At 46.2% G+C, this 115,343-nt stretch carries 111 protein-coding genes and 1 tRNA gene (2 of these 112 cut by a window edge); 99 read left to right on the top strand and 13 right to left on the bottom strand.

Going from position 1 to position 115,343, the window contains the following annotated elements:
* The 35 genes from flhA to ABU165_RS08605 all read left to right on the top strand — a co-directional run.
* Positions 1–1,056, top strand: the 3' portion of a protein-coding gene (flhA, locus tag ABU165_RS08775; protein WP_248137954.1) for a flagellar biosynthesis protein FlhA. Its footprint begins 981 nt before the window's first position; only the last 1,056 of its 2,037 coding nucleotides appear in the window; the start codon falls outside the window, past its left edge; the stop codon is at positions 1,054–1,056.
* Positions 1,053–2,168 carry a flagellar biosynthesis GTPase FlhF gene (gene flhF / locus ABU165_RS08770; protein WP_318060092.1) on the top strand — a complete coding sequence of 372 codons (1,116 nt, stop codon included), beginning with the start codon at positions 1,053–1,055 and terminating at the stop codon, positions 2,166–2,168. The genes flhA and flhF overlap by 4 nt, the downstream gene beginning before the upstream one ends.
* Positions 2,165–3,034, top strand: a complete 870-nt coding sequence (locus ABU165_RS08765) for a MinD/ParA family protein (protein ID WP_248137956.1) — start codon at positions 2,165–2,167, stop codon at positions 3,032–3,034. Before flhF ends, ABU165_RS08765 begins: the two co-directional genes overlap by 4 nt.
* Positions 3,035–3,041: 7 nt before the next feature.
* On the top strand, positions 3,042–4,136 hold the full coding sequence (locus ABU165_RS08760) for a protein-glutamate methylesterase/protein-glutamine glutaminase (protein WP_094767442.1): 1,095 nt from the start codon (positions 3,042–3,044) through the stop codon (positions 4,134–4,136).
* A 21-nt stretch (positions 4,137–4,157) separates the two neighbouring features.
* Entirely contained in the window at positions 4,158–6,200 is a 2,043-nt protein-coding gene (locus tag ABU165_RS08755; RefSeq protein ID WP_248137957.1) for a chemotaxis protein CheA, read from the top strand.
* A 30-nt stretch (positions 6,201–6,230) separates the two neighbouring features.
* A complete protein-coding gene (locus ABU165_RS08750) occupies positions 6,231–6,692 on the top strand; it encodes a chemotaxis protein CheW (protein ID WP_094767440.1) in 462 nt (153 codons plus the stop codon).
* Positions 6,689–7,330, top strand: coding sequence for a chemotaxis protein CheC (locus ABU165_RS08745; RefSeq protein WP_094767439.1), 642 nt, complete (start codon positions 6,689–6,691; stop codon positions 7,328–7,330). Before ABU165_RS08750 ends, ABU165_RS08745 begins: the two co-directional genes overlap by 4 nt.
* Entirely contained in the window at positions 7,323–7,820 is a 498-nt protein-coding gene (locus ABU165_RS08740) for a chemotaxis protein CheD (RefSeq protein WP_094767438.1), read from the top strand. Before ABU165_RS08745 ends, ABU165_RS08740 begins: the two co-directional genes overlap by 8 nt.
* Before the next feature lie 152 nt (positions 7,821–7,972).
* Entirely contained in the window at positions 7,973–8,737 is a 765-nt protein-coding gene (locus ABU165_RS08735; protein WP_094767437.1) for a FliA/WhiG family RNA polymerase sigma factor, read from the top strand.
* A gap of 25 nt (positions 8,738–8,762) precedes the next feature.
* Positions 8,763–9,041 carry a hypothetical protein gene (locus ABU165_RS08730; protein WP_094767436.1) on the top strand — a complete coding sequence of 93 codons (279 nt, stop codon included), beginning with the start codon at positions 8,763–8,765 and terminating at the stop codon, positions 9,039–9,041.
* Between the two features lie 11 nt (positions 9,042–9,052).
* Complete coding sequence (locus ABU165_RS08725; RefSeq protein WP_353762659.1) at positions 9,053–9,730, top strand: hypothetical protein; 678 nt, start codon at positions 9,053–9,055, stop codon at positions 9,728–9,730.
* Between the two features lie 144 nt (positions 9,731–9,874).
* Positions 9,875–10,576: a 30S ribosomal protein S2 gene (gene rpsB, locus ABU165_RS08720; RefSeq protein WP_009795872.1), complete on the top strand. Its 702-nt coding sequence runs from the start codon at positions 9,875–9,877 to the stop codon at positions 10,574–10,576.
* Between the two features lie 89 nt (positions 10,577–10,665).
* Positions 10,666–11,547: a translation elongation factor Ts gene (tsf, locus tag ABU165_RS08715; protein WP_009795871.1), complete on the top strand. Its 882-nt coding sequence runs from the start codon at positions 10,666–10,668 to the stop codon at positions 11,545–11,547.
* Positions 11,548–11,651: 104 nt separating this feature from the next.
* Positions 11,652–12,377, top strand: a complete 726-nt coding sequence (gene pyrH / locus ABU165_RS08710; protein ID WP_009795870.1) for a UMP kinase — start codon at positions 11,652–11,654, stop codon at positions 12,375–12,377.
* Positions 12,377–12,934, top strand: a complete 558-nt coding sequence (gene frr, locus ABU165_RS08705; protein WP_009795869.1) for a ribosome recycling factor — start codon at positions 12,377–12,379, stop codon at positions 12,932–12,934. Before pyrH ends, frr begins: the two co-directional genes overlap by 1 nt.
* Positions 12,935–13,221: 287 nt before the next feature.
* Positions 13,222–13,998, top strand: a complete 777-nt coding sequence (locus ABU165_RS08700) for an undecaprenyl pyrophosphate synthase (RefSeq protein WP_009795867.1) — start codon at positions 13,222–13,224, stop codon at positions 13,996–13,998.
* Positions 13,999–14,017: 19 nt separating this feature from the next.
* A complete protein-coding gene (locus tag ABU165_RS08695) occupies positions 14,018–14,815 on the top strand; it encodes a phosphatidate cytidylyltransferase (protein WP_318060090.1) in 798 nt (265 codons plus the stop codon).
* A 43-nt stretch (positions 14,816–14,858) separates the two neighbouring features.
* On the top strand, positions 14,859–16,001 hold the full coding sequence (locus ABU165_RS08690) for a 1-deoxy-D-xylulose-5-phosphate reductoisomerase (RefSeq protein WP_318060089.1): 1,143 nt from the start codon (positions 14,859–14,861) through the stop codon (positions 15,999–16,001).
* A 242-nt stretch (positions 16,002–16,243) separates the two neighbouring features.
* The gene (rseP, locus tag ABU165_RS08685) at positions 16,244–17,521 is read left to right on the top strand and encodes an RIP metalloprotease RseP (RefSeq protein ID WP_094767430.1); all 1,278 of its coding nucleotides are present in this window, start codon (positions 16,244–16,246) and stop codon (positions 17,519–17,521) included.
* A gap of 128 nt (positions 17,522–17,649) precedes the next feature.
* Positions 17,650–19,356 (top strand): proline--tRNA ligase, encoded by a 1,707-nt coding sequence (locus tag ABU165_RS08680; protein ID WP_318060088.1) that lies wholly within the window; start codon positions 17,650–17,652, stop codon positions 19,354–19,356.
* 720 nt (positions 19,357–20,076) lie between these two features.
* The gene (locus ABU165_RS08675) at positions 20,077–24,399 is read left to right on the top strand and encodes a PolC-type DNA polymerase III (RefSeq protein WP_101547505.1); all 4,323 of its coding nucleotides are present in this window, start codon (positions 20,077–20,079) and stop codon (positions 24,397–24,399) included.
* 341 nt (positions 24,400–24,740) lie between these two features.
* The gene (rimP, locus tag ABU165_RS08670) at positions 24,741–25,214 is read left to right on the top strand and encodes a ribosome maturation factor RimP (protein WP_170939423.1); all 474 of its coding nucleotides are present in this window, start codon (positions 24,741–24,743) and stop codon (positions 25,212–25,214) included.
* Between the two features lie 42 nt (positions 25,215–25,256).
* Positions 25,257–26,441 (top strand): transcription termination factor NusA, encoded by a 1,185-nt coding sequence (gene nusA / locus ABU165_RS08665; RefSeq protein ID WP_094767427.1) that lies wholly within the window; start codon positions 25,257–25,259, stop codon positions 26,439–26,441.
* A 16-nt stretch (positions 26,442–26,457) separates the two neighbouring features.
* Complete coding sequence (rnpM, locus tag ABU165_RS08660) at positions 26,458–26,739, top strand: RNase P modulator RnpM (protein ID WP_035403514.1); 282 nt, start codon at positions 26,458–26,460, stop codon at positions 26,737–26,739.
* Complete coding sequence (locus ABU165_RS08655) at positions 26,739–27,041, top strand: YlxQ family RNA-binding protein (protein ID WP_009795854.1); 303 nt, start codon at positions 26,739–26,741, stop codon at positions 27,039–27,041. Before rnpM ends, ABU165_RS08655 begins: the two co-directional genes overlap by 1 nt.
* Before the next feature lie 19 nt (positions 27,042–27,060).
* Positions 27,061–29,307, top strand: coding sequence for a translation initiation factor IF-2 (infB, locus tag ABU165_RS08650; protein WP_318060087.1), 2,247 nt, complete (start codon positions 27,061–27,063; stop codon positions 29,305–29,307).
* Entirely contained in the window at positions 29,307–29,588 is a 282-nt protein-coding gene (locus tag ABU165_RS08645; RefSeq protein WP_009796000.1) for a DUF503 domain-containing protein, read from the top strand. The genes infB and ABU165_RS08645 overlap by 1 nt, the downstream gene beginning before the upstream one ends.
* A gap of 14 nt (positions 29,589–29,602) precedes the next feature.
* Positions 29,603–29,974: a 30S ribosome-binding factor RbfA gene (gene rbfA / locus ABU165_RS08640; protein WP_022543722.1), complete on the top strand. Its 372-nt coding sequence runs from the start codon at positions 29,603–29,605 to the stop codon at positions 29,972–29,974.
* 91 nt (positions 29,975–30,065) lie between these two features.
* Positions 30,066–30,983 carry a tRNA pseudouridine(55) synthase TruB gene (gene truB / locus ABU165_RS08635; protein WP_094767426.1) on the top strand — a complete coding sequence of 306 codons (918 nt, stop codon included), beginning with the start codon at positions 30,066–30,068 and terminating at the stop codon, positions 30,981–30,983.
* 32 nt (positions 30,984–31,015) lie between these two features.
* Positions 31,016–31,972, top strand: a complete 957-nt coding sequence (ribF, locus tag ABU165_RS08630; protein ID WP_009795997.1) for a bifunctional riboflavin kinase/FAD synthetase — start codon at positions 31,016–31,018, stop codon at positions 31,970–31,972.
* A gap of 118 nt (positions 31,973–32,090) precedes the next feature.
* Entirely contained in the window at positions 32,091–32,360 is a 270-nt protein-coding gene (gene rpsO / locus ABU165_RS08625) for a 30S ribosomal protein S15 (RefSeq protein ID WP_009795996.1), read from the top strand.
* 240 nt (positions 32,361–32,600) lie between these two features.
* A complete protein-coding gene (gene pnp, locus ABU165_RS08620) occupies positions 32,601–34,721 on the top strand; it encodes a polyribonucleotide nucleotidyltransferase (protein WP_009795994.1) in 2,121 nt (706 codons plus the stop codon).
* 226 nt (positions 34,722–34,947) lie between these two features.
* Complete coding sequence (locus ABU165_RS08615; protein ID WP_101547507.1) at positions 34,948–35,901, top strand: polysaccharide deacetylase family protein; 954 nt, start codon at positions 34,948–34,950, stop codon at positions 35,899–35,901.
* A 93-nt stretch (positions 35,902–35,994) separates the two neighbouring features.
* Positions 35,995–37,233, top strand: coding sequence for a M16 family metallopeptidase (locus ABU165_RS08610; protein ID WP_101547508.1), 1,239 nt, complete (start codon positions 35,995–35,997; stop codon positions 37,231–37,233).
* A gap of 852 nt (positions 37,234–38,085) precedes the next feature.
* Positions 38,086–38,331 (top strand): YlmC/YmxH family sporulation protein, encoded by a 246-nt coding sequence (locus tag ABU165_RS08605; protein ID WP_022543725.1) that lies wholly within the window; start codon positions 38,086–38,088, stop codon positions 38,329–38,331.
* A 26-nt stretch (positions 38,332–38,357) separates the two neighbouring features.
* On the opposite strand, the gene ABU165_RS08600 is transcribed toward ABU165_RS08605, so the two are convergent.
* Positions 38,358–38,498 carry a hypothetical protein gene (locus ABU165_RS08600; protein WP_318060085.1) on the bottom strand — a complete coding sequence of 47 codons (141 nt, stop codon included), beginning with the start codon at positions 38,496–38,498 and terminating at the stop codon, positions 38,358–38,360.
* Positions 38,499–38,625: 127 nt separating this feature from the next.
* Between ABU165_RS08600 and dpaA the strand changes: the two genes are divergently transcribed.
* The 38 genes from dpaA (at position 38,626) to ABU165_RS08410 (ending at position 84,157) form a co-directional block, all read left to right on the top strand.
* A complete protein-coding gene (dpaA, locus tag ABU165_RS08595) occupies positions 38,626–39,534 on the top strand; it encodes a dipicolinic acid synthetase subunit A (RefSeq protein WP_022543727.1) in 909 nt (302 codons plus the stop codon).
* Entirely contained in the window at positions 39,524–40,123 is a 600-nt protein-coding gene (locus ABU165_RS08590) for a dipicolinate synthase subunit B (RefSeq protein WP_009791644.1), read from the top strand. The genes dpaA and ABU165_RS08590 overlap by 11 nt, the downstream gene beginning before the upstream one ends.
* A 259-nt stretch (positions 40,124–40,382) precedes the next feature.
* On the top strand, positions 40,383–41,432 hold the full coding sequence (gene asd, locus ABU165_RS08585; protein ID WP_009791642.1) for an aspartate-semialdehyde dehydrogenase: 1,050 nt from the start codon (positions 40,383–40,385) through the stop codon (positions 41,430–41,432).
* 29 nt (positions 41,433–41,461) lie between these two features.
* The gene (dapG, locus tag ABU165_RS08580) at positions 41,462–42,706 is read left to right on the top strand and encodes an aspartate kinase (RefSeq protein WP_009791641.1); all 1,245 of its coding nucleotides are present in this window, start codon (positions 41,462–41,464) and stop codon (positions 42,704–42,706) included.
* A gap of 17 nt (positions 42,707–42,723) precedes the next feature.
* Positions 42,724–43,593 (top strand): 4-hydroxy-tetrahydrodipicolinate synthase, encoded by an 870-nt coding sequence (gene dapA, locus ABU165_RS08575; protein ID WP_094767423.1) that lies wholly within the window; start codon positions 42,724–42,726, stop codon positions 43,591–43,593.
* A 502-nt stretch (positions 43,594–44,095) separates the two neighbouring features.
* Positions 44,096–45,769 (top strand): ribonuclease J, encoded by a 1,674-nt coding sequence (locus ABU165_RS08570; RefSeq protein ID WP_318060084.1) that lies wholly within the window; start codon positions 44,096–44,098, stop codon positions 45,767–45,769.
* 169 nt (positions 45,770–45,938) lie between these two features.
* Entirely contained in the window at positions 45,939–46,691 is a 753-nt protein-coding gene (locus ABU165_RS08565; RefSeq protein WP_022543728.1) for a ClpP family protease, read from the top strand.
* Positions 46,688–46,906: a YlzJ-like family protein gene (locus ABU165_RS08560; protein ID WP_009791636.1), complete on the top strand. Its 219-nt coding sequence runs from the start codon at positions 46,688–46,690 to the stop codon at positions 46,904–46,906. The genes ABU165_RS08565 and ABU165_RS08560 overlap by 4 nt, the downstream gene beginning before the upstream one ends.
* 53 nt (positions 46,907–46,959) lie before the next feature.
* Complete coding sequence (locus ABU165_RS08555) at positions 46,960–47,130, top strand: hypothetical protein (RefSeq protein WP_318060083.1); 171 nt, start codon at positions 46,960–46,962, stop codon at positions 47,128–47,130.
* Positions 47,131–47,175: 45 nt separating this feature from the next.
* Positions 47,176–49,524: a DNA translocase FtsK gene (locus tag ABU165_RS08550; RefSeq protein ID WP_022543729.1), complete on the top strand. Its 2,349-nt coding sequence runs from the start codon at positions 47,176–47,178 to the stop codon at positions 49,522–49,524.
* Positions 49,525–49,931: 407 nt separating this feature from the next.
* Positions 49,932–50,657: a GntR family transcriptional regulator gene (locus ABU165_RS08545; RefSeq protein ID WP_009791684.1), complete on the top strand. Its 726-nt coding sequence runs from the start codon at positions 49,932–49,934 to the stop codon at positions 50,655–50,657.
* 89 nt (positions 50,658–50,746) lie between these two features.
* Positions 50,747–51,844 (top strand): BMP family lipoprotein, encoded by a 1,098-nt coding sequence (locus tag ABU165_RS08540; RefSeq protein WP_009791682.1) that lies wholly within the window; start codon positions 50,747–50,749, stop codon positions 51,842–51,844.
* Between the two features lie 270 nt (positions 51,845–52,114).
* Positions 52,115–53,650: an ABC transporter ATP-binding protein gene (locus ABU165_RS08535; protein ID WP_094767421.1), complete on the top strand. Its 1,536-nt coding sequence runs from the start codon at positions 52,115–52,117 to the stop codon at positions 53,648–53,650.
* Positions 53,643–54,692 (top strand): ABC transporter permease, encoded by a 1,050-nt coding sequence (locus ABU165_RS08530; protein WP_094767420.1) that lies wholly within the window; start codon positions 53,643–53,645, stop codon positions 54,690–54,692. Before ABU165_RS08535 ends, ABU165_RS08530 begins: the two co-directional genes overlap by 8 nt.
* Positions 54,693–55,652 carry an ABC transporter permease gene (locus ABU165_RS08525; protein ID WP_009791679.1) on the top strand — a complete coding sequence of 320 codons (960 nt, stop codon included), beginning with the start codon at positions 54,693–54,695 and terminating at the stop codon, positions 55,650–55,652.
* Positions 55,653–55,804: 152 nt separating this feature from the next.
* Positions 55,805–56,872, top strand: a complete 1,068-nt coding sequence (locus ABU165_RS08520; RefSeq protein WP_318060082.1) for a GGDEF domain-containing protein — start codon at positions 55,805–55,807, stop codon at positions 56,870–56,872.
* A gap of 373 nt (positions 56,873–57,245) precedes the next feature.
* On the top strand, positions 57,246–58,526 hold the full coding sequence (gene yfmF / locus ABU165_RS08515) for an EF-P 5-aminopentanol modification-associated protein YfmF (protein WP_022543731.1): 1,281 nt from the start codon (positions 57,246–57,248) through the stop codon (positions 58,524–58,526).
* Positions 58,527–59,813, top strand: coding sequence for an EF-P 5-aminopentanol modification-associated protein YfmH (yfmH, locus tag ABU165_RS08510; protein WP_009791676.1), 1,287 nt, complete (start codon positions 58,527–58,529; stop codon positions 59,811–59,813). It abuts the gene before it with no gap.
* Between the two features lie 60 nt (positions 59,814–59,873).
* On the top strand, positions 59,874–60,596 hold the full coding sequence (gene ymfI, locus ABU165_RS08505) for an elongation factor P 5-aminopentanone reductase (RefSeq protein WP_129611751.1): 723 nt from the start codon (positions 59,874–59,876) through the stop codon (positions 60,594–60,596).
* Between the two features lie 76 nt (positions 60,597–60,672).
* Positions 60,673–60,936, top strand: coding sequence for a DUF3243 domain-containing protein (locus tag ABU165_RS08500; RefSeq protein WP_094767417.1), 264 nt, complete (start codon positions 60,673–60,675; stop codon positions 60,934–60,936).
* A 193-nt stretch (positions 60,937–61,129) separates the two neighbouring features.
* On the top strand, positions 61,130–61,921 hold the full coding sequence (locus tag ABU165_RS08495; RefSeq protein WP_022543732.1) for a YmfK family protein: 792 nt from the start codon (positions 61,130–61,132) through the stop codon (positions 61,919–61,921).
* A gap of 20 nt (positions 61,922–61,941) precedes the next feature.
* On the top strand, positions 61,942–62,847 hold the full coding sequence (locus ABU165_RS08490; protein WP_396349974.1) for a helix-turn-helix domain-containing protein: 906 nt from the start codon (positions 61,942–61,944) through the stop codon (positions 62,845–62,847).
* A 192-nt stretch (positions 62,848–63,039) separates the two neighbouring features.
* Positions 63,040–63,618: a CDP-diacylglycerol--glycerol-3-phosphate 3-phosphatidyltransferase gene (pgsA, locus tag ABU165_RS08485; RefSeq protein ID WP_009791529.1), complete on the top strand. Its 579-nt coding sequence runs from the start codon at positions 63,040–63,042 to the stop codon at positions 63,616–63,618.
* Positions 63,619–63,665: 47 nt separating this feature from the next.
* Positions 63,666–64,907 carry a competence/damage-inducible protein A gene (locus ABU165_RS08480; protein ID WP_101547516.1) on the top strand — a complete coding sequence of 414 codons (1,242 nt, stop codon included), beginning with the start codon at positions 63,666–63,668 and terminating at the stop codon, positions 64,905–64,907.
* 745 nt (positions 64,908–65,652) lie between these two features.
* Positions 65,653–66,699: a recombinase RecA gene (recA, locus tag ABU165_RS08475; protein WP_022543735.1), complete on the top strand. Its 1,047-nt coding sequence runs from the start codon at positions 65,653–65,655 to the stop codon at positions 66,697–66,699.
* A gap of 327 nt (positions 66,700–67,026) precedes the next feature.
* A complete protein-coding gene (gene rny / locus ABU165_RS08470) occupies positions 67,027–68,586 on the top strand; it encodes a ribonuclease Y (protein ID WP_022543736.1) in 1,560 nt (519 codons plus the stop codon).
* A gap of 113 nt (positions 68,587–68,699) precedes the next feature.
* A complete protein-coding gene (locus tag ABU165_RS08465) occupies positions 68,700–69,497 on the top strand; it encodes a TIGR00282 family metallophosphoesterase (RefSeq protein WP_009791523.1) in 798 nt (265 codons plus the stop codon).
* A gap of 198 nt (positions 69,498–69,695) precedes the next feature.
* Complete coding sequence (gene spoVS / locus ABU165_RS08460) at positions 69,696–69,956, top strand: stage V sporulation protein SpoVS (protein WP_009791522.1); 261 nt, start codon at positions 69,696–69,698, stop codon at positions 69,954–69,956.
* 232 nt (positions 69,957–70,188) lie between these two features.
* Positions 70,189–71,115 (top strand): dipeptidase, encoded by a 927-nt coding sequence (locus ABU165_RS08455; protein ID WP_101547517.1) that lies wholly within the window; start codon positions 70,189–70,191, stop codon positions 71,113–71,115.
* A gap of 264 nt (positions 71,116–71,379) precedes the next feature.
* Complete coding sequence (locus ABU165_RS08450; protein WP_094767413.1) at positions 71,380–73,116, top strand: 2-oxoacid:acceptor oxidoreductase subunit alpha; 1,737 nt, start codon at positions 71,380–71,382, stop codon at positions 73,114–73,116.
* Positions 73,117–73,983 (top strand): 2-oxoacid:ferredoxin oxidoreductase subunit beta, encoded by an 867-nt coding sequence (locus ABU165_RS08445; protein WP_318060079.1) that lies wholly within the window; start codon positions 73,117–73,119, stop codon positions 73,981–73,983.
* 800 nt (positions 73,984–74,783) lie between these two features.
* Positions 74,784–76,328 (top strand): tRNA (N6-isopentenyl adenosine(37)-C2)-methylthiotransferase MiaB, encoded by a 1,545-nt coding sequence (gene miaB / locus ABU165_RS08440; RefSeq protein ID WP_318060078.1) that lies wholly within the window; start codon positions 74,784–74,786, stop codon positions 76,326–76,328.
* Entirely contained in the window at positions 76,328–76,756 is a 429-nt protein-coding gene (locus ABU165_RS08435) for a YlbF/YmcA family competence regulator (protein WP_009791516.1), read from the top strand. The genes miaB and ABU165_RS08435 overlap by 1 nt, the downstream gene beginning before the upstream one ends.
* Positions 76,757–77,005: 249 nt before the next feature.
* Complete coding sequence (locus ABU165_RS08430; protein ID WP_009791515.1) at positions 77,006–77,554, top strand: outer spore coat protein CotE; 549 nt, start codon at positions 77,006–77,008, stop codon at positions 77,552–77,554.
* A 162-nt stretch (positions 77,555–77,716) separates the two neighbouring features.
* The gene (locus ABU165_RS08425; RefSeq protein WP_101547519.1) at positions 77,717–78,757 is read left to right on the top strand and encodes a VOC family protein; all 1,041 of its coding nucleotides are present in this window, start codon (positions 77,717–77,719) and stop codon (positions 78,755–78,757) included.
* 162 nt (positions 78,758–78,919) lie between these two features.
* Positions 78,920–81,571, top strand: coding sequence for a DNA mismatch repair protein MutS (mutS, locus tag ABU165_RS08420; RefSeq protein ID WP_180827218.1), 2,652 nt, complete (start codon positions 78,920–78,922; stop codon positions 81,569–81,571).
* Between the two features lie 18 nt (positions 81,572–81,589).
* A complete protein-coding gene (mutL, locus tag ABU165_RS08415; RefSeq protein ID WP_224952326.1) occupies positions 81,590–83,512 on the top strand; it encodes a DNA mismatch repair endonuclease MutL in 1,923 nt (640 codons plus the stop codon).
* Between the two features lie 105 nt (positions 83,513–83,617).
* A complete protein-coding gene (locus ABU165_RS08410) occupies positions 83,618–84,157 on the top strand; it encodes a helix-turn-helix domain-containing protein (protein WP_318060077.1) in 540 nt (179 codons plus the stop codon).
* Positions 84,158–84,215: 58 nt separating this feature from the next.
* Here the strand turns inward: ABU165_RS08410 and ABU165_RS08405 are convergent, their stop codons facing one another.
* Complete coding sequence (locus ABU165_RS08405; protein WP_311224500.1) at positions 84,216–84,620, bottom strand: nucleoside 2-deoxyribosyltransferase; 405 nt, start codon at positions 84,618–84,620, stop codon at positions 84,216–84,218.
* A 218-nt stretch (positions 84,621–84,838) separates the two neighbouring features.
* Between ABU165_RS08405 and ABU165_RS08400 the strand changes: the two genes are divergently transcribed.
* Together ABU165_RS08400 and ABU165_RS08395 are read left to right on the top strand one after the other, a co-directional pair.
* Entirely contained in the window at positions 84,839–85,378 is a 540-nt protein-coding gene (locus ABU165_RS08400; protein ID WP_318060076.1) for a GrpB family protein, read from the top strand.
* A complete protein-coding gene (locus ABU165_RS08395) occupies positions 85,375–86,061 on the top strand; it encodes an HAD family hydrolase (RefSeq protein ID WP_094767408.1) in 687 nt (228 codons plus the stop codon). The genes ABU165_RS08400 and ABU165_RS08395 overlap by 4 nt, the downstream gene beginning before the upstream one ends.
* 50 nt (positions 86,062–86,111) lie before the next feature.
* On the opposite strand, the gene ABU165_RS08390 is transcribed toward ABU165_RS08395, so the two are convergent.
* Both ABU165_RS08390 and mreBH read right to left on the bottom strand, forming a co-directional pair.
* Complete coding sequence (locus ABU165_RS08390; protein WP_009791506.1) at positions 86,112–86,648, bottom strand: CBO0543 family protein; 537 nt, start codon at positions 86,646–86,648, stop codon at positions 86,112–86,114.
* Between the two features lie 143 nt (positions 86,649–86,791).
* Entirely contained in the window at positions 86,792–87,799 is a 1,008-nt protein-coding gene (gene mreBH, locus ABU165_RS08385; RefSeq protein ID WP_009791505.1) for a rod-share determining protein MreBH, read from the bottom strand.
* Between the two features lie 255 nt (positions 87,800–88,054).
* On the opposite strand from mreBH, the gene miaA reads away from it, so the two are divergent.
* The 3 genes from miaA (at position 88,055) to spoVK (ending at position 91,012) form a co-directional block, all read left to right on the top strand.
* On the top strand, positions 88,055–89,056 hold the full coding sequence (gene miaA / locus ABU165_RS08380; RefSeq protein ID WP_240683945.1) for a tRNA (adenosine(37)-N6)-dimethylallyltransferase MiaA: 1,002 nt from the start codon (positions 88,055–88,057) through the stop codon (positions 89,054–89,056).
* A gap of 28 nt (positions 89,057–89,084) precedes the next feature.
* Positions 89,085–89,318 carry an RNA chaperone Hfq gene (hfq, locus tag ABU165_RS08375; protein ID WP_022543740.1) on the top strand — a complete coding sequence of 78 codons (234 nt, stop codon included), beginning with the start codon at positions 89,085–89,087 and terminating at the stop codon, positions 89,316–89,318.
* A gap of 743 nt (positions 89,319–90,061) precedes the next feature.
* On the top strand, positions 90,062–91,012 hold the full coding sequence (gene spoVK / locus ABU165_RS08370; RefSeq protein ID WP_094767522.1) for a stage V sporulation protein K: 951 nt from the start codon (positions 90,062–90,064) through the stop codon (positions 91,010–91,012).
* 262 nt (positions 91,013–91,274) lie between these two features.
* On the opposite strand, the gene ABU165_RS08365 is transcribed toward spoVK, so the two are convergent.
* Positions 91,275–91,886, bottom strand: coding sequence for a trimeric intracellular cation channel family protein (locus tag ABU165_RS08365; RefSeq protein ID WP_094767406.1), 612 nt, complete (start codon positions 91,884–91,886; stop codon positions 91,275–91,277).
* Positions 91,887–92,180: 294 nt separating this feature from the next.
* Between ABU165_RS08365 and hflX the strand changes: the two genes are divergently transcribed.
* The 7 genes from hflX (at position 92,181) to ABU165_RS08330 (ending at position 98,908) form a co-directional block, all read left to right on the top strand.
* The gene (gene hflX, locus ABU165_RS08360; protein WP_318060075.1) at positions 92,181–93,437 is read left to right on the top strand and encodes a GTPase HflX; all 1,257 of its coding nucleotides are present in this window, start codon (positions 92,181–92,183) and stop codon (positions 93,435–93,437) included.
* A gap of 48 nt (positions 93,438–93,485) precedes the next feature.
* Complete coding sequence (locus tag ABU165_RS08355; RefSeq protein WP_318060074.1) at positions 93,486–94,754, top strand: methionine gamma-lyase family protein; 1,269 nt, start codon at positions 93,486–93,488, stop codon at positions 94,752–94,754.
* Positions 94,755–94,917: 163 nt separating this feature from the next.
* Positions 94,918–95,322, top strand: coding sequence for a MerR family transcriptional regulator (locus ABU165_RS08350; RefSeq protein WP_009791586.1), 405 nt, complete (start codon positions 94,918–94,920; stop codon positions 95,320–95,322).
* A 34-nt stretch (positions 95,323–95,356) separates the two neighbouring features.
* Entirely contained in the window at positions 95,357–96,691 is a 1,335-nt protein-coding gene (gene glnA / locus ABU165_RS08345) for a type I glutamate--ammonia ligase (protein WP_009791587.1), read from the top strand.
* 813 nt (positions 96,692–97,504) lie between these two features.
* On the top strand, positions 97,505–97,750 hold the full coding sequence (locus tag ABU165_RS08340) for a hypothetical protein (protein ID WP_101547525.1): 246 nt from the start codon (positions 97,505–97,507) through the stop codon (positions 97,748–97,750).
* A gap of 173 nt (positions 97,751–97,923) precedes the next feature.
* The gene (locus tag ABU165_RS08335; RefSeq protein WP_156917002.1) at positions 97,924–98,277 is read left to right on the top strand and encodes a hypothetical protein; all 354 of its coding nucleotides are present in this window, start codon (positions 97,924–97,926) and stop codon (positions 98,275–98,277) included.
* Positions 98,278–98,374: 97 nt separating this feature from the next.
* Positions 98,375–98,908 (top strand): helix-turn-helix domain-containing protein, encoded by a 534-nt coding sequence (locus tag ABU165_RS08330; protein WP_318060073.1) that lies wholly within the window; start codon positions 98,375–98,377, stop codon positions 98,906–98,908.
* 113 nt (positions 98,909–99,021) lie between these two features.
* Here ABU165_RS08330 and ABU165_RS08325 read toward each other — a convergent pair whose 3' ends face one another.
* The 3 genes from ABU165_RS08325 to lexA all read right to left on the bottom strand — a co-directional run bounded on the left by ABU165_RS08325 (position 99,022) and on the right by lexA (position 100,928).
* Complete coding sequence (locus ABU165_RS08325) at positions 99,022–99,564, bottom strand: IseA DL-endopeptidase inhibitor family protein (protein ID WP_009791595.1); 543 nt, start codon at positions 99,562–99,564, stop codon at positions 99,022–99,024.
* A gap of 206 nt (positions 99,565–99,770) precedes the next feature.
* Positions 99,771–100,052, bottom strand: coding sequence for a DUF4257 domain-containing protein (locus tag ABU165_RS08320; RefSeq protein ID WP_094767396.1), 282 nt, complete (start codon positions 100,050–100,052; stop codon positions 99,771–99,773).
* 252 nt (positions 100,053–100,304) lie between these two features.
* A complete protein-coding gene (gene lexA, locus ABU165_RS08315; protein ID WP_009791598.1) occupies positions 100,305–100,928 on the bottom strand; it encodes a transcriptional repressor LexA in 624 nt (207 codons plus the stop codon).
* 158 nt (positions 100,929–101,086) lie between these two features.
* Here lexA and yneA point away from each other — a divergent pair, with 158 nt between their 5' ends.
* The 7 genes from yneA to ABU165_RS08280 all read left to right on the top strand — a co-directional run bounded on the left by yneA (position 101,087) and on the right by ABU165_RS08280 (position 105,900).
* Entirely contained in the window at positions 101,087–101,419 is a 333-nt protein-coding gene (gene yneA / locus ABU165_RS08310; protein WP_129612362.1) for a cell division suppressor protein YneA, read from the top strand.
* Between the two features lie 15 nt (positions 101,420–101,434).
* On the top strand, positions 101,435–102,082 hold the full coding sequence (locus tag ABU165_RS08305; RefSeq protein ID WP_009791600.1) for a YneB family resolvase-like protein: 648 nt from the start codon (positions 101,435–101,437) through the stop codon (positions 102,080–102,082).
* A 130-nt stretch (positions 102,083–102,212) separates the two neighbouring features.
* Positions 102,213–102,452, top strand: a complete 240-nt coding sequence (locus ABU165_RS08300; protein ID WP_009791601.1) for a DUF896 domain-containing protein — start codon at positions 102,213–102,215, stop codon at positions 102,450–102,452.
* Positions 102,453–102,630: 178 nt separating this feature from the next.
* Positions 102,631–104,631, top strand: a complete 2,001-nt coding sequence (gene tkt, locus ABU165_RS08295; RefSeq protein ID WP_022543748.1) for a transketolase — start codon at positions 102,631–102,633, stop codon at positions 104,629–104,631.
* Between the two features lie 198 nt (positions 104,632–104,829).
* Complete coding sequence (gene sirA, locus ABU165_RS08290) at positions 104,830–105,267, top strand: sporulation inhibitor of replication protein SirA (protein WP_022543749.1); 438 nt, start codon at positions 104,830–104,832, stop codon at positions 105,265–105,267.
* A gap of 86 nt (positions 105,268–105,353) precedes the next feature.
* On the top strand, positions 105,354–105,569 hold the full coding sequence (locus tag ABU165_RS08285; protein ID WP_009790944.1) for a YneF family protein: 216 nt from the start codon (positions 105,354–105,356) through the stop codon (positions 105,567–105,569).
* A 133-nt stretch (positions 105,570–105,702) separates the two neighbouring features.
* Positions 105,703–105,900 carry a hypothetical protein gene (locus ABU165_RS08280; protein ID WP_009790945.1) on the top strand — a complete coding sequence of 66 codons (198 nt, stop codon included), beginning with the start codon at positions 105,703–105,705 and terminating at the stop codon, positions 105,898–105,900.
* 46 nt (positions 105,901–105,946) lie between these two features.
* On the opposite strand, the gene ABU165_RS08275 is transcribed toward ABU165_RS08280, so the two are convergent.
* On the bottom strand, positions 105,947–106,216 hold the full coding sequence (locus ABU165_RS08275) for a hypothetical protein (protein ID WP_009790946.1): 270 nt from the start codon (positions 106,214–106,216) through the stop codon (positions 105,947–105,949).
* A 204-nt stretch (positions 106,217–106,420) separates the two neighbouring features.
* On the opposite strand from ABU165_RS08275, the gene ABU165_RS08270 reads away from it, so the two are divergent.
* Positions 106,421–108,184 carry an ABC transporter transmembrane domain-containing protein gene (locus tag ABU165_RS08270; RefSeq protein ID WP_318060072.1) on the top strand — a complete coding sequence of 588 codons (1,764 nt, stop codon included), beginning with the start codon at positions 106,421–106,423 and terminating at the stop codon, positions 108,182–108,184.
* Entirely contained in the window at positions 108,174–109,973 is a 1,800-nt protein-coding gene (locus tag ABU165_RS08265) for an ABC transporter ATP-binding protein (protein WP_318060071.1), read from the top strand. The genes ABU165_RS08270 and ABU165_RS08265 overlap by 11 nt, the downstream gene beginning before the upstream one ends.
* 49 nt (positions 109,974–110,022) lie before the next feature.
* Here the strand turns inward: ABU165_RS08265 and ABU165_RS08260 are convergent, their stop codons facing one another.
* Positions 110,023–110,196 (bottom strand): aspartyl-phosphate phosphatase Spo0E family protein, encoded by a 174-nt coding sequence (locus ABU165_RS08260; RefSeq protein WP_009790949.1) that lies wholly within the window; start codon positions 110,194–110,196, stop codon positions 110,023–110,025.
* Between the two features lie 322 nt (positions 110,197–110,518).
* Here ABU165_RS08260 and ABU165_RS08255 point away from each other — a divergent pair, with 322 nt between their 5' ends.
* The 3 genes from ABU165_RS08255 (at position 110,519) to ABU165_RS08245 (ending at position 112,444) form a co-directional block, all read left to right on the top strand.
* Positions 110,519–111,226 (top strand): cytochrome c biogenesis CcdA family protein, encoded by a 708-nt coding sequence (locus ABU165_RS08255; RefSeq protein WP_009790950.1) that lies wholly within the window; start codon positions 110,519–110,521, stop codon positions 111,224–111,226.
* Between the two features lie 228 nt (positions 111,227–111,454).
* Positions 111,455–111,814, top strand: coding sequence for a response regulator (locus ABU165_RS08250; RefSeq protein ID WP_009790952.1), 360 nt, complete (start codon positions 111,455–111,457; stop codon positions 111,812–111,814).
* Positions 111,815–111,949: 135 nt separating this feature from the next.
* Positions 111,950–112,444, top strand: coding sequence for a CcdC family protein (locus ABU165_RS08245; protein WP_022543750.1), 495 nt, complete (start codon positions 111,950–111,952; stop codon positions 112,442–112,444).
* A 234-nt stretch (positions 112,445–112,678) separates the two neighbouring features.
* Here the strand turns inward: ABU165_RS08245 and ABU165_RS08240 are convergent, their stop codons facing one another.
* Positions 112,679–113,113, bottom strand: coding sequence for a DUF2621 domain-containing protein (locus ABU165_RS08240; protein ID WP_318060070.1), 435 nt, complete (start codon positions 113,111–113,113; stop codon positions 112,679–112,681).
* A gap of 159 nt (positions 113,114–113,272) precedes the next feature.
* Here ABU165_RS08240 and ABU165_RS08235 point away from each other — a divergent pair, with 159 nt between their 5' ends.
* The gene (locus ABU165_RS08235) at positions 113,273–113,617 is read left to right on the top strand and encodes a hypothetical protein (RefSeq protein ID WP_318060069.1); all 345 of its coding nucleotides are present in this window, start codon (positions 113,273–113,275) and stop codon (positions 113,615–113,617) included.
* Positions 113,618–113,698: 81 nt separating this feature from the next.
* A tRNA-Sec gene (locus ABU165_RS08230) sits at positions 113,699–113,795 on the top strand.
* A 498-nt stretch (positions 113,796–114,293) separates the two neighbouring features.
* On the opposite strand, the gene ABU165_RS08225 is transcribed toward ABU165_RS08230, so the two are convergent.
* Both ABU165_RS08225 and ABU165_RS08220 read right to left on the bottom strand, forming a co-directional pair.
* A complete protein-coding gene (locus tag ABU165_RS08225) occupies positions 114,294–114,488 on the bottom strand; it encodes a hypothetical protein (protein WP_318060068.1) in 195 nt (64 codons plus the stop codon).
* A gap of 147 nt (positions 114,489–114,635) precedes the next feature.
* On the bottom strand, positions 114,636–115,343 hold the 3' portion of the coding sequence (locus ABU165_RS08220; RefSeq protein ID WP_318060067.1) for a restriction endonuclease. Its footprint extends 501 nt past the window's final position; 708 of the gene's 1,209 nt are visible here — the last part of the coding sequence; the start codon falls outside the window, past its right edge — the gene reads right to left on this strand; it ends in the stop codon at positions 114,636–114,638.

Genomic DNA, 115,343 nt, shown 5'->3' with positions numbered 1-115,343 from the left:
GAATTGAAGAGTCCGGAAAGTGTGGTCAATCTTCTGAATGTCGATCCTATTGAATTTGAATTTGGCTATGGGCTGATACCTTTAGCTGATACAAATCAGGGCGGTGATCTGCTTGATCGAATAGTGATGATCCGCAGGCAGCTGGCGATAGAACTTGGACTGGTCATTCCTGTAGTGAGGATCAGGGATAATATACAGCTTCAGCCAAATGAATATAGACTGAAGATTAAGGGAAATGAAGCAGCTAAGGGAGAATTGCTCCTTGATCACTATCTTGCTATGAGCCCAGGCATCGAAGATGATTCGATAGAAGGTATTGATACTGTCGAGCCTTCATTTGGATTGCCTGCTAAATGGATAACCGAGGAGGTAAAAGAGCAGGCAGAAATATTCGGCTACACTGTAGTCGATCCTCCTTCAGTGGTATCCACCCATATTACGGAGGTTATAAAAAATAATGCTCATGAACTTTTAGGCAGACAAGAAACAAAGCAGCTGATTGATCATTTGAAGGAAAGCTATCCTATTTTAGCAGACGAAGTAACACCTGCGCCTCTTTCGGTTGGTGAAGTTCAAAAAGTGCTAGGTAAGCTTTTGAGAGAAAACGTTTCTGTCAGAAACCTTCCAATCATTTTTGAAACTCTGGCTGATTATGGGAAAGTCACCTCTGATACCGATCTGCTTGCCGAATACGCCAGACAGGCGCTTGCAAGACAAATAACGAATCAGTACTCCCAGGAAGGGGAGGCATTGAAAGTGATAACCGTTTCAGGAAGAATTGAAAAGCTGATCGCGGAAGGAATTCAGCAAACTGAGCATGGAAATTATCTATCAATTGACCCTGCAGATTCGCAGAGGATACTGGAATCAATCGCTGGAAATATCGAACAGCTGTCATTAATGGAACAGACGCCTATTATTTTATGTTCGCCGGCTGTCAGGATGTATGTACGCCAGCTGACCGAAAGATATTTCCCTCATGTTCCTATACTTTCTTATAATGAACTCGAAGCAAATGTTGAGGTTCAAAGCATAGGGGTGGTGAATATAGATTGAAAGTCAAGAAGTTTACAGCAAACACAATGAATGAGGCAATGGATCTAGTCAGTAAAGAGCTTGGCAAAGATGCAGTAATACTTAATTCCAAAATTGTTGAAACCAGCGGCTTCCTGGGATTTTTTAAAAAGAAAAAAGTAGAGTTATTTGCCGGTATTGACACTATGAATCGTATGGAACAGCCTAAACAGAAGGAAAAGTTTCATTTGGAAGCAAAGTTTCGAGGTCCAAATGCTGCTATACCAAAAAAGCAGTTTGCGAATATGGAAAAGATAGGATCGGCACCGGCCATTCAATATTCCAGCGGAGAGTTCCGAATTCCTGAACCATTGGCTGAGATTAAAAATAAACTTTTTAATCAAGGTTTTGCACCTGAGCTTATCCAGCCCTTGCTAGATAAGCTTATGGCCAAATGGTATACAGAAAATGGCATGGATACAGAGACTTTAAGGGAGTGGCTTAAAGAGGCTCTAATATTTTCACTGGATGGAATGAATTTTGGCGGCACCGATTTCTCCAAGAAATTTATACACATTGTCGGCCCCACTGGTGTGGGTAAAACCACTACCATCGCCAAGCTCGCTGCAGAGAGCATCATGAAATACAACAAGAAAACGGCTTTTATCACAACAGACACCTACCGGATAGCAGCTGTTGAACAGCTAAGAACATATGCCCAGATTCTTAATATACCTTTAGAAGTATGCTATACACCGGAAGATTACCGGGAAGCGTCAGAAAGATTGGCTGGATATGATGTAATATTAGTCGATACGGCGGGAAGAAACTTTAGAAATTCCGAATATGTCGAGGAGCTGAAGGAACTCTTTGACTTAGAGGCGCAAACAGAAACCTTGCTGGTACTTTCACTGGCTTCTAAATTCGAGGATATGGAAGAAATTTTTAAACAGTTCTCTCTGCTTGGGATTGATAGACTTATTTTTACCAAGCTGGATGAAACCGCAACTTATGGATCAATGTACAACATGATGGCCAAGCATAAAATAGGTGCTGCGTATATGACTAACGGCCAAAATGTGCCAGATGATTTATTGGAAGCCAGCGCCTCCTTAACAGCAAATATCTTAATTGGGGCAATGATGAAAGAATGAAAGACCAGGCTGAAAATCTAAGACGTCAACTCATCAGGGAAGCGGAAACAAGAATCAATTCTAAAACCCTTGCCGTAATCAGCGGCAAGGGGGGAGTCGGCAAGACAAACTTTACATTGAACTTTGCTTTAGCGCTCGCGGCAAAAGGCCATTCTGTTTTAGTAATGGATATGGATATCGGTATGGGCAATTTGGATATTCTCCTGGGAAGCTCATCAAGATTCAATATTACAGATTTTTTCCGAAAGAATGTACCTCTATCTGAAGTGATCTCCAGCGGGCCGGAAGGGCTGGATTACATTACCGGGGGTTCTGCGCTTGGTTCTTTTATGAAATTAAGCAGCGGGGATTTGAATCGTTTTGAAGAGCAGTTCACATCTCTCATTGGCAGGTACGATTATATAATTCTTGATATGGGGGCGGGAATTTCAGAAGATTCGATACGGTTTATTTTGGCAGTAAACGAAATCATCGTCATCGTAACGCCAGAGCCGACTTCTATCATGGATGCTTATTCAGCTATAAAATATATTAATATCCAAGACTCTGACATTCCTGTTAGCCTTGCCATTAATAGATCGCATTCTGACGCAGAGGGGAGAAGCATCTATGCCAGGCTTAATAACGCGCTTGAGAAATTTCTTGGTAAATCCGCAGGACTTCTGGGAATAATCCCTGACGATAAAAAAATCCAGGAAGCGGTTATAAAACAAGTTCCCTTTCTGCTCTACAGCCGCACTTCCCCTGCATCAAGGGCTGTCAATAGTATTGCAGAGGGCTATACGGGAAAAACAAGCGGACGCGCTGCCAACCCGGCTTCGCAATTTGTGTCCAAACTAAAGCAACTTTTTTTATTAAGGCAGTGATACAGAATTGAAAAAGATAAAGGTTCTCATAGTGGATGATTCTGCTTTTATGAGGAAATTAATATCCGATTTTCTGAGTGAATCGCCATATATTGATGTTATCGGTACTGCAAGGAACGGATTAGACGCTTTGGATAAAATAAAGCAGCTGTTGCCTGATGTTATTACAATGGATATAGAAATGCCTGTAATGAACGGCATGGAAGCATTAAAGCAAATTATGAAGCAGGAGCCCATTCCAGTCATCATGCTGTCAAGCACCACTCAGGAAAGTGCAGACAATACTTTGCTGGCCCTTCAGTATGGTGCATTAGACTTTATAGCCAAACCTTCAGGTTCAATATCTCTTGACCTCTATAAGGTAAAAGAGGAATTATGTGAGAAAGTTATATCAGCAAGCAAAGTACAATTAAAAAGACTAAATTATTTTCCTGATCAAGGAAATAATAATATCAATAGAATAAACGATTATAGTAAAATAGAACTAAGTAAAATTTCTCATATCAACCTAGCAAAAAGAAATCAGCAGGGAAACAGGAAAATAATCTGTATCGGAACCTCTACTGGCGGACCGCGTGCTCTCCAGCAGGTATTAAGGAATTTGCCCAAATCTGTTCAGGCTCCAATCTTAATTGTGCAGCATATGCCAGCCGGCTTTACAAAATCTCTGGCTTCACGTTTGGATATGTTATGTGAGATAAAAGTGAAGGAAGCTGCACATGGTGAGCTGCTGCAGGATGGAACAGCATATATTGCACCTGGCGGATATCATCTTAGAGTAAGTCAGCTTGATTCAGGCATAAGAGTCGAACTTGATCAGGATCTTCCCCGCAACGGCCATAGGCCATCTGTTGATGTCTTATATGAATCCATCAGCCGGCTAGAAGGGTATGAAAAAGTTGCAGTTATCATGACAGGTATGGGAGCTGATGGAGCTAATGGGCTTACTCTTCTGAAAGAATCCGGGTCAGTGAAAGCAATAGCTGAATCTAAGGAAACGGCAATTGTTTATGGAATGCCAAGGGCAGCTGTTGAGACAGGGCTGATCGATGAGGTTCAAAATATCGAGAATATTACTACATCTATATTGAAATATGTTTAATTTCAAGGGGCGTGCAATAATATGGATATGAATCAGTATTTAGAAGTGTTTATTGAGGAAAGCAAAGAACATTTGCAATCTTGCAATACATACTTGCTCGAATTAGAAAATAATCCGAATAACTTATCTATTGTTAATGAAATTTTTCGTTCTGCTCATACACTCAAAGGTATGTCGGCGACTATGGGGTATGAAGATCTTGCTAGTCTTACACATCAAATGGAAAATGTGCTGGATGCTCTTCGAAACCATAAAATAACTGTTACTCCTGAAATATTGGATGTTGTATTTTTGGCGGTTGATTATCTTGAGGAGATGGTTCAATCCATCGCTGATGGGGGCACCGGAAAAAAGGATGTTACTGATGCTGTGTCGAAATTGGCCCTCATTGAAAAAGGGGAGCCGCTTAAGTCTTCATCTTCTGCAAAAGAAGAATCCGCAAGTGCAATCGCGGAACCACCGGTTAAATCAAAAAGTTCATATGATGAATTTGAGCTTACTGTTTTGGAACAGTCTGCAGAACAAGGTTTTCAGATCTTTGAAATCACAGTGGGCCTCCGTCCGGATTGCCTATTAAAGGCAGCAAGGGTCTTCATGGTTTTTGAGGTTCTGGAAAAAATCGGGGAAGTGATTAAGTCTGCACCTTCTGTCGATCAACTGGAGGAAGAGCAGTTTGACAGTGAGTTTCTGGTGACTATAGTGACAAAGGAAACGAGCGAAGATGTTAAGAGTAAAGTGTTGAAAGTTTCTGAAGTTGATACGGCCGAAATTCAGCCGATTACTCTTGAGTCCATTAGGGGCGTTGACAAAAAAGACGAAACTTCCGGCAATGTACGTGAGGTTAGTACTGTTCCAGCTGATACTTCTGCGGATGAACCAGTAGAGAAGAAGGAACAAAACAATGCTAAACAGTCCAGCAGTAAAACAATAAGAGTCAATATTGAAAGACTCGATATTCTGATGAATCTCTTTGAAGAGCTTGTAATAGACAGGGGCAGGCTTGAACAGATATCAAAGGAACTTAAAAACCAGGAACTGCAGGAAACAGTCGAAAGAATGTCAAGAATTTCTGGTGATTTACAGAATATTATCCTGAATATGAGAATGGTTCCGGTTGAGACAGTTTTCAATCGTTTCCCAAGAATGGTGCGCCAGCTGGCGAGAGATTTGAACAAGAAAATCGACCTTCAAATTCAAGGTGCTGAAACCGAGCTGGATAGGACAGTCATTGATGAGATCGGAGATCCGCTTGTCCACTTAATCCGCAATGCACTGGACCATGGAATTGAAAATCCAGAATCCCGGAGGGCAGCTGGCAAAGACGAAACAGGTACAGTAATCTTGAAGGCTTATCACAGCGGAAATCATGTTTTCATTGAGATCGAGGATAATGGAGCAGGAATAAACAGGGAAAGAGTACTTAATAAAGCTTTGAAAAATGGAATTGTTACTGAACAGATGGCTTCTGTCCTTTCTGATAAAGAAGTATATGAGCTGATTTTTGCATCAGGCTTTTCTACCGCCGAAACGATATCTGATGTATCAGGCAGAGGTGTAGGGCTTGATGTTGTTAAAAGTAAAATTGAATCACTTGGTGGAACTGTTTCAATTGATTCGACAGAAGGAAAAGGTTCTATTTTTTCAATTCAATTACCGTTAACATTGTCCATTATTTCTGTGATGCTAATTGAGATACAAAGAGAGAAGTTTGCTATACCGCTTTCTTCTATCATTGAGACGGCCATCGTTAAAAAAGACGAGATACTGAAAGCACATAATCAGAGTGTAATTGATTTCAGAGGAAAAGTTGTTCCGCTGATTGACCTGAAGAGTACTTTTGATGTGCCTGTATATAAAGAGGCTGATGAATATTATTCAGTTGTTATTGTTAGAAAAGGCGACAAAATGGCCGGGCTGATCGTAGATTCTTTCATAGGTCAGCAGGAAGTAGTGTTAAAATCGCTAGGTGAATATCTTACTAATATATTTGCAATCTCCGGGGCAACGATCCTGGGTGATGGGCAAGTTGCACTGATTGTCGATTGCAATGCACTAATTAAGTGAAAAACAATTACAGGTTAAAGGAGCAATAAAATGACAGGCACTGCTGAAGATTTAAAGCTGATCATTTTCCAACTTAAAGATAAAGAATATGCCATCCAGGTGAATCAGGTTCGTTCAATAGAAAAGGTCCAGCATATCACAAGGGTCCCTGGTACTCCTGAATTCGTAAATGGTGTAATAAATCTGCGGGGAGTAGTTACACCAGTTATAGATCTAAGAAGCCGCTTCGGTTTGCAGCCCGAATCTTATTCTGATAACACAAGGGTGATAATAGCGGGAATAAATGATTTGGAAGTAGGCTTGATCGTTGATGGAGCAAATGATGTCATAGATGTTAATCCGGAAATTATTGAGCCGCCGCCTTCCGTAGTGGGGAGCATAGATATAGAATATATCAGCGGAGTGATTAAAGTAGAGAAAAGACTCCTGATTTTAATTGATTTAGAAAAAATATTAGAAGGTGAAGACCTTTTGGCTAAAGAAGAAAAATGAAGGATGGTTATATAGCAAGAATAAAATCACTTCATTTAGATATCCTAAAGGAAATCGGAAATATAGGTGCAGGGAATGCAGCTACTGCTCTCTCCGCCCTGCTGGGCAGCAAGATTGAAATGAAAGTTCCAAGTGTACGGATTGTTTCCTTTGACGAAATGATGGATATGGCAGGGGGGGCAGAAAAAGTTGTTGCGAGTGTCTACCTCCGGATTGAAGGGGAAGCCCCTGGCAATATGTTTTTTATTCTTCCTGTAGAATATGCTGTCAGTTTCATCCGGCAAATGACAGGAAATCATTCCTTTAAAATCAGCCACCTTTCAATAGATGAATTATCTGCTTCTGCTTTTCAGGAGCTGGGAAATATCCTGGCTGGCTCTTATCTGTCTGCTTTATGTGATTTTACTAAAATGGACTTATATCCTTCTGTGCCGTCTTTAAGAATAGATATGGTCGGGGCAATTATAAGTTTTGGATTAATTGAAATATCACATGAAAGCGATTATGCCATAGTTATTGATACCGCGCTAAAAGATTCTTCTTTGCCGGATGATGTCAAAGGCCATTTCTTCCTGCTTCCAGACCCTGGTTCATTCAACAGCTTTTTTGAATCTCTTGGAGTAGGAATACGTGACTAATATACAGGAAATTATAAAAGTCGGCATAGCAGATATGAATATCGTCAAATGCCCCCAAAAAATAAGAACTACCGGCTTAGGCTCGTGTGTCGGAGTTGTACTATATGATGAGTCTAAATCCCTGGCCGGCATGGCCCATATTATGCTTCCTGACTCTTCACTCGCCAGGAGCAGCACCTTTAAGCCGGCTAAGTATGCTGATACTGCAGTAACTGAGCTGGTAGAGAAGCTTATGATGATGGGGGCAAGACCGGGTTATTTAAGGGCGAAGATTGCAGGAGGGGCCCAGATGTTCCAGTTTTCTACCGGCCCTGACAAAATGAGGATAGGTCCGAGGAATGTTGAAGCAGTTAAGGGTGCGCTTTCAGAATTAAGGATTAGAATCATTTCAGAGGATACAGGAGGAAGCAGCGGGAGGTCAATAGAGTTTGATCCAGGAACCTCCGAACTATTGATCAGAACAGTCAATAAAGGGACTATGTGCATTTAATAGGAAAATCCTCTAAAAAAATCAGCCTCTAGTAAAGATGGCTGATTTTTTTTGGCTGACCTGTTTTTAAGGTTGCTTGCTGTGTTTTTCAGAAGTGTTTTTGATATAATTAAATAATTGATAATTTGGTTATTGGTTTAAGGAGGGTTTCCATGGATCTAGAATCAGCAGGAGAGGAACAAATATACTGGGAAAAATGGACACATTTTCGTGATCCTTCTGCAGGGGACTATCTGATAAAAAAGTATATGCCTCTAGTCAGCTACCATGTTCAGCGTATTTCTGCCGGCCTTCCCAAAAGTGTTTCCAGGGATGATCTCCGAAGCTTCGGCCTTGTTGGGCTATACGATGCTATTGAAAAATTCGACCATAGCAGAGATTTGAAATTTGATACTTATGCCTCCTTTCGTGTCCGGGGCGCAATAATTGATGGATTAAGAAAAGAAGATTGGCTGCCAAGAAGCGCCAGGGAAAAAGCCAAAAAAATAGAGGCCGCGTCGGTGCAATTGGAGCAGAAACTGATGAGAAATGTGACAGCAAAAGAAATAGCTGATGAACTGGGTATAACAGAAGATGAAGTATATGCAGCAATGACTGAAAACTTCTATTCCAATGTACTATCAATGGATGAGAATCCTGCAGAACTTGATGATAAAGAGGGGCCTTCTTATAACTTGAGGGATGACAATACATTAACTCCTGAAGAAAATGTAATGAAAGAAGAGTTAATTTCTGATATGACTGCGCTCATTACCACTTTGAACGAAAAGGAACAGCTTGTCATCAGTTTATTTTACAAAGAAGAATTGACGCTTACCGAGATAGGGCAAGTCATGGGGCTATCCACTTCCAGAATCTCACAAATTCATTCCCGTGCAATCTATAAATTGCGTGAATGCTTGGAAAAAGTAATGTAAGAAATACGGAAAAGGAGAATGAAAGATGAGCCTTCGACTTGTTGAACTGCAGGTAGCTCTTCCAAGAACTCTTGATGCGTCTAAAACACAGCAGAAAATCGACCAATTGCCTTCCGTCGCCCACAATTTGGCTGCAGCAGCAATCAAACAGACTGACAGAAAAAAGAGGAAGACGGTCTTAAAGTCTGAAAAGAAATCAAATCCTGGGCTGGGCATTGAATATAACAGGAATAATGAACTTAAAAAAGAATCTAAGATTGATATACACCCTTATAAAGGGAAAATATTTGACTTAAATGGATAGGTGTTTTGATGGTGAGTTTAATTGTTGGTATAAGCATTATATTAAATGTCCTTGCACTGCTTGCTGTTATTGTTTTATATCAGCGCCAAAACAGACTGATTGAAATGGAAAAGAATCAAAAAGAGACGATAAAGGAATTAGAAGAAACCATCTCAATGTTTATCCTGGAACTGAAGGAAGACAACGAGAAATTGATCGAAAAATTGAGAGATACGCTCTCTAAACAATCAGAAAAACCTGGGGGGAACCAAGAGGGTCATGCTATGTCAGGCCTAGATGAATCAAACGGCTATAAAGGTAAAACCGGCCTGCTGAGTGCTGTAAAAGCATATAAAAGTGCCGGCAAGTCTTACGAGGAAGAAAAAGCTGGATTATCTCTAAACGGCAGTTTTATTGAAGAAGATTTGCCGGCTGTAAAAGAGGCACCGGTTATAACCAATAACCTACAGGACATCCAGTTCCCTGAAGATATTGTCGAGTTTAGCGGGAATCCCAATTCCGGTAATGAAGAACCGCCTGCAGCTCCCGAAGCAGGCGGCCATTCCGAACAAGCGGCAGAAACTATCCTGGAACAGGCCCAAACCCTTCAGGATCAGGGGTTTGCCGAAGAGGAGATAGCCAGGAAACTTGGCAGGGGGAAAACTGAAATATCATTATTATTGAAATTTCGTCAAAATCGGCAGGAATAACTTGATTGTAAAAGTCACTTGTGCTATATTTACTCATGGTGTTAATACACACGCCTATGGATTCAGGCAATTGGTGCTGTTTTGTACAGTTTTTGACTGAAGATGATATGGGCGGAGGCAAACAAACCATTAGGAGGAACTAACATGTCAGTAATTTCAATGAAACAGCTGCTTGAAGCTGGTGTACACTTCGGTCACCAGACTCGCCGCTGGAACCCTAAGATGAAGAAATATATCTTCACTGAGCGTAACGGCATCTACATCATCGACCTTCAGAAGACGGTCAAGAAAGTAGAAGAAGCTTATAACTACGTGAAAGAACTTGCTGGTAACGGCGGAACAATCCTTTTCGTTGGTACAAAGAAGCAAGCTCAGGATTCTGTTAAGGAAGAAGCTCTCCGTTCTGGTATGTACTTTGTAAACCAGCGCTGGTTAGGCGGAACTTTAACTAACTTTGAAACAATCCAGAAGCGTATCACTCGCTTGAAGGACATCGAAAGAATGTCTGAAGACGGAACTTTCGAAGTGCTTCCTAAGAAAGAAGTTGTACAGTTAAGAAAAGAACAAGAACGTCTTGAAAAATTCCTTGGCGGAATTAAAGATATGAAGACTCTTCCAGACGCTCTATTCATCATTGACCCGCGCAAAGAGCGCATTGCAGTTGCAGAAGCTCACAAGCTGAACATCCCTATCGTCGGCATCGTTGATACAAACTGCGATCCGGACGAAATCGATGTTGTTATCCCTGCAAACGATGATGCTATCCGCGCTGTTAAGCTTCTGACAGGTAAAATGGCTGATGCTATCCTTGAAGCTAAGCAAGGGGAAGAAGTAACAACTGCTTAATGTCTGTAAAGGTGATAATAGGGAGCACCCTTTATCACCTTTTTTTAAAGAAAATATGAAAATTACATATATTTAAGGAGGATTTCACTATGGCAATTACTGCTCAACTCGTTAAAGAATTGCGTGAAAAGACTGGCGCTGGAATGATGGACTGCAAAAAGGCGCTTCAGGAAACAGATGGTGATATGGAAAAAGCAATCGATTTCCTTCGCGAAAAAGGTATCGCTAAAGCTGCTAAAAAATCTGACCGCATCGCGGCAGAAGGGACAACTTACATCCTTGCACAAGGCAATGAAGCTGTCATCCTTGAAGTGAACTCTGAAACAGATTTCGTTGCAAAAAACGAAGGCTTCCAGGTTCTTGTAAAAGAATTGGCAGAGCACCTGCTTAAAAACAAGCCTGCTTCTGCTGAAGAAGCTGCTTCACAAACAATGGAAAACGGTGCGACTGTAGAAGCGCACATCAATGCTGCAATCGCTAAGATCGGAGAAAAGCTTTCCCTTCGCCGTTTTGAAGTGAAAAGCAAGACTGACAGCGACGCATTCGGTGCTTACCTGCACATGGGCGGACGCATTGGCGTTCTGACTGTTCTTGAAGGTTCAACTGATGAGCAGGCTGCTAAAGACGTAGCTATGCACATTGCTGCATTGAACCCTAAATATGTGTCACGCGATGAAGTTTCTGCTGAAGAAGTAGAGCGCGAGCGCCAGGTTCTGACTCAGCAGGCTTTAAACGAAGGCAAGCCTGAAAACATTGTTGCAAAAATGGTAGAAGGCCGTTTGAGCAAATATTTTGAAGACGTTTGTGTCCTTGACCAGGCATTCGTTAAGAATCCTGACCAAAAGGTTCGCGACTTCGTAAAATCAACTGGCGGAACTCTTAGCGAATTCGTTCGCTACGAAGTAGGAGAAGGCATTGAAAAGCGCGAAGACAACTTTGCGGAAGAAGTTATGAACCAGGTGAAAAAATAATAGATAAAAGCCGTTGAATCTGCTTTTATGAAGGTAATCGGGGAACACATTGTGTTCCCTCTTTTTCAAGAAATCATGTAATTCCAATACATATGGAGGTTCTTATGAGCAGCCCTAAATACAAACGAGTTGTCTTAAAATTAAGCGGTGAAGCTTTAGCAGGAGAGCAGGGCTTCGGCATTAATCCTTCTGTCATCAAGTCGGTTGCACAGCAGGTGAAGGAAGTTTCCGATCTTGGGGTCGAAGTGGCGGTCGTCGTAGGCGGCGGCAACATCTGGCGCGGGAAGATCGGGGAAGAGATGGGGATGGACAGGGCGAATGCAGACTATATGGGCATGCTTGCAACTGTCATGAATTCCCTTGCCCTTCAGGACAGCCTTGAAATGCTGGATGTTGAATCACGCGTTCAGACATCCATCGAAATGCGCCAGGTTGCAGAGCCTTATATCCGCAGGCGTGCAATCCGCCATCTGGAAAAAAAGCGTGTCGTAATCTTCGCAGCTGGTACTGGCAACCCGTATTTTTCAACAGATACTACAGCAGCATTGCGTGCTGCTGAAATCGAAGCAGAAGTTATCTTAATGGCGAAAAATAATGTAGATGGGGTATACTCCGCAGATCCTCGGCTAGATGTAAATGCGGTTAAATATGAAGAATTGTCTTATCTGGATGTCCTGAAAGAGGGGCTTGCCGTAATGGATTCAACAGCTTCCTCCTTATGCATGGACAATAATATTCCGCTTATTGTATTCTCAATTATGGATAACGGCAATATTAAGCGTGCCGTATGCGGTGAAAAAATCGGAACGATCGTCAGGGGGAATAAATAATGCCAAAACAAGTTATTTCAAACTCGAAGGAACGTATGACAAAAGCAATCCAGGCGTATTCACGGGAGCTTGCAAGCATCCGCGCAGGCCGGGCAAGCGCTTCGCTGCTTGACAGGATCACTGTGGATTATTATGGGGCGCCTACACCGGTCAACCAGCTTGCTGGAATTTCCGTGCCTGAGGCCCGCCTTCTCGTCATCCAGCCTTATGATAAGAGCATTCTTGGAGAAATCGAAAAGGCGATCATTAAATCTGACCTTGGCCTGAATCCTACGAATGACGGGAATCTGCTTCGCCTTGCCATCCCTGCCCTGACTGAGGAACGCAGGAAAGAGCTTGTGAAGGTAGTCAAAAAAGAATCAGAAGATGCAAAGGTCGCGATCCGCAACATCCGCCGCGATGCCAACGATGATCTGAAGAAGCTGGAGAAAAACGGCGAGATTACTGAAGATGACCTTCGCGGCTACTCAGATGACATCCAGAAGATGACAGATGAGCATATCACAAAGGTCGACAGCATCACAAAAGACAAAGAAAAAGAAATTCTTGAGGTTTAATTCTTTTTCCGGTGTTATATCAGCTAAATATACAAGAACCCTCTATGTATATAGGGGGTTTTTTTGCTCATATGGCGATATGGAGCATAATTATGGCATCCTGCCATAATGTGCTGCTTCTTGTATTCTTATTTTTATTATGTTTACATATTCTTTTTTATAGAGATATCTTCAATTATTTTTGGTATGATAAGAACGTGCGGATTTTGGGAACAGGCAAATCGTACATTTTGGGGAAAGATCTTTTTTCGGAGGATAAGAGAAACGCATTTTGAAGGAGCCGTCTTATGTTAAATAAAATTAAAAAATGGAAGAACCAAGCACCTTCTTCCGATCTCCGAGAGCGCATAATAAAAATAAGGGAACAAAAAGTACCTTCTCATGTAGCGATAATAATGGATGGGAATGGCCGCTGGGCCAAAAAGCGGGCCCTGCCGAGAATAGCAGGGCACCATGAAGGGATGAAGGTGGTCAGGAGGACGACTAAGCTTGCCAACGAGCTCGGAATCAAGACTCTGACCCTTTACGCTTTTTCGACTGAGAACTGGAAACGGCCGAAGCTTGAAGTCGATTATCTCATGAAGCTTCCGGAAGAATTCCTGGGAACTTTCCTTCCAGAGCTGGTTGAGGAAAATGTCCGTGTCCAGATGATAGGCTATAAAGATAAGCTTCCGGGCCATACACTCAGAGCGATTGAAAAGGCAATGGAAGAAACAAAGGACAATGATGGCCTCATTCTGAACTTTGCTCTCAATTACGGCAGCCGGGCAGAAATACTCGAAGCCGTCAAACGGGTCTTAAATGATTGCCAAAGTGGCATAATGGAAGAAAGTGAACTGAATGAAGAAGTTTTTTCAGCCTACTTAATGACTGAAGGGCTGGAAGATCCCGATCTTCTGATCCGGACAAGCGGAGAAATCCGCCTGAGCAATTTCATGCTGTGGCAGCTGGCTTATACGGAGTTCTGGTTCACAGATGTATTATGGCCGGACTTCACTGAGGGAGAATTGCTCGAGGCCATTGAGGTGTTCCAAAACCGTCAGAGGCGGTTCGGAGGAGTATAATAAAGGTGTTGAAAACTAGATGAAGCAAAGAATCATAACAGCGATCATATTTGGAGCTATACTAATCCCTGTTGTCATATACGGAGGGACACCGGTTGTGCTGCTTGCCTATGTGCTTGCCGCAGCGGCTTTATTTGAAGTATTGAAAATGCGCAGGCTTAAGATGTTATCAGTGCCCGGCATTATTACACTTGCTCTATTATGGGGGCTGATGCTTCCTGATGGTGCACAGGAATGGCCGGCATTGCAGTTTGCTGCCGGATCAAAGACAGAAATCGGGATGCTTGCTGTCCTGCTTTTGCTGACCTATACCGTGGCATCAAAGAACAGATTTACTTTTGATGATGCAGCCTTTTCAATTCTTGCATCGATATATGTGGGGATTGGCTTTTACTTTTTTATTGAAACACGTGAAGCAGGCATTTTATTTATCTTTTTCTCTTTATTCATTGTATGGGCAACAGATTCCGGTGCCTATTTTATCGGGAAAGCCATGGGGAAAAACAAGCTGTGGCCTGAAATCAGTCCGAATAAAACGGTGGAAGGCTTTATAGGCGGGGTCGTATGTGCGGTCGCCGTTGCAGTTCTGTTCGTCCTGCTGACTGATATAGACGCGACACTGATGCAGCTTACTTTCATCACGATTGTTCTGTCTATCTTCGGCCAAATAGGAGATCTGGCAGAATCGGCGCTTAAAAGGCATTATGTAGTGAAAGATTCCGGGACAATCCTTCCCGGGCACGGCGGCATCCTGGACAGGTTTGACAGCCTTTTATTCGTATGGCCGCTTCTGCATTTCTTCCAGCTGCTTAACTAGCCGGGAGAGTCTAGCTTGTTGAAACAATAGGAGTTGAACAATAGTGAAATATATTAGTTTAATGGGGGCAACCGGTTCTATCGGCACCCAGACCCTTGATGTTATAAGGGAGCATCCAGAGCAATTCAGGCTGGCCAGCATGAGCATCGGCAGAAACCTTGAACTTGGCAGGAAAATTATGTCGGAATTCAAACCTGAGCTGGTAGCGGCTGCAGAGAAGAATGATGCAGACACACTCGCAGGCGAGTTCCCGGGAATTAAGTTTGCTTATGGCCAGGAAGGGCTTATAGAAACAGCCGTACATCCAAAAGCAGATGTCCTCGTTAACGCTGTCCTTGGCAGCGTCGGCCTTCAGCCGACACTTCAGGCCATTGAAGCAAAGAAAACAATTGCGATTGCCAACAAGGAAACACTTGTCACTGCAGGCCATATCGTCATGGATGCAGCCAGGAGAAACGGTGTGGAGCTTCTTCCTGTCGACAGTGAGCACTCCGCTATCTTCCAGGCGCTTCAGGGGGAAAACGAGAAGAATATCGATAAACTCATCCTTACAGCGTCCGGGGGAAGCTTCCGCGATAAAACAAGAGAAGAACTCAAAGATGTGACTGTCGAACAGGCTTTAAACCATCCTAACTGGTCTATGGGAGCTAAAATAACCATTGATTCTGCAACAATGATGAATAAAGGTCTTGAAGTGATAGAGGCCCATTGGCTGTTTTCTATAGCATATGAAAAAATTGAGGTCCTTCTTCATAAGGAAAGCATCATCCATTCTATGGTGGAATTCCATGACAGCTCTGTCATCGCCCAGCTGGGGACTCCTGATATGAGGGTGCCGATACAGTACGCCCTGACATATCCGGACCGCCTTCCCCACCGGACCGGCAAGAAGCTTAATCTGGCAGAAATCGGACAGCTTCATTTCCAGGAGATGGATTACAGCCGATTCCGCTGCCTGCAATTCGCATTTAATGCCGGCAGGCGGGGAGGCACACTTCCTGCTGTCCTGAACGCAGCTAACGAAGCGGCGGTTGCAGCTTTCCTGGAAGGTAAAATCACTTTCCTCCAGATAGAGGATTTAGTCGAAAAGGCTATGGAAAAGCATGCTGTTTCAGATAACCCGGGCCTCGAGGAAATCCAGGAAGTTGATCGTCAGACAAGGCAGCTGGTAAACTCGCTTCTATAAGCTGGTGTTCAGTACAGGAAAGAGGAGATCCAAAGAGGGTTTTGGCGCTTGAAGATTGCCGCCTTTCCGGCTCCATGCGCCATCCGCTTGCGGGAAAGCCGGCTGGCGAAAAGTCAAATAAAAACCTATCAGCCTGTTACCCTTGAAGCCTGCAGGATGAGGGCCAGGCAGACTTTGCCGCACGGCGCGGGCAGCTTTCGCTTTTCTTACTGAACAACCTCTAAAAAAAGGTGGTTATATTTTTGGATACTGTGATAGCCTTTATTATCATTTTCGGAGCCCTTGTTTTTTTCCATGAGTTGGGGCACTTTGTATTCGCCAAAAGGGCCGGCATTCTTTGCCGTGAATTTGCCATAGGTTTCGGCCCCAAGGTGTTCTCCCATAAAAAAGGAGAAACTGTCTACACCATCCGTCTGCTTCCGATTGGGGGATTTGTCAGGATGGCAGGGGAAGATCCTGAAATGGTGGAAATCAAACCGGGCTATCGTGTTGGTTTGATTTTGGATAATGACGAACGGGTCAGCAAAATCATCCTTAATAATAAAGATAAATATCCGGATGCAAGGCCGATTGAAGTGGAATATGCCGACATCGAGCATGATCTTGTCATCCGCGGCTATGCCGAGGGTGAAGAGGAAGAAAGGCTTGTTTCATATCCGATCAACAAGGATGCTCTCCTTGTCGAGGATGGTGTGGAAACGCTCATCGCCCCGTATGACAGGCAGTTTGCTTCCAAGACGCTCGGACAGAGGACCATGGCCATATTTGCCGGACCGATGATGAACTTCATCCTTGCATTTGTCGTATTTGTACTGATCGGTCTTCTTCAGGGGATGCCGACAAACGAACCTGAGCTTGGCCGGCTGACTCCTGATGGAGCTGCGAAGGAATCTGGCCTCCTTGAAGGAGATCAGGTCCAGAGCATCAATGGCGCTGAAATCTCTAGCTGGAACGATGTGGTGGAAATCATCCAGAAGAGTCCAGGTAAAGAGCTGGATTTCATCCTCAGCCGCGACGGAGAAGAGCTTGAAATCCCTGTAACTCCTGAGGCAAGGGAAGTTGAAGGGGAAAAAGGCAAAGAAACCATTGGCATAATCGGCGTGTACAGCCCGATGGAGAAATCTCCGCTGAAAGCCATCGCTTATGGTGCAGAAGAAACATACACATGGACGAAAGAAATTTTCGTCATGCTTGGTAAGCTTGTCACAGGCCAGTTCTCCATTGATGCTTTATCAGGCCCTGTCGGCATTTATGTATCAACAGATACAGTGGCTAAATCAGGCATCTATTATCTGATGAAATGGGCAGGAATACTGAGCATCAACCTTGGAATCATGAATCTGCTCCCAATTCCGGCACTTGATGGCGGGAGGCTTATGTTTTTTGCAGTGGAAGCATTGCGGGGCAAGCCGATCGACCGCAACAAGGAAGGGATGGTCCATTTTATCGGATTCGCCCTCCTTATGCTGCTGATGCTTGTTGTCACATGGAATGATATCCAGCGTTTCTTCCTGCAATAGAATAAAATAAACATCTGCGGCTATCTCCAGAACCGGCGATAGCCCAGTTTTTTCTCCGGATACCCGGGAAACAGGACGAGCCCTTACACTGATTAAGAATTAATATATGAAACGAAGAGGTGCTGATTATGAAGCAAAGCATGACACTTATCCCAACTTTAAGAGAAGTACCGGCAGATGCCGAGGTCAGAAGCCACCAGCTTCTCCTCAGGGCAGGATTCATCCGCCAGAACGCAGCGGGTGTATACAGCTATCTGCCAATGGCACGAAAAGTGCTGCAGAAAATCGAGGCCATCGTCCGGGAAGAAATGGATGACGCAGGGGCGAGCGAACTGTTGATGCCGGCGCTCCAGCAGGCTGAGCTGTGGCAGGAATCAGGAAGATGGTATACATACGGGCCAGAGCTTATGAGATTAAAGGATCGTAATGACCGGGAGTTTGCTTTGGGTGCAACCCATGAAGAAGTAATCACCAGCCTGGTACGTGACGAAGTAAAATCATATAAAAGACTGCCATTGACGCTTTATCAGATCCAGACAAAATTCAGGGATGAACAGAGGCCGCGTTTCGGAATTCTGCGCGGGCGCGAATTCATCATGAAAGATGCGTACTCTTTCCATTCTTCACAGGAAAGCCTTGATGAAGTTTACAGCAGGCTCTTTACAGCCTACTCTAATATCTTTACACGCTGCGGACTGAACTTCAGGGCAGTTATTGCTGATTCTGGCGCTATGGGCGGAAAAGATACACATGAATTCATGGTGCTTTCCGATATCGGGGAAGATACGATTGCTTATTCCGATGCTTCGGATTATGCTGCCAATGTTGAAATGGCACCAGTCATCAACGCATATGCGAAAAGTGATGCCGCTCCAAAGGAATTGGAAAAGGTCCAGACGGAAAATCAAAGGTCGATTGAAGAAGTGTCTTCATTCCTGAATGTGTCAAGCGAGGAATGCATTAAATCCCTTCTTTTCAAGGTTGATGACAAATATGTGCTGGTTCTTGTCCGCGGTGACCACGAGGTAAACGATATTAAACTGAAGAACCTCTTCTCAGCTGCTTCGGCTGAATTGGCTTCTCCGGAAGAAACACGCAGCATCCTTGGCTGTTCTGTAGGATCACTGGGCCCAATCGGCGCTAAAGATGTTGAAATTGTTGCAGACCATGCTGTGAAAGCAGCAGTGAACGGCGTATGCGGTGCGAATGAAGAAGGATTCCACTATATCAATGTCAATGCCGGACGCGATTTTGAAGTCTCTCAATTTGCCGATCTCCGCTTTATCCAGGAAGGCGACCTCTCGCCGGATGGAAACGGCAAAATCCTTTTTGCAAAGGGCATTGAAGTCGGCCATGTCTTCAAACTTGGCACCCGCTACAGTGAAGCAATGAATGCCGTTTACCTTGACGAGAACGGCCGTACCCAGCCGATGATCATGGGCTGCTATGGCATCGGGGTATCCCGTATCCTTGCAGCAATCGCCGAACAGTACAACGATGACAAAGGCTTCATATGGCCGGCAGATCTCGCGCCATTCAAGGTTCACGTCATTGCCGTAAACATGAAGGACGAAGCACAGGCAGGCCTCGGAGAAGAGCTTTACAAAGAACTCCGTGGAAATGGCTACGAAGTACTCTTTGACGACAGGCCCGAAAGAGCCGGCGTAAAATTTGCCGACGCCGACCTCATCGGACTTCCAGTCAGAATAACAGCCGGCAAAAAAGCCTCCGAAGGCATCGTCGAAGTAAAAGTAAGAAGCACAGGCGAAATGGAAGAAATCCACAAAGACCAGCTATTGGAGCATATTGCGTCCATCCTTACTTCACAAAAGTAATTTAAGACTATAGACGGATCCCGCTGCGGGGTCCGTTTTCATTTGGGGAAAATAGTTAGTGAAAGATTCATTTCTATGTAGGATATTTAAAAAGTTATTAGAACTGAAAAAAAATTATAAAAGCGTGTTGATTGGAGTGGAAGGCACGAAGACTCCTGTGGGAAATAGCGGCAAGGCTGAGACCCCGCAGCGCGCAAACGTGAGGAGGCTCAGCGTCGCCCCACGGAAAGCGAAGTGCCTGCAACGGAAATCAACACCCCATATAAAAGCAGAAACAATTTCCAGGAATAGAGCATAGGAATTTGGTTTTTAGAAATTCAATACGCAAAAAAATTCAAAGCCCCTGTTGATTGGAGTGGAAGGCACGAAGACTCCTGTGGGAGATAGCGGCAAGGCTGAGACCCCGCAAGAGCCTGCTCTGAGGAGGCTCAGCGTCGCCCCACGGAAAGCGAAGTGCCTGCAACGCAAATCAACAGACTCATATACATCAGACATTTTTCTGCAAATCTCAACCAAATTACTCCAGGGGTTAGATATCATTGTTCTAATTGATAATGTAAAAGACTTTAAAAAAGTAGACATGCCAAATTAAAACCAACTTCATTTTCACACTATTTCTTTTTCAAAACACACCCACTCTTTATGGTATAATGACTAATGTTTCTAACCAAAAAAACAATCACAAATAGAAAATAGATTTTAAGGATAGGAGAGAGAACGATGAGCGATGCCACAGGCAAAAAAGAGCGATTCCACCTCTTGCTCCAGCAGCTTCAACTCACAGAAGATGCCTTTGTAAAGCATTTCGAAAATGCACAAATAGACAAAGTAGTAATAGAAAAGCAAGCGAAGAAATGGCATTTTTACTTCATGTTTGACAGCATCCTGCCATGCAGTGTCTTCAGCCGGTTTTCTGTCCAGCTTGAAAAAACATTTTCACATATAGCAAACACATCTTTTACGATAGAAGTGGCAGACCAGAACTTCACACAAGAGCTTCTCCTGGATTACTGGAAAAGCTGCATCCAGGAAATCGAGGGGATATCACCTCCGCTGATCAAGCTTCTGAATGAACAGACGCCGAAGGTTCAGGGAACGAAAGTCATATTGAATGTCCGCAATGAAATGGAAGGGCTGGCGATCAAGCGGAAGTATGCCGGCATGATAGCGAATGTCTTCCAGACGTTTGGCTTTCCCATGCTGACAATCGATACAGAAATAAATGCCGATTCCTCATCAAACGCCGAATATGAGCAATTCCTGAAGGCAAAGCAGCAGGAAGATCAGGAACGGGGCCGCCAGGCAATGATCGATATGCAGAAAAAAGAAGCCGAGGGAGACTCAGGCTCCGGCGAACTGCAGGGACCGCTTTCTATCGGCCTTACCATCAAGGACGATGCCGACTTCAGGCGTCTTGAGGAAATTGTCGATGAAGAGCGCAGGGTTGCGGTTGAAGGCTTTATTTTTGCAGCTGAAACGAAGGAGCTCAGAAGCGGCAGGACCTTGCTGACCTTTAAGGTCACAGACTATACAAGCTCCATCATGGTCAAAATGTTCTCGCGCGATAAAGAAGATGCAGCCCTGTTCCAGCATGTCCAAAAAGGCATGTGGGTGAAGGTGCGCGGAAGCATTCAGAACGATACTTTTGTTCGTGACCTGGTCATGATCGGAAACGACATTAATGAGATTAAGCCGGTCCTGAGAAAAGACACGGCACCTGAAGACGAGAAACGGGTCGAGCTTCACCTTCATACGCCTATGAGCCAGATGGACGCAGTTTCATCGGTAAGTGCGCTGGTATCACAGGCGAAAAAATGGGGCCATAAGGCGATTGCCATTACAGACCATGCCGTGGCGCAGTCATTCCCTGAGGCATTTGGTGCAGGAAAGAAAAATGATATTAAAATCCTTTACGGAGTCGAAATCAATCTGATTGATGACGGCGTTCCGATTGCCTATAATTCTGCCCCGATCCCTCTGGCAGAAGGTACGTATATCGTCTTTGACGTCGAAACAACAGGGCTTTCCGCTGTTTATGACACGATCATCGAGCTTGCGGCTGTCAAAATACATGACGGCGAAATCATAGACAGATTCGAATCATTTGCGAACCCGCATCATCCTCTGTCAGCGACAACGATAGATTTAACAGGCATCACGGATGACGATGTCAGGAATGCCCCAGAGGTAGAAGAGGTGCTCCGCAGGTTTAAAGAGTGGTCCCAGAATGATATCCTGGTTGCCCATAACGCTTCATTTGATATGGGCTTTTTGAATACAGGGTATAAAAGATATGGTCTCGGCAAAGCCGCCAACCCTGTCATCGACACTCTGGAACTAGCAAGATTCCTGCTTCCTGAGATGAAGAACCACCGCCTGAACACATTGGCAAAGAAATTCGATGTTGAGCTCACACAGCATCACAGAGCCATTTATGATGCTGAAGCTACAGGTTATCTATTGATCAAGATGCTCAAAGAGGTTATGCAAAAAGGCATTGAATATCATAATCAGCTTAATGACAATATGGGCAAGGGCAATGCCTACCAAAGGGCGCGTCCGTACCATTGCACACTGCTGGCCCAAACAGAGGCGGGCCTTAAGAATTTATTTAAACTTGTATCCATTTCACATATGAACTATTTTTACCGGGTTCCGAGGGTTCCCCGTTCATTGCTTGAAAAGTACAGGGAAGGTATCCTTGTCGGCTCTGGATGCGACCGCGGCGAGGTTTTTGAAGCGATGATGCAGAAGGGGCCGGAAGAAGCTGAAGATCTGGCTTCCTTTTACGACTATCTTGAAGTCCATCCAAAAGCTGTCTATGCACACCTGATTGAATTGGAGCTGGTCAGGGATGAAAAAGCACTGGAAGAAATCATTTCGAATATCGTGAAGCTTGGTGAAAAGCTGGACATCCCTGTCGCAGCTACCGGGAATGTCCATTACTTGAATCCTGTTGATAAAATATACAGGAAGATCCTGATCAATTCACAGGGCGGCGCCAATCCGCTGAACCGCCACCAGCTCCCGGATGTACATTTCCGGACAACCAATGAAATGCTCGACGCCTTCTCTTTCCTCGGCAAGGAAAAGGCAAAGGAAATTGTGGTCGAAAACACGAATAAAGTTGCCGACATGATAGATTCCATTAAACCGATCAAGGACGACTTGTACACTCCGAAAATCGATGGTGCGGATGAAGAAATGCGCAATATGAGCTATGACATGGCAAGGCGGATTTACGGGGATGAACTGCCGGAAATCGTCGAGGCCAGGCTTGAAAAAGAGCTTAAGAGCATCATTGGCCATGGATTTGCCGTTATTTATCTCATCTCTCATAAGCTAGTAAAAAAATCGCTGAATGATGGGTATCTCGTTGGTTCGCGGGGATCGGTCGGTTCTTCTTTTGTCGCAACCATGACCGAGATTACGGAAGTAAACCCGCTGCCGCCGCATTATGTCTGCCCGGCCTGCAAGCATTCCGAGTTCTTTAACGACGGCTCTGTCGGATCGGGCTTTGATCTTCCTGACAAAAACTGCCCGACCTGCGATATTCCCTACCGCAAAGACGGCCATGACATCCCGTTTGAAACGTTCCTTGGATTCAAAGGGGACAAAGTCCCTGATATTGACTTGAACTTCTCAGGCGAATATCAGCCGAGGGCACATAATTACACAAAGGTATTGTTCGGTGAAGACAATGTTTACCGTGCGGGAACGATCGGCACTGTAGCAGATAAAACGGCTTACGGATATGTTAAGGCATATCAGCAGGACAACAACCTGCAGATCCGCGGTGCAGAGATTGACCGCCTTGCATCAGGATGCACAGGCGTAAAAAGAACGACCGGCCAGCATCCTGGGGGTATCATCGTTGTCCCTGACTATATGGATATCTTCGATTTCTCGCCGATCCAGTTTCCGGCCGATGACAGAACATCTGAATGGAAGACGACCCATTTTGACTTCCATTCAATTCATGATAATCTCCTGAAGCTCGATATACTCGGCCATGATGACCCGACTGTCATCAGGATGCTCCAGGATCTGAGCGGGATCGACCCTAAGACAATACCGACTGATGATCCCGAGGTCATGAAGATTTTCTCCGGGACTGAATCATTGGGCGTTACTCAAGATCAGATCATGTGTAAAACAGGGACGCTTGGCATACCGGAATTCGGGACGCGCTTTGTCCGCCAGATGCTTGAGGATACAAAGCCGACCACTTTCTCTGAGCTTGTCCAGATATCAGGCCTGTCGCACGGGACGGATGTATGGCTCGGCAATGCACAGGAGCTTATCCATAACAGCATCTGTACTCTGAGTGAAGTAATAGGCTGCCGTGATGACATTATGGTCTATCTGATCTATCAGGGGCTGGAGCCTGCCTTCGCCTTTAAGATCATGGAGTCTGTCCGTAAAGGAAAGGGACTCTCTGATGATATGGAAGAAGAAATGCGAAAAAATGAAGTGCCGGAATGGTATATTGATTCCTGCAAAAAGATAAAATATATGTTCCCGAAAGCACATGCTGCCGCCTATGTGCTGATGGCTGTCCGGATCGCTTATTTCAAAGTCCACCATGCCCTCCTTTACTATGCGGCCTACTTTACGGTCAGGGCTGAAGACTTTGATGTGGAAGCAATGGTCCGCGGATCACAGGCAATCAGGGCGAAGATCGAGGAAATCAACGCAAAAGGACTTGACGCATCTCCAAAGGAAAAGAACCTTCTTACCGTTATGGAGCTTGCTCTGGAAATGAACGAACGCGGCTATAAATTCTCGAAAGTGGACTTATACCGTTCGGATGCAACTGATTTCATCATCGACGGCGATTCTCTCATCCCGCCATTCAATGCAATACCGGGGCTCGGCACAAATGCAGCCCTTAACATTGTAAAGGCAAGGGGAGAAGGGGAGTTTCTTTCTAAAGAAGATCTCCAGCAAAGAGGAAGGATTTCCAAAACAATCCTTGAGTACCTGGATAATCACGGCTGCCTGGAGTCGCTCCCTGATCAAAACCAGCTGTCATTATTCTAAACCAGACGTTTGGCTGCTGACTCTGCTGGCATGGCAAACCCTTGCCAGCACGGCTATTCCATTTGCATAAAAAATTTGGTTATGGTATAGTTTTATTGGAAATACTAAGGATAACTCTCGAAAAAGAGTGGGGCAACCCACTCTTTCGTGTTGTGTACGCTAATTTCTGAACGCTTCTCCAGGCATCTGCTCTGTGAAAGAAGCATGTTCCGGCTGAAAGCCCCCCCCCCTTAGAGGGGGGTCTCTTTAAATGCCGGGGCCGGGCTTTTTACAGGCATGGGCCTGAGCATCCCGGGATATTACATACGGGTTTAAGGATGCCTTAACACCAAAGGAGGGAAATTATGAGCAAAGTGACTGAAACCGTCGAAGAGCTGGTCACCCCTATTGTGGATGAACTCAATCTGGAGCTGGTTGATATTGAATATGTGAAAGAAGGAAAAGAGTGGTTCCTTCGCGTATTTATTGATAAGGAGCAGGGTGTCGACATTGAAGAATGCGGCCTTGTCAGCGAAAGGCTCAGCGAAAAGCTCGACGAACTCGATCCTATTCCTTATAACTATTTCCTGGAAGTCTCATCGCCGGGTGCTGAACGCCCTCTGAAAAAAGAGAAGGACTATAAAAGTGCAATCGGAAAAAATGTCCTCATTAAAACGTATGAACCAATAGATGGCGAAAAAACGTTTGAAGGTAAGCTCACTCAATTTGATGGTGAGACAGTGACTGTGGAAGTCAGGGTCAAAACAAGAATAAAAACAATTTCCATTCCTTATGAAAAAGTGGCCAATGCCCGTTTGGCAGTTACTTTCTCATAAGGAAGAAACGAGATTTAGGAGATTAAAGGGGGATACAATCTCATGAGCAGTGAATTGCTGGATGCTCTGACGTTGCTGGAAAAAGAAAAAGGAATTTCTCGGGATATCATTATTGAGGCCATTGAAGCAGCCTTGATTTCAGCTTACCGCCGAAACTTCAACCAGGCGCAAAATGTCCGCATCGATTTGAACCTTGGAAGCGGAACGATGAGGGTTTTTGCCCGCAAGGAAGTAGTAGAGCAGGTCTTTGACCCGCGTCTTGAAATCAGCCTTGATGAAGCCAAGGGCATCAACCCGAATTATCAGGTTGAAGATGTGGTTGAATTAGAGGTCACTCCGAAGGACTTCGGCCGAATCGCTGCACAGACTGCCAAGCAGGTTGTAACACAGCGTGTCCGTGAGGCAGAGCGCGGGATCATCTATTCAGAATTCATCGACCGCGAAGAAGACATCATGACCGGGATCGTACAGAGGCAGGACCCTAAATTCATTTACGTCAGCCTCGGCAAGATCGAAGCCATCCTTCCGGCCAATGAGCAGATGCCGAATGAACAATATAAGCCTCATGACAGGATCAAGGTTTTTATCACGAAAGTTGAGAAAACGACTAAAGGGCCGCAGATTTTTGTTTCCCGGACGCATCCTGGCTTATTGAAGCGCCTGTTTGAAATTGAAGTGCCTGAAATTTATGACGGCACCGTTGAAATTAAATCGGTTTCAAGGGAAGCGGGAGACCGTTCCAAGATCTCAGTTCATGCTGACAACAGCGAAGTCGATCCGGTTGGATCCTGCGTAGGTCCAAAAGGGACTCGTGTACAGGCAGTCGTCAATGAGCTGAAAGGCGAGAAGATCGATATTGTTAAATGGTCGCCGGATCCGGTTGTCTTTGTAGCCAATGCATTGAGCCCTTCCAAGGTGCTGGATGTTATTGTGAATGAAGAAGATAAGGCAACAACCGTAATCGTGCCGGATTACCAGCTTTCGCTTGCAATCGGGAAGCGCGGGCAGAATGCGCGCCTTGCTGCCAAGCTGACCGGCTGGAAAATCGACATTAAATCTGAGACTGAAGCCCGTGAATCAGGCATTTTCCCTCGTGAAGAGTCACTTCTTACTTTTGATGAAGAAGATTACGCTGATGATGCGGATTATGATACTGATACAGACTTCACTGCGGAAGAAGAGGCAGATTTTGAATCTGATTATGACGCAGATGAAGACAGGGAGTAAGAAAGGGTGAATGATCGTGAACAAGAATAAAAAGGTTCCCATGCGTAAATGTGTCGCTACCGGTGAAATGAAGCCGAAAAAAGAACTGGTTCGCATCGTTCGCTCTAAGGAAGGCGAGGTCTCTTTGGATCTGACCGGGAAAAAGTCAGGCCGGGGAGCTTATCTTTCCAGAGATAAAGAAGCAGTCTTATCAGCACAAAAGAAAAACATACTCTCAAATCATCTGGATGCAGCAGTGGATGATTCTATATATGAAGAGCTTTTAGAGCTCATAGAGAAGGAGAAACGACTATCCTGATGAACTCAAATCAATGGATGTCATTGCTTGGCTTGGCCAATCGAGCACGCAAGATCATATCGGGTGAAGAGCTCTCCGTCAAAGAAATAAGGGGCGGCAAGGCGAAGCTCGTGCTGCTGTCAGCAGATGCGTCTGCGAATACAGCAAAAAAAGTGACAGACAAATGTAAATCCTATAACGTTCCATATAAAATAGTGGAAAATCGTCACCTTCTTGGTCAAGCGATCGGAAAAGAAGCACGTGTAGTTGTGGCTGTCCTTGACAGCGGGTTTGCAAAAAAACTGTTGACGCTGCTCGATTAATTCTACCGGGGGTGAAAATATGAGTAAAATGCGCGTCTATGAATATGCAAAGAAATTCAATATTTCAAGCAAAGACGTTATTACAAAATTGAAAGACATGAACGTGGAAGTTTCAAACCATATGACAACGATTGAAAACGATGCTGTTAAAAAGCTGGATGAAATTTTCGGCAAAAAGGCCGACACTAAACCAGCCAGGCCTAATCAGTCAGCAGGAAATCAAAAGCCGCAGCAGAACAGCCAGCCAAGGCCAAAAGCTTCAGGCGAGCAGAACAGCAATAGCGGCAGCCGCGACAAAGCAAGGCCATCTGCACCGGCAAACCGTTCAGGCGGCGGCAATCAACCCAAGTCATTTGGAAACAATAACAACAATAACAGCAGCCGCGGCAATAACAACAATAACCGCAATAAGAACAACAACAATAACAATAATAAAAACCGCAACAACCGCAATAACCAGAATAAAGGGAAGCAGCATACTAACCATGCTCCTCAGCCCCGCAAAGAAAAAGAACTTCCGGCTAAAATCACCTTCAGTGATTCATTGACTGTGGCGGAGCTCGCTAAGAAGCTTCACCGTGAACCTTCAGAAATCATCAAAAAGCTCTTTATGCTTGGCGTAATGGCTACGATCAACCAGGATCTTGACAAAGATGCCATCGAGCTGATTGCCGGTGAATACGGCGTGGAAGTAGAGGAAGAAATCCTCATCGATACAACGGACCTTGAGGTTTACTTCACAGAAGATGAAAGTGCTGAACTGTCTGAAAGGCCGTCTGTCGTAACGATCATGGGCCACGTTGACCATGGTAAAACGACTCTTCTTGACAGCATCAGGAACACAAAGGTGACTGCAGGCGAGGCTGGCGGAATCACCCAGCATATCGGTGCTTATCAGGTAGAAGAAAACGGCAAGAAGATCACTTTCCTTGATACACCGGGACACGCCGCGTTTACGACTATGCGTGCCCGTGGAGCAAAGATCACGGATATTACAATCCTGGTTGTTGCAGCTGACGACGGAGTTATGCCTCAGACTGTAGAAGCAATCAACCATGCAAAGGCAGCCGAGGTGCCGATCATCGTTGCCGTCAACAAAATGGATAAGCCTGCTGCCAATCCTGACCGCGTGATGCAGGAACTGACAGAGCACGGACTTGTGCCTGAAGCGTGGGGCGGAGAAACGATCTTTGTTCCGCTTTCAGCCCTGACTGGAGATGGAATCGACTCCCTGCTTGAGATGATCCTTCTTGTCAGCGAGGTTGAAGAATACAAAGCCAACCCTGACCGCAATGCAGTCGGAACGGTCATTGAAGCACAGCTTGACAAAGGCAGGGGTTCAGTTGCTACCCTTCTTGTCCAGAATGGAACACTTAAGGTCGGCGATCCAATCGTAGTCGGCACGACGTTTGGACGTGTGCGTGCAATGGTCAATGATCTTGGCCGCCGCGTCAAAGAAGCAGGTCCATCCACACCGGTTGAAATCACTGGACTGAATGATGTGCCGCTTGCAGGCGACCGCTTTGTCGTATTCAAGGATGAAAAAACAGCCCGCCAGGTCGGCGAAGTGCGTTCACAGCAGGCGATCCAGGCCCAGAGAAGCGAAAAGACGCGCGTCAGCCTTGATAACTTGTTTGAACATATGAAACAAGGGGAAATGAAAGATCTAAACATCATTATCAAAGCGGATGTTCAAGGGTCCGCCGAGGCGCTTGCAGCTGCCTTGAATAAGATAGATGTTGAAGGTGTCAATGTAAGGATCATTCATACAGCAGTCGGTGCGATCAATGAATCAGACATCACCCTTGCCGCTGCTTCAAATGCCATTGTCATCGGCTTTAACGTAAGGCCTGATAATAATGCGAAGCGTGCAGCAGATACTGAGGAAGTGGATGTTCGCCTCCACAGAATCATCTACAAAGTGATCGACGAGATCGAATCAGCCATGAAAGGCATGCTTGATCCGGAATTCGAAGAGAAAGTCATCGGCCAGGCTGAGATCCGCCAAACCTTCAAGGTATCAAAGGTTGGAACGATTGCCGGCTCCTATGTTACAGATGGAAAAATCACACGTGACAGCGGCATTCGCCTCATCCGAGACGGAGTGGTCATTTTTGAAGGCGAAATCGATGCCCTCAAACGCTTCAAGGATGACGCGAAAGAAGTCAGCCAGGGTTACGAGTGCGGAATTACCATCAAAAACTTCAATGATGTAAAAGAAGGCGACGTTGTCGAAGCATATATCATGGAAGAAGTGGAACGTTAATGGTAGTTGGCCTTGCAGCCTGCGAATGCATGATTTATGATGCACATTCCTTAAAAGAAAAAAGGGCTGTTCTGCAGAGGATCATCATGCGGCTCAGGCAGAGGCATAATCTGTCTGTTGCTGAAGTTGATTTCCAGGATACGTGGCAGAGGACCAAAATTGCCGTTGCGGCAGTTGCTTCTGCCCGTGTCTCCGCTGAAGCGGAGCTGCAGAACGCTCTCAAGCTAATCGATTCGTTTCCGGAAATAGAACGGACAATCACAGATATAGAGTGGCTTTAACAAGAGGTGATCATATGAGCCATAGAGCAAACAGAGTTGGAGAACAAATGAAGAAAGAGCTTGGCGAGATCATTGGCCGAAAGATCAAGGATCCCCGCATTGGCTTTGTGACTGTAACTGATGTTGCTGTTACCGGAGACCTGCAGCAGGCAACCGTGTATATCTCGGTTCTCGGCGATGAAGAGAAAAGGGAAAACACGCTCAAAGGACTTGCCAAAGCAAAAGGGTTCATCCGTTCAGAAATTGGACAGCGCATCCGGCTTCGCAAAACACCTGAAATCATCTTTGAGTTTGATGAATCAATCGATTATGGAAATCGCATTGATACACTTCTTCATAAAATCCAGGAAGAAGGCCAATCTAAAGAAGAACAGGATAAAGAATAAGCTTCCGGAAAAGGATAGACTCTGGTCTATCCTTTTTTTGGCTGTCCAGGCCGGGAAGCCAGCGTACATATAGTATTGGAGGGGTATGGAAATGGAAGGAATCATACCGTTATTTAAACCTAAAGGGATGACATCCCATGATTGTGTATTCAAGCTGCGCAAAATCCTGAGGATGAAAAGGATCGGCCACACCGGCACACTTGATCCGGATGTGACGGGAGTCCTTCCCATCTGCATTGGCAGGGCCACAAAAGTCGCGGAATATATCACCGATGCCGGAAAGGCTTATGAGGGCGAAGTCACACTAGGCTTTTCCACTTCAACAGAAGACGCATCTGGTGAAAAAATCGAAGAAAAACCTGTTGCCGGTAGAGTTACAAGAGCACAAGTCATCGATGTCCTTGAGAATCTAAAGGGTGAGATCACACAGACGCCGCCTATGTACTCTGCTGTAAAGGTGAATGGCAAAAGGCTTTATGAATATGCCAGAAAAGGAATCGAGGTAGAGAGGCCGACACGAAAGGTCAGCATCTACTCAATCGAGCTGCTGAGCGAGGAGCAGGAATTTGAAGGGCCCAATCCTTCTTTCCGCTTCCGGGTCGAATGCAGCAAAGGGACTTACATCCGTACGCTTGCTGTAATGATCGGTGAAGCGCTGGGTTATCCTGCCCATATGTCGGGCCTTGAAAGAATCCGCTCAGCCTCTTTTGCGAAAGAAGAGTGCCTGACATTCGAAGACATTGAAGCTCTTCAGGAAAGCGGTGAGCTTGCAGCAAAAATCAGGCCGCTCGAAGAGGGGATTTCTCATTTGCCGAAATACACGATTAGTGATACAGTTGCAGAGAAAGTAAAAAATGGAGCACTTCTGAATATACCGGATTTCCTGGAGAAAGAAACAGGCCCGATTGTCGTCCAGACAGAGGCAGGGACTGCCCTGGCCATCTATCTTCACCATCCGGCAAAGCCCGGACTTATGAAGCCGTCAAAAGTGCTTAGAAACGAAGCATAGTATCCAGCAATAGAAAAAGGTGAGTATCATCAATGGAAGTCATTGCTATTAAACATCCCCATCAATTTGCCAGAACGGATTTTCCCGGGCTGTCCATGGCCCTGGGTTATTTTGACGGGGTTCATCTCGGACATCAGAAAGTCATTCTTGAAGCGAAAAAAGCGGCAGAGCAAAAAGGGCTGAAAAGCGCAGTCATGACCTTTGATCCCCACCCTTCTGTCGTACTGGGGAAAAGCGTACAGCATATAGAGTATATAACGCCTCTTGAAGATAAAATCAAAGAGATATCGAAGCTTGGCGCCGATTATTTATTTGTCGTCGAATTCAGCAGCAGCTTTGCCAGCCTGCTTCCCCAGGAGTTTGCTGACCAATACCTGATCGGCCTCAATGCCAGGCATATAGTGGCTGGTTTCGACTACAGCTATGGCAGGATGGGCAAAGGCACAATGGAGACCCTTCCGTTTCATTCAAGGGAAGAATTTACATACACCGTGGTCGACAAGCTCACAGACGGCACGGAAAAAATCAGTTCCACCCTCATCCGCCAGAAAATCAGAGAGGGGCATACAGAAGAACTTCCGGGACTGCTGGGCAGATATTATACCACGCGCGGCACGGTCATCCATGGAGATAAGCGGGGCAGGACGATCGGCTTTCCAACCGCAAACATCGACATCGGAACCAGCTATATCTATCCGCCGACAGGGGTGTATGCCGCCAGGATGCGCGTTGATGGGAGCTGGGTAGAAGGCGTCTGCAATGTCGGCTATAAACCGACATTCAATAAGCCGGCTGCCGACCGGCCCTCAATAGAGGTCCACCTCTTCGATTTCAGCAGGGAAATTTACGGCTCTGAAGTAGAGATAGAATGGCACCGCTATTTGCGTTCAGAGAGGAAGTTCTCAGGGGTAGATGAACTGGTTGCCCAAATTTCGAGGGATAAAGACGCAGCTGTCGGCTACTTTGAAAATAATGAAGGTTTAACTTGATTTTTGTCCTGAAAAGCTGTATTCTTATAAACGTACCAAAAATAAGAACCTTTGCTTGGCAAGTCGAGTCACCGACGCTTGCTCAGTGACAGGGGATAAACATTAGGAGGTGAACAGGATGGCAATCACTCAAGAACGTAAAAATGAACTGATCAATGAGTACAAAACTCATGAGAACGATACTGGATCTCCAGAAGTTCAAATCGCTGTCCTTACAGAATCAATCAACAACTTAAACGATCACTTACGCACTCACAAGAAAGACCACCATTCACGCCGCGGTCTTCTTAAGATGGTAGGTAGACGCCGTAACCTATTGACTTACCTGCGTAACAAGGATGTTACTCGTTACCGTGAGTTAATCACTAAGCTTGGTTTACGCCGATAGTATTGAAAGCGGGATTTTTTCCCGCTTTTTTATCGTCTTTAAGTGATATTTACAGAAAGCCGGCTTATAAAAAAGCAGGCTTTCTGTATACATAGATTGATTTTTTACATAGAAATTGTGCATACTAAATACAACTATGTCTTTTTTTGATTTATAAAAGAATTTTACGATGGTTTAGGCTAATACAATAATTCGCTAAACCTCTAAAAAGTTTATACGCAGAGAGGGGTTTATAAAGCAATGGGACAAGATAAGAAGATTTATTCCTTGGACTGGGCCGGACGTACGCTTACAGTGGAAATCGGGCAGCTTGCAAAGCAGGCCAATGGAGCAGCGCTGATCCGTTATGGAGATACAGCAGTCCTCAGTACAGCAACAGCATCAAAAGAGCCAAAAAACCTTGACTTCTTCCCGCTGACAGTCAATTACGAAGAACGCTTGTATGCAGTTGGGAAAATACCTGGAGGCTTCATTAAACGTGAAGGCCGCCCAAGTGAAAAGGCCATTCTGGCCAGCCGCCTGATCGACAGGCCGATCCGCCCGCTGTTTGCTGACGGTTTCCGCAATGAGGTTCAGGTTGTAAGTATGGTAATGAGCGTTGATCAGGACTGCTCTTCCGAGATGGCCGCTATGTTTGGTTCATCTTTGGCACTGAGTGTTTCTGATATCCCGTTCGGCGGCCCGATTGCGGGTGTCACAGTAGGGCGCATCAATGGCGAGTTTGTCATTAACCCGACTGTGGAGCAGCAGAATGAGAGCGATATGCATCTTGTTGTAGCAGGTACAAAGGATGCCATCAACATGGTTGAAGCCGGTGCAGATGAAGTGCCGGAAGAAACAATGCTTGAAGCCATTATGTATGGCCATGAAGAAATCAAACGCCTGATTTCCTTCCAGGAACAGATCGTTTCAGAAGTCGGAAAAGAAAAAACAGAAATCAAATTATATGAAATAGATGCTGACATTGAATCCAAGGTTCGCGAAGCAGCCGAGAAGGACATGGTTTCAGCGATTCAGGTGCAGGAAAAGCATGCGCGTGAAGCTGCCATTAAAACGGTGAAAGATGCAGTATTGGCACAATATGAAGAGCAGGAAGCAGACGATGAGACCATCAAACAGGTGAAAAAGGTGCTGGACAAGCTTGTCAAAGCTGAAGTCCGCAGACTGATCACTGAAGAAAAGGTTCGCCCGGACGGCCGCGGCCTTGATGTAATCCGTCCTCTGTCTTCTGAAATCGGCCTGCTGCCGCGCACACACGGTTCAGGGCTGTTTACAAGGGGACAGACCCAGGCTCTGAGCATCTGTACGCTTGGCGCACTCGGTGATGTCCAGATCCTTGACGGACTTGGCATCGAAGAAGAGAAACGCTTTATGCACCACTATAATTTCCCTAACTTCAGCGTAGGGGAAACTGGGCCGATGAGAGGTCCGGGACGCCGTGAAATCGGGCATGGAGCTCTTGGTGAACGTGCTCTTGAGCCGGTTATCCCGAATGAAAAGGATTTCCCTTATACAGTCCGCCTGGTTTCAGAGGTTCTTGAATCGAACGGCTCTACTTCCCAGGCAAGCATCTGTGCGAGCACACTTGCGATGATGGATGCCGGTGTTCCGATTAAGGCTCCTGTAGCAGGCATCGCCATGGGGCTTATCAAGTCAGGCGACTATTACTCAATCCTTACTGATATCCAGGGGATGGAAGACCATCTTGGAGACATGGACTTTAAGGTGGCAGGTACATCCAAGGGTGTAACAGCTCTGCAGATGGATATCAAGATTGAGGGGCTTTCCCGCGAAATCCTTGAAGAAGCGCTCCAGCAGGCGAAAGCAGGCAGGATGCAAATCCTCGACTCTATGCTTGCAACCATTGCAGAGCCGAAGAAGGAACTTTCCAGATATGCGCCTAAGATCCTGACGATGACAATCAATCCGGACAAAATCCGCGATGTTATCGGGCCAAGCGGAAAGCAGATCAATAAGATCATTGAAGAAACTGGCGTCAAAATCGACATCGAGCAGGATGGAACTGTCTTCATTTCTTCTGTAGACCAGGAAATGAACGACAAGGCCAAGAAGATCATCGAAGACATCGTCCGCGAGGTTGAAGTCGGCCAGATGTACCTTGGTAAGGTCAAGAGAATTGAAAAGTTCGGTGCCTTTGTTGAAATCTTCAACGGAAAAGACGGACTGGTTCATATTTCCGAGCTTGCCGAAGAGCGCGTAGGCAAAGTGGAGGACGTCCTGTCACTTGGAGACGAATTGCTTGTAAAAGTAACAGAAATCGACAAGCAGGGCAGAGTCAACCTTTCCCGCAAAGCAGTTCTGAAGGAACAGCGCGAAAAGCAGGAGAAGGCACAGGATTAATTTTTACCGGTTCATCATAAGATGAAGGCTTGGCCGGCATGCCGGGGACGCAGACGAATTGCAGCTTCCTGCCGGCTTTGGCTTCAGCCGGATTTTAAAGCCAGGGAGATCCCTGGCTTTTTCTATACATACAGAACCATGGCATCTGCAGCCCTCAGTATATTTCCAGCCGCTGTTCTACCCTGTCCACCCTTCACATAAAAATTAGTGAAGGAGGGCTGAGAAAATGAAGAAATTAGCTGGTATGCTGCTGATCGGTGCTTTTTCACTGATGCTGGTCAATAACCCTTTTACAGATCTTTATGTATCGCAGCTGAAAATGGATAGCCTTGCTGTAACAGCAGAGTCAGATTCTCTTATACAAAGGATAGAGAAGGAATCTGAGAACTATTACATAGCTCCACAAGATGCCAGGATCGACCCGGTCTGGAAGGCTATACCCGGCTACAATGGGGTAAAGGTTGATGTAGAGGCATCGTATAAAAAAATGAAGGGCGAGAAGAAATTCGATCCCGACAAATTGGTGCTGGAGCAGATTGAACCAGAAAAGAAACTGGGTGATTTGCCTCCTGCCCCCATTTATAAAGGGAATCCCGACAAACCTATGGTATCTTTCATCATAAACGTTGCATGGGGAAACGAGTACTTATCGGGGATGCTTGCCACTTTGAAGAAACATAAGGTAACAGCCACTTTTTTTCTTGAAGGAAGATGGGTCCAGCAGAATCCTGAGCTTGCCAAGATGATTACAGAAGCAGGGCATGAAGCCGGGAATCATTCCTTTACCCATCCGGATATGAAAACCATATCCTCGGCCCGCATCAGGGAAGAGATTGAAAAGACCAACCAGGTCATTAAAGCAACAACCGGACAGGAAGTCACCTGGTTTGCTCCCCCAAGCGGAAGCTACCGGGATGAAACGGTCAGGATTGCAGCTGAAAAGAAACTGAAGACGGTCATGTGGAGCCTCGATACAGTCGACTGGCGGAAGCCTTCCCCGGAAGAGCTGCTGAACAGAGTGGTCCCAAAGGTGCATAATGGAGCAATCATTTTAATGCATCCAACCGATTCTACAGCTAAGTCACTCGACAGTATGATCACGCAAATCAAAGGAAAAGACTTTGAAATTGCCTCAGTTTCAAGATTGTTAAGCGAAGAGCGTATTATGGATAAAAAGTGATAGATAAACAGGATTTTGGAAAAAATAACAATAATGAGCTATACTAACTAAACCGCGCTAAATGCACCAGGATAGAGAACAGGAGGAGTTGCTTTGATAAAGAAATATACATGCCAAAATGGTGTAAGAGTAGTTCTGGAAAATATACCGACGGTCCGTTCAGTTGCAATCGGTGTCTGGATCGGGACCGGTTCAAGGAATGAGCATCCCGGCAATAACGGAGTCTCTCATTTTCTGGAGCATATGTTCTTTAAAGGGACAAAAACAAGGACAGCCAGGGAGATAGCAGAATCCTTTGACAGCATTGGCGGCCAGGTTAATGCATTCACATCAAAGGAATACACATGCTATTATGCCAAGGTCCTTGATACACACTCAAAATTTGCACTTGATGTACTGGCCGATATGTTCTTTAATTCCACCTTTGTGGATGAAGAATTAAATAAAGAGAAAAATGTTGTGCTCGAGGAAATCAAGATGTATGAAGATACGCCAGATGATATCGTCCATGATCTTCTTGGAAAGGCTATATATGAGAGCCATCCGCTTGGCTACCCGATCCTCGGGACTGAGGAAACATTGGAGACCTTTAAAGGGGACACATTAAGGGAGTACATGCATGAAACTTATACGCCTGAAAATGTTGTCATCTCCATTGCCGGCAATATCTCCGATTCTTTCATCCAGGAAGTGGAGAAGCTGTTCGGCTCCTATGAAGCCGGGAAGCAGGAAAGAAATCAGGAAATGCCTGTTTTTCATTCAAACCGGGTCTCACGGAAAAAAGAGACTGAACAGGCTCATCTATGCTTAGGCTATGAAGGGCTTCCAGTCGGCCATAAAGATATGTACAGCCTGATTCTTCTGAACAATATCCTTGGCGGAAGCATGAGCAGCCGCCTGTTCCAGGACGTTAGAGAACAAAGAGGACTGGCATACTCTGTCTTTTCTTATCACTCTTCATTCCAGGATACGGGAATGGTTACGATTTACGGCGGAACCGGAGCCAAGCAGCTGGATGTACTGTTTGAAACAATCCAGGAAACGCTTGCTACATTGAAGAGGGACGGCATCACTGAGAAAGAGCTGAAAAACAGCAAGGAACAGATGAAGGGAAGCCTGATGCTGAGCCTTGAAAGCACAAACAGCCGCATGAGCCGCAATGGCAAGAACGAACTGCTGCTCGGAAGGCACCGTTCACTCGATGAGATAGTCGAACAAATTGATAAAGTCTCAGAAGCGGGAGTCAACGAAATGGCAAACTCCATCTTCTCAGACCAATTCTCTGTTTCATTGATCAGCCCTGACGGCGTACTGCCAAAGAATCTGGCTTAAATAGAGAAGTGACTTGAACCCGGCGTGAGTGCCGGGTTTTTGTTATATTTTGGCCAAAGCTCAGATGGAACTTTGGGGAAACTGGATAGAGGAGGCATCAACTGCTGCAGCTGAGCCCCTATGAGTGTTTGGTGGAATAGAGGGTGCCAGTGCGCGGTCAACTAAGGCCCTCTGAGAGCCAGTTTAGCTGGATAGAGGGTGTTAGTGGGACCGACTATGGCCTTCTGAAAGTCATTTTGCGGAATAGAGGGTGTTAGTGCGCGGTCAACTAAGGCCCTCTGAGAGCCAGTTTGACTGGATAGAGGGTGTTAGTGCGGTTGACTAAGGCCTTCTGAGAGCCAGAATGCCTGATAGAGGGTGTTAGTGCGGCTGACTAAGGCCTTCTGAGAGCCAGAATGCCTGATAGAGGGTATTAGTGCGGTTGACTAAGGCCTTCTGAGAGCCAGAATGCCTGATAGAGGGTGTTAGTCCGGCCGACTAAGGCCTTCTGAGAGCCACAATGCCTGATAGAGGGTGTTAGTGCGGTCAACTAAGGCCCTATGAGAGCCAGTTTGGCTGGATAGAGGGTGTTAGTCCGGCCGACTAAGGCCTTCTGAGAGCCAGAATGCCTGATAGAGGGTGTTAGTCCATCCAACTAAGACCCTTTAAAAGTCAATTTACAAAATAGAGGGTGTTAGTCCAGCCGACTAAGGCCCTCTAAAAGTCATTTTTCAGAATAGAGGGTGCCAGTGCCTCCAGCAAAAACCCTCAACCTTGCCCCCCTATGTTTTTATCAATCGAAAAGATGGAATGCTTCTAAAATCGATTTGCTGCAGTAAATATATATTGAGGACAAAGACTGGGGGGATTTGCGTGAGACTCAGTGAGCTGAGCGGGAAGGAAATAGTTGATGCGAAAAAAGCTGAGCGCCTCGGAGTGCTGGGCCAGACTGACCTTGAAATAAATGAAAAGGACGGACAAATCAAGGCCCTCCTCATTCCGTCGCTGAAATGGTTCGGCCTGAAGCGTCAGGGAGGGGAAATTACAGTGCCCTGGCAGCATATCAAGAAAATCGGCAATGATATGATTATCATTGATATGCCTGATGATGACAGCTGAATCAGCAGAACAGAGCGTGGCGGCCGTTAGTGAAGCATGCGGCTGCTGGCAAAAGGGGTGCGGAATGATCTTTCATTCTGCACCCCTTTTGTTTTGCCATTATGGACTTTTGATAGTGTTCTCTCAGACAAGCGTCCTCCGCATTGGTTTAGGTTTATTTTCAGCATTATCTGTCCGCCCATATTTCTGCCTTAAAAAACTCACCTTATCTGGGTTGCTGTCATAGGATGTTGGAGTAGTTATGTATGAGACTTTAGATTCCTGTAAGATTCTTTAGAAGAAGGTGAATAATTCATGCTGACAGGGATGCAAATAGCAGTGATGGGCGGGGATGCCCGGCAGCTGGAGATCATCAGGAAGCTGACAGAACTGGATGCCAGGCTCTTGCTGATTGGCTTTGAGCAGCTGGATCATGCTTTTACCGGAGCATCGAAGGAGAAAGTGGATGAAGTAGATTTTTCAGCTCTGGATAGCATAATCCTGCCTGTGCCAGGCACCAATCTGGAAGGGCAGGTTGAGACTATATTTTCAAATGAGAAAGTGTTTTTAACAGAAGATATGATCGCCCAAACACAGCCGCACTGCACCATATATTCCGGCATTACAAATTCCTATCTGGATGCTATCACCAGTCAGAATGACAGAAGGCTGGTGCAGCTGTTTGAGAGGGACGACATTGCCATCTATAATTCGATTCCGACTGTTGAAGGGACGATCATGATGGCCATCCAGCACACTGATTTTACCATTCACGGATCCAATGTGGTGGTGCTTGGCCTGGGCAGAGTCGGTATGAGTGTGGCAAGAACCTTTCACTCTTTAGGGGCAAAGGTAAAGGTTGGCGCAAGAAAAAGCGAGCATATTGCGAGAATTACTGAAATGGGGCTCACTCCGTTCCATTTGGATGATATTCAGTCATTTGTCAAAGATACGGACATTTGCATTAACACCATACCGCATCTGATTGTCAGTGCTTCGGTCATCAGCAAGATGCCGGTCCATACCTTGATCATTGATCTGGCATCAAAGCCTGGCGGGACAGATTTCCGCTATGCCGAAAAGAGGGGCATCAAGGCATTGCTGGCCCCGGGACTTCCAGGAATTGTTGCCCCGAAAACAGCAGGGCAGATTCTGGCCAATGTGCTGGCCCTTCTGCTGGCCGATGACTTTCAAAATAAAAGGGGGCAATACCATGACGCTTAAAGGTAAAAAGATCGGGTTTGGCCTTACTGGTTCACATTGTACTTATGATGCTGTATTCCCTGAGATTGAAAAGCTTGTCAATGCAGGAGCAGAGGTGCTCCCGGTTGTCACCGGCACTGTTCAGAATACTGAAACGAGATTTGGAGCGGGGGAGGATTGGATTGCGAGAATCGAGAACCTGACTGGCAATAAGGTGATCGATTCGATTGTAAAGGCAGAACCCCTCGGACCGAAGATACCGCTGGACTGCATGGTCATTGCGCCATTGACAGGAAACTCCATGAGCAAGTTCGCCAATGCGATGACAGATTCCCCGGTCCTGATGGCGGCAAAGGCAACGCTCAGGAATCAGAGTCCTGTTGTAGTCGGCATCTCCACAAATGATGCCCTTGGGCTGAACGGAATGAATCTGATGAGGCTGATGGCAGTAAAGAATATTTACTTCATCCCATTCGGACAGGATGATCCAGTTAAGAAGCCCAATTCCATGGTTGCCAGAATGACCCTGCTTTCAGAAACGATTGAAGCGGCCATCACGGGAAAACAGCTCCAGCCGGTCATTGTTGAACGCTATAAAGACGGCAACTGATCTCTGCACCTTCCATCACAAAAAAGTTTATTTCTTTAACGGGTGAATATGTTAAAATGAAAATATTAAATATGAGTTTGTCCAGCTATTCAATCATTGGACCATCATCTCATATACTGGAAGCATAGTGAATGCTATACTACAATAAGAATGGCGGTGGCGAAGAAATCAACAGCTGCCGTCCTCTTATATTGCCTGTAAAAGAAAAAGCAGCCTAAAATCGATTAATCATTTTGTATGCTGGAAGGGGAAGTTTTGGATGGAGAACAAAAAAGGATTTCACGTTGCAGTCGTCGGAGCTACCGGAGCTGTTGGACAGCAGATGCTGCAGACTTTAGAAAGCAGAGATTTCCCTGTATCGAAATTAACTTTACTATCTTCTGCCCGCTCAGCCGGCACAAAGGTAAGTTATAAAGGAAATGAATATATAGTGGAAGAAGCGAAGCCGGAGAGCTTTGCCGGTGTAGATATCGCATTATTCTCAGCAGGCGGCGGCGTTTCAAAAGAGCTCGCTCCGCATGCTGTTGAGCATGGCGCCATTGTGGTTGATAATACAAGCGCATTCCGCATGTCGGAAAACGTGCCGCTCGTTGTCCCTGAGGTGAATGAAGAAGACCTTAAAAAGCATAATGGGATTATCGCCAATCCGAACTGCTCTACCATTCAGATGGTTGCAGCCCTTGAACCGCTGCGGAAGAAGCATGGCTTGAGCAAGGTCATTGTTTCTACGTATCAGGCTGTTTCCGGTTCTGGCGCTGCGGCAGTTGAAGAGCTGTACAGCCAGACTAAGGCGATCATTAATAATGAAGAGCATGAGCCGAAGATCCTTCCGGTCAAAGGCGACAAAAAGCATTATCAGATTGCCTTTAATGCCATCCCTCAAATTGATATGTTCCAGGATAATGGATTTACATTTGAAGAAATGAAAATGATCAACGAAACAAAAAAAATCATGGATATGCCTGATCTTCAGGTGGCGGCTACCTGTGTCCGCCTGCCTGTAGCAACCGGCCACTCGGAGTCAGTATACTTTGAGCTGGAAGCCGGAGGTGTGGATGCACAGGAAATCAAAGACATCCTTAAGGATGCCCCTGGTGTTGTGCTTCAGGATGATCCTGAAAACCAAATCTACCCGATGCCTGCAGATTGTGTAGGCAAAAACGATATCTTTGTCGGCCGGATCCGCAAGGACCTTGACAATGACAAAGGCTTCCACATGTGGGTAGTCTCTGATAACCTGTTGAAAGGCGCTGCCTGGAATTCTGTGCAGATCGCTGAAAGCTTAATCAAACTGGAATTGGTGAAATAAGTGGAAACGGATATTTTTGAGGTGTTACGATGAAGATAATCGTCCAGAAGTTCGGAGGCACATCCGTACGGGATGACAGCAGCCGGGCGCACGCAAAAAGGCATATTAAAAAAGCTTTGTCGGAAGGCTATAAAGTAGTGGCTGTCGTTTCCGCAATGGGGCGGCAGGGAGATCCGTACGCAACTGATACCCTCTTATCGCTGATCGGCGGGAGCGGCAGCAAAATCAGCAAGCGGGAAAATGATCTTCTTTTATCTTGCGGCGAAACCATTTCGAGCATTGTGTTCACCAATATGCTGAAGGAAGAAGGCATCGAGGCATCCGCATTGACGGGTGCACAGGCCGGCTTCAGGACCAACAGCGATTTCACGAACGCGAAGATCATTGAAATGAAATGCGACAGATTGCTCAGGGAGCTTGAGGAATCCGATGTCGTCGTAGTGGCAGGCTTCCAGGGAGCAGCCAAGAATGGCGATATCACGACCATCGGCAGAGGCGGGAGCGATACATCAGCCGCTGCTCTCGGGGCTGCGCTTCAGGCAGAGTGGATTGATATCTTTACAGATGTAGAAGGCATCATGACGGCCGACCCGCGCATCGCCGAGAATGCAAGGGCGCTTTCAGTGGTCACCTATACAGAGGTCTGCAATCTTGCCTATCAGGGAGCCAAGGTCATCCATCCCCGTGCGGTGGAGATCGCCATGCAGGCCAAGGTGCCGATCAGAATCAGATCCACTTATTCCGACGGACTTGGAACACTGGTCACAAGCATCAATAAAAACAGCCGCGGCAGCGATATTAAAGAGCGCCCTGTAACCGGCATCGCGCATTTGTCCAATGTGACGCAGATCAAGGTCTTTGCCAAAAAGGACCAGTACAACCTGCAGGCAGAGGTCTTCAAAGCAATGGCCAATGAACAGATCAGCGTCGATTTTATCAATATTTCGCCGAATGGCGTTGTATATACCGTTTCTGAGGATATGGCTGACAAAGCGGTCAAAACGCTTGAGCAGCTGGGCCATGAGCCGGTGCTTGAGCGGCATTGTGCCAAGGTTTCCGTTGTGGGAGCAGGAATGGCGGGAGTACCGGGTGTCACTTCAAAGATTGTCACGGCACTTTCAGAGGAAAGCATCAGGATCCTCCAGTCAGCGGACAGCCATACAACCATCTGGGTGCTGGTCAAGCAGAAGGATCTTGTCAAGGCAGTCAATGCCCTTCATGATGCCTTTCAGCTTGAGCATGAGTCCTTAGAATTCGAACAGACAGATATATAGGCAGGGAGTTGTAAAGAATGGTTCTATTTGGAAGAGTTTCTACAGCAATGGTGACGCCTTTTGATAAAAAAGGCCATGTGGATTTTACAAAAACAACGCAGCTTATCAACCATTTAATCGAGAACGGAACAGATTCCCTCGTGGTTGCCGGCACAACAGGGGAATCGCCGACACTGACAAAAGAAGAAAAGCTGGCTCTGTTCAAGCATGTCGTTAAAGTGGTCGACAAAAGAATCCCTATCATTGCAGGAACAGGCAGCAATGATACGTATGCTTCTGTTGAGATGACAAAGAAAGCGGAGCAGATCGGTGTGGATGCCGTTATGGTCGTTGCTCCGTATTATAATAAACCAAACCAGGAAGGATTGTACCAGCACTTCAAAACGGTTGCTGAAAGCACATCCCTGCCTGTCATGGTTTACAATATCCCGGGAAGGTCTGTAGTCAATATCGCGCCGGAAACAGTGATCAGATTGTCACAGATTCCTAACATCAAGGCTGTCAAAGAAGCGAGCGGCGATTTGAACAGCATGACAGCGATCATTGCCGGCACTGATGAAGACTTCCTTCTTTATTCTGGAGACGATGGATTGACGCTTCCAGCGATGGCGATAGGCGCAGCAGGAGTGGTTTCTGTAGCTTCTCATGTGATCGGGATTGAAATGCAGAGCATGATCTCTTCTTTCCTTGAGGGAAATGTCGGAGAAGCTGCTGCCAAGCATCAGAAGCTCCTTCCGCTCATGGAAGGCCTCTTTGCCGCACCAAGTCCGGTCCCAGTCAAGACTGCGCTTCAGCTGAAGGGCATCGACACAGGTTCAGTAAGGCTGCCGCTTGTTCCTCTTACAGAACAGGAAAGAGCCGCACTGCTCAACTTGTTCCAAAACTAAATAAAACGATCCCTATCAGGCCGGAGAGCATTGCTCCCGGTCTTTTCCTATAGAGATGACCGCTGCCCCCAATACGAAAAAATAAAATTGGTTGTCATAAAATTCATTAATCAAGTATAATGGGTGTAACTGAACTCGTCCGATTATGCAATACATTTTTTGAATATTCTTTCATAGATAAAAGCGGCCTTGAATAGGGGCTGCTTTGCCATAAAGCAGGCCAGCTGTGAGGAAGGCCAGAAACCAGTGTGGGCTGCTCCGGATTCAGGAAGGAAGAGTGATGGCTTATCCTAGGAAATAGGTTTGCCTGTCAGATCCGTTCCTAAGCCGGTCCCGGCTTTAGGCCGCCATCATGTTTTTTTGCTGAACCATGCAGTCAGTATACATAAAAGTTTTAAGGACGTTTTCTGTTTATAAGCGTGTTAAGCTATACAGCTATATATATTAAAAAGGCTCGCCCCTGTCCGGGGCACAGCCGAAACAGCATTGGAGGAGCTTTTAGGTGAATAATAGAAAAAATGAAAGCATCAGGCTGATCGCCCTCGGCGGCGTCGGGGAAATCGGCAAAAATATGTACCTTGCAGAAGTGGATGAAGATCTGTATGTCATCGACGCAGGGCTAATGTTTCCGGAGAACGAAATGCTTGGGATTGATATTGTGATTCCCGATGTTTCCTATCTGGTACAGAATAAAGACAGAATCCGTGGCATTTTCCTGACACATGGACATGAGGACCACATTGGGGCTCTTTCTTATGTGCTTAAAAAGGTATCTGTCCCCGTCTATGGCACAAAGCTGACCCTTGCTTTGGCCAAGGCGAAGATGAAGGAGCAGGACTACAGGGGCAAAGCAGAACTGATTGAAATCAATTCCGATTCAGTGCTTGAATTTGAACATTCGAGTGTATCATTTTTCCGGACCAATCACAGCATCCCTGATTCAGCCGGAATATGCATCCATACTTCAGAGGGAAGCATCGTCTACACTGGCGACTTTAAGTTTGACCAGGCTGCTCCTGAATTGTACAAAGCGGAGATTGGAAAAATGGCCGGAATCGGCGACAATGGGGTATTATGCCTTCTGTCAGACAGTACAGATGCAGAAAGGCCCGGATACTCAACATCCGAGGCAGTCGTGCAAAAAGCGATGGCACATGCATTCTATAGCGCAAAAGGAAGGGTCATCGCAGCCTGCTTTGCTTCTGATTTAATTCAGATACAGCATATATTCGATGCGGCAGAGGAAAGCGGCAGGAAAGTTGCTGTGGCAGGGAAGAGCATCCAAAAGGTATATGACCTGGCAGTCCAGCTCGGTTATTTGGCTGTCAAAGATGATATCCTCATACCTTTATCAGAGCTTGGCAGCTTCAGGGACCATGAAGTGGTCATCCTGACGGCCGGCTCCCAGGGCGAGCCGATCGAGGCGCTGCAGAAAATGGCGAAAAGGACCCACAGGCAGGTGACGATCCAGGAAGGTGACACCGTCTACCTCGCTGCTGCCCCGATCAGAGGGGGAGAAGTGTTCATCTATAAGACGATGGATATGCTTTACAGGGCCGGAGCGACCGTGATCACCGGAAAGAACAGTGCCACTGCATCGAGCCATGGAAGCCAGGAAGAATTGAAATTCATGATCAATCTGATGAAGCCGAAACATTTCATCCCTGTGCATGGAGAATATAAAACCTTGAAATCGCATGGAAAGCTAGCAGCAGAATGCGGGATCAGCCAGGACTCGATCCTCATTCCTGAAAAAGGGGATGTCTTTGAGATCAAGGACGGCAGAATCAAGCAAAGCGGCCGGGTGCCGGCTGGAAATGTACTCATTGACGGGATCGGCGTTGGTGATGTCGGGAATATCGTCCTGAGGGACAGAAGGCTGCTTTCACAGGACGGGATCTTGATTGTTGTCGTGACGCTGAACCGCCATGATAAGCAGATAGCGGCAGGGCCTGAAATCATTTCACGCGGTTTTGTATATGTGCGGGAATCTGAAAAGCTGCTGGTTCAGGCAGCCGATATGGTCAAGGAAATCGTCCATCGCGGCTCCCAGAAAGAAAGTTTTGACTGGGCTGCTGTCAAACAGGATATGCGCGATGAGCTCAATCAATTCTTCTACGAAAAAACAAAGCGCCGTCCGATGATCCTGCCGATCATCATGGAAGTGAAGCAATAGATTAGAGCATATGTTAAGAGGCTATGAAGCAGCTGCTTCATGGCCTTTATTTTGATTAAAACTGTAAATCTTCCCGCGCGAAAGAATTGCCCGTTTTTTGGCTGTGCCGGAATGAAAAAGGCATTGGCGTCCATACTAACGATATTAAGCCTTGAAAGGAGAATACAGGATGGATGAGAATTTTTTTCAAAATGCCAATGAGGGCGGAGGAAGCCCGGAACAGCCCAAGGAAGATAAACCATCTGCACTGATGGAAAAAATACAGCAGCTGGGCCAGACGAATGTGCCCCAGCTTTCACAGGATACAACCATTCATTGTTTGACGATCGTCGGACAAATCGAAGGGCATCTTCAGCTGCCGCCGCAAAATAAAACGACGAAATATGAGCATCTGATCCCCCAGATTGTAGCAATAGAGCAAAACCCAAAAATTGAAGGGCTGCTGGTGATCCTGAATACAGTGGGGGGAGACGTAGAGGCCGGACTGGCCATTTCTGAAATGCTTGCTTCCCTTTCTAAGCCGACCGTATCAATCGTACTTGGAGGCGGGCATAGCATCGGTGTTCCGATTGCTGTATCCTGTGACTATAGTTTTATAGCGGAAACGGCAACAATGACGATCCATCCGATCCGCCTGACTGGATTGGTCATCGGGGTCCCGCAGACTTTTGAATATCTGGACAAGATGCAGGATAGGGTCATCAATTTTGTGACAGGGCATTCAAAGGTGTCTGAGCAGCAATTCAAGGACCTGATGTTTGCAAAAGGAAATCTGACCAGGGATATTGGAACGAATGTAGTCGGTGCAGATGCGGTATCCTACGGCTTGATTGATGCAGTCGGCGGTGTCGGGCCGGCCCTTAAGAAGCTGAATGAGCTGATTGACCTGAACAAAGGCAAGGAAGAGGGGCTGGTGCAATGATTTTATACACATCGATGCCCCAGGAGCTGATTTTCCAGCCGGAAGAAAGCGCATTTGCCAGACAAAAATTCCTTTCTTTTGAAGGGATACCTGTGCTTGCCGAAGCTGTCGGTGATATGCCTCAGCAATATACAGTGATAAGGGTCATGAGCACAGACCCGAATCATTTTCTGGATGATAGATGCATGCCCGGTTCTAAAATTACAATAGTATAACCCAAAATCCGGGCTATATGCTATAATATTGTTATACTACTAAGAGCAGCCATATGGCTGCTTTCCTTGTCATGCTGCGGCTTTCAAGGAAGCAGCGGTGCGGCCGGATTGCCGGGATGGAGAAAGGGCAGTTCCGTTTATGCTCCGCCTTTTTAGGGCTCGGCAGTCTGCCGGGTTTTCTTTGTTTTAAGATGAGTGGCGGACGTCTGCCGCATGCCGGCTGAGGCAATAATGAATCAGGATAGAAATCTGCAGTACAGGGTGATGAAATGGCAAAAAGAAAAAGAAGGCAATCGAAGAGCAAAGAAAAACTGAAAAAAACTGTGCAATATGAACTGACTGGATTGATAATGATTGCTCTGTCAGTGATTTCAATAGCAAAACTCGGTGCGGTCGGGACATCAATCGTCATGTTCTTCCGTTTTTTCATGGGAGAATGGTACATACTGGGACTTCTGGGGATGGCTGTGTATGGAGGATATCTGATGTGGAAAAGGGAACGGCCGTATCTTTTCCATACTAAGCTGATGGGGCTGTACCTGGTCATCGCGTCCATGCTGCTTCTCAGCCATGTGACACTTTTCCAGCTGCTTTCAAACGGCGGCAAGTTTGAAGATCCAAGCGTCATCGGCAACACATGGGAGCTATTCTGGATGGAGGCAGGCGGCGAAACGAGCACGACCGATCTCGGCGGCGGGATGGTTGGCTCGGTGCTGTTTGCGATGTCTTACTTCTTGTTTGATGAAGCCGGCACAAAGCTGATTGCTGCTTTACTGATTATAATCGGGCTTGTGCTGCTGACCGGAAAGACCTTTGGGGAAGCCGCAGGCAAGCTGTTTATCTCCATTTGGGGCTTCATCAAAAAGCAATGGGAAGCGTTTTTGGAAGATATGAAGGAATCGAAGCGTAAATTCCGTGAAAGAAGCGATGAGCGGAGGCAGAGGCAGGAAGAGCTGCGCCAGTCAGCCGAAGAGCGGGAGCCTGAACCGTCCGTCAATATTTCCCAGCCGCCGCTGCCGGCTGAAGAAGAGCCTTCGCCTGAACCGATCATTTCAAGCTTCGCTGAGCGGGCTTACCAGCAGCAGCCCGAACCCGTGCCGGAAGCAGCAAAACGGAAGTCCAAGCCGGGCGGCGAAGAGGCAGCAGAGGAAGAGTCTGCACCAGCCATCACTTTTACAGAGGTGGAAAATGTGGACTATGAGCTTCCTCCGCTGAGCCTTCTTACTCTGCCGAGGCAGGCGGATCAAAGCGGTGAGTATGAACAGATACATGCCAATGCCGCCAAGCTTGAGCGCACCTTCCAGAGCTTCGGGGTCAAGGCCCGGGTTACTCAGGTCCATTTGGGGCCGGCAGTAACCAAGTATGAGGTCCATCCCGATGTGGGCGTGAAGGTAAGCAAAATCGTAAGTTTAAGTGATGACCTGGCCCTTGCCCTTGCAGCAAAGGGAATCAGGATCGAGGCCCCGATCCCTGGCAAATCGGCGGTGGGGATTGAAGTGCCGAATACAGAGGTTGCCATGGTGTCTCTGCGTGAAGTGCTGGAGTCCAAACAGAACGACAGGCCGGACAGCAAGCTGATGATCGGCCTTGGCCGCGATATCACAGGCGAAGCTGTCCTGGCTGAGCTGAATAAGATGCCCCATCTGCTTGTTGCCGGGGCAACGGGCAGCGGGAAAAGTGTCTGCATCAATGGCATTATCACAAGCATCCTGATGCGCGCCAAGCCGCATGAAGTGAAATTGATGATGATCGACCCGAAAATGGTCGAGCTGAATGTGTATAACGGTGCGCCCCATCTGCTGGCACCTGTTGTCACCGATCCAAAGAAAGCGTCACAGGCGCTGAAAAAAGTGGTCAGTGAGATGGAAAGGCGCTACGAATTATTTTCCCATACAGGGACCCGGAACATTGAAGGCTATAATGAGCATGTTAAACGGCATAATGCAGAAGAAGAGGCACAGCAGCCCCTCCTGCCTTATATCGTCGTCATTGTGGACGAGCTGGCAGACCTGATGATGGTGGCATCCTCGGACGTTGAGGATGCCATTACAAGGCTCGCACAGATGGCGAGGGCCGCAGGGATCCATTTGATCATCGCTACCCAGCGTCCATCTGTAGATGTCATCACTGGTGTCATCAAGGCGAATATTCCTTCAAGGATCGCTTTTGCAGTATCCTCCATGACTGATTCCAGGACCATCCTGGACATGGGAGGAGCAGAAAAGCTCCTTGGACGGGGGGATATGCTGTTCCTTCCTGTCGGCGCTTCTAAGCCGGTCAGGGTCCAGGGCGCTTTTCTTTCCGACGAAGAAGTTGAAGAGGTAGTCGATTTCGTCATTTCCCAGCAGAAAGCGCAGTATCAGGAAGAGATGATCCCCGATGATGTGCCGGAAACGGCGTCAGAGGTTGATGACGACCTTTACGAAGAAGCGGTGGAGCTAATAGTGGAGATGCAGACTGCATCCGTCAGCATGCTTCAGAGGCGCTTCAGAATCGGCTATACCCGGGCGGCAAGGCTCATTGATGAAATGGAGCTGAGGGGGATTGTAGGACCATACGAAGGCAGCAAGCCTAGGGCGGTCCTGGTTGCCAAGGCATCAGAGGAAGCAAGTTCATAATCGGAAGAAAACCGGTCCAGGGAGACCGGTTTTTTTTGAGCTGAAAAAAAAGATAGCAGAACAGAAGCGAATAAGGTTATACTATTAAAAGCGCTTTCATAGTATTGGAGGGCCGGCACTATTTTTATAGTCAGCGAGTCTTGCATAATGGAAGAACTTTCAATTTAGTTAGGGAATAAATAACAGGAAAGCGCTTAAAAAAGAATGGTTTTCCCTAGTATTTCCGTTTCTGAATCGGGTGATTTTTAAGTGTTTTCTGATAAAGGGATCTAAACCACCTTTTTTCGACAAATTCTCGAAATTCTATTTATTTATTAAATAAAAAGTGTTATAGTATTTTCGATTAGTAGGAATCATTAAACATCAGAGGTCTGATGTCTTGAGAAAAAAGGTTGGAGGAACCCTGCATGTCAATTAAGTCAGATAACCGGCATCTATACCTGCAAGTCATCGATCGATTAAAGCAGGACATTGAAGAAGGGCTCTATAAAGAAAGAGAAAAGCTTCCTTCTGAATTTGACCTTGCAAAGCAGCTTGGAGTAAGCAGAGCTACACTGCGTGAAGCGCTCCGTATTCTTGAAGAAGAAAACGTGATTATCCGCAGGCATGGTGTAGGAACCTTTGTGAATGCAAAGCCTCTCTTCACTTCAGGAATCGAGCAGCTTAACAGCGTGACCAATATGATTCTGCAGGCAGGGATGAAACCAGGAACCGTATTCTTAAGCTCAGTCACTCAGGGGCCGACCGAAGAGGATGTGCGCCGTTTCTCATGTTCGGCGGAGGAAGGGATTGTGGTTATCGAAAGGGTCAGGACTGCGAATGGGGAGCCTGTAGTCTACTGTGTGGACAAGCTGCCGGAAAAGATACTCCCGGAAAGCTTCACGCATGACCAGGAATCGATTTTTAATGTGCTCGAAGAAGAAGCCAATAAAAAAATCACCTATGCCGTTGCCCAGATTGAACCGATCGGCTACCACGAGAAGATTTCCCCGATTCTAGAATGTGAACCGGAAACTGCACTGCTTGTGTTAAAGCAGATGCATTACGACGAAATGGATGAACCAGTCCTTTACTCGGTGAATTATTTTAAGGCCGACAAGTTCAGCTTCCATGTCCTTCGCAGGAGAATATAATTTTTTTGCGGAAGTGAAAGCGAAAACAAATCTGTTTTTCAGAATATTCCTGCTAAAATTTCAAACAAATTCCTTGGGGGGTACAAACCTTGAAAAAGCGTAAATTTGGTTTGGCGCTGTCACTTGTTCTTGCAGCCGGCACGATTCTTGGTGCTTGCGGAAACAGTGAAGAAAAAGACGATGCAGCTGGTGAAGGCGGCACAGACAAAGAAAAAGCATTCTCTGTTGCAATGGTAACTGATGTCGGCGGTGTTGATGATAAATCATTCAACCAATCTGCCTGGGAAGGTCTTCAGGCATTTGGTGAAGAAAACGGCCTGGAAAAAGGCAAAGGCGGCTTTGACTATCTTCAGTCACAATCAGACGCTGACTACGCAACAAACCTGAACAACCTTGTTCGCCAGGACTTTGATGTTGTGTTCGGTATTGGATTCATGATGCAGGGAGCTGTTGATGAAATCGCTCAGCAGCAGAAAGATGCCCACTTCGCGATCGTTGATGCAGAAGTACAGCAGCCTAACGTTGCAAGCATCCTTTTCAAAGAGCAGGAAGCTTCTTTCCTTGCTGGGATTGCAGCTGGTCTAACAACTAAATCAAACAAAATCGGCTTCATCGGCGGTATTGAAGGAGCAGTTATCGAGCGCTTCGAATCCGGCTTCCTTGCAGGTGTACAGGCGATCAACCCTGAAGCACAAGTAGATGTACAGTACGCTGGCGCATTTGATAAAGCTGAACTTGGCCAGACAATTGCTGCTAAGATGTACTCTTCTGGAGCAGATGTTATTTTCCACGCTGCCGGAGGAACTGGTAACGGACTATTCAAAGAAGCACGCGACCTTAAGCAGAAAGATCCTTCTAAAGAAATCTGGGCAATCGGCGTTGACTCCGACCAGACAGCTGAAGGTGTTGTCGGCGACCATAACGTCATCATCACTTCTGCACTTAAGCGCGTTGACAATGCAGTGAAAGACCTTTCAACAAAAGCTATGGAAGGCAACTTCCCTGGCGGCGAAATCACTACTTACGGTTTAGCTGAAGACGGTGTAGGCCTTGCAGAAATCAATGACGAAGTTTCTGTGAAATCCGACATCGAAGCTGCTGTAACTGAGTGGCAGGATAAAATCAAGAGCGGCGATGTTGTTGTACCTGGTACAAGAGCTGAGCTTGAAAACTTCAAGGCTGAATAATACAAAAAGGGAATAAGGGGGTTGTAAGGCCCACTTATTCCTTTTTAATGCAAATTGCAGGCTGGAACATTAATTGAAGAGCAGAATGATTCTGCCTTTCACTTAGTGTTTTAGATATCTTCTCTGAAATATAGATGTTTAAGAAACCTTGAAAACCGGAATGCAAAGCCGCAGGCCGGAGGAATCGGCACCTGCCGGATTTTTTTACAGCTTCTAAGGTATGACCTCTTACTACTATATTTTCTATTAATTTGTGCGAGGAGTGGAAGAATGGAATACGTTATTGAAATGCTCAATATCCGCAAAGAATTTCCGGGCATCGTCGCAAACGACAATATTACTCTTCAATTGAAGAAGGGTGAGATCCACGCTCTCTTAGGTGAGAACGGGGCAGGAAAATCAACGCTGATGAACGTGCTGTTTGGCCTGTATCAGCCTGAAAAAGGTGAAATCCGCGTCAACGGAAAGCCGGTCAGCATCACTAACCCGAACATAGCCAATGACCTTGGCATCGGCATGGTCCATCAGCACTTCATGCTGGTCGACACGTTTACTGTCACTGAAAATATCATTCTCGGAAAAGAAACAACAACCGCCGGGAGAATCGATATTAAAAAAGCTGAACAGGAAGTAAGGGAAATCTCTGAGCGCTACGGCTTATCCGTAGATCCCCAGGCAAAGATATCCGATATTTCTGTAGGGATGCAGCAGCGTGTTGAAATCCTGAAGACGTTATACAGGGGAGCTGAAATCCTGATTTTTGATGAGCCGACCGCTGTTCTGACTCCGCAGGAAATCGGCGAGCTGATCCAGATTTTCCGGACATTGATCAAGGAAGGCAAATCGATTATCCTGATCACGCACAAGCTGAAAGAGATCATGGAGGTCTGCGACAGGGTTACAGTCATCCGCAAAGGTGTCGGCATCGGAACAGTCAACGTAAGCGAGACAGACCCGAATGCGCTGGCAAGCCTGATGGTCGGACGTGAAGTCACGTTCAAGACAGATAAGAAGGCTGCAGATCCAAAAGAGGTTGCATTTGAAATCAATGGGCTTACGGTTAAAGATTCGAGGGGCGTCCCTGTTGTAAACAATCTCAATTTAAAGATAAAAGCAGGCGAAATTGTCGGAATTGCCGGTGTTGACGGCAATGGACAAACAGAGCTGATCGAAGCGATCACCGGACTGAGAAAAGCAGAGGACGGCACCATCAGCCTGAACGGAAAAAATATCAGAAATCTTTCTCCAAGGAAAATCACTGAAAGCGGGATCGGCCATATTCCTCAGGACAGGCATAAGCACGGACTGGTGCTGGATTTTCCGATTGGCGATAATATCGTGCTGCAGACATACTACAAAAAGCCTTTCTCCAGGTATGGTGTATTAAACTTTAAAGAGATTTACGATAAGGCCCGCAAGCTGATAAAAGAATATGATGTCAGAACGCCGACTGAGTATACAGAGGCAAGGGCATTGTCAGGCGGAAACCAGCAAAAAGCGATCATCGGCCGTGAAATTGACCGCGACCCTGATTTGCTCATCGCTGCCCAGCCGACAAGGGGCCTTGATGTAGGGGCCATTGAATTCATCCATAAGCGCCTGATTGAGCAGCGTGATAACGGCAAAGCCGTTCTGCTTCTTTCTTTCGAGCTGGATGAAATCATGAATGTCAGCGACCGGATTGCCGTTATTTATGAAGGTGAGATTGTAGCGGTCGTAGATCCGGCTGAAACGACAGAGCAGGAACTGGGGCTGCTGATGGCAGGGTCGAAAAGAAAGGAAGCGGGTGAAAAGTCTAATGTCTAGTCGTTTGAAAAATATAATGATTCCTTTAATAGCGGTTCTGCTGGGAGTTATTGTCGGCACCATCATCATGATTGCGACAGGCTATGATGCGGTTGCCGGTTATACAGCATTGTGGAACGGAGCATTTGGCGAAGTGTATTACACTGGTGAGGTCGTCCGCCAGGTAACGCCATATATATTGGCCGGTTTGGCTGTAGCGTTTGCATTCAGGACAGGGCTGTTCAATATAGGTGTCGAAGGGCAGCTGATTGTCGGATGGCTTGCGGCTGTCTGGGTCGGGCTTGCCTTCGATGATCTCCCTAAGTTCATTCATCTTCCGCTTGCTGTACTGGCAGCAGCGGCAGCAGGTGCACTTTGGGCATTCATCCCTGGCTTGCTGAAGGCTAAGTTCAAGGTTCACGAAGTTATCGTGACCATCATGATGAACTATATTGCCTTGCATGTAACAAACTATATTGTTCGTTCAGTATTGACTGACAATGCGGACAGAACTGAAAATATCGCAGAGTCAGCTTCTCTGAGATCACCATTCTTTGAAAGCATCACTGACTATTCAAGGCTTCACTGGGGAATTTTGATTGCACTCGTTTGTGTGTTCATCATGTGGTTCCTGCTGGAGAAGACTTCCAAAGGATATGAACTGAAGGCAGTAGGCTTTAACCAGCATGCATCCCAGTATGCCGGAATGAATGTAAGCTCTAATATTATTTTATCAATGGTCATTTCAGGTGCTTTTGCAGGGCTTGCCGGTGCAATGGAAGGTCTGGGCACCTTTGGCTATGCAGCAATCAAAGGCGGGTTCACCGGCGTCGGTTTTGATGGAATCGCAGTTGCGCTCCTAGGGGCAAACGGTCCGATCGGAATCGTGTTTGCCGCTATCCTGTTCGGCGGCCTTAAGGTAGGGGCACTGAATATGCCTCTTGAGGCCGGAGTGCCGAATGAACTGGTAGATATCATCATCGCGCTGATTGTATTCTTTGTAGCAGCCAGCTACATGATTCGCATCGTCATTGATAAGTTTGGCAAGAAGGGGGTGAAATAAGTGGGCTTTATGGATATTTTGCTGATCATTGTTCCTTCCACGCTATTATGGGCTGCACCGCTTATTTTCACTGCATTGGGCGGAAATTTCTCTGAGCGCTCCGGTGTTGTCAACATCGGACTCGAAGGATTAATGGTTATAGGAGCGTTCACTGCAATCGTATTTAACCTGACATTTGTTGATTCACTGGGAAAAGCAACTCCATGGCTCGCTTTGGTCGCAGCGCTGGTTGTCGGCGGACTGTTCGCCCTCATCCATGCGGTAGCCTCCATCACATTCCGGGCTGATCAGACTGTTTCCGGGGTAGCCATCAACCTGCTGGCAATCGGCCTTGCATTATTCCTTGTCAAGTTCATCTATGATAAAGGCCAGACAGATATCATCCAGGTGGGCTTCAGCAAGGTCGATATACCATTATTAAGCGATATACCAATCATAGGGGAAATCCTTTTCTCCAATACCTATTATACATCCTTTGTTGCTATCATCATCGCTTTCATTGCATGGTATGTGATGTTCAAAACGCCATTCGGCCTCCGTCTGAGATCAGTCGGTGAACATCCGATGGCTGCTGATACGATGGGCATCAATGTAACAAGAATGCGTTATATCGGCGTAGTCATCTCAGGTGCGCTTGCAGGTGTCGGCGGCGGAGTTTATGCACAGTCGATTTCTTCTGACTTCGGGCACGCTACCATCAGCGGGCAGGGCTTTATGGCTTTGGCAGCACTGATCTTCGGTAAATGGCATCCGCTTGGAGCAATGGGCGCTGCTTTGTTCTTCGGCTTTGCCCAGAGCTTGAGCATTGTAGGCTCCAGCCTGCCGCTGCTTGAGAACATTCCGAATGTTTATCTGCTGATTGCGCCTTATGTCCTGACCATCCTGGCATTGACAGGCTTCATCGGCCGCGCAGATGCACCGAAGGCACTCGGTACTCCATATATAAAAGGAAAAAGATAATCATACTGATCCCGGTCATGCAGGCCGGGTTTTTCAATTGTTTTGATAGATTGCCATTTAAGGAAAAAATTAACTGAATAGATTGACTCTTGGAAAAACCTGCCTTAAAATTAAATAGTTAATATTCTATCATTTCTGATCGGGGCCGTCATATGCCAAAATCCTTGTTATTCTATGATTATCATACAGATAAGATTGTTTCCTATAGCAGATGGTTCTTTCTCCTTCTGGTCCTCTTCATAAGCCATTCACCAGCTGCTCCATTTCAGGCAGAGAAGACAGCGCTTCCGGCAGTCCTTGCCGTATTTTCCTTCATCTATATTTCAGCTGCCCATATATGTACAAGCTTTATGAAAAACGGAAAAGCAAGCAGGCGCCTTGCGGCTGTATGGACTGGCTGCGACCATATTGCTGCAGCTGTCCTGTTTATGATTTCTGGAGACGGGGCTGCCGTCTTTTATCCGCTGGCCATCCTGCTTACCGTGACTGCAGCCATCAGGATGCGCACTAAAGGTGCACTGTTTTCAGCATTGTTCTTTTCAGCTTCTATTCTGGCCGGGACAGATTTAGGGCAAGATGCAGAACACCTTCTTCTTCCATTGGGGAGCCTCTGGATAACCGGAATTCTGGCCGGTGGTGCCGCTGTCAGGGAAACGAGGCAAAAGTCTCAGATCGAAAAATTAAAAAGAATGGTGTACACAGATTTCCTAACCGGGCTTGCCAATAGAAGAGCATTCCATGAGCACCTGAACCTTATAGAAAAAACAGCGGAACCCTGCTTCATCCTTTTAGCTGATGTAGATAATTTCAAAGGTATCAACGACTATTACGGCCATCTTGAAGGCGATGAAGTGCTGAAAAAGCTGGGCCGCACTTTCATGAGGGCTGAAAAGCTGAACGGCTGCAGAATTTACCGCTATGGAGGAGAAGAATTTGCCTTCCTTATCCCTGGGAACCGCGAGGAAAAGGTCATTAACATCCTGACGGGCCTTCTGGACAGTGTGGCTCAGGAGGTTATGGCCGGAGGGAAACAGCCTCTCACAATGAGCTTTGGCGCCAGTTTCTTAAGCAGCGGAAATACAAAGCTTGCACTTGAAGAAGCCGATGCCCTGCTTTACCAGGCCAAAACCAGCGGGAAAAGCAGGGCCATTTTCAGCAGCGGCCTTATCATGAAGAATACGCTGCCATCAAAAAAAATCATGAGTGCCAATAGCGGATAAGTATAATCAAAGAGCAGTCTCCATAAAAGGGGCTGCTTTGTTTATCACAAAAATACCCTCTTTGGCATACCCTCCCTGCGCATCAATCATTTGCTATCTCAATTTAGGAAACGTTATAGTTAGAATATGTTTTATTTTTATGGAGAAGATTAAAAAATAACCTGAGCAGCGTCTACATAAGATAAGAAAAGCGCAAGCGCCTTGCTCACCCCCGACAAGCACAAGACGATCCTCCCGGAAAGGCGTTCTTTGCCTTTTTGGGAGGATTGGCTTGTGACCTCGAGGGGGTAGGCGCTGGAGCTAGACAGTAATCAAATTAGAAAAAAATATACTATCTTATCTTTTGGAAAAGCAGGAATTTAGGAGGATGTATATGGCCGTTATGGATGAAATCGTAAAAAAGATGGAAGGGTATGACCTCCATATAGTCAAGACCGGCAAATTCAAAACCAATACACTGATTTGGAAAATGAAAGCTCCTCTTCAAAAAGAAGATGCGACTCTAAGAGCACTTTTCCCTTATGTCCTGCAGAGCAGTTCAAGCAGATTTCCAGCCACAGGGCTTCTCCGCTCGCATCTTGATGATTTATACGGCGCCAGTCTGTATGTGGATTTGGCAAAAAAGGGCGAGTACCATGTTGTTACTTTTTCAATGGATATCGCCAATGAGAAATTTCTTTCGGATCCGGCACCACTGTTAAGGAAGGCTTTTGAATTCCTTGCTGAAATCCTGCTGAAGCCAAATGCGCAGGATGGGAAATTCAATGAGGAAACAGTCAGACAGGAAAAAAGGACGCAAAAGCAGCGGATTCAATCTGTGTTTGATGATAAAATGAGATATTCCAATTTCAGGCTTGTTGAAGAAATGTGCAAGGGGGAGCCTTATGCCCTCCATGTAAACGGAGAAATGGACGAAGTCGACAGCATCACCCCTGAAAAGCTTTACCAATATTATGAACGGGCATTTGCAGAAGATCAGCTCGATTTTTATGTGATCGGTGACGTTGATCCTGGCGAAGTTGAAGCGATGGCAGGGGAGTATCTCAAGTTCTCTCCGAGAGAGCCTAAGCAGCTTCCACGCGGTTCTTCCGCTGAAGCTGGGGATGTAAATGAAGTCAAAGAAATCCAGGATGTAAAACAAGGGAAGCTCAACATAGGCTACCGGACCAATATCCTCTATGGAGATAAAGATTACTACGCCCTCCAGGTTTTCAACGGCATTTTCGGCGGCTTTTCACATTCGAAGCTGTTTATCAATGTCAGGGAAAAAGCAAGCCTTGCCTATTACGTCGCCAGCAGGCTTGAAAGCCATAAAGGATTGATGATGGTCATGTCCGGCATCGATAATAAAAACTATGACCAGGCAGTCGGCATTATAAAAGACCAGATGGAAGCCATGGTAAACGGCGACTTTACGGAAGAAGAAATGGCACAGACAAAGGCAGTGATCAAGAATCAGCTGCTTGAAACGATCGACACTGCCAGGGGGATGACAGAGATCCTTTATCATAACGTAGTTGCCGGCCAGGAAATTTCCCTTGACCTGTGGATGGATGAGATGGACAAAGCCACGAAAGAAGATATTGTCGCCGCAGCAAAAAAAATCAGCATGGATACCGTATATTTCTTAACAGGAACGGAGGCGGGCGAATAAATGGAAACGATCGTTTTTGACCAATTGAAAGAAAAATTATATTACGAAAAAATGGCCAATGGCCTTGATGTCTATATACTGCCAAAGCAGGGCTTTAACAAAACTTATGCCACCTTTACAACCAAATACGGCTCAGTGGACAATCACTTTGTCCCGCTTGGACAGGAGGAGTTTGTGAAGGTTCCTGATGGCATCGCCCACTTCCTTGAGCATAAATTGTTTGAAAAAGAGGACGGCGACGTTTTCCAGCAGTTCAGCAAACAGGGCGCTTCTGCCAATGCTTTTACCTCTTTCACAAGGACAGCATATCTGTTTTCCAGCACCTCAGACGTTGAACGGAACCTGGAGACACTGATTGACTTTGTCCAGGATCCTTATTTTACGGAAAAGACCGTAGAAAAGGAGAAAGGCATCATCGGGCAGGAAATCACTATGTATGATGACAATCCGGACTGGCGCCTTTATTTCGGCCTCATCCAGAATATGTATCAGAATCATCCTGTAAAAATTGATATTGCCGGAACAGTGGAATCAATTTCCCATATTACCAAGGATCTATTGTATGAATGCTATAACACCTTCTACCACCCGAGCAATATGCTGCTGTTTGTTACCGGTCCGGTTGATCCTGAAGCGATTATGGGGCAGATCAGGAGCAACCAGGAGAAAAAGGAATATAGTGACCAGCCGGCAATCGAACGCAGGTTTGAGCAGGAAATGACCGGTGTTGCGGAGAAGAAGCAGGTTCTGAAGATGAATGTGCAAAGCTCTAAATGCTTATTGGGCGTCAAAGCGCTTAATGTGAAGCAGGAAGGCGCTGAAATGCTGAAGAATGAGCTGACGCTGAATGTTATGCTGGATATCCTGTTCGGCAAAAGCTCCAAAAATTACGAAACGCTGTACAGGGAAGGGCTTATTGATGAAACCTTCTCGTATGATTATACACAAGAGCAGGGATTCGGCTTTGCGATGCTTGGAGGGGACACAAGCGATCCGGATCAGCTTGCCGGCACATTGAGGAGCATGCTGCTTGAAGCAAAGACTGGCGATGTATTCAGCCAGGAAGCGCTGGACAGAACGAAAAAGAAAAAAATCGGAGCATTCCTCCGTTCCGTCAATTCGCCCGAATATATCGCCAACCAGTTCACCCGTTATGCTTTCAATGAAATGGACCTGTTCGAAGTGGTGCCTGAAATCGAGAAAATCAGTTTAGAACAGCTGAAAGAGACAGCAAATGTTTTTCTGTCCGAGGACAGATTTACTGTCTGCCAGGTTGTTCCCAAATAAAAAGGAAAGCGCCGGTTTCCGGCGCTTTCTGTCATTGTGGAAAAGGGAGCGGAACAGAAAATGAAGAAATTTACGTTGGTGACCGGTGCGAGCGGAGGCATAGGAAGGGCAATTGCCCTCAAGCTTGCTGAAGAGGGGCACTCGCTTTACCTGCATTATAACAGGAACATAGAGGCCATAGAGAAGCTGCTGGGAGAGCTTGCACAATTCGAAGGGGAATATATCCCGGTCCAGGGTGATCTGGCAGATCCTCTCGGCTATAAGAAAATCGCCGGCAGCATCTTTTCCCTGGATGCGATTATCCATAATTCCGGGGCAGGCTTTTATGGATTACTGGAAGATACAGACGACCAGATTCTCGAACAGCTGATGCGGGTGCATGTGCTGTCTCCTTATGCGCTTACCAGGGAGCTGCTGCCCAAATTGATCCAAAAGCGCCAGGGCAGCATAATCATGGTTTCGTCCATCTGGGGCCAGGCAGGTGCCGCCTGTGAAACAGCCTATTCAGCAGCAAAAGGTGCGCAGATCGCGTTTGTGAAAGCCTTGAGCAAGGAGGTCGCCCTAAATGGGGTGAGAGTGAATGCGATAGCCCCTGGTGCTGTAAAAACACCGATGATGGAATTATTCAGTGAATCGGAAATAATGGAGATAGAGGAAGAAATACCGATGGGGCGGATGGCAGCACCAGAAGAGGTTGCGAATGCGGCAGCTTTCCTGCTTTCTGAAGGGTCTTCCTATATCACTGGCCAGGTTCTGGGAATCAATGGCGGCTGGTACACGTAAAATTACAGACAGATGCATATTTTGCCCCTCCTGTAAGCAAAATAACTTTGTACTATACTACAAGGAGGTACGAACAATGTCTGTATTGGATAACTGGAATCATTGGAAGGATTTCTTGGGAGACCGTCTTCACCATGCCCAGAATGAAGGCATGAACAAAGATGTAGTCAATGACCTTGCTTATCAGATTGGCGACTATCTTGCAAAACAGGTTGATCCGCAAAATGATCAGGAAAAGGTGTTGGCTGATCTATGGTCAGTGGCAAGCCAGGAAGAGCAGCATGCCATTGCCAATATGATGGTCAAGCTTGTTCAGAACGACGGAACACAGCAGCAATAGAACTTTCCATACAGATTCATTCCAAAGAGAGGCCAACCCTCTCTTTTTTTCTTTGCAGTCAATGAAAAAAATGAGGAATGATTCGAAAGACATTGGTTTTTTCTTTCATCTTCAGGGAAAATCATTTATTATAGAAGCTAGACAAAATTATGCAGGAAAATGTCGGATTTGGCACGATCTGGGAGGTTTACCTATGGAAAAAACGGAATGGTACCTGGAATATGAAATTCAAAAAAACCGGCCTGGGCTGCTTGGTGACATTTCTTCGCTCCTTGGAATGCTTTCCATTAATATCGTCACCATCAATGGAGTGGATGAAGGGCGAAGGGGATTGCTGATCCTTGCAAAAGATCATGAACAAATCCAAAGACTAGAGTCTATTTTACATACAATGGACACAATAAAGGTAATAAAGCTCAGGGAACCGAAGCTGAGGGACAGGCTGGCGGTGCGCCATGGCCGATACATACAGAGGGACGCAGACGATAAGAAAACGTTCCGTTTCGTCCGGGATGAGCTGGGGCTGCTCGTCGATTTCCTGGCAGAGCTGTTCAAGCAGGAAGGACATAAGCTGATTGGCATCAGGGGCATGCCCCGCGTCGGCAAAACAGAATCGATCGTGGCATCAAGTGTCTGCGCCAACAAGAGATGGCTGTTTATGTCCTCAACATTGCTTAAGCAGACGATCCGGAATCAGCTGATTCAGGATGAATACAACGAAAATAATCTGTTTATCATTGATGGGATCGTTTCAACCAGAAGGGCAAATGAAAGGCATTGGCAGCTGGTGAGGGAGATCATGCGCCTTCCGGCAGTCAAGGTCGTTGAGCATCCGGATATTTTTGTGCAGAATACAGAATATTCGATGGAGGATTTTGATTATATTATTGAACTGCGCCATGATCACAATGAAGAGATCAAGTATGATGTGGTTGAGAATAATGATATGTTCTCCGGGACTGATTTTGGAGGATTTGATTTTTAGTAAGGTGGAAGGTGTTTGTATTGACAGAACTAGGCAATCATTTAAAAGAGGCGAGGATCGAAAGAGGCATGAGCCTTGATGATCTTCAGACAGCGACAAAGATTCAGAAGCGCTATCTCGTAGGCATTGAAGAAGGAAACTACAGCATGATGCCGGGCAAATTCTATGTCCGGGCATTCATCAAGCAATATGCCGAGGCTGTCGGCATAGACCCGGAAGAACTTTTTGAGCAGTATAAGAATGACATCCCTGTCACCGCTGCAAGTGATGACATACCGGAAAAGCTATCAAGGGTTCAGACCAGGAAAAATATTTCAGGCAGCAGCTCCAAGCTGGCGGACCTGCTCCCGAAAATACTGATTGGCGTCTTTGTTGTCGGCGTTATTGCGCTTCTCTATTATTTCATCGTTATGGCAAACAACGGGAAAGATGAGGGTGAGCCGGCCGATAATGGCAATACGCAGGGTGTTGAGTATGGCCAGTCGGATGATCTTGCAAAAGAAGAGCCTAAGGAAGAGGAAGGCCAGGAAGAAGGCGGCGGTGCTGCTGAGGAAGAAGAGCCGGCTGAAGAAGAAAAGCCGGAACCGCCTGCACAGGAAGTCGCTGTCGTCGAGTCAGCTGGCAATGATACCATATATGAAGTGAAAAATGCTGATCAATTCGTGCTGAAAGTGGTCAGCACGGGCGAAACCTGGGTGAGCATCAAGAATGGCAAAGGCTATTCTTTCTTCGAGGGAATGCTTTTAAAAGGTTCTGCCGAAAGCCAGACAATTGATTTGTCGAAAGAGCCTGAGGCTGTACTCGTAGTAGGAAACACCTCCCAGACTGAATTGTATATCAATGACCAGAAGCTGGAATATGCTATTCCTTCTTCCCAGAGTGTAAAGCAGGATATTACCATCCGCTACACAAAAACGACAGAATAGCCATCCGTGTGATGGCTATTTTTTCTCCCGGCGGCCAAAGAAAGAAGGTTCAGCCCGATAAAAAAGTGAAAAAATTGCTATATTTATTTTTTTGCTGTAAAACTATAGAGTAAGACTTTTCTGGGGGCATGGATGTTTTCTCCGCCTTTAGCGCAAGTCTGCCGAAACTACATAGCTTTTTGGAGGTACATAATGAATTTGCCTAATAAAATTACCGTATCAAGGATCTTCTTGATTCCGCTTTTTTTAATTGTGATGCTTGTTCCCTTCTCATGGGGGGAGGCAGCCTTTTTAGGGGCTGAAATGCCTGTCACGCATCTTGTCGGGGCCTTGATTTTCATCATTGCTTCTGCGACAGACTGGGTTGATGGCTATTACGCAAGGAAGCTGAACATGGTCACCAATCTCGGAAAGTTCCTTGATCCGCTCGCAGATAAGCTGCTTGTATCAGCAGCCTTGATCGTCCTGGTCGACCTTGAACTGGCAGCTTCCTGGATTGTCATTGTGATTATCAGCCGTGAGTTCGCGGTTACAGGCCTAAGGCTTGTCCTTGCAGGCGAAGGGGAAGTTGTGGCAGCCAATATGCTTGGCAAGGTGAAAACATGGGCGCAGATCGTCGCCATTTCGGCACTCTTGCTGCATAACATCATCTTTGAATTGATTTCTGTGCCATTCGATGACATTGCGCTTTGGGTGGCGATGATCTTTACAATCTGGTCAGGCTGGGATTATTTTTATAAAAATAGAGCAGCTTTCATCAATTCCAAGTAATAGGCAAGTGATGTAAGATGAGGCGTCAACAGGAGGGGACAAAGGAAATGAATGCAGAAATCATTGCGGTGGGTTCAGAGCTTTTGCTAGGACAAATCAACAATACAAACGCCAGATTCCTCTCCAGGCAGCTGGCGGATATCGGCATCAATGTGTTTTACCATACGGTTGTTGGAGACAATCCTTCCAGGCTCAAAGCGGCGATCGGGATAGCCGAGGAGCGCTCTGACTTGGTCATCTTCACAGGGGGCCTCGGCCCGACCAAGGATGATCTGACAAAAGAGGCCATTGCAGAGCATCTGGGCGCCGAGCTTGTCCACAATGAAGAGGCGCTCCGCCAAATCGAGCTTTATTTCGAAAGGACCGGCCGGGTGATGACAGAGAACAACCGGAAGCAGGCGATTGTACTTAAAGGCTCTGAAGTGCTTCCGAATGACCATGGCATGGCACCTGGAATGGTATATACAAAAGGTACTAAAACGTATATGCTCCTTCCCGGCCCTCCAAAGGAAATGGAGCCGATGTTCCTCGCATACGGCCACCCCGCACTGCTTGCCAGGATGGATTCTCAGGACAAAATCCTCTCCAGGGTGCTCCGGTTCTTCGGGATCGGGGAAGCTATGCTTGAGACAGAAATCGAGGACCTGATTGACAGCCAGTCCAATCCAACGATAGCGCCCCTCGCTGCAGACGGGGAAGTGACCCTGAGGCTGACAGCCAAGCATCAAAGCCTTGACGCGGCACTGCGGCTGATAGAAGAGGCAGAAGAGAAGATACTCAGCAGGACAGGTGAATTCTTCTATGGGTATGATGAAACCTCCTTAATGAATGAGCTGACAAAGCGTCTGAAGGAAAAAGGGCTGACGATCGGCTGTGCGGAAAGTCTGACAGGCGGGATGTTCCAGCAGGAATTCACTTCCATACCTGGAGCGGGAAGCCTTCTTAAGGGCGGAGTTGTCTGCTATACGAACGAAGTGAAGGAAAAAGTCCTGAAGGTAAAAAAGGAAACCATTGAAAAAGATGGCGTTGTCAGCAAAGCCTGTGCCGCAGAACTGGCTGAAAATGCAGCTTCCCTGACAGGCGCCGACATTGGGATCAGCTTTACCGGGGTTGCCGGACCGGATGAGCTTGAAGGCAAACCTGTCGGCACGGTCTACATCGGGATAGCCATCAAAGGCAGGCCGGTACATGTGGAGAAGCTGAACCTCGGCGGATCGCGTGCAGCCAACCGATCACGATCCGTGAAGTACGGCTGCCATTTCTTAATGAAAGAGCTGGAAGAGATATAAAGGAAACGGGCCGTTGGACTATGGCCTGTTTTCTATTTTTCTGGCATAAAGATCTACTTTGGACGGTCTTGTTCATATTCAATTAAAGCAACATTAAGAAAAGCAGTTTAAGAGCAAGTTTTTTCTTCTCTCCCATCCATAAAAGAGCGGAGGACCATCCCGGATCTTTATGAGGGAATCCGTGACAGGTTGAAAAAAAGCGGAGAAATTTCCCCAAACACTCTAAAACAGCTCAAAGAGACGGAGAATGTCCGGCTATCATCTCAAAAAACAGGAAAATGGCCAACTTCAATCTGCTTAACCGGAGATTTTCCGCTTATTTACACCCAGCCAGGCCATATTCAGCAGTAAACTTGAGAAACTCCGTTTATTTTATGGCTTGCCGGCCATTCAAATAAAGGATAAGTCTGCCTGTTATTAAAACCATTCCTTTACGATCTCCCCGCTAGTCAGATAACTGATCTGGCAATTTGGCAAACTGCGAAACTCCGTAACTTCCCTTTCAATATTCAGAAAGCTTTCCGTTTTGCCGTTTCAGTATGAAAGGAGGCGGCTGAAAAGAGTTTTCTCATGAGGGAATCGGGGTATTTACCCATCAATATCCCTCTCAAAAAAAACGAATGAATGTTCGACTTTTTGCTCGACAAACAAGCGGAAAAAGTATATAGTAAAGATAGGTTCTTTGAGATAGATTTTGTAATATGCAATGCATATTTTTCTTTATATATAAAGGAGGAAATCACTAGTGAGTGAACGTCAAGCTGCATTAGATATGGCTTTAAAGCAAATAGAAAAACAATTTGGTAAAGGTTCGATCATGAAGCTTGGAGAGCAGACAGACCGCAAAATTTCAACTTCTCCGAGCGGCTCCCTGGCGCTGGATGTTGCGCTTGGTGTCGGAGGCTACCCTAAGGGGCGCATAGTCGAAATCTATGGTCCGGAAAGCTCAGGTAAAACGACTGTTGCCCTTCATGCGATTGCTGAGGTGCAGGCAAACGGCGGACAAGCTGCCTTTATCGATGCTGAGCATGCCCTTGATCCTGTATATGCCCAAAAGCTGGGCGTAAACATTGATGAATTGCTGCTTTCCCAGCCTGATACCGGGGAACAGGCGCTAGAAATTGCTGAAGCCCTTGTGCGAAGCGGTGCCATTGATATCCTTGTCATCGACTCAGTAGCGGCACTTGTACCGAAAGCAGAGATTGAAGGAGAAATGGGTGACTCCCATGTCGGTCTCCAGGCCCGCCTTATGTCCCAGGCCCTTCGTAAATTATCTGGTGCGATCAATAAATCAAGGACGCTCGCCATCTTTATCAACCAGATCCGTGAAAAAGTCGGAGTCATGTTCGGAAATCCTGAAACCACTCCAGGCGGCCGTGCTCTTAAGTTCTACTCTTCCGTACGTCTGGAAGTGCGCCGTGCTGAAACGTTAAAGCAGGGCAATGAAATGGTCGGAAACAAGACAAAAATCAAGGTCGTCAAAAACAAGGTTGCTCCTCCATTCCGTGTCGCAGAAGTTGACATCATGTACGGGGAAGGCATCTCAAAAGAAGGCGAAATCATTGATATGGGCTCTGAACTGGATATTGTCCAGAAGAGCGGCTCATGGTATTCATACAATGAAGAGAGACTGGGCCAAGGGCGTGAGAATGCGAAACAGTTCCTTAAGGAGAACCCTGATTTAAGGCTGACTATCCAAAAGCAGATCCGCGACCACTATGGTCTTGATGAGGAGAAGTTATTAGATGAAAACCAGGATCAGGATCAGGAGCATTTCGAACTGATTGACTGATCACTTGAGGCAAAGCCACAGGCTTTGCCTTTTGCTTTTATGGAGGTTAGAATGAAACAAAGGGCAGCTCATTTGGCATGGAATACGTCAAATGGGGGATACATCCGGCGCAGTTGCCAGACTTGTCCGAAATATTAAAAAAGGCCGCAAGGACAAACCCTTGACAATAAAAATCCACAGCTTTACAATTATATTGTATATTTTACATTTTTATGAGTATTTGAAAACGTTTAAAGCCTTAGTGCTGTATGTTGATCCTAAACAATGTACATGCCGACACTTTAGAAACGTAACACAAAAAAGTTCATAGCAAGAGGAGGTGAAATGATGGATATTTTATTAGTCATCTCCATTTTGCTTGCCCTAGTCGTCGGTGCAGTTGTTGGCTATTTTATTCGCAAATCGATTGCCGAAGCAAAAATTGCAGGAGCTAAGAACGCTGCTGAGCAAATCCTTGAGGATGCAAGGCGTGAAGCTGATGCTTCAAAGAAGGAAGCCCTGCTGGAAGCAAAAGATGAAATTCACAAGCTTCGGACTGAAGCTGAACAAGAAGTTCGTGATCGAAGAAATGAGCTGCAAAAACAAGAAAATCGTTTACTGCAAAAAGAGGAGAATCTTGACCGGAAAGATGAATCGCTTGATAAGCGTGAATCAATCCTGGAGAAAAGAGACGATTCTCTTAACAAAAAACAACAGCATATTGAAGAGATGGAAAGCAAAGTGGACGAGATGGTACGAGCACAGCAATCTGAGCTGGAACGCATCTCAGGCTTAACTCGTGAAGAGGCAAAATCCATCATTTTAGATCGGGTCGAGCAGGAAGTTGCTCACGATATTGCCATAATGGTGAAGGAAACGGAAAACCGCGCGAAGGAAGAGGCAGACAAGAAGGCGAAGGAAGTATTGTCATTGGCCATTCAGCGCTGCGCCGCAGACCATGTTGCAGAAACGACCGTATCAGTGGTCAATCTGCCTAACGATGAAATGAAGGGACGTATCATCGGCCGTGAAGGACGGAATATACGTACACTCGAAACGCTTACCGGAATTGATCTTATCATCGATGATACTCCGGAAGCAGTCATTTTATCCGGGTTTGATCCAATCCGCCGTGAGACAGCAAGGCTTGCTCTCGAAAAATTAGTTCAGGATGGACGCATTCACCCGGCGAGGATTGAGGAAATGGTGGATAAAGCGCGCCGCGAAGTGGACGAGCATATCCGTGAAATCGGTGAGCAGACGACCTTTGAGGTCGGCGTACACGGACTTCACCCGGACCTTATCAAAATTCTCGGCCGCCTGAAGTTCCGTACCAGCTACGGACAGAATGTGCTGAAACACTCAATGGAAGTTGCCCAGCTTTCAGGGCTGCTGGCTGCTGAGCTTGGCGAAGATGAAACGCTTGCCCGCCGCGCCGGCCTGCTTCATGATATCGGTAAAGCAATCGACCATGAAGTAGAAGGAAGCCATGTTGAAATCGGTGTTGAACTTGCGACTAAGTACAAGGAGCATCCGGTTGTCATCAACAGCATTGCTTCCCACCATGGCGATACTGAGCCTACATCCATTATCGCTGTACTTGTTGCTGCAGCAGATGCTTTATCAGCAGCAAGGCCTGGAGCGAGAAGGGAAACGCTTGAAAATTATATCCGCCGTCTGGAAAAACTGGAGGAGATTTCCGAATCCTATGATGGGGTCGAGAAATCATTTGCCATCCAGGCCGGAAGGGAAATCAGGATCATGGTTAAGCCTGATCAGATTGATGACCTTGAGTCACACAGGCTCGCAAGGGATATACGTAAAAAGATTGAAGAAGAGCTTGATTATCCAGGACATATCAAGGTTACGGTCATCCGTGAAACGAGAGCCGTTGAATACGCAAAATAAAGCAGTGCTTCGGCGCTGCTTTATTTTTTTGGCATTACAATACGAATGGGAATCCTCCTTTTTGTGTTACAATGATAAAAGTGAAGAAATTGAAGTTAGAAAGGGTTTGCTGAATGAATATTTTGTTTGTTGGAGATGTAGTTGGTTCTCCCGGGCGTGATATGGTAAAAGAATATCTGCCCAAACTGAAAGATAAGTACCGTCCACAGGTGACCATTATTAATGGTGAAAATGCTGCAGGCGGAAAAGGAATTACTGAAAAGATTTACCGGGGGTTTTTGGAAGCAGGCGCGCAGGCGGTGACCCTTGGCAATCATACATGGGATAACAGAGAGATTTTTGAGTTTATTGAGAGTGCGAAATATCTGATCAGGCCTGCGAACTTCCCGGATAATAACCCTGGCAAAGGCATTGTCTATTTAAAGGTGAACAATGATGAAGTGGCTGTTATTAACCTTCAGGGCAGGACCTTTTTGCAGCCGTCCGACTGTCCGTTTAAAAAAGCGGATGAGCTCATCGAGGAAGCCCGGCAGCGCACTCCCTTCATCTTTGTCGATTTTCATGCGGAAGCGACAAGCGAAAAGCAGGCCATGGGCTGGTATCTTGATGGAAAGGCATCTGCTGTCGTTGGTACGCACACACATGTCCAGACGGCAGATAACCGGATCCTTCCAGACGGGACTGCCTTCATAACTGATGTAGGCATGACCGGCCCTTATGACGGAATCCTGGGCGTTGAGAAGGAAGCCGTATTGAAAAGGTTCATGACAAACCTTCCTGTCCGTTTTGAGGTGCCGAAGGAAGGCAGAGACCAGCTTAGCGCTGTATCGGTCGAACTGGACCGGAAAACAGGGCTTGCCAGGAAAATAGAAAGAATTCTGATCAACGAAGATCATCCTTTTTTCAGCTGAATAACAGGGGCTGCCTTTCCATGGGCAGTCTCTTTTTGTTTATGTGAACCCGTAAAGTACGGAATTTTCCAATATTTTGTCCAAGCTGGAATATGTTTTTTATCCTCTGAATATAGTAGCAATGGAATGATATACCTGATGTGCCCGGGCATTAATCCCGAGGGCATGCAGGAGGGGATAAACAAGGAGGAGCTAGGAATGGAAATATTAAAAGTTTCAGCAAAGTCTAATCCTAATTCTGTAGCTGGTGCGCTTGCTGGTGTTCTGCGTGAAAGAGGCGGCGCAGAGATCCAGGCAATTGGTGCGGGTGCATTGAACCAAGCGGTTAAAGCAGTAGCGATCGCCCGAGGATTCGTAGCGCCTAGCGGAGTGGATTTGATCTGCATTCCTGCTTTCACCGATATTAAGATTGACGGTGAAGAGCGGACAGCGATCAAGCTGATTGTTGAGCCAAGATAACAAAAGGGAAAAGTAGAGGCATACAAAATATAGCGGCCCTTTGCTTTGGGCAATAAATAGCCGGCAGTACATCATTTTTGCCTGTTTGCTTAAAAAGAGCAAACAGGCTTTTTCCATTCATGCATGTGCTGCTCCATTTTTATTTTATGATCAGTGCAGTCTGAATAAAGGAATTGAAATAGCATCCATCGAATATAGTTGCTATCCAGATATATTGAAAGGGGAGGAAAACATGAACATTTTTGATTCTCACTGCGACGTCCTTTATAAAATGTTTATTGATCCTTCAATTGATTTCAGGAGCAGCAGCCGGCTGCATATTGATTACGAGAAGCTTGTAAAAGCAGGCTCCAAGGTTCAATGCTTTGCCGTCTATGTCCCGGAATCGGTCCATCCGAACATGAAGTTTCATGCTGCGCTGTATATGATTGAGCTTTTTTACGATAGGGTGCTGAAGCCGTTCCCGAAGATGAAGCACATCAGGGATAGAGGTCAGGCATACCAGCTGAAGGAGGACGAAATCGGCGCAGTCCTGACTCTTGAAGGGTGCGACTGCATCGGAGATGACCTTCTTAAGCTGAAAACCCTGATAAGGCTTGGCGTATCTTCTGTCGGGCTCACCTGGAATTACAGCAATTATGCAGCAGACGGCGCCCTTGAGGAAAGGGGGGCAGGACTATCTTCATTTGGAAAAAAAGCGGTCGGGATCCTGAATGAAAAGCAGTGCTTATGCGATGTATCCCACCTCTCTGAGAAAGGGTTCTGGGATGTGATGGAGCTGGCAGAATTACCTTTTGCCTCCCATTCCAACTGCCATGCCCTCTGCCCTGTGCCAAGGAATTTGAACGACAATCAGCTGAAGGCGCTGATTGAGCGGGACAGCGTCATCGGACTGACATTTGTTCCGGAATTTTTGACAGGAACCAAAGAATCCGCGATTTCTGACATCCTTAAGCATGTAGAACATCTCTGTTCCCTGGGAGGAGAAGACCATACCGGTTTTGGATCAGATTTTGACGGCATTGATGATACAGTAAAAGGGCTGTCTTCTTTCCAATATTATGGGAACCTAGTAAACGAACTTCAAAAACATTATTCTGAGATACAAGTAGAAAAATTCCTTTTTCGCAATATGGAAAAAAGGCTGCCTCCTGCCTGAAGAAACGAGATTGGCGGATGAAGGACTTCCTTTAAAAAAACCTTTCGCTCAGGGGCTCAGGACAGGACTGTGCAAGCCATTCCTCCAAGGGATTTATTCTTTGGAAAGGGTTGCTTTTTTCGGGGGTTCGGTCTAGAATTGAAATCGTTTAGTACCCTTTTGCACCTTTTTTGAAGCTGTTTTCCATCGTTTGATAGGCTGCAGGGGTTTATTAATAGACCATACAATTATACATATATAGAACAATCCGAAGGGGTGTAATGAATGTTAAAGCAGCTTTCTTGGAAAGTAGGCGGACAGCAGGGGGAAGGAATTGAGAGTACAGGGGAAATCTTCTCTATAGCTCTTAACCGCCTCGGCTATTATTTATATGGGTACCGGCATTTTTCTTCGAGGATCAAAGGAGGGCATACGAATAATAAGATCCGGGTCAGCACGTCCCAGATCCGCTCCATTTCCGATGATCTTGATATTTTAGTAGCTTTTGACCAGGAAACGATTGATGTGAACTATAAAGAGCTTCATGATAAAGGCGTTATCATTGCCGATGCGAAATTTGATCCGAAAAAGCCAGAGGATACGAATGCATCGCTGTTTGCTGTACCTTTTACAGAGCTTGCCACTGAGCTGGGGACTTCTTTGATGAAAAATATGGTCGCTGTCGGCGCGACCTGTGCCATTCTTAACCTGGATATCAAAGTTTTTGAGGAAGTTGTCCAGGAAATTTTCGGCAGAAAAGGGCAGCAGGTTGTCGATAAAAATATGGAAGCCATCAAAGCCGGATTTGACCGGATGAAGGAACTGGCTGGCGAAGGCGCAGAACTTGTGGAGCTTGAAAAAGCTGATGGGAAAAAGCGCATGTTCATGATCGGGAATGACGCCATCGCACTTGGTGCTCTTGCCGGCGGCTGCCGCTTCATGGCGGCCTATCCGATTACTCCTGCATCCGAGATCATGGAGTACCTGATCAAGAAGCTTCCACCGCTTGGCGGGAGCGTTATCCAGACAGAAGATGAAATTGCGGCTGTTACCATGGCGATCGGCGCCAACTATGGCGGTGTCCGTGCAATGACTGCTTCAGCAGGGCCCGGGCTTTCATTGAAGATGGAAGCGATCGGTCTTTCCGGCATTACCGAAACGCCGCTTGTGATTGTAGACACACAGCGCGGAGGACCTTCTACAGGACTGCCTACAAAGCAGGAGCAGTCTGACCTGATGGCGATGATCTATGGAACCCACGGGGAAATCCCTAAGATCGTGTTTGCGCCAAGCACGGTCCAGGAAGCTTTCTATGATGCAGCAGAAGCTTTCAATCTGGCAGAAGAATACCAGTGCCCTGTCATCATGCTTTCTGACCTGCAGCTGTCTCTCGGCAAACAGACAGTCGAACCGCTGGACTTCAGCAAAGTTGAAATCCGCAGGGGCAAGCTAGTGGATGAAGAGCTGCCTGAAATCGAAAACAAAGGTTATTTCAAGCGCTATGAAGTGACAGAAGACGGGGTATCCCCGCGCGTGGTGCCAGGCATGAAGAACGGCATCCACCACGTAACCGGCGTAGAACATGACGAAACTGGAAAGCCTTCTGAATCCGCAGCAAACCGCAGAGATCAGATGAACAAGCGTTTCCGGAAAGTCGAAAATATCAAATTCAGCAATCCGATCCATAAAAATGCGCCGCATGAGGAAGCAGACCTCCTGATTGTCGGCTTCAACTCCACAAGGGGAGCGATAGAAGAGGCTATGGGCCGCCTTGAAAAGGATGGCCTGAAGGTGAATCATGCTCACATCCGCCTGATTCACCCGTTCCCGGCAGAAGAGCTCAGACCTCTGATGGAGTCTGCCAAAAAGGTGGCTGTGATTGAAAACAATGCAACAGGCCAGCTGGCAAACATCATCAAAATGAATGTCGGCCAGCATCAAAAAATCAATAAAATTTTGAAATATGACGGGAATCCGTTCCTGCCTAATGAAATCCATACCACTTGCAAGGAGCTGTTCTAAATGGCCACATTTAAAGATTTTCGCAATAACGTCAAGCCAAACTGGTGCCCTGGATGCGGAGACTTCTCTGTCCAGGCCGCCATCCAGCGGGCAGCTGCCAATGTAGGGCTCGAGCCGGACAGCCTTGCAGTCGTCTCAGGCATTGGATGTTCCGGCAGGATTTCCGGCTATATCAACTCATATGGATTCCACGGCATCCACGGGCGCGCACTCCCGATTGCCCAAGGCCTTAAAATGGCAAACCGCGATCTGACCGTCATCGCTTCCGGCGGTGACGGTGACGGCTTTGCGATCGGGATGGGGCATACCGTCCATTCCATCCGCCGTAATGTCGATATTACCTATATTGTAATGGACAATCAGATTTACGGACTGACAAAAGGGCAGACTTCACCAAGGTCTGCTGCCGGATTCAAAACAAAGTCCACGCCGCACGGCTCTGTCGAGCAAGCCATTTCACCGATGGAAATGGCGCTGACAGCGGGGGCAACGTTTGTGGCCCAAAGCTTTTCAACTGACCTGAAGGACCTGACAGCGCTGATCGAAGCAGGCATCAAGCATAAAGGCTTCTCGCTCATCAACGTTTTCAGCCCCTGCGTGACTTATAATAAAGTGAATACGTACGACTGGTTCAAAGAAAACCTGACAAAGCTCGCCGATGTGGAAGGCTATGACTCTTCAGACCGCTCCATGGCCATGCAGACGCTGATGAAGCATGACGGACTTGTGACAGGCTTGATCTACCAGGATACAGAGCGCAAATCCTATCAGGAAATGCTCCCTGGCTATTCCGAAACACCGCTTTCCCATGCAGACCTGAAGCTCGATGAAGAGCATTTCGGCAAACTGACTGCAGAATTTATGTGAGTTGAAAAAACGCTGGGCCGCCCCGCGGAAAGCGAAGCTCCTGGAACGGAAAACAACAGACTTCATGTGAAAGGCAGGGGCCCTGCAAAGAAAATAGTTCAGATAATATGGAGCCAACAGCCTGAACCACACACGTTTTGTAATGGAAATAGCATGGAAATTAATAAACCAAAATAGCCTGGGATATCCCGGGCTATTTTGAATAGGTAGTTCTTATGCCCCATCGCTGGATAATTGAACTGCCGAGTTATTTTTAGTAAAACCAGGTTCCCTGCTGATGGAGAAAAATAGAGGGAGAAATTCCCCTAATATGAAAAATAGCACTGAAAACCCCTTAAATAGAGGGAGAGATTCCTCTTATTGGACTTGGAAGTATGAAAATAGAGGGCTTTTCTTTTAATAGAGGGAAAAACTCCCCTTATTTTACTCAAAAACCCGCTCTAATCTGCGATTAGCAGTAAAATCTCCCCTTATTTTTCTATCACGGTTACTATTCTTCAGCTTTCCATCTGCTGTATCTGCTAAGAGCAAGTATGTACTCAAAGCGGTCTCATTTGCCATTTTCAGTGATTCTCCACGGAAAGTGAACTACTTGCCTGCAAAGCCCATGCCTTTTTATCCACCATCATCCCCAGCTGCCAAAGTACCAATAGAGTCAGTATCCTTACAGGATTTCTATTGTTTTCAGCGTTTTAAACCCTTATACTATTATAATGTGTACAACATTTTAACTGCGCTTACATGATAGAAATGAAAACAGCGATTAGCGTTTGGATAGACAGAAGAAAGGGGTACTTTCTATGAACGAAAAACAGCGGATGGAAGGCCAGCTGGCGGCTGCTGCCAATCCTTCGGACAAAAAATCCGAAAAGGACTACAGCCGATACTTTGAAACCGTATATGCGCCTCCTTCCTTGAAAGATGCAAAAAAACGCGGGAAAGAAGAGGTCCGCTATCATAAAGATTTCAATATTCCGGCTGAATTCCAAGGCATGGGGAATAACCGCAAATTCTATATCAGAACATTCGGCTGCCAGATGAACGAGCATGATACCGAAGTCATGGCCGGCATCTTCCTCAGTCTCGGCTATGAGCCGACTGAGACTGTCGAGGATGCAAATGTCATTCTCCTGAACACTTGTGCAATCCGTGAAAATGCGGAAAACAAAGTATTCGGCGAGCTCGGCCATTTGAAGCACCTGAAGAAAGAACGCCCTGACCTGCTGCTCGGCGTATGCGGCTGCATGTCCCAGGAAGAATCTGTCGTGAATAAAATCCTCAAGACATATGACCAGGTGGATATGATCTTTGGCACGCATAATATCCACAGACTTCCGAACATTCTGCAGGAAGCTTATATGTCTAAAGAGATGGTCGTTGAAGTATGGTCCAAAGAGGGAGATGTCATTGAAAATCTTCCTAAAGTCCGCAAAGGCAATATCAAGGCCTGGGTCAACATCATGTACGGCTGCGATAAATTCTGCACCTACTGCATTGTTCCTTACACAAGGGGCAAGGAGCGGAGCCGCCGTCCTGAAGAAATCATCCAGGAGGTGCGCCAGCTTGCCGCCCAGGGGTATCAGGAAATCACCCTTCTTGGCCAGAATGTCAATGCGTACGGGAAGGACTTTACAGACCTCCAGTACGGCCTTGGCGATCTGATGGATGAAATCAGAAAGATTGATATTCCGAGAATCCGCTTCACTACAAGCCATCCGCGTGATTTTGATGATCATTTGATTGAAGTGCTTGCCAAAGGAGGCAACCTTCTTGAACATATCCACCTTCCAGTCCAGTCAGGCTCAACAGATGTCCTGAAAATCATGGCAAGGAAATATACACGCGAACAGTATTTGGAGCTGGTAAGGAAAATCAGGGCCGCCATTCCGAATGCCACTTTTACAACGGATATTATTGTCGGCTATCCGAATGAGACGGATGAGCAGTTTGAGGAAACTCTTTCCCTCTATAAGGAAGTCGGATACGAGTCTGCCTATACTTTCATCTACTCTCCGCGTGAAGGCACACCAGCGGCCAAGATGAAGGATAATGTGCCGATGGAGGTCAAGAAAGAGCGCCTTCAGCGCCTGAATGCCCTCGTTAATGAAATGTCGGCAGAAGCGATGAAGAAATATCATGGCCAGACTGTTGAAGTCCTGGTTGAAGGCGAAAGCAAAAACAATCCTGAAGTTCTGGCAGGGTATACAAGAAAGAATAAGCTTGTAAACTTTAAAGGGCCAAAGTCAGCGATTGGAAAGATTGTTTCTGTTAAAATAACAGATGCAAAAACATGGTCATTAAATGGAGAAATGGTTGAAGAGCTTCAACCAGCTGAGGTGAAATAATGGGAAAATATACTAAAGACGATATTATCGCACGTGCAAGGGAGCTTGCACAAATCATAGCAGAAACAGAAGAAGTGGACTTCTTCAAAAGAGCGGAAGCTCAGATCCACAGCAATGAAAAGGTCCGCACTGCGATCACCAGCATTAAAGGACTGCAGAAGCAGGCAGTCAATCTGCAGCATTTTGGCAAAGAAGAAGCTTTAAAAAAGACCGAAGCCAAAATCGAGGAGCTTGAGCGCCAGCTTGATGAGATTCCGGTTGTCCAGGAATTCAAGCAATCCCAGGTGGAAGTGAATGAGCTTCTTCAGCTTGTTGCGAACACCATCAGCAATAAAGTCACAGATGAAATCCTCGTTTCAACAGGAGGCAATATCCTGAGCGGTGAAACAGGAGCAGAACTGCAAAACAAAAACAGCTGCCAGCATTAATGCTCAGATCCCTGCATCCCTTTTGGGTGCAGGGGTCTTTTTTTTGCCTATTTTCATTCGAATGGCATCAGTCTCCCTAAGCCGGTGCTCCCCGGTCCGTTTCCATGGCACCAAACCATGGGTATCCGCATAGAATACCGTATATCGCACCCTACAAGAAGCTTTGCATGCACCCTTAAAATTGTAATCACACTAGTCTAATATCCCGCATAGGATGAATTGAAAATGAATGAGGAGGGTTCGCTCGCAATGGGAGAATACAGAGAGATAATTACAAAAGCCGTCGTAGCGAAGGGACGCAAATTCACCCAGTCCAATCATACGATATGCCCGGCACACCACCCGTCAAGCATCCTTGGCTGTTGGATCATCAACCACAAGTATGAGGCGAAAAAGGTCGGCAAGACAGTTGAAATCTGCGGCTATTATGACATTAACGTTTGGTATTCCTATAACGATAACACAAAGACGGAAGTCGTTACTGAACGGGTTGAATATAAAGATGTCATCAAACTTAAATACCGTGATCATGACTGCTTAGATGATCAGGATGTCATTGCCAAAGTACTGCAGCAGCCGAATTGTGTTGAAGCAGTCATTTCCCCGAACGGAAACAAAATCATCGTCCACGTGGAAAGGGAATTCCTTGTGGAAGTAATCGGAGAGACGAAAGTCTGTGTAGCTGTGTACCACGGCGAATGCGATTGCGATGATGACGAAGTATGGGGTCTCGATGTCGAGGATGAGGAATTTGAGGATTTGAATCCCCACTTCCTGGTCGGAACAGAAGAGGAATAATCGTAAACTAGGAAGGTTCCGCTTCCTAGTTTTCTTTTGTTTTCTCCGGAATCAGCCAGTCAAAAAGACGAAGGCGGCCTCCGTCCTTAGGCTGAATCTTCTGCATAGTGTTTCTCTTATAATGAATCTGAAGCAAGACTGGCAGACAAAGGAGAGATTTTTATGCAGATTTACCAGGTTAACCTGCAGTGCTTCCATCTGGAAGAGATGTGCGCCTTTTATACAGAAGTGCTTGAGATGGAGCTGATTCACCAGACTGAGAGATGGTTTTCCGTCAGGGCAGGAAGCACCAAGCTGTTTTTTGAAAAAGGGGAAACAGTCCCTTATTATCATCTTTGCTTCCGGACAGATGCAGCTTATTTTGAACATATTTTCAGCAGGCTTGGAGCAGAAAGCTGCCTGCTTGCCAACGAAGATGGCGAATACAGCATGTTTTGGGAGGGAAAGCAGGCCTATTTCACCGATCCGGACGGCAACATCCTTGAATGCCTTGAGCGGCCAGCATTGCGTTGCCAGGCAGGGGGCTGGCATGATGTCGGGGAAGTTGGTTTCCCTTCGGCTGACGTTGCCGGAATGCAGGCGAAGCTGCAGCCGATTCTTGCTGATAAGCAAGGGGCAGATAACAGTTCATTCGCGTTTTATGGTGATGATGCAGGTGTCCTTGTCCTTGTAAAAGAAGGGCGCTGCTGGTACCCCACAGACCGGAGAGCCGAGATCCATCCGATTAAATTAATCGTCTCAGGCAGCAGGGATGCCCATTATATGGACGATGGCCTTCCGTACGAGATACAGGTCAGAGGGGAATGGCAGCAGCCAGTATCTGCCGTTCAAGTCAGGATTGCCAGGCCGACAAACCAGCTGGAAAAAATAAAGCATTTTTATGGAGAAGGCCTTGGCCTTATAGAGCTGGGGGGATTCCACCATGAAGGATATAAAGGGATTATGTACGGGCTTCCGGACAGGCAATATCATCTTGAATTCACCCAGACGGATGAAAAACAGGAACTCCCTGCACCTGCAAAAGACCATTTGCTCGTCCTTTACATCCCTGACCTTCACAAACTCAATGCGGCTGCTGCCCGGCTTTCAGCCTTGGGCTATCAGGAAGTCGAGCCGGAGAATCCCTACTGGGGAAGGGGCGGTATTACCATTGAAGATCCTGACGGCTGGAGGATTGTGCTGATGAATACAGCAGGGATTTGAGATAAGTTTATATTTTGCCAGAAAAAAAGTAATGCCAGATATCCCCTCTAACTCGTATTTCTGCCTGCTGTCATCATGTCCCTCAGCAAACAACGGGAGCTTCGCTTATGCTATAATAGATAGCTGAAGAGAAATAATGAGAGATGTTGTTTGGAGGATATTATGGCAGCTTACACGCCGATGATACAGCAGTATTTACGAGTAAAAGCAGACTATCCTGATGCCTTTTTATTTTTCAGGCTCGGGGATTTCTATGAAATGTTTTTTGAGGATGCCATCAGGGCGTCCCAGGAGCTTGAGATTACCTTAACAGGCAAGAATGGCGGAGTGGAAGAGAAAATCCCGATGTGCGGGGTTCCCTACCACTCTGCCCAGCAATATATAGAGCAGCTGGTGGAAAGAGGCTATAAAGTAGCCATCTGCGAACAGACAGAGGACCCCCGCCAGGCCAAGGGCGTCGTGAAAAGGGAAGTGGTGCAGCTCGTCACGCCCGGTACCCTGATGGAAGGGCGCGGGCTCAATGAAAAGGAAAATAACTATATTGCATCCATTTCCGCATTTTCAGACGGTTCGTTTGGATTTGCCTGCAATGACCTTTCCACAGGAGAGAACAAAATCACCTTACTTGCCGGCCAGGAAGAAGTTCTGAATGAGCTCTCGATGTCAGGTGCAAAGGAAGTGGTTGTTTCCTCCGGCTTCGACCCGGAAATGGAGCGCAAATTCAGGGAGCGTTCTGTCGCGGCCGTGTCTTATGAACAGGACGCAGGCATATCAGAGATGAGCGCTCCCTTATTGGATGACCTTAATCAGGACAAGCTCAGGGAGACAGCGGCAAGACTGCTGAATTATCTGTTCAGGACACAGAAACGGAGCCTTGACCACCTTCAGCCGTTTGCCACATACCAGGTGCACCAATTCATGAAGATTGACTATTTTTCCAAAAGGAATCTGGAGCTGACTGAAACCATCAGATCGAAAGGGAAAAAAGGTTCGCTTTTATGGCTTCTGGATGAAACAAAGACGGCAATGGGGGCAAGGATGCTGAAGCAGTGGATTGACCGTCCGCTGATCGATAAAGAGGCGATCGGGCGGCGCCATTCGCTTGTCCAGTCCCTTCTGGATGATTATTTTGCCAGGCAGGATCTGCGTGAAAAACTGAAAGAGGTTTACGATCTTGAGCGCCTTGCCGGACGTGTCGCATTCGGGAATGTTAATGCCCGCGATCTGATCCAGCTGAAAAGCTCGCTCCTCCAGGTGCCATTGCTGAAGGAGCTTGTGGGCGGCCTTCAGAATGAGGATGCGAAAGCGCTGGCGGAAAAGCTCGATGCATGTGAGGAAATCACGGATCTTCTTGAAAGCGCGATTGTTGATAATCCGCCGATTTCCGTGAAGGACGGGAATATGATCCGGGATGGCTACCATGATGAGCTGGATCAGTACCGCGACGCGAGCAGGAACGGCAAGACCTGGATTGCCCAGCTTGAGGCCCAGGAGCGGGAACGTACGGGCATCAAGTCTTTAAAAATTGGCTATAACCGGGTATTTGGCTATTATATTGAAGTTACGAAGGCTAATATCCATCTTCTTGAGGAAGGGCGGTATGACCGGAAGCAGACTTTGGCCAATGCCGAGCGGTATATCACCCCTGAGCTGAAGGAGAAGGAAACATTGATCCTTGAAGCGGAAGAGCGCATTACCGAGCTTGAGTATGAGCTGTTTTGCCATGTCCGCGACCATGTGAAGGAATACATCCCGAGGCTGCAGTCACTCGCTAGGACGGTCAGCGAGCTTGATGTGCTCCAGTGCTTTGCGCAGATCAGCGAGGACCGCCACTATGTCCGACCTGTTTTTTCCGGTAATCGGGAAATCAGCGTGAAGGAAGGGCGCCATCCTGTCGTGGAAAAAGTGATGGACAGCCAGGAATATGTCCCGAATGACTGTGTGATGGGTGACGGACGCGAACTGCTCCTGATCACAGGACCGAATATGTCCGGTAAGAGCACCTATATGCGCCAGGTTGCCCTGACTAGCATCCTTGCACAGATCGGCTGCTATGTTCCGGCTTCAGAGGCGGTGCTGCCGATTTTTGACCAGGTGTTCACGAGGATCGGGGCAGCGGATGATCTGATCTCCGGCCAGAGTACCTTTATGGTTGAAATGCTGGAAGCGAAGAATGCGATTGCCAATGCCACACAGAACAGCCTCATCCTTTTCGATGAAATCGGGCGCGGGACTTCCACCTATGATGGAATGGCGCTGGCCCAGGCGATCATTGAGTATATCCATTCACGGATCGGGGCAAAGACCCTGTTCTCGACCCATTATCATGAGCTGACCGTGCTTGCAGAAGAGCTCCCTGATCTGCAGAATATCCATGTCAGTGCCATTGAGCAAAATGGCAAGGTCGTGTTCCTTCATAAAATTAAAGAAGGAGCAGCAGACAAGAGCTATGGAATTCACGTCGCCCAGCTGGCAGAGCTGCCGGCAGAACTGATTGACCGGGCAAATGAAATACTGGAGAAGCTTGAAAAGAAAGAGGGAGAACCCGCTGAAAAGCCCGTCCGCGAAAAAGTAGCAGCAGGCATGCCTGAGCTCACTGCAGCTGACCCGGCCCCAGCTCCAGCTCCAGAAGTTCACGATGCCCAGCTGTCATTCTTTGATGGTCCGGCAGAGCCGAAGAAAGCAAGCTTGAGCCCGGCCGAAAAGAAAATCCTGGACAAGCTGGCCAAGATGGATATTCTTGAAATGACACCGCTTGATGCGATGAATACTTTATATGAACTGCAAAAAACGGCAAAAAGCACAAAGAAATAGTAAGAGGAGGTGTTGCTCGTGGGAAAGATAGTTCAGCTCGATGATGCCCTTTCCAATAAAATTGCCGCAGGTGAGGTGGTCGAACGGCCGGCATCTGTCGTAAAAGAGCTGGTGGAGAATTCCATTGATGCGGGAAGCACCATAATCGAAATTGATGCAGAAGAGGCGGGCCTCGCAAAAATCCGCATCATTGACAACGGGGAAGGCATTGAAGAAGACGATGTGATGACGGCCTTCCAGCGCCATGCCACAAGCAAGATCAAAGATGAAAATGATCTGTTCCGCATCCGGACACTCGGCTTCAGAGGGGAGGCGCTGCCCAGCATCGCCTCTGTCTCCAGGCTGGAGCTGAAGACCTCGACAGGAGATGCAGGCACAAGGATCCTGATTGAAGGCGGAAAGGTTGCGGAATTTGAAAAGGCCGCGAGCCGGAAAGGGACAGATATCACCATTTCCGATCTGTTTTATAATACACCGGCCCGGCTGAAATATATGAAGACGATCCACACGGAGCTTGGCAATATTACCGACGTGGTCAACCGCCTCGCACTTGCCCATCCCGAGGTGTCCTTCCGCCTTGTCCATAATGGCCGGAAGCTCCTGCATACAGCCGGGAACGGAAATGTCCAGCAGGTGCTGGCTTCCATTTATGGCATGAATATTGTCAAGAAAATGATTCCCGTCGAAGCAAGCTCGCTCGATTTCCATGTTCATGGCTATATCGCGCTCCCGGAAATCACCCGGGCTTCGCGCAATTATATCTCAACAATGATCAACGGCCGGTTCATCAAGAATTATCCGCTGGTTAAAGCGATCCAGGAAGGCTATCATACCCTGCTGCCGATCGGGCGTTATCCGATTGTGCTTTTGAATGTACAGATGGATCCGCTGCTTGTGGATGTCAATGTCCACCCTTCCAAAATGGAGGTCAGGCTGAGTAAGGAGCATGAACTGAATGAGCTTGTAGCGGGTACCATTAAAGAGGTCTTCAAGTCACAGGAACTGATTCCTGCCGGCTTTGCCCCGGCAAGGGCTGAAAAACCGAAGTCTGAGCAGACCTTTTTTGAACTTGACCATCTTCCGGAAAAGGAGATGGAATATAAGGAACAGGCTCAGAACAGGCAGAATGACAGCAGGCAGGCCCCATCTGAATCCGGACAGCCGATGTTCATTAAAGAGGAAATAGCTGTCCGGCAACATGAGGAAGCACCGGCATTTAAGCCGCAGGATTTACTGCGGACTGACAGCATGGCATTTCCTTTCATGGCAGAACAGCCTGCAGAAAGCCAAGCCTTTTTGGAAGATGATGAAGAAGAGGTGATCGAGGGGACAGCAGAGCCGGAAGCTGCTGCCGTTCACAGGGTGCCGCCATTATATCCGATCGGCCAGATGCATGGCACCTATATTCTCGCCCAAAATGACCGCGGACTCTATATCATTGACCAGCATGCTGCCCAGGAGCGGATCAAGTACGAGTATTTCAGGGACAAAGTCGGCCAGGTGGAAAGCGAGCTGCAGGAAATGCTCGTTCCGCTGACATTTGAGTACCCTGCAGATGAATATATTAAGATTAATGAGCATATTGCTGAGCTTGAAAAGGTCGGGATCTTCCTGGAACACTTCGGGCAGAACACATTCATTGTCAGGTCCCACCCCCAGTGGTTCCCTAAGGGAGAAGAGCAGCAGATCATAGAGGATATGATTGAACAAGTGCTTTCCATGAAAAAGGCCGATGTGAAAAAGCTGAGGGAAGAAGCAGCCATCATGATGAGCTGCAAAGCTTCTATCAAAGCCAACCACCATTTGCGCAATGATGAGATACAGGCTCTGCTTGATATGCTCCGCAAATCATCAGACCCGTTCACATGCCCGCACGGCCGTCCGATTATCATCCATTATTCTACCTATGAAATGGAAAAGATGTTTAAAAGAGTCATGTAGTTCTGTCATGTCTTACCTATATTTTAAAAGTTTTATGAAATCCTGCAGAAAGCCCTTCCCACAGAGGAAGGGCTTTCTATATGATAGAAAAGGAGGCGAAATGAAATGAAAAGGTATTGGCTTGTGAGACTCAGGAAAAAAAGGAATCTGACCCAGGCAGAAATTGCAGAGCTTATTCATATAGACAGAGCCTATTATTCACAAATTGAATCAGGCTTGAGAAATCCGAGCGAAGAAATCAGCCGATCGATCGGCAGGGTCCTTAACATTGATCCTTTGCTCCTTTTCTCAGATACCAACGCTTTTCAGGATGCATTTTTCCAGACCCAAAGCATCCTTGCCCACAGTGACCTGGACCTATGCTATACATGGGTCTATAATCCGACCGGCATGGAGAAGGTCCAGCATTTTATCGGTGCCAGGGATGATGAGCTTAATTACACGATTGATGCAAAGAAAATACTCGGCCTGAAAAAGAAGGTCATCGATACTCAAAAGACCGTCTCCGTCTATGACAGCTGTTTCCACAACGGAGAATCTTATAATTATTGCTTTATCGGCTATCCTCTGGTCGATCAGTCAGGCGTATTGATAGGGGTAGGCACCATTGCCATGAGGATGGATAATATGGCAGTGGAAGAATAAATACGATATGCCCTTCTGGCAGGAAGGGCATATCGTGTTTAACGCCCGATTTCCAGTCTTATCTGCTTTCTGTTCTGCACTCTCTTTTGATAAGCTCCTTTTTCAACTCTTCAAATGTGCCGATGAGATGGATAACCTGCTGCAAAAAATAGAAGGTGGAAGCTTCAGCCGGGTTATCCTTCAAATCTTCCCCAGCGTATAGATACACCCGTTTCCCAAAGCCAAGGGCGAGACCAAGCTCAATATGGCTTCCTTTACCTGCCGGAAGGAGAATGACAACAAAGTCAGCTTCCTTCACTGCTGCAAATTCAGCTTCCCCGATTGAGCGGAGCTCCTTCGCATCTTCAGCCCGGCTATTGCTGGTCCAGTCATAGGTTTGCCGAAAACCCTGCTCCTTTAAGATTGCAGCGAGCTCCCGAACCCGAGAAATATTGGAAAAACTTGAGCCGATGTAAAATTTCATCCTATCATCCTTTCAAGTAGTTATTCATAGTGTATAGTGTCAGAACAATTTGTCAATGAGAGCCAGAGTTGAAGGTTATGATAATAATATTATGTTAACAAAGATTCTGATTTCTGCCTGCATCCGTTTTACACACCTTCCAGTATAGTTTCGGCAGAAGGGAAATAAGGCAAGAACAGCGAAATAATGATTGAGAACTGGAAGGGGGAGGATATTGTATGCTGCTCGGCTTAAATCCTGATGAAGTGAGGCTGGCAGACCATTCACCAGGCTGGAAAACAGAATTTCAAAAGGTGCGCAAAAATCTGCTGGAAAACACAAATATCCCTGACAGCCATATTGCACATATTGGCAGCACCGCTATCACAGGCATCCCAGCCAAACCCATCATTGATGTTATGGCAGCTGTTGAAGACCTGGCTGCTATTGATAAACAACTGATTGCCGGATTGAGAACCGCAGGATTTCTTCAATTGAAAGTCAAACGGCCAGAGGAAATGGTTTTTGCCAGATTTGCGGATGAAGATTATAAAATCAAAACCCATTTCCTGCATCTTGTCGAATATGAAGGAGTTTTATGGAAGAATCTCCTTTTCTTCAGGGACTATTTAAACGATAACGAAGATGCAAGAAAAGAATATGTACAGCTGAAGCTTGATTATATTAAGAATACTTCCACAGGCATTAAAGCGTATACAGAGTACAAGGAAAGCTTTGTGAACAGGATTACAGAGCTGAGGGGAACAGAGGAAAAGTGATAGGTGGCCAAAACGGAAAAGCCATTAAACTGAAAAAAGAAGTCCGGTGGATCTTTTTTGATGCGGGCGGTGTACTTTTTGATACACCTGTAAAACTGGGTGAAAGGGTTCAGGAGTTCCTGGTGAAGAAAGGATACAGTCTTTCAGAAATAGAGAAAAGCATTATAGCGGCTAAAGGGATACAGACACCCTTTGTGACGTCTTTTCAGGAAGAAGAGGACTTTTATAAAAGGTTTTATGGGACGATGGCAAGGGAGCTCGGTGATAAGGCACTAGGAGATGAATTGTTTTCTGAAACTCATTATGCAGCCCACTGTGAGCTTTACCCTGAGGTGATCCCTGTTTTGGAAGAGCTGAGCAGGAATTATGAACTGGCTGTCATCTCGAATGCGATGCCCAGTATGGACCAGGTGTTCAGCAGGCTGGGGATACGGCACTATTTTAAAACCATCATTCTCTCTGCTTTTGTACATACCGAAAAGCCGGATCCAGCTATCTATCAAAAAGCCCTTGACTGTATGAATGCTAAAGGTGAGGAAAGCGTCTTTATTGATGACAAGTTGATCAATATTGAAGGAGCCGGCAGGTCTGGGATAAAAGGTTTTCACCTGGACCGGAGCGGAATGGATCTAGCCGCTCTTCTGATGAAATATAATCTGCTGCAAAAAAATCTGTCCGGCTGAAGCCATGACTGGGGGATAAACAAACGGGCAAAGTTCCAGGAAGCTGTCTTTTAAGGACTTTTTGCTCGTCTGCCAATCCAGTCGGAACAAGCTTTTACCACTATGCCTAAAACAAAAAGTGACAAGAACGAATAGGTATAATTCCATTTATACAAAATGTATAAACGATAATGCACAAATAATGGAATCATGATATACGAGACGAATAGGAAAATGGCCGCACTGGCAATCAGATAGTTTCTCCATTTGCGGAAGAATTGATAGCTTAAAGTGATCATAACCGGAATAACCGCAAAATCAACAGCATTGAAAGAGCGCAGGACGGTTATAAACTGATGCGGATAGGTCCACAGGCCATAAAAATAGCCTAATTCATCCACAATCCCGACAAGGATAAAACTTATAAGGAAAGCAAGGCTCATTTGCATCAGCCGGTAGCGGTCAATCAGAACCAATAACAGAAGTATGAATAATAGATTTAAGATAGTAATGAACCACCAGTGCGGACTGAATAAATCTTCAATCAGCCAGTATTCCAATTCCAGCCGGCTGGCTCTTTCATTCAGGTCCTGGACCATCTTGAACATAATGGGTGCCTCCTATTATATTATCTAGTTGTTGATTATATCCAACGAGGCTTAAAATTATTCAGCAGTGGCTGCCCATAAAAAAACAGCCTATAAACGGCATGAAAGACCGTTTATAGGCTGTTTTTTTAAAAAGAAATACACTATCTCACTGCTGTCTGCAGCTTATCAATAAACTTAAGCGCCTTGCCTGTCCCGATTGCTACAGATTCAAGCGGGCTGGACGCGAGGTGGACGGGAACGACGATTTCCTGTGAAAGCCAGTCCTGCATGCCATTCAGCAGTGAGCCGCCTCCTGTGAGGATAACGCCGCGGTCCACTATATCGCCGCTCAGTTCTGCCGGGCTGTCTTCAAGAGTGGCCCGGATCGCTTCAAGGATATGAAGCAGGGATTCTTTCATTGCATCCCTGATCTCATATGAGGTAAGGCTAATGGTCTTCGGCAGTCCTGTTACCAGATCCCTGCCGCGGATATCCATTTTCATTTCCTCATGGTCGATGAGGGCATAGCCGATTTCCATTTTGACCAGTTCGGCTGTTCTTTCCCCGATCAGGACATTGTACTCTTTGCGTACATATTGGATAATATCGTCATCAAGCCTGTCTCCGCCTATGCGGACAGAATGGCAGGCTACCACTCCGCCAAATGAAATGATCGCCACTTCTGTCGATCCTCCGCCGATATCGACGATTACATTCGCGACTGGTTCATCGACCGGAAGCCCTGCCCCGATTGCTGCAGCTACAGGCTCTTCAATCAGGTGAACCTTCTTTGCTCCCGCATTCCGGACAGCATCATGGATGGCCCTTCTTTCAACGCTTGTTGAGCCTGATGGTGTGCAGACCACCACATTCGGCTTGCGGATGGCAAAGCCAAGCTTTTTCGATGCCTGTCTCATGACATGGCGAAGCAGCTCGGTCGTAATATCATAATCAGCAATTACTCCATCCTTCAAAGGACGGATGGCAACGATTTTGCCTGGCGTCTTGCCGATCATTTCCTTTGCTTCCGTGCCGACAGCAAGCACCTTCCTTGTATCTGTGTCAATGGCCACAACAGAAGGTTCGTTAAGTGCGATGCCTTTATTTTTGCTGTACACCAGTATATTAGCAGTTCCTAAGTCAATTCCAATTTCAGAAGTTGAAATCATCCTATCACCTATTCTTTCATTATGATTGCCTAATAATCTTCTGTAACATTAGCACGAAAAAGGGGGTCTTCTGACGAATGTTATCGAATCGTTAAATAAATGTAATGAATGATGAAATTTTTATCATAAATGGTAAAATAAAAGGGAGGAATTGGCTGAATAAAGAAAAACCTTGTTGGCAATACTGCATAGATATTCAACTGCACAGTCAAGTTATGGTAGGATATAGGAAAGCCAAAAGGATCAACAGCCCTTATGGCCCAGAGAATGAAAGATAAAGGCAGTGTGAATGGATTGGATACAAAGCAGAAATTGATCGTGCTGATCGGCCCGACAGCTGTCGGCAAAACCAGGCTCAGCATTGAATTGGCCAAAAGGTTTGATGCTGAAATCATCAGCGGCGACTCTATGCAGATCTATAAAGGCATGGATATAGGGACAGCCAAGATTACAGAGAACGAAATGGATGGGATCCCCCATCATTTGATTGATATTAAAGCGCCAAATGAACCTTTTTCAGCAGCTGAATTCCAGGAGCTCGTCAGAAAGGAAATCGCCTGCATCGCTTCCCGGGGGAAAATGCCTATGATTGTTGGGGGAACAGGCCTTTACATACAATCCGTCATTTATGACTATCAATTTTCCGAAGCCCCGTCAGATGATGCCTTCAGGGGTGAGCTGGAAAAGCGCCTTGAAGCAGAAGGGGCAGAGAGCCTATTCAAGGAACTTTGTGAAATCGATCCTGCCAGTGCCGAAAAAATGCACCCCAATAATACAAGAAGGGTGATCCGCGCGCTTGAGGTATACCATTGTACAGGAAAGACCATGTCCCAGTACCAGGAACAGCAGGTGCCTGAGCTGCTGTATGATACAAGCATCATCGGGCTCTCCATGGACCGGGAAAAGCTGTATGATCGGATCAACAGCCGGGTTGATAAAATGATGGACGATGGCCTTCTGGAAGAAGTCGAAGCTCTTCACAGGCAGGGGCTGAAGGACTGCCAGTCAATCCAGGCAATCGGCTATAAGGAAGTCTATGAATACATAAACGGCCGCATCTCTTTAGAGGGCGCGGTCGAAAATCTGAAGCAAAATTCACGCAGATACGCAAAAAGGCAGCTGACCTGGTTTCGAAACAAGATGAATGTGGAATGGTTTGATATGACATATGTATCCGATCCAGGCTTGCTTGAAAAAAAAATCGCGGAAATTTCTGCGTATATTGAAGGAAAGCTTCAAATAAAATCGAATACATAATATTAGAGACAAAAGAGGAGGATTTATCATGAAACAATCCGTTAATATTCAAGACCAATTTCTTAACCAGCTTCGCAAGGACGGCACAGGGGTGACTGTATTCCTTTTGAACGGATTCCAATTGCGCGGGCAGATCAAAGGGTTTGATAACTTCACGGTGCTGTTTGAATCAGAAGGGAAGCAGCAGCTGGTCTATAAGCATGCCATTTCCACTTTTTCTCCGCAGCGCAACGTCCAGATCGATCTTGAAGGACAGCAATAGTCCATCCTATAAAGGAAAGTCCGCTTCTTCCGGGAAGCGGGCTTTTTATATTGAAGGCTAAGTTAAAGTTCAATGGTGATATTACTTATACTTGCTTATTACACTGACACACTCGATAGTTAAAATTCATCTAAGAGCCATTCCCCGCCCAGCTATAAAAGAGCGGACTTTCACGAGCCTGAATGAGGGAATCAGTGACAGGCTGAGGTGGAAATTAGCGGAGGAACTCCCCTTAACTTCGAAAAAACACTAAAAACAGCTCAAATAGACGGAGAAATTACAACTATCAACTCAGAAAACAGGAAAACGGACACCTTCGCTGCCCTTAACCGGAAATTCTCCGCTTATTTATACCTACTCTGGCCAAATTCAGCAGCTTAACAGTAGAATCTCCGCTTATTTTAAGGCTTGGCTGACACTCAATCAAGGATAGGACTTCCTAGTTTATCATTCCATTTAAACATTTATCACCAACAGAGTTTAACAAAGCGATATTGAAAGAACAATTTCCCTTTTCAGCAACTTTCTTTAATGATTTTGGAGGCTTGTGAATATATATAAAAATAACGGTTATTTCTCGGGAAACCGCAGGATATGACATCTGGAGGCTCCTGCAGGGAGAAAAACCCGATATTATGTCGCTTCAGCAGTAAATATGGCTTTTTTTCTGCCTGAAAGATAGTCATTTGTCACAAGAGTCAGCTTCAGGGAGTATACTGGTGGGAAATAGTGAGGTGAAAGCTTTGGACCAGCCGATACGCATGAAAAATAATGGCCAGATCAGCATTGTGCTCAATTCGCAGAAAAGGAAGCCATTCACAAAGGAAAGCCCGGACATCCAAGTTGTTCCAAGGGTATTGCCTCAGGAGCATGCAGCACTTAAAGAAATTGAGGAAGAGCTCGCGGCTCTTGTCGGCATGGAAGAAATGAAGCGGATGATAAAAGAAATTTATGCATGGATATATGTGAACAAGAAAAGGGAAGAAACAGGGCTGAAGGCAGGGAAACAGGCTCTGCATATGATGTTCAAGGGCAACCCGGGTACAGGGAAGACGACGGTCGCCAGGCTGATCGGCAAGCTATTCCTCAGGATGAATGTCCTTGCCAAAGGCCATCTGATCGAGGCGGAAAGAGCCGATCTTGTCGGTGAATATATCGGCCACACTGCACAAAAGACCCGTGACCTTATCAAGAAGGCAATCGGCGGCATTCTTTTCATAGATGAGGCCTATTCACTCGGCAGGGGAGGAGAGAAAGATTTTGGCAAAGAAGCGATAGATACGCTTGTCAAGCATATGGAGGACCGGCAGCACGAGTTCATCCTGATTCTTGCCGGCTACTCAAGGGAAATGGATTATTTCCTCACACTCAATCCCGGCCTTCATTCAAGATTTCCGCTTGTCATCGATTTTCCTGATTATACAATCGAGCAGCTGATGGAAATCGCGCAAAAGATGCTGGTGGAAAAAGAATATTCCCTGAGCCATGAAGCGGAGAAGAAGCTGAGGGAGCATCTTGTGTGGGCAAAATCGGATATCAGCACAACCGCTTTTTCCAATGGGCGCTATATCCGCAATATCCTTGAAAAATCGATCCGTGCACAGGCAATGAGGCTGCTGATGCAAAGCCATTTCGACCGGCATGAGCTGATGACGATCAGAAGCAATGATTTAATGTTTGAAGAAGATATGTAAGAAAAGCGCAAGCGCCTTGCTCACCCTTAAGGAACGCAGACTAAGAACGCCACGTCCTGTGGCAACGTCTGCATAACCCCCATCCTGGGGGCCTCAAGACGATCATCCCGGAAAGGCGTTCTTTGCCTTTTTGGGATGATTGGCTTGTGACCTCGAGGGGGTAGGCGCTGGAGCTAGACAGTAATCAAATTCGTAAAAGTTATATTTTCTTATCTTGTAATAAAAAAGCAGGCTGCCGGGCCTGCTTTTTGCTTTCTGTATTTTATTGCCTGGCTGCGCCAAGCCGCCTCGCCGGAAGCTTCCAGTGATAGGTGTATGACAGCACCCGGAGAAGGGTGATAGACACAAACAGGCTGTATAATGCAACGGCCGAGTCTGCCAGCCCGAGCCCGATGGCAAAGCCGCAGAGAATAGCCCAGACTGCGTAGATTTCCGATCTCAGCACCAGCGGCTTCCTCCCGGCAAGAAGGTCGCGGATGATGCCTCCGCCGCTTCCGGTCAGGACAGCAGCCACGATGACAGCGCTGAGCGGGTGGCCCATTTCCGATGCGTAAATCGCACCCTGGATCGCAAAGGCAGAAAGGCCGATTGCATCAAAGAAGTTCCCCCATTTTTGCCAGTGCCTTAACAGATTATTAGGGAACAAAAATACCGCTGTAATGGACAGCAGGGCAATCTGGAAGAACATCCCCTGCTCCCAAAGGGCTGAAACCGGCACCCCGATCAGCAGGTTGCGGATGGCACCTCCGCCAAACGCTGTCACAATCCCGAGTATGTAAACCCCTAAAATATCATATTCTTCTTCCATGGCAATGATCGCGCCGCTTACTGCAAAAGCAATCGTGCCAATCATGCTCAATACTTCCCAAGTCATGGTGCATTTCTCCTCTGGTGAAGGCCGTAGCAGGCCAGCTTTTCATTTATATAAGGCAGGGCGTTTTGCGTATTCCCCTGCATAAAATTCTATTCAAACCAAATATGATTTTAACATGCAAATATGATTTTTCAATCTTTATTTTCCAGCAGCGGAAAAGAATAAGAAACAGAAGGGTTTTAAAGCGCTCAGGCTGGTGAAAATAGTAGGATGGAAAGCATATTTTTGGTATGATATTTGAAGGTCAGCTGTACGTGATTATGTTTGAAGACTTATACAGAAAAGAGGGATTACTTGGAAAATAAAGCGGAATTCGAAAGGGTTATTCTCGTAGGCTGCCAGACTGGCGAGGACGACAGGCATTTCCAGTATTCAATGGAAGAGCTTGCCTCATTGACAGAAACAGCCAACGGCAAGGTGCTCGCCGAGCTGTCCCAGAAAAGAGAAAGAATCCATCCTTCTACATATATAGGAAAAGGCAAGGTTGAAGAATTAAAGATGCTCGAGGAAGAGCTTGGAGCAGACCTGATCATCTTCAATGATGAACTTTCACCAAGCCAGGTCAGGAATGTTTCCAATGAAGTGAACAGCAGGGTCATTGACCGGACTCAGCTGATCCTCGATATTTTCGCACAGCGGGCCAGGTCGAAGGAAGGGAAGCTGCAGGTTGAGCTTGCCCAGCTGCAGTATCTGCTCCCAAGGCTTGGCGGGCAGGGTATCCAGCTTTCCAGGCTTGGTGCTGGGATCGGGACAAGGGGGCCGGGGGAAACGAAGCTTGAATCCGACCGCCGCCATATCCGCAGGAAGATCGATGATATTAAGTCCCAGCTGTCTGTCATTGTGCAGCACAGGGACAGATACCGCGAGCGCCGCAAAAAAAATAAAGCGTTCCAGATCGCTCTTGTCGGCTACACAAATGCCGGGAAATCGACCCTGTTCAACCGGCTTGCCGAAGCTGAATCCTTTGAAGAGAACCAGCTCTTTGCGACGCTTGATCCGATGACAAGGAAGCTCATCCTCCCAAGCGGTTATCTGGCGCTTGCAACCGACACGGTCGGGTTCATTCAGGATCTGCCGACAACGCTTGTTGCAGCCTTCAGGTCGACGCTTGAGGAAGTGAGTGAAGCAGATCTGCTGCTACATGTCATCGATTCATCAAATCCGGATTATTTTCAGCATGAAAAGACCGTGAACAAGTTGCTCGAGGATCTTGATATCCAGCACATCCCGCAGCTGGCGGTTTATAATAAAAGTGACCAGGTGCATCCGGATTTCGTTCCATCGGCAAAGACCGAATCCGTTGTGATCAGCGCATTTGCGGATCAGGACCGCAGCATGCTGAAGCGAAAAATCGAGGAGCTTGTCCTGGGCATGATGAAGCCATACCAGGTAGAAATTCCGTCAACTGAAGGCAGATTGCTGTCGCAGCTGAAAAACGAAACAATATTGAGGGAGCTCTCATTCCAGGAAGAGACAGAGGTTTATCTCTGCAAAGGATATGCCCTTGAAGATCACCAGATCACTGGAGAATTAAATAAATACACAGTATAAAAAAGGCCGGAGGGAATGAACCCTCCGGCTCTTGGATTGGAGAACAGCATGTTTCAGCATTTAGAATACGGAAGCCGGATTCAAGAACTGGCTTCACAGGCAGAAGAAAAAATTGCATCCGTTCATAAAAAGATTGACCAAAGAATCGAAGCCAACCAGTTCAGGGTGCTTGAAAGCTTTCAGCATTATAAGGTAAGCGATTCTCATTTCATTCCTTCGACAGGCTATGGGTATGATGATATCGGAAGGGATACACTTGAAGAAATATATGCGAGGGTGTTCGGAGGGGAAGCAGGTCTTGTAAGGCCGCAGATCATCTCAGGAACACACGCCATCTCTACCGCTCTTTTCGGTATCCTCCGCCCAGGGGATGAACTGCTTTATATGACCGGTAAACCTTATGATACCCTTGAAGAAATCGTCGGCATCAGAGGCAAAGGGACAGGCTCTCTGAAGGAATTCGGCATAAGCTACAGCAGCGTTCCGCTCGGTGAAGATGGCTATGTGGATTTTGAAGCCGTCAGGAGCGCCATTAAGCCGAAAACGAAGATGATCGGAATACAGCGGTCTAAAGGCTATGCTGTCAGGCCTTCTTTTACAATTGCCCAGATCAAGGAAATGATTGAGTTTGTAAAAGGAATCAAGCCGGACGCGGTCGTCTTTGTGGACAATTGCTATGGGGAATTCATCGAGGAAATGGAGCCTTGCCATGTTGGCGCTGACCTGATGGCCGGATCCCTCATCAAGAATCCAGGCGGCGGCCTTGCCAAAACCGGCGGCTATATTGTCGGCAAAAAGGAATTGGTTGAGGCTTGCTCTTACAGAATGACATCGCCAGGGATCGGTGCGGAAGCGGGAGCCTCCCTATACAGTCTCCAGGAGATGTACCAGGGATTCTTCCTTGCTCCGCATGTTGCCGGCCAGGCACTGAAAGGGGCAGTATTCACTGCGGCACTGCTTGAAATGCTCGGGATGAATTCTTCGCCAAAATGGGATGCAGAGAGGACAGACCTGATTCAATCCGTCCAGTTCGATGACCGGGATAAAATGGTGGCATTCTGCCAGGCCATTCAATATGCATCTCCGATCAATTCCCATGTAACCCCTTATCCTGCTTATATGCCGGGCTATGAAGATGATGTGATCATGGCGGCAGGCACATTCATCCAGGGTGCGAGCATTGAGCTTACCGCCGATGGACCGACGCGTCCGCCGTATGTGGCCTATGTCCAGGGGGGGCTCACATACTCGCATGTAAAAATTGCCGTATGCACAGCGGTCAACCTTTTAGCAAAAAAGGGTTTAATACAACTTTAATAGGTGAATATATAAAAGGGCAGCAGAGGCTGTCCTTTTTAATTTTTGTCAGGGGGAAAATTTTTTGTGTTTTTAATGTTATAAAACCTTACATAAGGTTGACAACAAATCTGACATTACATATAATAAACACAAGAAATGATTGAAAAGGAGGAGAAATCGGATGAAAGGCAGTGAAATACGCCGTTCCATGCCGCTATTTCCAATTGGGACTGTAATGCAGCTGACTGAGCTGACGGCCAGGCAGATCCGCTATTACGAAGAGCACCAATTGATTTCTCCAGCACGAACTGACGGAAATAGACGGCTTTTTTCCTTAAATGATATTGATAAGCTCCTGGAGATCAAGGATTTGATCGATCAGGGAGTCAATATGGCGGGAATCAAGCAATTATTCGCCATGCAGGAACAAACATTATCAGCTGAAGTACAGCAGCAAGCAGAAAAAGTAAGGCGCGATTTGTCTGATGATGAATTGAGAAAGCTCCTGAGGCAGGAAATGATGCAGGCCGGCCGATTCAACCGGCATTCACTCCGCCAGGGAGATATGTCCCGCTTTTTCCATTAAATAAAATTGATGTGTCCTAAGGGAGGAAAAACTAATGGCTAACTACACTAAAGATGACATTAAACGTATTGCTGAAGAAGAAAACGTAAAATTTATCCGCCTTCAATTTACGGATATCCTCGGAACAATCAAAAACGTGGAAATCCCGATTTCCCAGCTTGAAAAAGCGCTGGACAACAAAATGATGTTCGACGGCTCTTCCATCGAAGGCTTCGTCCGCATTGAAGAATCAGATATGCTTCTGTATCCTGACCTCAGCACTTGGGTTGTATTCCCTTGGACAGCTGAAAAGGGCAAGGTTGCCCGCCTGATCTGCGATATCTACAACCCGGATATGACTCCATTTGATGGCGATCCGCGCAACAACCTGAGAAGAATCCTTGATGAGATGAAGGAATTAGGCTTCACAGACTTCAACCTCGGACCTGAGCCGGAATTCTTCCTGTTCAAGCTTGACCAGCAGGGCGAACCTACTCTTGAACTGAACGATAACGGAGGCTACTTCGACCTTGCGCCGACAGACCTTGGCGAAAACTGCCGACGCGACATCGTGCTCGAGCTTGAAGAAATGGGCTTTGAAATTGAAGCTTCCCACCACGAAGTGGCTCCAGGACAGCATGAAATCGACTTTAAATATGCTGATGCGCTGACTGCATGCGACCAGATCCAGACATTCAAGCTTGTTGTTAAAACAATCGCCCGCAAGCACGGCCTGCACGCAACATTCATGCCAAAGCCATTGTTCGGCGTAAACGGATCAGGGATGCACTGCAATATGTCCCTGTTCAATGAGGGCAAGAACTCATTCTATGATACTACTGGAAACCTTGAGCTAAGCGATACTGCCCGCCAGTTCATCGCCGGCATCATCAAGCACGCTCCGGCTTTCACAGCTGTAACGAACCCGACTGTCAACTCTTATAAGCGCCTCGTGCCCGGCTATGAAGCACCTTGCTATGTGGCATGGTCTGCAAGGAACCGTTCACCGCTTATCCGCATCCCGGCATCACGCGGCATGAGCACACGTGTTGAAGTCCGCAGCGTTGACCCGGCAGCCAACCCATACCTGGCTATGGCAGTGCTATTAAAAGCAGGGCTTGATGGAATCAAGAACAAACTGACTCCTCCTGCACCGGTAGACCGCAACATTTACGTGATGAACAAAGAAGAGCGCGTAGCAGAAGGCATTGAAGATCTTCCTGCAACACTAGCCCAGGCGCTTGACCAGCTGAAGAGCAATGAAATCATGGTTTCAGCCCTCGGGGAGCACATCTTCGAACACTTCATTGAAGCGAAGGAAATTGAGTGGGATATGTTCCGTACACAAGTTCACCCTTGGGAGCGCGAGCAGTACCTTCAGATGTATTAATAGATTTAGCCCCTTGATACCATTGGTATTGAGGGGTTTTTTTGTGTTGATTTTAAGAGGGGTCCGATTTTTACGATTTAAGGGCAGTCTTCATATATTTGGCCGGTTCGCCGCAAGAGGGAGATAGGAGTCACTCTAGTGGTGGAAGAAACAGGTCAGAGTGACTCAAGAGGAGGGTATGAGTCACTCTAGTGGTTGAAGAAACAGGTCAGAGTGACTCAAGAGGAGGGTATGAGACACTCTAGTGGTGGAAGATGCAGTTCAGAGTGACTCGAGAGGAGGGTATGAGTCACTCTAGTGGTGGAAGAAACAGGTCAGAGTGACTCAAGAGGAGAATATGAGTCACACTAAAGGTGAAAAAAGCCAACCAGAGTGCCTCAAGAAAAGAATATGAGGCACTCTGATGGTGATGAAGGCTGAGCAGAGTGCCTCAAGAAGAGAATATGAGTCACTCTAAAGGTGAAATAGCCAACCGGAGTGCCTTAAGAGGAGAATATGAATCACTCTGATGGTGGGCAAGGCTGAGTAGAGTGCCTCAAGATAAGGACATGAATCACTCTAAAGGTCGAAAAAGCCCAACAGAGTGCCTCTAGTGGGGAATATGAGTACTCAGACGCTAAAAAATGCCTGTCAGTCCTCGAATTGGTTTATTCTTGCTTTTTCATATTTCTTGTTAGTTTGAAAGCGCTCCTGCCGGGCCATACCGGATGCACATATATTCTCCTGCTTGCTTTTTGCTCAATATGTTTGTTTATTTTCCTCTTTCCTACCGCGATAAGATTGCTTATAATACACTAAAAAGGGAGGTAATAAATGGATAATTCTCCGGTCTGGCTAAAAGCAGCTGCCATCTTTCTCTTTTTAGCATCAACCTCATTCTTAATCATGGGTAAGGACGAATTGTTCTTTGTGACTTCGGGATTACTAATTTTTATTGCTTCTTTAACAAGAACTATTCTTCATTCCAAGCAAAAAGATAAATCATATAACTTTAACTTGGTGATGACTATTTTCTTTGGATTGTCACTAACTTTCGGCATATTCTATTTTTTCTTTTAATGGAAAAAGCTCTTTCTCACTCTAGAGGGCTTTTTCTAATTCAAAAAAGCCCTTTTATCCTTAAAGGGCTGAAACTCTTCCTTACTTAGGCTGTGCCTTGGTGACCGTAGTTCCGAGTAATGTTGTCCACAAACGTGTTTATTTTCCAGTGAACTGGAAGCATGGGACATTTTTTGGATGATAAAACATATCGAATGATAATCATTGATGAAAAAAGACCCAGCACTCCTGATGATTTTTCTCAGGAAGATAGTTTGCCATCTGACGAAATGAGATCGAACATCATCAAAGCAGAAGTTTACTCAGAGGAAAAAGTTCTGGATGACCACATATATCCTCTGGATCAGCTGGCAAAAAGCTTTACTGATCATCTTGCGCTTGCTCATTGCCATGTAAGAGTGAATTTTTATGTGGAAGATATAGAAAGTGCACTGAATGACCATGTAAAAAGGAAATTGGGCTGCAGTTACGATGAGATTCCTATGGAAAGATTTTTTTATCTCAATCAAAATCCGGATTCGAAATAATGGCCAATCGTTATTCATTGAAATTACACATTGACTAAGTTCTATTCCTTCTCTTTTCACCAAGGGGGCCGTATTATGATAAAGAGGGGGGAATAGTATGAAACGCGACTGGCTGATAACGCTTAGAAAAAATAAAAATCTGACTCAAGCGGACGTGGCAGACTCGATTTTTATCGACCGGGCCTATTATTCGCAGATCGAATCTGGTACAAGAAATCCCAGTGTGGATATAAGCAGGAACCTTGCTAAGGTTTTAGATATAAACCCTTCGCTTCTATTGTCTGATTTAGCCGCCTTTCAAGAGGTGTTCACGCGAACGAAATGCATGCTTGCGCACAGTGACCTTGATCTGAGATATACATGGATTTTTGATTCGGTCAATCAGGAGGAAGTCAATCAGTTTATCGGTGCAAGGGATGATGAATTAAGCTTTTGCATCGATTCCCAAAAATTGATCTCTCTTAAACAAAGAGTACTGGATACCAAAGAAACATCAGGAACATTCGCAGAATATGAATATAACAATGAAGTACACACTCATTATATAGTAGGATATCCCCTGCTAGGGGAAGAAGGCGAATTAATTGGCATTGGTACATTTGGGATCAAAATAAATGCTTTGGGTTTATAATTCCTGGATTAATGTAGGCTGCAGATAATCTAAATGGCCATAAACAAATAGCGCGGCCAGCTAAAAAGGGAAATGCCTTGAACAAAAGTTCAAGGTATTTCCCTTTTCTTATACTATCTCACTGCATCAAAAGCATTGATTTGCCACTTCCCGCGTACCTTTACAAACGTAACCTTTTTCTTTTCATGCTGCTTTTCGCCGTAAGGCACCGTGAATTCAAACTGGCGGATATCTTTCCTGGAATAGATCAGCTTTGCCTTAGCTTTATTCCACTGGAGCAGGCTGCCGCCATCGGCATTTGGCTGTGCCATTTTTCCTTTATACTCAATGAATCTGTATTTCTTGTAGCCTTTATCGATTGCATTTAAGGTGAAAGATTCGTTAAGGTACTTGGTCAGCTTTGCTTTCGTATTGATTTCACTGCAAAGGTAGCGATATTCTGTGCCTTTGTACTGAAAAGTCTTAATGGAGCAGGCTGTATTCTTCTTAGATGGGATATGTCCGTTCATAGCATTCCAGTGATGCACACGTGCGCTCTGCGCCAGTTCGACTGCTTTTTTGCTGCTTAAATCTCCGCTCGCGGATTTGGCCGAGGCGCCAAGGCTGAAAGTAAACAGGGCGACAGCAGCCAGCAGGATGGATAATAATTTTTTCATTTTAAAGCCTCCAATAAGTTGTAGTCACTTGCTAACCTTATATTATCGTTCCATCTCTTCAAAAGAGTTACAGAAAGGTTACCGAAATGCAGATGATTGTTTACAGTTTTCAGGCATAAAAAGAGCCTCTGCCCAATTTCCCGGGAGAGGCTTCTTACGTCTTTACTTTTGCTGTTTTAAGCATAGCTTCTGCATTTCCTCCTGTTTCATTTCTTTTCGGCCCTGATGAGGTCAAGGCTGCGGATCAGAGCTTCACCGCCAAGTCCTGCCAGCATGGACAGGAATGCTACCTTCAAGAGGGAGCTTGCATCTGATGAAAGCACAAGCAGCGCTGAGGCGAGTGAACCTAATACCATTTCCTCCAAAAAGCCTAGATAGATGAATTGCTTTGTTCTTTTCGGCATGATCAGCTTCCCGTGCTTCTTAAGATGCCCAACCGCGCCGACAAGGCCACCAATGAATATTGCGAAGACGACATGCTGCCACATTTGCCTCACACTCCTAAAGCCGGTATTTTTGGTGCGACCTTAGGTCAATCATGGTGCTGTCTCTATTATATAACAGAGCGGGAGAGGAAAGATATGCATAAATCGACTGAATTTTCAGCGCACAGCGAATGGTACATATGTACTCTTCAGGAAAAAGTAAGCAGCAAAGATGCGACTATTCTAGTGCTCACAAGGTTTTTGGGCAGAAAAAAACCCAGGCAACACATGGCCCGGGCTGAGAGAATCATATAATCAGTGGATATGGCGGTAGACGCCAATGACCTTGCCAAGAATGGAAACATTCCTGAGAATGATAGGCTCCATTGTAGAGTTTTCAGGCTGAAGCCTAATATAATCCCTTTCCTTGAAGAAACGCTTGACAGTTGCTTCATCCTCATCTGTCATTGCAACGACGATATCGCCATTGTTGGCTGACTGCTGCTGGCGGACGATGACGTAGTCTCCGTCAAGGATGCCGGCTTCAATCATACTTTCACCCATGATTTCAAGCATGAAGACCTGTTCGGCTGCCGGTGCCATGCTTTCAGGAAGCGGGAAGAACTCTTCTACATTTTCAATCGCAGTGATCGGCTGTCCTGCTGTAACCTTCCCGAGGATAGGAACGTTGACGACATTATTCCTTGGAATATGAGATGTTTCATCAAGCTCCAGGATTTCAATTGCACGCGGCTTTGTCGGATCCCTTCTGATCATCCCTTTGCTTTCGAGGCGGGCAAGATGCCCATGCACAGTCGAGCTGGAGGCCAGGCCGACTGCTTCCCCAATTTCCCTGACTGAAGGGGGATAGCCCTTCGCTTTCACTTCTTCCTTGATAAATTCGAGTATATCCTGCTGCCTTTTTGATATTTTAGCCATGTATTCGCACCCCGTATGGTTATTATTGATTAAATTATAGCATGTACCCGGAACAGATACAAACATAAGTTCGAATTTTTGTTGACGGAAAACACATGTTCGGTTTATAATAAATTTAACGAAATGCGAACATATATTCTGACAGTGGGGTGTCTTGTATGAAAAAATTGTGGAATCAATACTCATATGCTATTATACTTATCGTTTTAAGCTTTGGGGCGGCTTTGCTGCTTACCGGATACGACAAAATTTTCGGTGAAGAAGACTACATAAAGGTGACGGTTGATGAAGGAGATACATTATGGGGGCTGTCTCAGCAATTTTCGGACAAGCATAAGCTGTCTGCAGAAGACTTTGTAATGTGGGTGGAAGAGGAGAATGGAATCGCCGGCAGTGCAATCCAAGCGGGGGAGCAGATTATGATCCCGGTTAAAGCAGACAGCCATACAAGGCAGCTGCAGGATGATCTGCAGAACTTTGCGGGTGAATGACATAAAGGAGCATATATGAAAGCAGTAATCTATTGCAGGGTATCGACAACAAAAGAAGCGCAGGAAACATCCCTGGAGAGGCAGGAGGAGGAACTGACTGCGCTTGCCGGGGAAAAAGGCTTTGAAGTAGCCGCGATCATCAGGGAACAGGCAAGCGGGTATGACCTGGAGAGGGACGGTGTACTCGAGCTTCTTGATCTTATAAAGGATGAAGGCATCAAAGCGGTCCTTATCCAGGATGAAACGAGGCTCGGAAGGGGCAATGCCAAAATCGCCCTGCTTCACTTCATATATAAAGAGGGCGCTGTGCTCTACAGCATTTCCCACAATGGTGAGCTGCAGCTTTCCGAATCAGATTCCATGGTTCTTAATATCGTCTCGATGGTGGAAGAATATCAGCGCAAGCTGCATAATATCAAGATCAAAAGAGGCATGAAAAGGGCAGTGGACAAAGGATTCAGGCCAGAGAAGAACCTGAAGAATCTGGGGGAGCACTCTGGAAGGGAACGGATCGAGGTTCCAATAGAAGAAATTGTCCGCCTGAGAGCCAGCAGGCTGACATTTTCGGAGATCGCGGCAACTCTCAGGGGCTTCGGCTATCCCATTTCCAAGGCGACAGTGCACAGGCGCTATCAGGAATACATAGATGCACAGGAAGAGTAAGAGTGTTTGCCTTGGCAAACGCTTTTTTTTATAGTAACATTTGATGTATTCTCCGGCCGTTTAGACCAGGGCCCTAAGGGGAAGACGACTAGAGAAAGCCAAATGAAATGAATGAAAAAGGAGCGTTATTATGCTGCCTAAAGATAAAATGGCCAGAATCAATGAGCTGGCAAACAAAGCTAAGACCGCAGGGCTGACGAATGAAGAGGCAAAGGAACAGACAAAGCTTCGCAGCGAGTATCTGCAGACATTCCGTTCCAATATGCTCACAACCTTAAAAGGTGTAACCATCATGGATCCAAAGGGGAATGACGTTACACCGAAAAAGATAAAAAAGCTGCGTGAGGACGAGAAGAAGCGCCTTCATTAATGCATCAGGCCAAAAAGGAATACAAAATCTGTGTTCCTTTTTGGATTTATTTTTTGGTTCTCTTTTACATACAGGTTTCCAAAATGCACAAGATATACAGAAGCTTCTCAGTTGTGTAAAATAAAGAGCCGCTATAAAATTAATTGAGCAGGATTTTTTTAAAGAGAGGATGTAGTATATGTTTGAATCTATCGATGATTTGTCCATAAGCTCGATCAGAACTCTATCTATCGATGCTATTGAAAAAGCAAATTCCGGCCACCCTGGCATGCCTATGGGGGCAGCTCCTATGGCGTACACACTCTGGAGCCGTTTCATGAACCATAACCCGGCAAACCCTGAGTGGTTTAACCGTGACCGTTTTGTCTTATCTGCAGGACATGGTTCCATGCTTCTATACAGTCTGCTCCATTTATCAGGCTATGGTCTCACAATCGATGACCTGAAAGAATTCCGCCAATGGGGAAGCAAGACTCCCGGACACCCTGAATACAAACATACAAAGGGCGTTGACGCGACAACTGGTCCGCTTGGACAGGGAATCTCAATGGCAGTCGGCATGGCTATGGCTGAGCGCCACCTGGCAGCCGTCTACAATAAAGACAAGTATAATGTAGTCGACCACTTTACATACAGCATTTGCGGCGACGGTGACCTTATGGAAGGTGTATCTGCCGAAGCAGCATCGCTGGCAGGCCACCTGAAGCTTGGCAAGCTCGTTGTCCTTTATGATTCAAATGATATCTCCCTTGACGGCGACCTTGACCGCTCTTTCTCTGAAAGTGTGGAGCAAAGGTTCAAATCTTACGGCTGGCAGTATATCCGTGTTGAAGACGGTAATGACCTTCACGAAGTGGCGAAAGCGCTTGAGGAAGCAAGAGGCGACCTTGACCATCCGACTATGATTGAAGTAAAAACGGTCATCGGATTCGGCTCACCTAACAAATCCGGGAAATCAGATGTTCACGGCGCACCGCTTGGTGCAGATGAGCTGAAGCTGACGAAGGAAGCTTACAAGTGGACTTTTGAAGAAGATTTCCATGTCCCGGATGAAGTGTACAGCCACTTCAAGAAACACATCGCAGAACGCGGAGAAAAGACTGAGCAGGAATGGAACTCTATGCTTGAAAGCTATAAGCAGGAATTCCCTGAGCTCGGTGCACAGCTTGACGGAGCAATGAAAGGCGAGCTTCCGCAAGGATGGGATAAGGATATCCCTGTATACGAAACAGGTTCAAGCCTGGCAAGCCGCGCCTCTTCAGGCGAAGCACTGAACGGAATCGCGCAGAATCTTCCATTCTTTATCGGCGGATCTGCTGACCTTGCCGGTTCGAATAAAACGATGATCAAAGGCTCGGGCGACTTTACCCCTGCTTCATTCGAAGGCCGCAACATCTGGTTCGGCGTAAGGGAATTCGCCATGGGTGCCGCCCTAAACGGTATGGCCCTTCATGGAGGCTTAAAGGTATTCGGAGGAACATTCTTCGTATTCTCTGACTATCTTCGCCCGGCAATCCGCTTAGCTGCCCTGATGGGTCTGCCTGTTACTTATGTATTCACGCATGACAGCATCGCTGTTGGTGAGGACGGCCCTACACACGAGCCGGTTGAACAGCTTGCATCACTTCGTGCGATGCCTAATCTGTCTGTCATCCGCCCGGCTGATGGCAATGAAACCTCTGCTGCCTGGAAAGTGGCGGTAGAATCACAGGATAAGCCGACAGCTCTTGTGCTGACGCGCCAAAACCTGCCTACCCTCCAGGATACTGACAAAAACGCGTATGAAGGCGTATCTAAAGGAGCTTATGTTGTCTCACCGGCTGGCAAAGATCAGGCAGATGCCCTGCTGCTTGCTTCCGGATCTGAAGTGCATCTTGCTGTAAAAGCGCAGGAAGCACTGAAGAAAGAAGGCATCGATGCAGCAGTTGTTTCCATGCCTGCATGGGACCGCTTTGAAGCACAGTCCAAGGAATATAAAGAAAGCGTCATTCCGAAGGCTGTCAAGAAGCGCCTTGCCATTGAAATGGGCTCTTCACTTGGCTGGCACCGTTATGCCGGTGATGAAGGCGATGTATTAGCGATCGATACATTCGGCGCATCTGCACCAGGTGAGAAGATCATCGAAGAGTACGGCTTCACAGTTGAAAACGTGGTTGCACGTTTAAAGGCCCTTCTGTAAAGGGTATAAAGAGAGCGTCAGAGTACGCTCTCTTTTTTATTTCCTTACAATTGATTAAATATTTTTATTTTTTATATAATTGATAGGCAAATAAGCCTGTTCGACAAAATTAGTGCCTATTTTTGACGCTGAAAGACAAAGTAACTGATTCTGTTCCCTTATACTTGAACAATATAGAAGATATTGGAGGAGATGTTGGTGAGAACCTATCAGCTTTATTTAATAGAAGACGAATTTGCTTCCCATTATTTCGGCAGAGAGCGGATGTTCTACCAGCTCTTTCAGGAATACAGCCGTTCGAAGGGAGAGCTGAAATCGATCCTGTCACGCCAGATTGAGTTTATCACAAGGCCGATTCCCGCCCTCAGGCTTCACCAGTATCTTACACAGCAGCTTTCAAGGAAAAAAGGAGCATCAGCCGATCAGGGGGCCTATGTTATCCAAAACGGAAAAAACAGTTCAGCGCGGCTTGAAATCTATGACCGATGTTTAGTGATTGAATCACATGGGAATTATGATGCAGAAACGGTGTTCTTTGAAATCCTCCGGAAAAATGAATCCTCTTATCTGGCGGTTGATATGACGAACAGGCGCTTTGGCTGGCTGAAGCCGATCAAAGAAAGAAAATTTATTTAAATAGGGGAAAAACAGGTGCAAATATTGTATAATAACCTTTGGTTTAGTACACTGTATGATAGACAACATGAAGGAGGAAGTTTTGAATGTGGGACGTTATTCTAGTTGGTATACTGGCATTGATCGCCGGTGTAGCACTAGGATTTTTCATCGCTCGTAAATATATGATGAGCTACTTAAAGAAAAATCCGCCAATCAACGAACAAATGCTTAAAATGATGATGATGCAAATGGGTATGAAACCATCTCAGAAGAAAATTAATCAGATGATGTCTGCCATGAATAAGCAGTCCGGCAAGTAAGGCTTACATAGGGCTCCCTATTGTAATAAAGTCTATGGCCATCACTGTACATCAAGAAAGCCGCTTTTTCTGTGATTATGACAGAGAAAGCGGCTTTTTAGATAAAAATCGTAAATGTTAAGCTGAGGGTAACATGAAAAAATACAGATTGAAAACCGGCTTTAACGGCAGATTCAAACGCGGTACAGTATTCTGGCTGATTGCTGAATCCGAATTCATCGGCATTAAGGAATATGTCCTGCGGACGAAAGACCTGGAGCACCGGATCCAAATTTCAGAAGAAGAGCTGATGAAGCATTTTGTGCGTCTTTATGACGGAAACGGAAGCTGATAGAGGACAAGCACCCTGGGTGACAGGGATACTTGTCCTCTTTTTATTATGCTTCTGGCGTGGATGTGAAAACGGAAAATCCGTAGATGCCGAAATCAAGAAGGGTCACGAGCTGAAAGCCGTTAGCCAGAAGGCATTCTGCAGCAGGGTTGTATCGTGCTCCTGTTTCAAGTGTCTCAAGGCAGGCTTCTGCATCATTTCCCAGAACAGTCGCCTGGGAAATCCTTCTCAGTGATACAGGACTTAATGGGTTCCGGAACCAGCAGACTGTTACGACTGTCGGAAGGCTTGGCAAAGATGGAATACCAGCAGACATTTAAACACCTCTTTTCCTTTTTATCTCTATAGTTAATGCTTGTACGCTCCAACTTGTCCCTGCCAATATCACGGATTCCGATAAATGATGAATATGTCTTTAGTGCGCCCCTTGAAAAATCTTTCTTATTTTTAAAATATTTGATAAACTATTTGGAGCATAATTGAGGAAAAATCAGGAACACGAGAGCCGGGGGAAGCAAGCATGAAAGTATTTGCAGATTTAATGTGGTTTTTTAAGCAAGAGAAGAAATCGTATGTGACAGGGATTTTCCTGCTGCTGTTTGTAGCATTCCTGCAGCTGATTCCGCCGAAGGTCATCGGGATTGTGGTTGATCATATCAAAAACGATACTTTGACCAGCGGCCTTCTTGTCAACTGGCTCCTGATATTGATTGGAGCCGCACTCATGATGTACATATTGCGCTATTATTGGCGGATCATGATTTTCGGATCTGCCGTCAAGCTGTCCAGGCAGCTGAGGAACAGGCTGTACCGGCATTTTACAGAGATGCCGCAATCGTTTTACCAAAGAAGGCGGGTCGGGGACCTGATGGCCCATGCGACAAATGACCTTCAGGCGGTCCAGCAGACGGCCGGCTCAGGCGTTTTGACCCTTGTCGACTCGCTTGCCACAGGTGGATTTGTCATCATCGCCATGGCTGCGACGATTAACTGGAAGCTGACGCTCATCTGCCTGATCCCGATGCCTCTCATGGCGATTTTGACGAGCTGGTATGGGACGCTCCTCCATAAGCGGTTCCATGGGGCACAGGAGGCTTTTTCTGCTTTAAATGATAAGACACAGGAAAGCATCACAGGCATCAAGGTCATCAAGACCTTTGGCCAGGAGAAAGAAGATATAGAGGATTTCCGCAAACAATCACATGATGTGGTGGAGAAAAATATTTCAGTGGCCAAGGTGGATTCACTTTTTGATCCAACAATCAGCATCATCGTCGGCATTTCCTTTTTCCTGTCTGTCGCTTTTGGCGCCAGATATGTGATTTCAGGTGAATTAACAATCGGGGAGCTTGTTTCATTTACAACGTATCTCGGACTCTTGATTTGGCCGATGCTTGCCTTTGGCTGGCTCTTTAATATCGTCGAAAGAGGGCGGGCTTCCAATGACCGGATCATGAGCCTGCTTGCCGAAAAGGCAGAGGTGGCTGACAAGGAAGGTGCACTTGCAATCGTTCCGAGCGGGGATCTTGTTTATGATATCAATAAATTTCTTTACCCTAACGAGGAAAAGCCTGTCCTCGAAGACATCCGCTTCCAATTGAAAAGGGGTGAAACCCTTGGGATCGTCGGGAAGACAGGTGCCGGGAAAACAACGCTCCTTAAGCTGCTGATCAGGGAATTTGACGGTTTTGAAGGGGATGTCCGCTTTGGCAGCCATTCAGTCAATGATTATACGCTTGAAAAGCTGCATGAGGCCATTGGCTATGTGCCGCAGGATCATTTCCTTTTTTCAGCCACAGTCGCTGAAAATATTGCCTTTGCGAACCCTTCCTCTGAGCGGGAGGAAGTATTCAAGGCAGCAAAGCTTGCCAATATCCATGAAGATATCCTTCAATTTACGGAAGGTTATGAAACGGTTGTCGGTGAGCGCGGCGTTTCCTTGTCTGGCGGGCAGAAGCAGCGGATCTCAATCGCCAGGGCGCTCATGATGGACCCGGAAGTACTGATCCTGGATGACTCTCTGTCAGCGGTTGATGCGAAGACAGAGGAAGCCATCCTGAACGGCCTCAGGAAAAACCGGGCAGGCAAGACGACCATCATCACCGCCCACCGCTTGAGTGCGATACAGCATGCGAATCTGATCCTTGTGCTCGATGAGGGCAGAATCGCGCAAAAAGGCACACACGACGAGCTGATGGAAGAAGAAGGCTGGTATAAGAGCATGTATCTCCGCCAGCAGCTTGAAGAACTTGTAGAGCACGGAGGCAGAAATCATGGAGCATAACCAGCAGGATATCAATAAGAAAGAACAGCGGACCGTCCTATACCGGCTCCTTGCTTATACAAAGCCGCATAAAGCAACGCTTATCCTCGCCTTCAGCCTGCTGCTGCTGACAACGATCGGCGATATCATGGGGCCTATCCTTGTCAAAATATTCATTGATGACTATCTGACACCAAGGAACCTGGCATTCGAGCCTCTGTTCCTGCTCGGCGCAGGCTATATCGGCATCCAGGTCATGAATGTCCTGATCTCTTATTTCCAGCTCCTCAAGTTCCAGGAGATCGCTTTAAAAATCATTCAGCAGCTGCGGATCGACGTTTTTTCAAAGGTGCAGTCGCTCGGCCTGAAATATTTCGACCAGACGCCGGCCGGGAGCATTGTCTCTCGCGTCACGAATGATACAGAGGCCATCAAGGATATGTTTGTCAGCGTCCTTGTCATCTTCATCCAGAGCGGCTTCCTCCTGATCGGGATATTCATCGCGATGTTTGCCCTGAATGTCCAGCTCGCCTTATTCTGCCTGGTGATCCTGCCGATCATCTTTATGATCATGCAGATGTACCGCAAATACAGCTCGCGCTTTTATCAGGATATGAGGGAAAGGCTCAGCCAGCTGAATGCGAAGCTTAGCGAGTCGCTCCAGGGAATGGGGATCATCCAGGTATTCAGGCAGGAAAAGCGCCTGCGCAAAGAATTCGCAGACATTAACCAGAAGCATTATGACGCAGGAATGAGGAACATCAAGGTTGATGGGCTGCTCCTCAGGCCGGCAATAGACCTGGTCTATACACTTGCGCTTGTAATTGTCCTGGGCTTTTTCGGGATCACCTCATTCAGCAATCCGATTGAAGTCGGAGTTTTATTCGCATTTGTCAGCTATCTGGACCGCTTTTTCGAGCCGGTCAACAATATGATGCAGCGGTTATCCATGTACCAGCAGGCCATCATTGCCGGCTCCAGGGTCTTCAGGCTCCTGGATGAAGAAGAGCTTGCGCCCGCTCAAAAGGAAGAGAAGCTTTCAATCGGGGACGGACAGATTGAATTCAAGGATGTCAGCTTTTCGTATGATGGAAAGCGGGATGTGCTGAAAAACATCAGCTTTACTGCCAAGCCGGGCGAAACAGTGGCGCTGGTTGGCCATACAGGAAGCGGAAAGAGCTCGATCATCAATCTTATGATGAGGTTTTATGAATTCTTAAGAGGTGACATTTTGATTGACGGGCAGTCGATTAAGTCTTATCCAAGGGAAGAGCTGAGGGAAAAGCTTGGTCTAGTCCTCCAGGATCCTTTCCTGTTTTATGGAACGGTCAAGGACAATATCCGCCTCCATGATACAGAGATGACCGATAAGGAAATAGAGGAAGCTGCCCATTTCGTTCAGGCGCATACCTTCATTGAGAAGCTTGATGACCGCTACGATCACAAGGTAGTTGAGAGGGGCTCGACCTTCTCCAGCGGTCAAAGGCAGCTGATCGCTTTCGCACGGACGATTGCAGCCAACCCGAAAATCCTTGTACTTGATGAAGCGACTGCCAATATCGACACTGAGACAGAGGAGGCCATCCAGACGGCCCTTGAGAAGATGAGGAAGGGGCGCACAACCATTGCCATCGCCCACAGGCTATCCACCATCCAGGATGCTGAATTGATCCTTGTCCTTCACCAGGGGGAAATCGTGGAACGGGGCACCCACCAGGAACTGCTCGCACTGAAAGGCTTGTACCATAAAATGTACCTGCTGCAGAACGGTTCAGTCGAGAGAGTGGAAGACGCAGTCGGCAACGCTTAAAAGACAAAATAAAAACAGCTTGGGCTTATATAGCTTCCAAGCTGTTTTTCTATTGTGTCTGAACCTTTTTTATAAAAATACGGTTATATTCGTTCAAGAGATGGTCAAGCTCCTGACTGTACTTAATCGCAGCAGTTGAATGCAGGCCATTCTTCATGGCGACTTGGATTAGTTCAGCCCGCTTATTCTCAATCAAAGACAGTAGTTCTTGTTTTCCTGCCACGGCTGATAGTCCTTTCCTGTGGATTTAAAAGAGGCCCCATTTTATTATTGTCTGTATGTAAGTTTCCAAATTAAAACCATGTAAAAACATGAAAGATTATAACAAATAATGTTAGTTACTCATACAGTATATCGAATAATGGTAATAAATTCAAAAGAAAGTTTCTCTGATATGACAAAAACATTATCAAAATTATAACATGTCCTTTATATGTTTTTAATATAATTATAGTAGGTCACAAAGTGTTCACAAGGTGTCCATTATCTTTCTTGGCGGGATTTTGTTAAAATGGTAAAGAATCAAGAAAAAGTAGGTGTCTTGAATGACTGATGTCAATATATTCATCGCCCTTGGAGCGGGCTTCCTGAGCTTCATTTCTCCCTGCTGCCTGCCATTGTATCCCGCATTCTTATCTTACATAACCGGCATGTCAGTGGGCGAGCTGAAAGAAGAAAACGCGATGCTGCAGAAGCGCAGCATGCTGCATACCCTTTTCTTCCTGCTCGGGTTCTGCATTATTTTCATTGCCCTCGGTTTTGGGGGATCTTTTATCGGAAGAATATTCAGCGATCATAATGATCTGATCAGGCAGATCGGCGCCATCTTCATTGTCATTTTCGGATTGATGGTTGTCGGCGTTTTCAAGCCGGAGGCGCTCATGAAGGAAAGGCGCCTGGAATTCAAAAACAGGCCAGGCGGCTACCTGGGTTCAGTCCTGATCGGCCTTGCATTTGCAGCAGGCTGGACGCCATGCACAGGACCGATCCTCATGTCCGTTTGGGCACTCGCTGCCTCAAATCCTGGCTCAGGCCTTGTGTATATGATTGCCTATTCACTCGGATTTGCGATTCCATTCTTCGTGCTGTCGTTCTTTATCGGCAAAATGCAATGGATCCGCCGCAATAACGTAAAAATCATGAAGATCGGCGGCTATGTGATGATTGTCATGGGTATTGTGCTGTTCTTTGACTGGATGACTCAGATCATATCTATAATGACTGCTATGTTTGGCGGATTTAAAGGTTTCTAAAGGATGGCCCGGCAAAAATGCCGGGTTTTCTTTTATCCTTCCATAAATTACAACTTGAAATTTGAAGGAAAAGCGAAATTTGTCGGATTCTTTGGATTGAATTCTCACTCACATTCCGTTATATTGAAATATGTGCTCTTTTATCTAATACTGTTTTTTGACGTGTGAAATATAGAAAGATACATAATAATAGATTGATTTCTGTTGCAGTGTCGAGGGGGAACCAGCATGGCAAGAATATTAATTGTAGATGACGCAAAATTCATGAGACTCACCTTAACCGGCATCTTAAAGAAAGCCGAACATGAAATCGTCGGGGAGGCCGAAAACGGCCGCGAAGCAATTGACCTTTACCGCGAGCTCAAGCCGGAGCTTGTAACCATGGATATCACCATGCCGGAGATGAGCGGCCTGGAAGCCATGAAGGAAATCAAACAGGAATTTCCTGACGCCAAGGTAGTCATGTGCTCAGCGATGGGCCAGCAGAAGATGGTCGTCGAAGCCATCGAGGCCGGCGCCAAAGATTTTATTGTTAAGCCATTTGATGAAGGCCGCGTGCTCGACGCAGTCAACCGGGTCCTCAGCTGACCCAAAGCCATTTAAGCCTGCTTAAATGGCTTTTCTTTTTGCACCGATGCCCAAAGTCCTGAAAAATATTTTCTAAACAGAGGAATTTAGGATATAATATAATGGTAAATATTAAACATACAAAGGATGAATGCTATGAACATGGTTGTAGCTTCTTCGATCGGAGCCATCTGCATGGCTGTTTTTGTCATGTTCATCCGGATGCGGGCAGCCAAGAAACCTGCTTCAGCCAAAAAGATCATCTTGCCGCCGCTTTTCATGAGCACGGGCGCCCTGATGTTCGTCTTTCCGTACTTTCGCGTCACACCGCTTGAGATATTAGAAGCTGCCGGAGTCGGCATGCTATTTTCAATCCTGTTGATCAAAACCTCGGCATTTGAAGTGCGTGATAATGATATTTTCTTAAAAAGATCTAAGGCCTTTGCCTTTATCCTGGTCGGCCTTCTTGTCGTCCGGATTGTGGCCAAGCTGATCCTCAGCTCCACGATAGACGTCGGCCAGCTGAGCGGCATGTTCTGGATCCTTGCATTCGGCATGATCGTCCCTTGGCGGATCGCCATGTACCTGAACTACAAAAAGATCTACAATGAGCTCAATGGTACCTCATTGAATACAAAAACAACCGTATAACCTTGAAAAACATCGAATTCGCTTTCGGTGTTTTTTTTATAAAATAAGAAAGTATATTTTTTATCCTCGATTACTGTCTAGCTCCAGCGCCTACCCCCTCGAGGTCACAAGCCAATCCTCCCAAAAAGGCAAAGAACGCCTTTCCGGGAGGATCGTCTTGTGCTTGTCGGGGGTGACCAAGGCGCTTGCGCTTTTCTTATGAAAAAAACCACTCCACGGACAGCGGAATGGTTTCTAGAATAAATGCTCATAAGGAGCCATATCAATTTGTCTTTCAGCCAGTTTGCGGCGCAGGAATTTGTGATCACGCTTGGGAGTCGCCAAAATATAGCCGCGAATGATGAGATCCTCCGTAATGCGCTTCGCCTTCTCATTCAATGCCAGCTCGCCGATCTTCCCGGCAATCTTCTGCCGAGCCACATCACGGAAAAGCTCAGGCACCGGACTCACCAAATCCTCCAAGAGCACCTTCTGATCCTTAGCCCAAAGGCTCCGCGTCTGATTCACATAATGCTCTTCCCAATCAAGAATCGACTTCCCATCCTCTTTCGGCATCCGCTTCAAAAACTTCCGGAACATAAAAAAGCCGCCAATCGCAAACAGTGATACCAGCACAACCACCCAAAACAAAATAAACACCAAAAACCAGCCAGTAAGCTCTGTTGTCATTCTACTCACCTACATTACAATAACTTATTTACTATTATTATAAGCATATGAAGGGAAGGAGACAAGCCGAATCCTGCATAAAAAGTGGAACATAAGGGAAACGGCCAAGCCATTTAAACTTGTTTGATGGTACAATAAGGAAAACGGGGAGGGAAATGAATGGAAAGCAGAGCTAGTCTTCAGCAGGAAAAAGAAAAGCTGCAAAAGCAAAAGGATGGGTTATTATTGCAGATTTTTCTGCGCATCGGTCTTCTCGTTGCAGCAGGTATCGCCTACGGACTCTTCATGAGCTTTTTCAGCCCTATTGAAGGGGCAGTCGAAACCATCATTTTCTTTGTCCTCGCCGCATTGGCCGTCTTTCTATGGATCCGCTTCATGGTGCAGCTTTTCCGGGTATACAAGGTGCAATTTGAAATCAACAAGAATAATAAAAAGCTGCTGAAAAAGATCGCCGAAGAAGACCAGGGTCAGAATAAAGGCAAAGGAACCGGCAGCCGGAGCTAAAGGCTTGAAAAGTAAGTTCAAATCCTGCATAATATCATTATTGCTAAATAACAAAAGCAGCACATAACTGCTTTACTCCACGGGGCTGAATGGGGTACTGGTGTCCCTCACGGTCTTCAAAACCGCTCGTGACCTGCGTGCCAGGTCAGCTGGGTTCGATTCCCAGGCGGTCCCGCCATAATATACATATTAGTGCCGTACAGTGATAGGACTGTGCGGTTTTTTGTTTGTTGTTTTGGTGTGTAGGGAGTCTGGCCTCTGACTTCTTTGCAATTTACAGGAACAAGAGCAAGCTTTTTATTCTATAAGATAGTGCATTACTCTGCGCGTTTATTTTGCAATAGCCACCCGCTTCTTTCGGTTATCACAGGACACGGGAGATGTGTTGCCTGCTCCTAGGGACAGATATCCATGGCTTAAGACAGAGCCAAGGAAACTTACTCTGTGGTTCATAATAAGTAAGATAAACAGTGAATTATGGTACGGTGTAAAAGTTTACCGAGGAAGACTACCTTCCCAGCTTGAAAAGTAGTATATAAAAATAAACTGAAAAAACCATAAGAAAACCCACTGGATTTAGTATTCCCTAAACTCGTGGGTTCTTTTTTTGTACCTGTATAGTCCAATATTGTTTAGTTGTTGCCTTAATATAAGTTATTTGCTTTTAGGAAGTTTCTTAGCGTTTCAGTTGTTGTTTTAATTCTTCAATAATGTCTTTTTGGGTTGCTTCAATTCGATTTAAACCATTTCCAATAGCTTGGATGCTTGAATTTATTCCGGTTAACCCTTGTTCTAATTCCATTGTGTCTTCAGTCATTTCGTCCAATAAATCAAATATTTTTTCTAACAGTTCCTTCTCTTTTTCGTTCATCGGAATCAATCCCCACTGTTTGATATATAAATTATATCGCCACTTAAATTAAGACAGTCTTTAATCTTGGAATATGCAGTAGTAAAAAAATAGACATTCGAGACTCCTGTTGAAGTTCTATGGTATTAAGTATTAGGTGCAAGTACATTATTCTTCTATTTTGAAATAGTCACTATCAATTTTCTTGACTATATACTTACTTTCTATAGAAACCCCTACATTATGTTCCAGCATGTACTTCCCAAGTAGTTCACCATCTATTAAAATGATCTTTTTTTCAATATGTTTAACAAATTCTTCGGCTTCTCGTGTAAACTTAGAAGTTGTAATAAAAACACCCTTACGTGCTTTTTTTCCTTCCAAGCTACCAGTAAAGGCTTGGATCTCCGGCCTTCCAACATTACCTTTCCATCTTTTTGCTTGAACATATATTATATCTAGTCCCAACTTATCTTCCTTTATGATTGCATCAACACCTTCATCCTTTACATAATCAGTGGTTTGCCCACTGCCTAAGGTGCCCCCATAGCCCATAGCGAGTAATAAATCTAGTACTATTTCTTCAAACCTTTTAGGGTTGATTTTTTTTATCTGTTCTAAAATCTCTAATGCAAGTAAATTGTTAATTCTTTTAAATTGTTCATCCATTATTTCAGTTGGTGTGCTTTCATCTTCGTTATCGTCTTCCATTGTAAATATTTCAGCAGATTCTCCAACATCTACAATGTCCTCAGTATTATCTTCGGATAGTTCCTTTAAGAATTTACTTATAAGAGGCATATTAGCACCATGCGGGAACTGCTTGAAAACTTTTAACCCTAAGTCGGTTATCTGATATGTGTTTTGCTCTGGTTG

Source organism: Cytobacillus sp. T106, assembly GCF_040492155.1.
In the GTDB taxonomy this organism is placed as follows: Bacteria; Bacillota; Bacilli; order Bacillales; family Cytobacillaceae; genus Bacillus_AB; species Bacillus_AB infantis.
Note: the sequence above shows the minus strand (reverse complement) of the source record. Positions and strands in the feature narration are given on the sequence as shown.

Bases quoted from the DNA above. Each gene is read 5' to 3' on its own strand.
- ABU165_RS08245 (WP_022543750.1), top strand. From the start codon at position 111,950: ATGAACATGGTTGTAGCTTCTTCGATCGGAGCCATCTGCATGGCTGTT.
- dapA (WP_094767423.1), top strand. From the start codon at position 42,724: ATGGTTCTATTTGGAAGAGTTTCTACAGCAATGGTGACGCCTTTTGAT.
- ABU165_RS08465 (WP_009791523.1), top strand. From the start codon at position 68,700: ATGAATATTTTGTTTGTTGGAGATGTAGTTGGTTCTCCCGGGCGTGAT.
- ABU165_RS08700 (WP_009795867.1), top strand. From the start codon at position 13,222: ATGTTAAATAAAATTAAAAAATGGAAGAACCAAGCACCTTCTTCCGAT.
- glnA (WP_009791587.1), top strand. From the start codon at position 95,357: ATGGCTAACTACACTAAAGATGACATTAAACGTATTGCTGAAGAAGAA.
- ribF (WP_009795997.1), top strand. From the start codon at position 31,016: ATGGAAGTCATTGCTATTAAACATCCCCATCAATTTGCCAGAACGGAT.
- yneA (WP_129612362.1), top strand. From the start codon at position 101,087: ATGAAAAAATTGTGGAATCAATACTCATATGCTATTATACTTATCGTT.
- ABU165_RS08730 (WP_094767436.1), top strand. From the start codon at position 8,763: ATGAGCCTTCGACTTGTTGAACTGCAGGTAGCTCTTCCAAGAACTCTT.
- ABU165_RS08425 (WP_101547519.1), top strand. From the start codon at position 77,717: ATGCAGATTTACCAGGTTAACCTGCAGTGCTTCCATCTGGAAGAGATG.
- ABU165_RS08400 (WP_318060076.1), top strand. From the start codon at position 84,839: ATGCTGCTCGGCTTAAATCCTGATGAAGTGAGGCTGGCAGACCATTCA.
- rbfA (WP_022543722.1), top strand. From the start codon at position 29,603: ATGAGCCATAGAGCAAACAGAGTTGGAGAACAAATGAAGAAAGAGCTT.
- ABU165_RS08645 (WP_009796000.1), top strand. From the start codon at position 29,307: ATGGTAGTTGGCCTTGCAGCCTGCGAATGCATGATTTATGATGCACAT.
- infB (WP_318060087.1), top strand. From the start codon at position 27,061: ATGAGTAAAATGCGCGTCTATGAATATGCAAAGAAATTCAATATTTCA.
- ABU165_RS08560 (WP_009791636.1), top strand. From the start codon at position 46,688: ATGATTTTATACACATCGATGCCCCAGGAGCTGATTTTCCAGCCGGAA.
- tsf (WP_009795871.1), top strand. From the start codon at position 10,666: ATGGCAATTACTGCTCAACTCGTTAAAGAATTGCGTGAAAAGACTGGC.
- ABU165_RS08410 (WP_318060077.1), top strand. From the start codon at position 83,618: ATGAAAAGGTATTGGCTTGTGAGACTCAGGAAAAAAAGGAATCTGACC.
- ABU165_RS08325 (WP_009791595.1), bottom strand. From the start codon at position 99,564: ATGAAAAAATTATTATCCATCCTGCTGGCTGCTGTCGCCCTGTTTACT.
- ABU165_RS08675 (WP_101547505.1), top strand. From the start codon at position 20,077: ATGAGCGATGCCACAGGCAAAAAAGAGCGATTCCACCTCTTGCTCCAG.
- ABU165_RS08655 (WP_009795854.1), top strand. From the start codon at position 26,739: ATGAACTCAAATCAATGGATGTCATTGCTTGGCTTGGCCAATCGAGCA.
- yfmH (WP_009791676.1), top strand. From the start codon at position 58,527: ATGGAAACGATCGTTTTTGACCAATTGAAAGAAAAATTATATTACGAA.
- ABU165_RS08305 (WP_009791600.1), top strand. From the start codon at position 101,435: ATGAAAGCAGTAATCTATTGCAGGGTATCGACAACAAAAGAAGCGCAG.
- ABU165_RS08225 (WP_318060068.1), bottom strand. From the start codon at position 114,488: ATGAACGAAAAAGAGAAGGAACTGTTAGAAAAAATATTTGATTTATTG.
- mreBH (WP_009791505.1), bottom strand. From the start codon at position 87,799: ATGATTTCAACTTCTGAAATTGGAATTGACTTAGGAACTGCTAATATA.
- ABU165_RS08535 (WP_094767421.1), top strand. From the start codon at position 52,115: ATGGAATACGTTATTGAAATGCTCAATATCCGCAAAGAATTTCCGGGC.
- ABU165_RS08405 (WP_311224500.1), bottom strand. From the start codon at position 84,620: ATGAAATTTTACATCGGCTCAAGTTTTTCCAATATTTCTCGGGTTCGG.
- pyrH (WP_009795870.1), top strand. From the start codon at position 11,652: ATGAGCAGCCCTAAATACAAACGAGTTGTCTTAAAATTAAGCGGTGAA.
- ABU165_RS08735 (WP_094767437.1), top strand. From the start codon at position 7,973: ATGGATCTAGAATCAGCAGGAGAGGAACAAATATACTGGGAAAAATGG.
- truB (WP_094767426.1), top strand. From the start codon at position 30,066: ATGGAAGGAATCATACCGTTATTTAAACCTAAAGGGATGACATCCCAT.
- frr (WP_009795869.1), top strand. From the start codon at position 12,377: ATGCCAAAACAAGTTATTTCAAACTCGAAGGAACGTATGACAAAAGCA.
- ABU165_RS08275 (WP_009790946.1), bottom strand. From the start codon at position 106,216: ATGTCTGCTGGTATTCCATCTTTGCCAAGCCTTCCGACAGTCGTAACA.
- ABU165_RS08330 (WP_318060073.1), top strand. From the start codon at position 98,375: ATGAAACGCGACTGGCTGATAACGCTTAGAAAAAATAAAAATCTGACT.
- rny (WP_022543736.1), top strand. From the start codon at position 67,027: ATGGATATTTTATTAGTCATCTCCATTTTGCTTGCCCTAGTCGTCGGT.
- ABU165_RS08555 (WP_318060083.1), top strand. From the start codon at position 46,960: ATGGCTGCTTTCCTTGTCATGCTGCGGCTTTCAAGGAAGCAGCGGTGC.
- yfmF (WP_022543731.1), top strand. From the start codon at position 57,246: ATGGCCGTTATGGATGAAATCGTAAAAAAGATGGAAGGGTATGACCTC.
- ABU165_RS08285 (WP_009790944.1), top strand. From the start codon at position 105,354: ATGTGGGACGTTATTCTAGTTGGTATACTGGCATTGATCGCCGGTGTA.
- nusA (WP_094767427.1), top strand. From the start codon at position 25,257: ATGAGCAGTGAATTGCTGGATGCTCTGACGTTGCTGGAAAAAGAAAAA.
- ABU165_RS08365 (WP_094767406.1), bottom strand. From the start codon at position 91,886: ATGACTTGGGAAGTATTGAGCATGATTGGCACGATTGCTTTTGCAGTA.
- ABU165_RS08600 (WP_318060085.1), bottom strand. From the start codon at position 38,498: ATGCTGAAAATAAACCTAAACCAATGCGGAGGACGCTTGTCTGAGAGA.
- miaA (WP_240683945.1), top strand. From the start codon at position 88,055: ATGGCCCAGAGAATGAAAGATAAAGGCAGTGTGAATGGATTGGATACA.
- ABU165_RS08355 (WP_318060074.1), top strand. From the start codon at position 93,486: ATGTTTCAGCATTTAGAATACGGAAGCCGGATTCAAGAACTGGCTTCA.
- ABU165_RS08480 (WP_101547516.1), top strand. From the start codon at position 63,666: ATGAATGCAGAAATCATTGCGGTGGGTTCAGAGCTTTTGCTAGGACAA.
- pnp (WP_009795994.1), top strand. From the start codon at position 32,601: ATGGGACAAGATAAGAAGATTTATTCCTTGGACTGGGCCGGACGTACG.
- spoVS (WP_009791522.1), top strand. From the start codon at position 69,696: ATGGAAATATTAAAAGTTTCAGCAAAGTCTAATCCTAATTCTGTAGCT.
- ABU165_RS08435 (WP_009791516.1), top strand. From the start codon at position 76,328: ATGGGAAAATATACTAAAGACGATATTATCGCACGTGCAAGGGAGCTT.
- ABU165_RS08390 (WP_009791506.1), bottom strand. From the start codon at position 86,648: ATGTTCAAGATGGTCCAGGACCTGAATGAAAGAGCCAGCCGGCTGGAA.
- rpsO (WP_009795996.1), top strand. From the start codon at position 32,091: ATGGCAATCACTCAAGAACGTAAAAATGAACTGATCAATGAGTACAAA.
- ABU165_RS08765 (WP_248137956.1), top strand. From the start codon at position 2,165: ATGAAAGACCAGGCTGAAAATCTAAGACGTCAACTCATCAGGGAAGCG.
- ABU165_RS08240 (WP_318060070.1), bottom strand. From the start codon at position 113,113: ATGACAACAGAGCTTACTGGCTGGTTTTTGGTGTTTATTTTGTTTTGG.
- ABU165_RS08520 (WP_318060082.1), top strand. From the start codon at position 55,805: ATGCCAAAATCCTTGTTATTCTATGATTATCATACAGATAAGATTGTT.
- ABU165_RS08565 (WP_022543728.1), top strand. From the start codon at position 45,939: ATGGATGAGAATTTTTTTCAAAATGCCAATGAGGGCGGAGGAAGCCCG.
- miaB (WP_318060078.1), top strand. From the start codon at position 74,784: ATGAACGAAAAACAGCGGATGGAAGGCCAGCTGGCGGCTGCTGCCAAT.
- ABU165_RS08235 (WP_318060069.1), top strand. From the start codon at position 113,273: ATGGAAAGCAGAGCTAGTCTTCAGCAGGAAAAAGAAAAGCTGCAAAAG.
- ABU165_RS08300 (WP_009791601.1), top strand. From the start codon at position 102,213: ATGCTGCCTAAAGATAAAATGGCCAGAATCAATGAGCTGGCAAACAAA.
- mutS (WP_180827218.1), top strand. From the start codon at position 78,920: ATGGCAGCTTACACGCCGATGATACAGCAGTATTTACGAGTAAAAGCA.
- hfq (WP_022543740.1), top strand. From the start codon at position 89,085: ATGAAACAATCCGTTAATATTCAAGACCAATTTCTTAACCAGCTTCGC.
- ABU165_RS08455 (WP_101547517.1), top strand. From the start codon at position 70,189: ATGAACATTTTTGATTCTCACTGCGACGTCCTTTATAAAATGTTTATT.
- asd (WP_009791642.1), top strand. From the start codon at position 40,383: ATGGAGAACAAAAAAGGATTTCACGTTGCAGTCGTCGGAGCTACCGGA.
- ABU165_RS08695 (WP_318060090.1), top strand. From the start codon at position 14,018: ATGAAGCAAAGAATCATAACAGCGATCATATTTGGAGCTATACTAATC.
- dapG (WP_009791641.1), top strand. From the start codon at position 41,462: ATGAAGATAATCGTCCAGAAGTTCGGAGGCACATCCGTACGGGATGAC.
- ymfI (WP_129611751.1), top strand. From the start codon at position 59,874: ATGAAGAAATTTACGTTGGTGACCGGTGCGAGCGGAGGCATAGGAAGG.
- ABU165_RS08590 (WP_009791644.1), top strand. From the start codon at position 39,524: ATGACGCTTAAAGGTAAAAAGATCGGGTTTGGCCTTACTGGTTCACAT.
- ABU165_RS08615 (WP_101547507.1), top strand. From the start codon at position 34,948: ATGAAGAAATTAGCTGGTATGCTGCTGATCGGTGCTTTTTCACTGATG.
- ABU165_RS08680 (WP_318060088.1), top strand. From the start codon at position 17,650: ATGAAGCAAAGCATGACACTTATCCCAACTTTAAGAGAAGTACCGGCA.
- ABU165_RS08430 (WP_009791515.1), top strand. From the start codon at position 77,006: ATGGGAGAATACAGAGAGATAATTACAAAAGCCGTCGTAGCGAAGGGA.
- ABU165_RS08500 (WP_094767417.1), top strand. From the start codon at position 60,673: ATGTCTGTATTGGATAACTGGAATCATTGGAAGGATTTCTTGGGAGAC.
- ABU165_RS08280 (WP_009790945.1), top strand. From the start codon at position 105,703: ATGAAAAAATACAGATTGAAAACCGGCTTTAACGGCAGATTCAAACGC.
- ABU165_RS08750 (WP_094767440.1), top strand. From the start codon at position 6,231: ATGACAGGCACTGCTGAAGATTTAAAGCTGATCATTTTCCAACTTAAA.
- ABU165_RS08745 (WP_094767439.1), top strand. From the start codon at position 6,689: ATGAAGGATGGTTATATAGCAAGAATAAAATCACTTCATTTAGATATC.
- ABU165_RS08550 (WP_022543729.1), top strand. From the start codon at position 47,176: ATGGCAAAAAGAAAAAGAAGGCAATCGAAGAGCAAAGAAAAACTGAAA.
- ABU165_RS08495 (WP_022543732.1), top strand. From the start codon at position 61,130: ATGGAAAAAACGGAATGGTACCTGGAATATGAAATTCAAAAAAACCGG.
- ABU165_RS08270 (WP_318060072.1), top strand. From the start codon at position 106,421: ATGAAAGTATTTGCAGATTTAATGTGGTTTTTTAAGCAAGAGAAGAAA.
- ABU165_RS08250 (WP_009790952.1), top strand. From the start codon at position 111,455: ATGGCAAGAATATTAATTGTAGATGACGCAAAATTCATGAGACTCACC.
- ABU165_RS08255 (WP_009790950.1), top strand. From the start codon at position 110,519: ATGACTGATGTCAATATATTCATCGCCCTTGGAGCGGGCTTCCTGAGC.
- ABU165_RS08450 (WP_094767413.1), top strand. From the start codon at position 71,380: ATGTTAAAGCAGCTTTCTTGGAAAGTAGGCGGACAGCAGGGGGAAGGA.
- ABU165_RS08320 (WP_094767396.1), bottom strand. From the start codon at position 100,052: ATGTGGCAGCATGTCGTCTTCGCAATATTCATTGGTGGCCTTGTCGGC.
- pgsA (WP_009791529.1), top strand. From the start codon at position 63,040: ATGAATTTGCCTAATAAAATTACCGTATCAAGGATCTTCTTGATTCCG.
- rpsB (WP_009795872.1), top strand. From the start codon at position 9,875: ATGTCAGTAATTTCAATGAAACAGCTGCTTGAAGCTGGTGTACACTTC.
- dpaA (WP_022543727.1), top strand. From the start codon at position 38,626: ATGCTGACAGGGATGCAAATAGCAGTGATGGGCGGGGATGCCCGGCAG.
- ABU165_RS08340 (WP_101547525.1), top strand. From the start codon at position 97,505: ATGGATAATTCTCCGGTCTGGCTAAAAGCAGCTGCCATCTTTCTCTTT.
- ABU165_RS08545 (WP_009791684.1), top strand. From the start codon at position 49,932: ATGTCAATTAAGTCAGATAACCGGCATCTATACCTGCAAGTCATCGAT.
- ABU165_RS08755 (WP_248137957.1), top strand. From the start codon at position 4,158: ATGGATATGAATCAGTATTTAGAAGTGTTTATTGAGGAAAGCAAAGAA.
- ABU165_RS08350 (WP_009791586.1), top strand. From the start codon at position 94,918: ATGAAAGGCAGTGAAATACGCCGTTCCATGCCGCTATTTCCAATTGGG.
- ABU165_RS08530 (WP_094767420.1), top strand. From the start codon at position 53,643: ATGTCTAGTCGTTTGAAAAATATAATGATTCCTTTAATAGCGGTTCTG.
- ABU165_RS08265 (WP_318060071.1), top strand. From the start codon at position 108,174: ATGGAGCATAACCAGCAGGATATCAATAAGAAAGAACAGCGGACCGTC.
- ABU165_RS08445 (WP_318060079.1), top strand. From the start codon at position 73,117: ATGGCCACATTTAAAGATTTTCGCAATAACGTCAAGCCAAACTGGTGC.
- tkt (WP_022543748.1), top strand. From the start codon at position 102,631: ATGTTTGAATCTATCGATGATTTGTCCATAAGCTCGATCAGAACTCTA.
- lexA (WP_009791598.1), bottom strand. From the start codon at position 100,928: ATGGCTAAAATATCAAAAAGGCAGCAGGATATACTCGAATTTATCAAG.